At 68.7% G+C, this 115,343-nt stretch carries 100 protein-coding genes, 4 tRNA genes and 2 pseudogenes (2 of these 106 running past the window's edge); 48 read left to right on the plus strand and 58 right to left on the minus strand.

Features of this window, described 5'->3' with window-relative positions; all coding sequences use genetic code 11:
- Nucleotides 1-97: the 5' portion of a 50S ribosomal protein L34 gene (gene rpmH / locus AB0H50_RS08685; RefSeq protein WP_006550910.1), read on the minus strand. The gene continues 47 nt to the left of window position 1, outside the view; the window shows 97 of its 144 coding nt (coding positions 1-97); its start codon is at nt 95-97; its stop codon lies beyond the left edge, outside the window.
- A gap of 607 nt (nt 98-704) precedes the next feature.
- Here rpmH and dnaA point away from each other — a divergent pair.
- The 12 genes from dnaA to AB0H50_RS08745 all read left to right on the plus strand — a co-directional run bounded on the left by dnaA (nt 705) and on the right by AB0H50_RS08745 (nt 14,833).
- Nucleotides 705-2,723, plus strand: coding sequence for a chromosomal replication initiator protein DnaA (gene dnaA, locus AB0H50_RS08690; RefSeq protein ID WP_357448668.1), 2,019 nt, complete (start codon nt 705-707; stop codon nt 2,721-2,723).
- Between the two features lie 845 nt (nt 2,724-3,568).
- The gene (gene dnaN / locus AB0H50_RS08695) at nt 3,569-4,744 is read left to right on the plus strand and encodes a DNA polymerase III subunit beta (RefSeq protein ID WP_357448669.1); all 1,176 of its coding nucleotides are present in this window, start codon (nt 3,569-3,571) and stop codon (nt 4,742-4,744) included.
- 54 nt (nt 4,745-4,798) lie between these two features.
- The gene (gene recF / locus AB0H50_RS08700; protein WP_357448671.1) at nt 4,799-5,980 is read left to right on the plus strand and encodes a DNA replication/repair protein RecF; all 1,182 of its coding nucleotides are present in this window, start codon (nt 4,799-4,801) and stop codon (nt 5,978-5,980) included.
- A gap of 245 nt (nt 5,981-6,225) precedes the next feature.
- Nucleotides 6,226-6,789 carry a DUF721 family protein gene (locus AB0H50_RS08705; RefSeq protein ID WP_357448673.1) on the plus strand — a complete coding sequence of 188 codons (564 nt, stop codon included), beginning with the start codon at nt 6,226-6,228 and terminating at the stop codon, nt 6,787-6,789.
- A gap of 159 nt (nt 6,790-6,948) precedes the next feature.
- Entirely contained in the window at nt 6,949-7,854 is a 906-nt protein-coding gene (locus tag AB0H50_RS08710; protein WP_357448675.1) for an alpha/beta fold hydrolase, read from the plus strand.
- 301 nt (nt 7,855-8,155) lie between these two features.
- Complete coding sequence (gene gyrB, locus AB0H50_RS08715) at nt 8,156-10,201, plus strand: DNA topoisomerase (ATP-hydrolyzing) subunit B (RefSeq protein ID WP_357448677.1); 2,046 nt, start codon at nt 8,156-8,158, stop codon at nt 10,199-10,201.
- Nucleotides 10,202-10,256: 55 nt separating this feature from the next.
- The gene (gene gyrA, locus AB0H50_RS08720; RefSeq protein WP_357448679.1) at nt 10,257-12,770 is read left to right on the plus strand and encodes a DNA gyrase subunit A; all 2,514 of its coding nucleotides are present in this window, start codon (nt 10,257-10,259) and stop codon (nt 12,768-12,770) included.
- 42 nt (nt 12,771-12,812) lie between these two features.
- Nucleotides 12,813-13,883: a DUF3566 domain-containing protein gene (locus tag AB0H50_RS08725; RefSeq protein ID WP_357448681.1), complete on the plus strand. Its 1,071-nt coding sequence runs from the start codon at nt 12,813-12,815 to the stop codon at nt 13,881-13,883.
- A 290-nt stretch (nt 13,884-14,173) separates the two neighbouring features.
- Nucleotides 14,174-14,247: transfer RNA gene (locus AB0H50_RS08730), tRNA-Ile, on the plus strand.
- A 54-nt stretch (nt 14,248-14,301) separates the two neighbouring features.
- Nucleotides 14,302-14,374, plus strand: a tRNA-Ala gene (locus AB0H50_RS08735).
- A gap of 231 nt (nt 14,375-14,605) precedes the next feature.
- Nucleotides 14,606-14,713, plus strand: a complete 108-nt coding sequence (locus AB0H50_RS08740) for a DLW-39 family protein (protein ID WP_357448683.1) — start codon at nt 14,606-14,608, stop codon at nt 14,711-14,713.
- Between the two features lie 47 nt (nt 14,714-14,760).
- A tRNA-Ala gene (locus AB0H50_RS08745) sits at nt 14,761-14,833 on the plus strand.
- A gap of 49 nt (nt 14,834-14,882) precedes the next feature.
- On the opposite strand, the gene AB0H50_RS08750 is transcribed toward AB0H50_RS08745, so the two are convergent.
- The 3 genes and pseudogenes from AB0H50_RS08750 to AB0H50_RS08760 form a co-directional block, all read right to left on the minus strand.
- Complete coding sequence (locus AB0H50_RS08750) at nt 14,883-16,070, minus strand: hypothetical protein (protein ID WP_357448685.1); 1,188 nt, start codon at nt 16,068-16,070, stop codon at nt 14,883-14,885.
- Nucleotides 16,071-16,125: 55 nt separating this feature from the next.
- Nucleotides 16,126-17,438: pseudogene (locus tag AB0H50_RS08755) on the minus strand (deoxyribodipyrimidine photo-lyase).
- A 220-nt stretch (nt 17,439-17,658) separates the two neighbouring features.
- Entirely contained in the window at nt 17,659-18,255 is a 597-nt protein-coding gene (locus AB0H50_RS08760; RefSeq protein ID WP_357448687.1) for a lipocalin family protein, read from the minus strand.
- A gap of 134 nt (nt 18,256-18,389) precedes the next feature.
- On the opposite strand from AB0H50_RS08760, the gene AB0H50_RS08765 reads away from it, so the two are divergent.
- A complete protein-coding gene (locus tag AB0H50_RS08765) occupies nt 18,390-19,226 on the plus strand; it encodes a MerR family transcriptional regulator (RefSeq protein ID WP_357448689.1) in 837 nt (278 codons plus the stop codon).
- 189 nt (nt 19,227-19,415) lie between these two features.
- Here AB0H50_RS08765 and AB0H50_RS08770 read toward each other — a convergent pair whose 3' ends face one another.
- From AB0H50_RS08770 to AB0H50_RS08780, 3 genes are all read right to left on the minus strand, one after another.
- Nucleotides 19,416-20,768 carry a TIGR01777 family oxidoreductase gene (locus tag AB0H50_RS08770; protein ID WP_357448691.1) on the minus strand — a complete coding sequence of 451 codons (1,353 nt, stop codon included), beginning with the start codon at nt 20,766-20,768 and terminating at the stop codon, nt 19,416-19,418.
- 37 nt (nt 20,769-20,805) lie between these two features.
- Entirely contained in the window at nt 20,806-21,540 is a 735-nt protein-coding gene (locus tag AB0H50_RS08775) for a YoaK family protein (RefSeq protein WP_357448692.1), read from the minus strand.
- Nucleotides 21,541-21,642: 102 nt separating this feature from the next.
- Nucleotides 21,643-22,068, minus strand: coding sequence for a helix-turn-helix domain-containing protein (locus AB0H50_RS08780; RefSeq protein ID WP_357448694.1), 426 nt, complete (start codon nt 22,066-22,068; stop codon nt 21,643-21,645).
- 81 nt (nt 22,069-22,149) lie between these two features.
- Between AB0H50_RS08780 and AB0H50_RS08785 the strand changes: the two genes are divergently transcribed.
- The 4 genes from AB0H50_RS08785 (at nt 22,150) to AB0H50_RS08800 (ending at nt 26,444) form a co-directional block, all read left to right on the plus strand.
- Nucleotides 22,150-22,647 (plus strand): pyridoxamine 5'-phosphate oxidase family protein, encoded by a 498-nt coding sequence (locus tag AB0H50_RS08785; protein ID WP_357448696.1) that lies wholly within the window; start codon nt 22,150-22,152, stop codon nt 22,645-22,647.
- 127 nt (nt 22,648-22,774) lie between these two features.
- Nucleotides 22,775-23,701 (plus strand): acyl-CoA dehydrogenase family protein, encoded by a 927-nt coding sequence (locus tag AB0H50_RS08790; RefSeq protein WP_357448698.1) that lies wholly within the window; start codon nt 22,775-22,777, stop codon nt 23,699-23,701.
- Between the two features lie 827 nt (nt 23,702-24,528).
- A complete protein-coding gene (locus AB0H50_RS08795; RefSeq protein WP_357448700.1) occupies nt 24,529-25,590 on the plus strand; it encodes an ATP-binding cassette domain-containing protein in 1,062 nt (353 codons plus the stop codon).
- A gap of 35 nt (nt 25,591-25,625) precedes the next feature.
- Nucleotides 25,626-26,444, plus strand: coding sequence for an ABC transporter permease (locus AB0H50_RS08800; RefSeq protein WP_357449391.1), 819 nt, complete (start codon nt 25,626-25,628; stop codon nt 26,442-26,444).
- 12 nt (nt 26,445-26,456) lie between these two features.
- Here the strand turns inward: AB0H50_RS08800 and AB0H50_RS08805 are convergent, their stop codons facing one another.
- The gene (locus AB0H50_RS08805; protein ID WP_357448702.1) at nt 26,457-26,669 is read right to left on the minus strand and encodes a hypothetical protein; all 213 of its coding nucleotides are present in this window, start codon (nt 26,667-26,669) and stop codon (nt 26,457-26,459) included.
- A 118-nt stretch (nt 26,670-26,787) separates the two neighbouring features.
- Between AB0H50_RS08805 and AB0H50_RS08810 the strand changes: the two genes are divergently transcribed.
- Both AB0H50_RS08810 and AB0H50_RS08815 read left to right on the plus strand, forming a co-directional pair.
- Nucleotides 26,788-27,315 carry a peptidylprolyl isomerase gene (locus AB0H50_RS08810; protein ID WP_357448704.1) on the plus strand — a complete coding sequence of 176 codons (528 nt, stop codon included), beginning with the start codon at nt 26,788-26,790 and terminating at the stop codon, nt 27,313-27,315.
- 4 nt (nt 27,316-27,319) lie between these two features.
- Nucleotides 27,320-28,189, plus strand: a complete 870-nt coding sequence (locus AB0H50_RS08815) for a rhomboid family intramembrane serine protease (RefSeq protein ID WP_357448706.1) — start codon at nt 27,320-27,322, stop codon at nt 28,187-28,189.
- Between the two features lie 42 nt (nt 28,190-28,231).
- Here the strand turns inward: AB0H50_RS08815 and AB0H50_RS08820 are convergent.
- The 3 genes and pseudogenes from AB0H50_RS08820 to crgA form a co-directional block, all read right to left on the minus strand.
- Nucleotides 28,232-28,387 (minus strand): annotated as a pseudogene (locus tag AB0H50_RS08820) (MFS transporter); the annotation flags it as partial.
- A gap of 68 nt (nt 28,388-28,455) precedes the next feature.
- Nucleotides 28,456-28,914 (minus strand): PH domain-containing protein, encoded by a 459-nt coding sequence (locus AB0H50_RS08825; RefSeq protein WP_357448708.1) that lies wholly within the window; start codon nt 28,912-28,914, stop codon nt 28,456-28,458.
- Nucleotides 28,915-29,004: 90 nt separating this feature from the next.
- Complete coding sequence (gene crgA, locus AB0H50_RS08830) at nt 29,005-29,268, minus strand: cell division protein CrgA (protein WP_357407466.1); 264 nt, start codon at nt 29,266-29,268, stop codon at nt 29,005-29,007.
- 213 nt (nt 29,269-29,481) lie between these two features.
- Between crgA and AB0H50_RS08835 the strand changes: the two genes are divergently transcribed.
- Genes AB0H50_RS08835 through AB0H50_RS08845 form a run of 3 tightly spaced genes read left to right on the plus strand, consistent with a single transcriptional unit; the run spans nt 29,482 to nt 31,307 of the window.
- Nucleotides 29,482-30,126 (plus strand): aminodeoxychorismate/anthranilate synthase component II, encoded by a 645-nt coding sequence (locus AB0H50_RS08835; protein WP_357448710.1) that lies wholly within the window; start codon nt 29,482-29,484, stop codon nt 30,124-30,126.
- Nucleotides 30,123-30,809, plus strand: a complete 687-nt coding sequence (locus AB0H50_RS08840; RefSeq protein WP_357448712.1) for a RibD family protein — start codon at nt 30,123-30,125, stop codon at nt 30,807-30,809. Before AB0H50_RS08835 ends, AB0H50_RS08840 begins: the two co-directional genes overlap by 4 nt.
- 30 nt (nt 30,810-30,839) lie before the next feature.
- On the plus strand, nt 30,840-31,307 hold the full coding sequence (locus AB0H50_RS08845) for a deaminase (RefSeq protein ID WP_357448714.1): 468 nt from the start codon (nt 30,840-30,842) through the stop codon (nt 31,305-31,307).
- A 132-nt stretch (nt 31,308-31,439) separates the two neighbouring features.
- Here the strand turns inward: AB0H50_RS08845 and AB0H50_RS08850 are convergent, their stop codons facing one another.
- The 8 genes from AB0H50_RS08850 to AB0H50_RS08885 form a co-directional block, all read right to left on the minus strand.
- Nucleotides 31,440-31,859 carry a CBS domain-containing protein gene (locus tag AB0H50_RS08850; protein ID WP_357448716.1) on the minus strand — a complete coding sequence of 140 codons (420 nt, stop codon included), beginning with the start codon at nt 31,857-31,859 and terminating at the stop codon, nt 31,440-31,442.
- A gap of 116 nt (nt 31,860-31,975) precedes the next feature.
- Nucleotides 31,976-33,883: a Stk1 family PASTA domain-containing Ser/Thr kinase gene (gene pknB / locus AB0H50_RS08855; RefSeq protein WP_357448718.1), complete on the minus strand. Its 1,908-nt coding sequence runs from the start codon at nt 33,881-33,883 to the stop codon at nt 31,976-31,978.
- Nucleotides 33,880-35,391 carry a protein kinase gene (locus AB0H50_RS08860; RefSeq protein ID WP_357448720.1) on the minus strand — a complete coding sequence of 504 codons (1,512 nt, stop codon included), beginning with the start codon at nt 35,389-35,391 and terminating at the stop codon, nt 33,880-33,882. Before AB0H50_RS08860 ends, pknB begins: the two co-directional genes overlap by 4 nt.
- 37 nt (nt 35,392-35,428) lie before the next feature.
- Complete coding sequence (locus AB0H50_RS08865; protein ID WP_357448722.1) at nt 35,429-36,895, minus strand: penicillin-binding protein 2; 1,467 nt, start codon at nt 36,893-36,895, stop codon at nt 35,429-35,431.
- Nucleotides 36,892-38,364 (minus strand): FtsW/RodA/SpoVE family cell cycle protein, encoded by a 1,473-nt coding sequence (locus tag AB0H50_RS08870; protein ID WP_357448724.1) that lies wholly within the window; start codon nt 38,362-38,364, stop codon nt 36,892-36,894. Before AB0H50_RS08870 ends, AB0H50_RS08865 begins: the two co-directional genes overlap by 4 nt.
- The gene (locus AB0H50_RS08875; RefSeq protein ID WP_357448726.1) at nt 38,364-39,884 is read right to left on the minus strand and encodes a PP2C family serine/threonine-protein phosphatase; all 1,521 of its coding nucleotides are present in this window, start codon (nt 39,882-39,884) and stop codon (nt 38,364-38,366) included. The genes AB0H50_RS08870 and AB0H50_RS08875 overlap by 1 nt, the downstream gene beginning before the upstream one ends.
- Entirely contained in the window at nt 39,881-40,348 is a 468-nt protein-coding gene (locus AB0H50_RS08880) for an FHA domain-containing protein (protein ID WP_067786390.1), read from the minus strand. Before AB0H50_RS08880 ends, AB0H50_RS08875 begins: the two co-directional genes overlap by 4 nt.
- A 203-nt stretch (nt 40,349-40,551) precedes the next feature.
- Nucleotides 40,552-41,967 (minus strand): DUF3662 and FHA domain-containing protein, encoded by a 1,416-nt coding sequence (locus AB0H50_RS08885; RefSeq protein ID WP_357448728.1) that lies wholly within the window; start codon nt 41,965-41,967, stop codon nt 40,552-40,554.
- 236 nt (nt 41,968-42,203) lie between these two features.
- Between AB0H50_RS08885 and AB0H50_RS08890 the strand changes: the two genes are divergently transcribed.
- The 3 genes from AB0H50_RS08890 (at nt 42,204) to AB0H50_RS08900 (ending at nt 45,093) form a co-directional block, all read left to right on the plus strand.
- Nucleotides 42,204-42,286 (plus strand) — tRNA-Leu (locus tag AB0H50_RS08890).
- A 552-nt stretch (nt 42,287-42,838) separates the two neighbouring features.
- A complete protein-coding gene (locus AB0H50_RS08895; protein ID WP_357448730.1) occupies nt 42,839-43,606 on the plus strand; it encodes an SDR family NAD(P)-dependent oxidoreductase in 768 nt (255 codons plus the stop codon).
- A gap of 41 nt (nt 43,607-43,647) precedes the next feature.
- The gene (locus tag AB0H50_RS08900) at nt 43,648-45,093 is read left to right on the plus strand and encodes a hypothetical protein (protein WP_357448732.1); all 1,446 of its coding nucleotides are present in this window, start codon (nt 43,648-43,650) and stop codon (nt 45,091-45,093) included.
- A gap of 303 nt (nt 45,094-45,396) precedes the next feature.
- Here AB0H50_RS08900 and AB0H50_RS08905 read toward each other — a convergent pair whose 3' ends face one another.
- Nucleotides 45,397-46,098 (minus strand): TetR/AcrR family transcriptional regulator, encoded by a 702-nt coding sequence (locus AB0H50_RS08905; RefSeq protein ID WP_357448734.1) that lies wholly within the window; start codon nt 46,096-46,098, stop codon nt 45,397-45,399.
- Nucleotides 46,099-46,105: 7 nt separating this feature from the next.
- Here AB0H50_RS08905 and AB0H50_RS08910 point away from each other — a divergent pair, with 7 nt between their 5' ends.
- Nucleotides 46,106-48,346: an MMPL family transporter gene (locus AB0H50_RS08910; protein ID WP_357448736.1), complete on the plus strand. Its 2,241-nt coding sequence runs from the start codon at nt 46,106-46,108 to the stop codon at nt 48,344-48,346.
- 744 nt (nt 48,347-49,090) lie between these two features.
- Here the strand turns inward: AB0H50_RS08910 and AB0H50_RS08915 are convergent.
- Nucleotides 49,091-50,101: a stage II sporulation protein M gene (locus AB0H50_RS08915; protein ID WP_357448738.1), complete on the minus strand. Its 1,011-nt coding sequence runs from the start codon at nt 50,099-50,101 to the stop codon at nt 49,091-49,093.
- Nucleotides 50,102-50,145: 44 nt separating this feature from the next.
- Here AB0H50_RS08915 and AB0H50_RS08920 point away from each other — a divergent pair, with 44 nt between their 5' ends.
- A complete protein-coding gene (locus AB0H50_RS08920) occupies nt 50,146-50,922 on the plus strand; it encodes an RDD family protein (RefSeq protein WP_357448740.1) in 777 nt (258 codons plus the stop codon).
- An 89-nt stretch (nt 50,923-51,011) separates the two neighbouring features.
- On the opposite strand, the gene AB0H50_RS08925 is transcribed toward AB0H50_RS08920, so the two are convergent.
- The 5 genes from AB0H50_RS08925 to AB0H50_RS08945 form a co-directional block, all read right to left on the minus strand.
- Nucleotides 51,012-52,298, minus strand: a complete 1,287-nt coding sequence (locus tag AB0H50_RS08925; protein WP_357448741.1) for a DUF58 domain-containing protein — start codon at nt 52,296-52,298, stop codon at nt 51,012-51,014.
- 2 nt (nt 52,299-52,300) lie between these two features.
- A complete protein-coding gene (locus AB0H50_RS08930) occupies nt 52,301-53,281 on the minus strand; it encodes a MoxR family ATPase (RefSeq protein WP_357448743.1) in 981 nt (326 codons plus the stop codon).
- Nucleotides 53,282-53,348: 67 nt separating this feature from the next.
- The gene (locus tag AB0H50_RS08935) at nt 53,349-54,374 is read right to left on the minus strand and encodes a DUF4129 domain-containing protein (protein ID WP_357448745.1); all 1,026 of its coding nucleotides are present in this window, start codon (nt 54,372-54,374) and stop codon (nt 53,349-53,351) included.
- The gene (locus AB0H50_RS08940; protein WP_357448747.1) at nt 54,371-55,168 is read right to left on the minus strand and encodes a hypothetical protein; all 798 of its coding nucleotides are present in this window, start codon (nt 55,166-55,168) and stop codon (nt 54,371-54,373) included. Before AB0H50_RS08940 ends, AB0H50_RS08935 begins: the two co-directional genes overlap by 4 nt.
- 293 nt (nt 55,169-55,461) lie before the next feature.
- Nucleotides 55,462-56,019: a TetR/AcrR family transcriptional regulator gene (locus AB0H50_RS08945; protein WP_357448749.1), complete on the minus strand. Its 558-nt coding sequence runs from the start codon at nt 56,017-56,019 to the stop codon at nt 55,462-55,464.
- Nucleotides 56,020-56,103: 84 nt separating this feature from the next.
- On the opposite strand from AB0H50_RS08945, the gene AB0H50_RS08950 reads away from it, so the two are divergent.
- Nucleotides 56,104-57,651, plus strand: a complete 1,548-nt coding sequence (locus AB0H50_RS08950) for an MFS transporter (RefSeq protein WP_357448751.1) — start codon at nt 56,104-56,106, stop codon at nt 57,649-57,651.
- A 284-nt stretch (nt 57,652-57,935) separates the two neighbouring features.
- Here the strand turns inward: AB0H50_RS08950 and AB0H50_RS08955 are convergent, their stop codons facing one another.
- Nucleotides 57,936-59,489 (minus strand): adenylate/guanylate cyclase domain-containing protein, encoded by a 1,554-nt coding sequence (locus AB0H50_RS08955; protein WP_357448753.1) that lies wholly within the window; start codon nt 59,487-59,489, stop codon nt 57,936-57,938.
- Nucleotides 59,490-59,635: 146 nt separating this feature from the next.
- On the minus strand, nt 59,636-61,420 hold the full coding sequence (locus AB0H50_RS08960) for a DUF4407 domain-containing protein (RefSeq protein WP_357448755.1): 1,785 nt from the start codon (nt 61,418-61,420) through the stop codon (nt 59,636-59,638).
- 225 nt (nt 61,421-61,645) lie between these two features.
- On the opposite strand from AB0H50_RS08960, the gene aroQ reads away from it, so the two are divergent.
- From aroQ to AB0H50_RS08980, 4 genes are all read left to right on the plus strand, one after another.
- Nucleotides 61,646-62,188: a gamma subclass chorismate mutase AroQ gene (gene aroQ, locus AB0H50_RS08965; RefSeq protein ID WP_357448757.1), complete on the plus strand. Its 543-nt coding sequence runs from the start codon at nt 61,646-61,648 to the stop codon at nt 62,186-62,188.
- A gap of 724 nt (nt 62,189-62,912) precedes the next feature.
- Nucleotides 62,913-67,559 carry a glutamate synthase large subunit gene (gene gltB, locus AB0H50_RS08970; RefSeq protein ID WP_357448759.1) on the plus strand — a complete coding sequence of 1,549 codons (4,647 nt, stop codon included), beginning with the start codon at nt 62,913-62,915 and terminating at the stop codon, nt 67,557-67,559.
- The gene (locus AB0H50_RS08975; RefSeq protein WP_357448761.1) at nt 67,552-69,021 is read left to right on the plus strand and encodes a glutamate synthase subunit beta; all 1,470 of its coding nucleotides are present in this window, start codon (nt 67,552-67,554) and stop codon (nt 69,019-69,021) included. The genes gltB and AB0H50_RS08975 overlap by 8 nt, the downstream gene beginning before the upstream one ends.
- A 321-nt stretch (nt 69,022-69,342) precedes the next feature.
- The gene (locus AB0H50_RS08980; protein ID WP_357448763.1) at nt 69,343-70,239 is read left to right on the plus strand and encodes a cutinase family protein; all 897 of its coding nucleotides are present in this window, start codon (nt 69,343-69,345) and stop codon (nt 70,237-70,239) included.
- A gap of 85 nt (nt 70,240-70,324) precedes the next feature.
- Here AB0H50_RS08980 and AB0H50_RS08985 read toward each other — a convergent pair whose 3' ends face one another.
- Together AB0H50_RS08985 and AB0H50_RS08990 are read right to left on the minus strand one after the other, a co-directional pair.
- On the minus strand, nt 70,325-70,636 hold the full coding sequence (locus tag AB0H50_RS08985; protein ID WP_357448764.1) for a hypothetical protein: 312 nt from the start codon (nt 70,634-70,636) through the stop codon (nt 70,325-70,327).
- 317 nt (nt 70,637-70,953) lie between these two features.
- Nucleotides 70,954-71,565 (minus strand): histidine phosphatase family protein, encoded by a 612-nt coding sequence (locus AB0H50_RS08990; RefSeq protein ID WP_357448766.1) that lies wholly within the window; start codon nt 71,563-71,565, stop codon nt 70,954-70,956.
- A 174-nt stretch (nt 71,566-71,739) separates the two neighbouring features.
- On the opposite strand from AB0H50_RS08990, the gene AB0H50_RS08995 reads away from it, so the two are divergent.
- The gene (locus AB0H50_RS08995; RefSeq protein ID WP_357448768.1) at nt 71,740-72,318 is read left to right on the plus strand and encodes a Uma2 family endonuclease; all 579 of its coding nucleotides are present in this window, start codon (nt 71,740-71,742) and stop codon (nt 72,316-72,318) included.
- Between the two features lie 110 nt (nt 72,319-72,428).
- Here the strand turns inward: AB0H50_RS08995 and AB0H50_RS09000 are convergent, their stop codons facing one another.
- Both AB0H50_RS09000 and lysX read right to left on the minus strand, forming a co-directional pair.
- On the minus strand, nt 72,429-72,806 hold the full coding sequence (locus tag AB0H50_RS09000) for a hypothetical protein (RefSeq protein WP_357448770.1): 378 nt from the start codon (nt 72,804-72,806) through the stop codon (nt 72,429-72,431).
- 131 nt (nt 72,807-72,937) lie between these two features.
- A complete protein-coding gene (lysX, locus tag AB0H50_RS09005) occupies nt 72,938-76,228 on the minus strand; it encodes a bifunctional lysylphosphatidylglycerol synthetase/lysine--tRNA ligase LysX (RefSeq protein ID WP_357449393.1) in 3,291 nt (1,096 codons plus the stop codon).
- Nucleotides 76,229-76,533: 305 nt separating this feature from the next.
- Here lysX and AB0H50_RS09010 point away from each other — a divergent pair, with 305 nt between their 5' ends.
- Nucleotides 76,534-76,755: an RNA-binding S4 domain-containing protein gene (locus AB0H50_RS09010; RefSeq protein WP_068066219.1), complete on the plus strand. Its 222-nt coding sequence runs from the start codon at nt 76,534-76,536 to the stop codon at nt 76,753-76,755.
- 11 nt (nt 76,756-76,766) lie between these two features.
- On the opposite strand, the gene rraA is transcribed toward AB0H50_RS09010, so the two are convergent.
- The 9 genes from rraA to AB0H50_RS09055 all read right to left on the minus strand — a co-directional run bounded on the left by rraA (nt 76,767) and on the right by AB0H50_RS09055 (nt 82,310).
- Entirely contained in the window at nt 76,767-77,252 is a 486-nt protein-coding gene (gene rraA / locus AB0H50_RS09015; protein WP_067786464.1) for a ribonuclease E activity regulator RraA, read from the minus strand.
- A gap of 146 nt (nt 77,253-77,398) precedes the next feature.
- Entirely contained in the window at nt 77,399-77,764 is a 366-nt protein-coding gene (locus AB0H50_RS09020) for a DUF5313 family protein (RefSeq protein WP_357448771.1), read from the minus strand.
- An 83-nt stretch (nt 77,765-77,847) separates the two neighbouring features.
- On the minus strand, nt 77,848-78,228 hold the full coding sequence (locus AB0H50_RS09025) for a DUF5313 family protein (protein WP_357448773.1): 381 nt from the start codon (nt 78,226-78,228) through the stop codon (nt 77,848-77,850).
- 94 nt (nt 78,229-78,322) lie between these two features.
- Nucleotides 78,323-78,778 (minus strand): SRPBCC family protein, encoded by a 456-nt coding sequence (locus AB0H50_RS09030; RefSeq protein WP_357448775.1) that lies wholly within the window; start codon nt 78,776-78,778, stop codon nt 78,323-78,325.
- A 37-nt stretch (nt 78,779-78,815) separates the two neighbouring features.
- The gene (locus AB0H50_RS09035) at nt 78,816-79,745 is read right to left on the minus strand and encodes a CopD family protein (protein ID WP_357448777.1); all 930 of its coding nucleotides are present in this window, start codon (nt 79,743-79,745) and stop codon (nt 78,816-78,818) included.
- A 7-nt stretch (nt 79,746-79,752) separates the two neighbouring features.
- Complete coding sequence (locus tag AB0H50_RS09040; protein WP_357448779.1) at nt 79,753-80,364, minus strand: copper resistance CopC family protein; 612 nt, start codon at nt 80,362-80,364, stop codon at nt 79,753-79,755.
- Nucleotides 80,361-81,008: a YcnI family protein gene (locus AB0H50_RS09045; RefSeq protein ID WP_357448781.1), complete on the minus strand. Its 648-nt coding sequence runs from the start codon at nt 81,006-81,008 to the stop codon at nt 80,361-80,363. Before AB0H50_RS09045 ends, AB0H50_RS09040 begins: the two co-directional genes overlap by 4 nt.
- Nucleotides 81,009-81,045: 37 nt before the next feature.
- Nucleotides 81,046-81,666 carry a hypothetical protein gene (locus tag AB0H50_RS09050; RefSeq protein WP_357448782.1) on the minus strand — a complete coding sequence of 207 codons (621 nt, stop codon included), beginning with the start codon at nt 81,664-81,666 and terminating at the stop codon, nt 81,046-81,048.
- A gap of 14 nt (nt 81,667-81,680) precedes the next feature.
- Complete coding sequence (locus AB0H50_RS09055; RefSeq protein WP_357448784.1) at nt 81,681-82,310, minus strand: DUF6474 family protein; 630 nt, start codon at nt 82,308-82,310, stop codon at nt 81,681-81,683.
- Between the two features lie 331 nt (nt 82,311-82,641).
- Here AB0H50_RS09055 and AB0H50_RS09060 point away from each other — a divergent pair, with 331 nt between their 5' ends.
- The 3 genes from AB0H50_RS09060 (at nt 82,642) to AB0H50_RS09070 (ending at nt 87,530) form a co-directional block, all read left to right on the plus strand.
- Nucleotides 82,642-84,321 carry a TM0106 family RecB-like putative nuclease gene (locus AB0H50_RS09060; protein WP_357449395.1) on the plus strand — a complete coding sequence of 560 codons (1,680 nt, stop codon included), beginning with the start codon at nt 82,642-82,644 and terminating at the stop codon, nt 84,319-84,321.
- 46 nt (nt 84,322-84,367) lie between these two features.
- On the plus strand, nt 84,368-86,326 hold the full coding sequence (htpG, locus tag AB0H50_RS09065) for a molecular chaperone HtpG (protein WP_357448786.1): 1,959 nt from the start codon (nt 84,368-84,370) through the stop codon (nt 86,324-86,326).
- Nucleotides 86,327-86,816: 490 nt separating this feature from the next.
- Nucleotides 86,817-87,530 (plus strand): TMEM165/GDT1 family protein, encoded by a 714-nt coding sequence (locus AB0H50_RS09070; RefSeq protein WP_357448788.1) that lies wholly within the window; start codon nt 86,817-86,819, stop codon nt 87,528-87,530.
- Nucleotides 87,531-88,527: 997 nt separating this feature from the next.
- Here AB0H50_RS09070 and AB0H50_RS09075 read toward each other — a convergent pair.
- Nucleotides 88,528-89,199 (minus strand): TetR/AcrR family transcriptional regulator, encoded by a 672-nt coding sequence (locus tag AB0H50_RS09075; RefSeq protein WP_357448790.1) that lies wholly within the window; start codon nt 89,197-89,199, stop codon nt 88,528-88,530.
- A 73-nt stretch (nt 89,200-89,272) separates the two neighbouring features.
- Complete coding sequence (locus AB0H50_RS09080) at nt 89,273-90,151, minus strand: SDR family NAD(P)-dependent oxidoreductase (protein WP_357448792.1); 879 nt, start codon at nt 90,149-90,151, stop codon at nt 89,273-89,275.
- Nucleotides 90,152-90,347: 196 nt separating this feature from the next.
- On the opposite strand from AB0H50_RS09080, the gene AB0H50_RS09085 reads away from it, so the two are divergent.
- Nucleotides 90,348-91,115: an SDR family NAD(P)-dependent oxidoreductase gene (locus AB0H50_RS09085; RefSeq protein WP_357448794.1), complete on the plus strand. Its 768-nt coding sequence runs from the start codon at nt 90,348-90,350 to the stop codon at nt 91,113-91,115.
- A 62-nt stretch (nt 91,116-91,177) separates the two neighbouring features.
- On the opposite strand, the gene AB0H50_RS09090 is transcribed toward AB0H50_RS09085, so the two are convergent.
- The 3 genes from AB0H50_RS09090 to AB0H50_RS09100 form a co-directional block, all read right to left on the minus strand.
- Entirely contained in the window at nt 91,178-91,996 is an 819-nt protein-coding gene (locus AB0H50_RS09090) for a methyltransferase domain-containing protein (protein ID WP_357448795.1), read from the minus strand.
- A gap of 187 nt (nt 91,997-92,183) precedes the next feature.
- Complete coding sequence (locus AB0H50_RS09095) at nt 92,184-92,711, minus strand: peptidase (RefSeq protein ID WP_357448797.1); 528 nt, start codon at nt 92,709-92,711, stop codon at nt 92,184-92,186.
- 210 nt (nt 92,712-92,921) lie between these two features.
- Nucleotides 92,922-93,545 (minus strand): superoxide dismutase, encoded by a 624-nt coding sequence (locus tag AB0H50_RS09100; protein ID WP_357448799.1) that lies wholly within the window; start codon nt 93,543-93,545, stop codon nt 92,922-92,924.
- A gap of 197 nt (nt 93,546-93,742) precedes the next feature.
- Here AB0H50_RS09100 and msrA point away from each other — a divergent pair, with 197 nt between their 5' ends.
- Complete coding sequence (gene msrA, locus AB0H50_RS09105) at nt 93,743-94,447, plus strand: peptide-methionine (S)-S-oxide reductase MsrA (protein WP_357449397.1); 705 nt, start codon at nt 93,743-93,745, stop codon at nt 94,445-94,447.
- A gap of 72 nt (nt 94,448-94,519) precedes the next feature.
- Here the strand turns inward: msrA and AB0H50_RS09110 are convergent, their stop codons facing one another.
- A complete protein-coding gene (locus AB0H50_RS09110; protein WP_357448801.1) occupies nt 94,520-95,131 on the minus strand; it encodes a hypothetical protein in 612 nt (203 codons plus the stop codon).
- A gap of 652 nt (nt 95,132-95,783) precedes the next feature.
- Here AB0H50_RS09110 and AB0H50_RS09115 point away from each other — a divergent pair.
- The 4 genes from AB0H50_RS09115 to AB0H50_RS09130 all read left to right on the plus strand — a co-directional run bounded on the left by AB0H50_RS09115 (nt 95,784) and on the right by AB0H50_RS09130 (nt 99,205).
- Nucleotides 95,784-96,149 carry a rhodanese-like domain-containing protein gene (locus tag AB0H50_RS09115; protein WP_357448803.1) on the plus strand — a complete coding sequence of 122 codons (366 nt, stop codon included), beginning with the start codon at nt 95,784-95,786 and terminating at the stop codon, nt 96,147-96,149.
- 85 nt (nt 96,150-96,234) lie between these two features.
- Nucleotides 96,235-97,296, plus strand: a complete 1,062-nt coding sequence (locus AB0H50_RS09120) for a DUF4328 domain-containing protein (RefSeq protein WP_357448805.1) — start codon at nt 96,235-96,237, stop codon at nt 97,294-97,296.
- A complete protein-coding gene (locus AB0H50_RS09125; protein WP_357448807.1) occupies nt 97,293-98,060 on the plus strand; it encodes a glycerophosphodiester phosphodiesterase in 768 nt (255 codons plus the stop codon). The genes AB0H50_RS09120 and AB0H50_RS09125 overlap by 4 nt, the downstream gene beginning before the upstream one ends.
- Nucleotides 98,061-98,284: 224 nt before the next feature.
- Nucleotides 98,285-99,205, plus strand: a complete 921-nt coding sequence (locus AB0H50_RS09130) for a DUF5926 family protein (protein ID WP_357448809.1) — start codon at nt 98,285-98,287, stop codon at nt 99,203-99,205.
- Between the two features lie 262 nt (nt 99,206-99,467).
- Here the strand turns inward: AB0H50_RS09130 and AB0H50_RS09135 are convergent, their stop codons facing one another.
- The 5 genes from AB0H50_RS09135 to AB0H50_RS09155 form a co-directional block, all read right to left on the minus strand.
- Entirely contained in the window at nt 99,468-100,016 is a 549-nt protein-coding gene (locus tag AB0H50_RS09135) for a ferritin (RefSeq protein WP_357408982.1), read from the minus strand.
- Between the two features lie 70 nt (nt 100,017-100,086).
- On the minus strand, nt 100,087-100,632 hold the full coding sequence (locus tag AB0H50_RS09140) for a ferritin (protein ID WP_357448811.1): 546 nt from the start codon (nt 100,630-100,632) through the stop codon (nt 100,087-100,089).
- Nucleotides 100,633-100,641: 9 nt separating this feature from the next.
- Nucleotides 100,642-101,742, minus strand: a complete 1,101-nt coding sequence (locus AB0H50_RS09145; protein WP_357448813.1) for an LCP family protein — start codon at nt 101,740-101,742, stop codon at nt 100,642-100,644.
- 580 nt (nt 101,743-102,322) lie between these two features.
- Nucleotides 102,323-103,111, minus strand: coding sequence for a CPBP family intramembrane glutamic endopeptidase (locus tag AB0H50_RS09150; RefSeq protein WP_357448815.1), 789 nt, complete (start codon nt 103,109-103,111; stop codon nt 102,323-102,325).
- A 43-nt stretch (nt 103,112-103,154) separates the two neighbouring features.
- A complete protein-coding gene (locus AB0H50_RS09155; RefSeq protein WP_357448817.1) occupies nt 103,155-103,916 on the minus strand; it encodes a DUF2470 domain-containing protein in 762 nt (253 codons plus the stop codon).
- Nucleotides 103,917-104,039: 123 nt separating this feature from the next.
- Between AB0H50_RS09155 and AB0H50_RS09160 the strand changes: the two genes are divergently transcribed.
- From AB0H50_RS09160 to AB0H50_RS09170, 3 genes are all read left to right on the plus strand, one after another.
- Entirely contained in the window at nt 104,040-104,465 is a 426-nt protein-coding gene (locus AB0H50_RS09160; protein WP_357448819.1) for a hypothetical protein, read from the plus strand.
- Between the two features lie 243 nt (nt 104,466-104,708).
- Nucleotides 104,709-105,623, plus strand: coding sequence for a prephenate dehydratase (gene pheA, locus AB0H50_RS09165; RefSeq protein ID WP_357448821.1), 915 nt, complete (start codon nt 104,709-104,711; stop codon nt 105,621-105,623).
- Between the two features lie 5 nt (nt 105,624-105,628).
- Complete coding sequence (locus tag AB0H50_RS09170; RefSeq protein ID WP_357449399.1) at nt 105,629-106,294, plus strand: histidine phosphatase family protein; 666 nt, start codon at nt 105,629-105,631, stop codon at nt 106,292-106,294.
- Between the two features lie 70 nt (nt 106,295-106,364).
- On the opposite strand, the gene AB0H50_RS09175 is transcribed toward AB0H50_RS09170, so the two are convergent.
- The 6 genes from AB0H50_RS09175 to AB0H50_RS09200 all read right to left on the minus strand — a co-directional run bounded on the left by AB0H50_RS09175 (nt 106,365) and on the right by AB0H50_RS09200 (nt 112,178).
- Entirely contained in the window at nt 106,365-107,198 is an 834-nt protein-coding gene (locus tag AB0H50_RS09175; RefSeq protein WP_357448823.1) for an ESX secretion-associated protein EspG, read from the minus strand.
- On the minus strand, nt 107,195-108,355 hold the full coding sequence (locus AB0H50_RS09180; protein ID WP_357448825.1) for a PPE domain-containing protein: 1,161 nt from the start codon (nt 108,353-108,355) through the stop codon (nt 107,195-107,197). The genes AB0H50_RS09175 and AB0H50_RS09180 overlap by 4 nt, the downstream gene beginning before the upstream one ends.
- A 34-nt stretch (nt 108,356-108,389) precedes the next feature.
- A complete protein-coding gene (locus AB0H50_RS09185; protein WP_357448826.1) occupies nt 108,390-108,713 on the minus strand; it encodes a PE family protein in 324 nt (107 codons plus the stop codon).
- Between the two features lie 192 nt (nt 108,714-108,905).
- Nucleotides 108,906-109,256 (minus strand): metallopeptidase family protein, encoded by a 351-nt coding sequence (locus AB0H50_RS09190; protein ID WP_357448828.1) that lies wholly within the window; start codon nt 109,254-109,256, stop codon nt 108,906-108,908.
- Between the two features lie 13 nt (nt 109,257-109,269).
- Nucleotides 109,270-110,418 carry a septum formation family protein gene (locus tag AB0H50_RS09195; RefSeq protein WP_357448830.1) on the minus strand — a complete coding sequence of 383 codons (1,149 nt, stop codon included), beginning with the start codon at nt 110,416-110,418 and terminating at the stop codon, nt 109,270-109,272.
- A gap of 59 nt (nt 110,419-110,477) precedes the next feature.
- Nucleotides 110,478-112,178: an aldehyde dehydrogenase family protein gene (locus tag AB0H50_RS09200; protein ID WP_357448832.1), complete on the minus strand. Its 1,701-nt coding sequence runs from the start codon at nt 112,176-112,178 to the stop codon at nt 110,478-110,480.
- Between the two features lie 207 nt (nt 112,179-112,385).
- Between AB0H50_RS09200 and serS the strand changes: the two genes are divergently transcribed.
- Both serS and AB0H50_RS09210 read left to right on the plus strand, forming a co-directional pair.
- Nucleotides 112,386-113,648: a serine--tRNA ligase gene (gene serS / locus AB0H50_RS09205; protein WP_357448833.1), complete on the plus strand. Its 1,263-nt coding sequence runs from the start codon at nt 112,386-112,388 to the stop codon at nt 113,646-113,648.
- Nucleotides 113,649-113,772: 124 nt separating this feature from the next.
- Nucleotides 113,773-115,343, plus strand: partial view of a bifunctional diguanylate cyclase/phosphodiesterase gene (locus tag AB0H50_RS09210; protein ID WP_357448835.1) — the 5' portion only. It continues 241 nt past the right edge of the window; only the first 1,571 of its 1,812 coding nucleotides appear in the window; its start codon is at nt 113,773-113,775; its stop codon lies beyond the right edge, outside the window.

Consider the following 115,343-nt stretch of genomic DNA (forward strand, 5'->3'; position numbering starts at 1 on the left):
TGGCGCGACCCGCACGGGTGCGCATCCGGAGGCGGAAGCCGTGAACCCGCGCCCGACGACGGTTGTTCGGCTGGAACGTCCGCTTGCCCTTGGCCACGGTCAACACTCCTCGAGTTGGTGGGCGCCCTTCGGCGCCCGAAGTTTGTCGGTGATACGTATGTGCGCGATGAATCGCGATGTCATCATCGGCGCGCGTCGGTCCTGGCGCACACGGTCGTTCAACGACCAAACACGGTCAGCACAGGACCGCCACCGCACCAAGGGGTGACTGTACGAGGGTACTGATCGGCTGGTGACGGGTCAAACTCGGCCCCCGAGGTCGAATTCAGGGCTCCGGCGGGCGACGCGCCCGGGCGTGTTCGTGACTTCGTCCACACCCCTAGGCGTCGCAGAGGCCGCTCCGAGGGGCGCGTTGCCAGACAGTTGCTACAGAACCCCAGGTCGGGGCGTGATCCCCGCGAATTCCGAGCCCGACCTACATTTCCCCAGGGTTTTCCACATCTGTGGATAATTGTGTGGAAAGACCCCTGGAGTGGCATATTCGTAGGCCGACGGCGCCAACGCCGCTGCCTTGGTACGGGGGAATCCGAGCAGCGTCCACACGGCTACGGACGTACGCGGGATCACAGGATAGCCCATCCTCGAACCTGCTCGCGTACCCCGGCCGTCTGCTCCTATCGACCTACATCCGGGGAGGAAACTGCATGGACGACGAGCAGAACGTGTTGGCCACCGTGTGGCCCGAGGTAATCGCCGAGCTCACCACCGGTTCCGACGATGGCTCCATCGCGGCGGTGACCCGAGCACAGCAGGCCTGGCTCAAACTCGTCAAGCCGATCACCGTGGCCCAGGGCTTCGCCCTGCTCTCGGTGCCCTCGTCGCTGGCCCAGGAGGCCATCGAACGCGATCTGCGCGAACCCATCCTCCGCTCGCTCGCCCGCCGGCTCGGTCCCCAGGTCGAGGGCCTCGGCGTGCGCATCGCGGCGCCCGCCACACCGAGCGCCGATCGTTCCTCCGCCAATCCCCGGCACGCGAGGATGACCAGCCGCCCCGAGCGAAGCAGGGAGACGGCCCAGCGAAACCGGGAAGCGCAGCGCGCAAGAGAGACGCAGCGCGGCCCCATCGGCTACCCGGCCGATCCGCCGAGCCGCACCGACTACCCGGCCCCGAGGTACGTGCAGCAGTCGGACTACGCGCCCGAGTACGCGTCCGACTATCCCCAGGCTTCGGACTACGCGCCCGCAGCCGAGTACACACACGCGCCCGAGTACAGCCCGGAGTACACCCCGGCGCCCGAATACCCGCCGAGCACGGACTATCCGACCGACGATTACCCGACCGCGTCCTATCGCGCGCCGGTCGGTGGCGAGTACCCGGGCTCGGCCGATCCCGGCGCACAGGTCTCCGAGATGTCTACCGCGCCGCGGCGCGAGCAGGGGATGGGTTCGCGACGCGATTCGACCCCGCCGGGACAGGAGTCGCTGTTCACGCCCGAACCAGGTCCCGCATCGATGCGCGGGCCCGCCCGGATGCCGTTGCGCGAAGCCGCGCCTGCCGCGGCGCACGAATCGGTCCGCGAACCCGGCGAAGCGCTGCGCACCGAGCAGCCCGACGACGAACCGGTCGTCAACGTGCGCAACAACTGGCCGACCTACTTCACCAAGAGCCAGGAGAACCCCGCGCCCGCGAACTCCTCGGCCAGCCTGAACGCGAAGTACACCTTCGAGACCTTCGTCATCGGCGCCTCCAACCGCTTCGCGCACGCCGCGGCGGTGGCCATCGCCGAGGCGCCCGCCCGTGCCTACAACCCGCTGTTCGTGTGGGGCGCCTCCGGTCTCGGCAAGACGCACCTGCTGCACGCGGCGGGCCATTATGCCCAGCGACTGTTCCCCGGCATGCGGGTGAAATACGTGTCGACCGAAGAGTTCACCAACGACTTCATCAACAGCCTGCGCGACGACCGCAAGGTGGCGTTCAAGCGGCGCTACCGCGAGACCGACATCCTGCTGGTCGACGACATCCAGTTCATCGAGGGCAAGGAAGGCATCCAGGAGGAGTTCTTCCACACCTTCAACACGCTGCACAACGCGAACAAGCAGATCGTCGTGTCCTCCGACCGTCCGCCCAAGCAGCTGGCCACCCTGGAGGAGCGGCTGCGTACGCGGTTCGAGTGGGGCCTGATCACCGACGTGCAGCCGCCGGAACTCGAGACCCGCATCGCCATCCTGCGCAAGAAGGCGCGAATGGATCGGCTCGACGTGCCGCACGACGTGCTCGAACTGATCGCCAGCCGGGTCGAGCGCAACATCCGCGAGCTGGAGGGCGCGCTCATCCGGGTCACCGCGTTCGCCTCGCTGAACGGTCAGCCGCTGGATCTGCCGCTGGCCGAGGTGGTGCTGCGGGATCTGATGCCCGACACCGCCGCGCTGGAGATCAACGCGGCCACGATCATGGCCGTGACCGCGGAGTACTTCAACACCACGCTGGAGGAGCTGACCGGTCCCGGCAAGGCGAGGCCGCTGGCGCAGGCCAGGCAGATCGCCATGTACCTGTGCCGCGAGCTCACCGACCTATCGCTACCGAAGATCGGCCAGGCGTTCGGCCGCGACCACACCACGGTCATGTACGCGGAGAAGAAGGTTCGCAAGGAGATGACCGAACGGCGCCGCGTCTACGACCAGGTCCAGGAACTCACAGCCCGAATCAAACAGCGCTCGCGCTGAGCGCTGTCCACAACCCTGCACCGCCTCTGACCAGGGGCGGTGCTTTTTTGTGTGCTGTGGATTCCTCGAGGAATCCTTGTGGAGTCCTCGAGGAATCCCCTGGTTTGTCCACCGATTGATGCACAGGACTGGGGACGGGTCCGTCGGCCGTCACTCACAGCCGGATATCAACATCATCCCCATCGATGTCTGCCCACAGGCTCTGACCAGCCTCGTCTCGGTCAGGGCCCTGTGGAATCCTCGAGGAGTTCGTGTGGAGTCCTCGAGGATTCCTCGAGCTGTCCACCGAACGGTGCACACGTGTGAACAACAGGGTGAATCTGGTGGAACAACTCGAGGACGGCTCGAGGATGAACAGGGGACAGTTTTCGAACCTCCACAGACGCCTCGAATTCATCCTCGAGTCACCCGACGGCCATCCCCACGGCACCACACCCCCGGACCAGCGCAAACGGGCTCAGTCCACAGATTCCACAGTGCCTACTACTACTTCAGTTCTTCTTCTAATAGATCTCTCTTCAAAACAGGGTGTGTGGAAAGTCGGTCGGGCGACCTCCGGTCCGGAGCCACTCGTCTGCACAGGCAAGGAGAAGAGCGCGATGGGTCTGTCGCACAGAGCGACATCCGCTCCGGACACGCGAGCGCGAATCGAGGGTCGGACTAGGTAGCCGCGCCACACGCGGGTACGGTTTTCATGTCGGTCGCCTGTGCCAGACTGCTGGGGCGGCCGATCCAGCACCCCAGACGAGAACCACACGCTGTCGAGCCAACACGCTGTCGAGCCACACAGTGCTCGGACGGACGCCACACACGGATCACGGAACCGGGAGAGGACAGATCGGGCGATGGAGCTTTCGAGCATGAAGTTTCGGGTCGCCCGAGAGGATTTCGCGGAGTCCGTCGCCTGGGTCGCGCGCAGCCTGCCGTCCCGGCCTCCCGTACCGGTGCTGGGTGGTGTGCTGCTGGTCGCGAGCGAGGACGGACTGACCGTCTCGGGATTCGACTACGAGGTCTCCGCGCAGATGCGCGTCGCGGCCGAGGTCGCCGGTACCGGTGAGGTCCTGGTCTCCGGCCGCCTGCTCGCCGACATCACCAAGGCGTTGTCCAACAAGCCGGTGGACGTCTCGGTCGACGGCACCCGCGTGCTGATCTCCTGTGGCAGCGCCAAGTTCTCGTTGCCGACCATGCCGGTCGAGGACTATCCCCAGCTGCCCGAAGTGCCGCAGCAGACCGGTGCACTGAGTGTGGACATCTTCTCCGAGGCCGTCGGCCAAGTCGCCGTCGCGGCGGGTCGTGACGACACCCTTCCGATGCTGACCGGTATCCGCGTCGAGATCGAGGGCCCACAGGTCGTTCTCGCGGCCACCGACCGCTTCCGGCTCGCCGTGCGCCACATCGAATGGCAGCCCGCCCGCACCGATATCGAGACCTCGGTGCTCATCCCGGCCCGCACGCTGTCCGAAGCCGCCAAGACGCTCGGCCCCTCCGATGCCCCCGTGCAACTCTCGCTCGGCACCGGCGCAGGCTCGGACGGTCTGCTCGGCATCGTCAACGCGGGCCGCCGCACCACGACACGATTGCTCGACGCGGAATTCCCCAAGTTCCGTCAGTTGCTCCCCAAGGAGCACACCTCCATCGCCACGCTGGAAGTGGCGGCGCTGACCGAGGCCATCAAGCGCGTCGCCCTGGTCGCCGAGCGCGGTGCACAGGTCCGTCTGGAGTTCTCCAGCGAAGGCCTGCTGCTGTCGGCAGGCGGCGACGACGCGGGTCGCGCCGAGGAGTGGCTGCCTGCCGATTTCCGCGGCGAAGCGCTGACCATCGCCTTCAATCCGGGCTACCTGGTCGACGGCCTGTCCGCGCTGCACACCGACCGAGTCACCTTCGGGTTCACCACGCCCAGCCGTCCCGCGGTGCTGCTTCCGGCGAGCGAGGAGGAGCCCGAGGTGCTCGACTCCGGCGCCTTCGCCGCCCTGGCCAGCTCCTACATCTACCTGCTGATGCCGGTCCGGCTCCCGGGCTGAGCATCTGTGCGTGATCCGGTGCCGTCGCCCGTGGTGACCGGGGCGGTGTAGCGAATGTTCATCCGAGCGTTGTCGCTGCGCGACTTCCGCTCCTGGGAGCACGCTGAACTCGAATTATCCCCAGGCCGAACGGTTTTCTTGGGATCGAACGGCAACGGCAAGACCAATCTGCTGGAGGCGATCGGCTATCTGGCCACCCTCGGCTCACACCGGGTGGCCGCCGACGCGCCGCTGATCCGGATGGGCGCGCAGCGTGCGCGGATCGGCGCCACGGTGGTCAACACCGGTCGTGAGCTGCGCGTCGACGTCGAGCTCAACCAGGGCGCGGCCAATCGCGCGCAGATCAACCGGTCGCCGGTGCGCAGACCGAGGGAGATACTCGGCATTCTGCAGACCGTCCTGTTCGCGCCGGAGGATCTGGCGCTGGTGCGCGGCGACCCGGGGGAGCGGCGAAGATTCCTCGATGAGTTGTGCACAGCCCGGCTCCCCAGGTTGGCCGGCGTGCGCTCGGACTACGACAGGGTGCTGCGCCAGCGCTCAGCCTTGTTGAAAACCGCTGGGCGGCAAGCCAGATCGAGAGCCGACCTGAGCACCCTCGACGTGTGGGACGGGCATCTGGCCGAGCATGCCTCGGTGCTGCTGGCCGAGCGGTTGCGGTTGGTCTACGACCTGTATCCCCATCTGGCCCAGTCTTATCGGTCGATCGCACCCGAATCCCGGCCCGCCGCAATCGGTTACCGCAGCGCCTATCTGCCGCCGGAGTTCCTGGATCCAGCGCGGGAGCCACAGACCGACGATACGGCGGCGCTGGAGGGGATCGTGCTGCGGGAGCTCGCCGCCGCGCGGTCCAAGGAGTTGGAGCGCGGTGTCTGCCTGGTGGGCCCGCACCGCGACGATCTCGACTTGGTTCTCGGTGACGCTCCGGCCAAAGGCTTTGCCAGCCACGGCGAGTCCTGGTCCTTCGCCCTCGCCCTTCGCCTCGGCGCGTTCGACCTGCTCCGCGCGACCGGAGCCGAACCGGTGTTGTTGCTCGATGACGTCTTCGCCGAACTCGACCGGCGGCGCCGCACCGCCCTCGCCGAGGTCGCCGCGGGCGCCGAACAAGTGCTGATCACCGCGGCCGTGCCCGAGGATGTGCCGGGTGAGCTGGCCGCGGTACCGCTGCGGGTGGAGACCACCGGGGAATCGACGCACCGCACCTCGCGCATTGTCGAGCCCGCACCCGGATTCGCCTGAACCTGTCCACAGGTAACCACGCCGGTTGTGCACAGATGGGGAACACCGACGCGGGACGAGCGGCGACGCGTGCGACGGTTCGTCGGCGGGCTCCCGTACAGTTGCCCTGCACCGGGGCCGGGATGGATCCACCGATTCATCCCCAGCACCTGTGGAGAACTGCGCCGGAACCCAACCGGCCTGCGGTTGGGGAGAACAGAGCAAGATCTGGGGACGAAACCCGGCGGTCGAAACGGAGCGGGACGATGACCGATCAGCCCGAACAGGGCGCTCAGCAGCCTGGCGGCGAGCCGCAGTTGCGCGGCATCGACCTGGCCAGGCGTGCGCTCGAAGAGGCCCGCGCCGCGGCGAAGGCCAGCGGTAAGTCGGTCGGCCAGGGTCGCGCCTCGCCGGTGCGGAAGCTGCGCACCGGAGCTCGCAGGCGCACCGGATGGTCCGGCGCGCGCCCCGACGACCGCGATCCCCAGCTGTTGTCCCAGCTCGCCACTCGCATCGCCAAGAGCCGCGGCTGGGACGGCAAGGTCTCCGAGGGCACAGTCCTCGGCCGCTGGGTGGGGGTCGTCGGCGAGGACATCGCCTCGCACGCCACCCCGATCGCCCTCAAAGACGGTGTGCTGAGCATCGCCGCCGAGTCCACCGCGTGGGCCACCCAGCTGCGCATGCTCCAGAGTCAGATCCTGGCGAAGATCAACGCCGCGGTCGGGCACGGCGTGGTGACCCAGCTGAAGATCTCCGGCCCGGCAGCGCCCAGCTGGCGCAAGGGCGAGCGGCATATCAGGGGACGCGGTCCGCGCGACACCTACGGCTGACATACCCTGGCGAATATCCGATACTCGGTGTTACGTTTATCTCACCATCCACAGGATTTCCCCAGTTCCCCACCGGGTCTGCGGTTCGACGTGGAACGCCTCGGACCGATGCGGAGTGGCTCGCATCGGTTCGACAATGCGCACAGGAGAGACGGATCGATGACGATCAGCACCGCGGGCCCGTTCCCCGCAACGGCCACCACCACCGTTCGCCGCGGCGACGTCGAGCTCGCGGTGTTCGAGTGCGGCGATCCCGACGGGACTCCCATCCTGCTCGTGCACGGCTGGCCGGATACCCACATTCTGTGGAATCGCGTCGCCGCCCTCCTGGCCGATCGCTACCGGGTCATCGCCTTCGACAATCGCGGCGCCGGTGACAGCACGGTGCCCACCGAGGTCTCGGCCTATCGGATCGAGGAGCTCGCCGCCGACGTGCGCGCCGTCGTCGACGCTGTGGCGCAGGGGCAGCGTGTGCACGTGCTCGGGCACGACTGGGGTTCGGTGATCGGCTGGGAGCTCGTCAGCGACCCCGCGGCCGGCGGCCGGATCGCGTCGTTCAGCTCGGTCTCCGGACCCAACCTCGACTTTCTCGGCGCATACCTGCGCGGGCCGTTCTCGGCGGCCCGGCTGCGCGGGTCGCTCGCGCAGGGCATCGCCTCGGCCTACACCGTCGCCTTCCAGATCCCCGGCCTGCCCAATCCGGTGCTGCGCGCGCTGTCCGGTCGCTGGCCGCGCTTCCTCGCCTTCTTCGACGGCCTCGACCCCGCGCTGGTGCAGACCGCGCCGACGCTGCGCGCCGACATGATCAACAATCTCAAGCTCTACCGCGCGAATATCCGTGCGCACCTGCGCAATCCGCGCCCGCGCCCAATCTCGGTCCCGGTGCAGCTGATCGTGTCGACCGGCGACAGAGCGGTGCGCCCTGTGGTGAACGCCGAGGCCGATCGATGGGTCGCGGACCTGACCCGCAGCGAGATCGAGGCACGGCACTGGTCGCCGATCTCGCACCCAGAAGCCCTCGCCGCGCGCACCGCCGAGTTCGTCGATCGGGTCGCGGTCTCCTGATGATCGCGGCGAGCGTTCGGCACGGCGTGCTGAGCACATCTGAGAGTCCCTGAAACGGTCGCGAGGAAGAACGGACTCGTCGCCGATCGATTTCTCGCAGCCATGAAGCCGTCAGGGGTGTCGTAGGTGCATTGTGGCGCGGGTCTACCAGTAGGATGGTGGCGTAACTAGCGGCGAACCTTCGGCGCGTTCCGCGCAGCCCCGCGTGGGCCCGTGAATCTCGACCTGTCAAGACCCGGGCCTCGCTTGCGCTGTGGTGATCGCTGCGCCGAGGTCAGCAAGTAAGGAGAGCTACCGACCAGTGGCTGCCAAGGACTCCAACGATTCGACCAAGGCGACATCGGGCAAGCAGGATTACGGTGCCTCCTCCATCACCGTCCTCGAGGGACTCGAGGCGGTGCGCAAGCGCCCCGGCATGTACATCGGCTCGACCGGTGAGCGCGGCCTGCACCACCTGATCTGGGAGGTGGTCGACAACTCCGTCGACGAGGCGATGGCGGGCTACGCCACGCGCGTCGATGTCAAGCTGCTGGCCGACGGTGGCGTCGAGGTGGTCGACGACGGCCGCGGCATTCCGACCGGCATGCACGCGCAGGGCATCCCCACCATCGAGGTGGTCATGACCCAGCTGCACGCGGGCGGCAAGTTCGACTCCGAGGCGTACTCGGTGTCCGGTGGTCTGCACGGCGTCGGCATCTCGGTGGTGAACGCGCTGTCCAGCCGGCTCGAGGCCGAGGTCGACCACGACGGCTACCACTGGACCCAGGAGTACAAGGACTCCAAGCCCGGCAAGCTGGTGCAGGGTGAGGCGACCAAGCGCACCGGAACCACCATCCGGTTCTGGCCCGATCCGGAAATCTTCGAGACCACCACCTTCAACTTCGAGACGGTCGCGCGGCGTCTGCAGGAGATGGCGTTCCTGAACAAGGGCCTCACCATCACCCTCACCGACGAGCGGGTCTCCGAGAGCGAGGTGACCGACGAGGTCGTCAGCGACACCGCCGAGGCGCCCAAGCACTTGGACGAGAACACGCCCGTCGCCGTGGAGCCGAAGGTCAAGGTCCGCACCTACCACTACCCGGGCGGTCTCGAGGATTTCGTCAAGCACCTCAACCGCACCAAGCAGCCGATCCACAACTCGGTCGTCGGCTTCACCGGCAAGGGCACCGGGCACGAGCTCGAGGTCGCGATGCAGTGGAATTCCGGCTATTCGGAATCTGTCCACACCTTCGCCAACACCATCAACACCCACGAGGGTGGCACCCACGAAGAGGGCTTCCGCGCCGCGCTCACCACGGTGGTGAACAAGTACGCGAAGGACAAGAAGCTGCTCAAGGAGAAGGACGGCAACCTCACCGGCGACGACATTCGCGAGGGTCTCGCCGCGATCGTGAGCGTGAAGATCTCCGACCCGCAGTTCGAGGGCCAGACCAAGACCAAGCTGGGCAACACCGAGGTCAAGTCGTTCGTGCAGCGCACCTGCAACGAGCACTTGGCGCACTGGTTCGAGGCCAACCCGGCCGACGCGAAGACCATCGTGCAGAAGGCCGTCTCCTCGGCCCAGGCGCGCGTCGCGGCCCGCAAGGCGCGCGAGCTGGTGCGCCGCAAGTCTGCCACCGACCTGGGCGGCCTGCCGGGCAAGCTGGCCGACTGCCGCTCCAAGGACCCGAGCAAGTCCGAGATCTACATCGTCGAGGGCGACTCCGCCGGTGGCTCGGCCAAGTCCGGCCGCGACTCGATGTACCAGGCGATCCTTCCGCTGCGCGGCAAGATCATCAACGTCGAGAAGGCGCGCATCGACCGGGTCCTGAAGAACAACGAGGTCCAGTCGATCATCACCGCGTTCGGCACCGGTATCCACGACGAGTTCGACATCGGCAAGCTGCGCTATCACAAGATCGTGCTGATGGCCGACGCCGACGTGGACGGCCAGCACATCTCGACCCTGCTGCTGACGCTGCTGTTCCGCTTCATGCGGCCGCTGGTCGAGCACGGTCACGTCTACCTGGCCCAGCCGCCGCTGTACAAGCTCAAGTGGCAGCGCAGCGATCCGGAGTTCGCCTACTCCGACCGGGAGCGCGACGGCCTGCTCGAGGCCGGTATCGCGGCGGGCAAGAAGATCAACAAGGACGACGGCGTCCAGCGCTACAAGGGTCTCGGCGAGATGAACGCCAAGGAGCTGTGGGAGACCACGATGGACCCCGCGGTGCGGGTGCTTCGTCAAGTGACGCTCGATGACGCGGCCGCGGCCGACGAGCTGTTCTCGGTCCTGATGGGCGAGGACGTCGAGGCGCGTCGCAGCTTCATCACCCGCAATGCCAAGGACGTTCGCTTCCTCGACGTGTAGCAGGCGTGCGAACCCGCTGCAATTCAGCCTTTTCACGCCCCGCTAAGGAGACCGCATGACTGAGACAACGCTGCCCCCGAACGGCGGTGCAGGCGACCGGATCGAACCGGTCGACATCCAGAACGAAATGCAGAGCAGCTACATCGATTACGCGATGAGCGTGATCGTCGGCCGCGCGCTGCCCGATGTGCGCGACGGCCTCAAGCCGGTGCACCGGCGCGTGCTCTACGCGATGTACGACAACGGCTACCGTCCGGACCGCGGCTATGTGAAGTCCGCGCGTCCGGTCGCCGAGACCATGGGTAACTACCACCCGCACGGTGACGCCTCGATCTACGACACCCTGGTCCGCATGGCCCAGCCGTGGTCGCTGCGCTACCCGCTGGTCGACGGCCAAGGCAACTTCGGTTCGCGCGGCAACGACGGCGCGGCCGCCATGCGATACACCGAGTGCCGCCTGACGCCGCTGGCCATGGAGCTGCTGCGGGAAATCGACCACGAGACGGTCGATTTCACGCCGAACTACGACGGTCGTTCACAGGAGCCGGTGGTTCTCCCCAGCCGGGTGCCGAACCTGTTGATGAACGGCTCCAACGGCATCGCGGTCGGCATGGCGACCAACATTCCGCCGCACAACCTCAACGAGCTCGCCGAGGCGATCTACTGGGCGCTGGAGAACTACGACGCCGACGAGGAGAGCACCCTCGCCGCGTGCATGGAGCGGGTCAAGGGCCCGGACTTCCCGACGCACGGTCTGATCGTCGGCAACCAGGGCATCAACGACGCCTACACCACCGGTCGCGGCTCGATCCGCATGCGCGGTGTGGTGGAGATCGAAGAGGACAACCGCGGTCGCACCACGATCGTGATCACCGAGCTGCCCTACCAGGTCAACACCGACAACTTCATCAACTCGATCGCCGAGCAGGTGAAGGACGGCAAGATCGCGGGTATCTCGGATATCCACGACGAGTCCTCCGACCGCGCCGGCATGCGAATCGTGGTGACGGTCAAGCGCGATGCCGTCGCCAAGGTGGTGCTGAACAACCTCTACAAGCACACCCAGCTGCAGACCAGCTTCGGCGCCAACATGCTGTCCATCGTCGACGGCGTGCCGCGCACGCTGCGCCTGGACCAGATGATCCGGCTCTACGTCGATCACCAGTTGGAAGTCATCGTCCGGCGCACCCGCTACCTGCTGCGCAAGGCCGAGGAGCGGGCCCACATTCTGCGCGGTCTGGTCAAGGCGCTCGACGCGCTCGACGAGGTCATCGCGCTGATCCGGCGTTCGGCCAACACCGACACCGCGCGCACCGGCCTGATGCAGCTGCTCGAGATCGACGAGATCCAGGCCACCGCCATCCTCGACATGCAGCTGCGGCGCCTCTCCGCGCTGGAGCGGCAGAAGATCATCGACGATCTGGCCAAGATCGAAAACGAAATCGCCGACTACAAGGACATTCTCGACAAGCCGGAGCGGCAGCGCGCGATCGTGCGCGACGAGCTGGCCGAGATCGTCGACAAGTACGGCGACGAGCGGCGCACCCGGATCATCGCGGCCGACGGCGACGTGGCCGACGAGGATCTGATCGCCCGCGAGGACGTGGTCGTCACCATCACCGAGACCGGCTACGCCAAGCGCACCAAGACCGACCTGTACCGCTCGCAGAAGCGCGGCGGCAAGGGCGTGCAGGGCGCGGGCCTCAAGCAGGACGACATCGTCAAGCACTTCTTCGTCACCTCGACGCACGACTGGTTGCTGTTCTTCACGAACAAGGGCCGGGTCTACCGGGCCAAGGCGTACGAGCTGCCCGAGGCCAACCGCACCGCACGCGGTCAGCACGTGGCCAACCTGCTGGCCTTCCAGCCGGACGAGAAGATCGCCCAGATCATTCAGATCAGATCCTACGAAGACGCCCCGTACCTGGTGCTGGCCACCAAGAATGGTCTCGTGAAGAAGTCGAGGCTGTCGGACTTCGATTCCAACCGCAGCGGCGGCATCGTCGCGGTGAACCTGCGCGACGAGGACGAGTTGGTCGGCGCGGTGCTCTGCTCGGCCGACGACGATCTGCTGCTCGTCTCGGCGCAGGGCCAGTCGATCCGCTTCTCGGCCACCGATGAGGCGCTGCGTCCGATGGGCCGCGCCACCTCCGGCGTGCAGGGCATGCGGTTCAACGCCGACGACGAACTGTTGTCGCTCAACGTCGTTCGGCCCGAGACGTATCTGCTGGTGGCGACCTCGGGCGGCTACGCGAAGCGCACCGCCATCGAGGAGTACACCGCGCAGGGACGCGGCGGTAAAGGTGTATTGACTATCCAGTTCGACGCTCGGCGTGGCACTCTGGTCGGTGCGCTCATCGTCGACGACGAGGATGAGCTCTACGCGATCACGTCCGGCGGTGGAGTCATCCGGACGGCGGCAAAGCAGGTTCGTAAGGCTGGGCGACAGACCAAGGGCGTGCGATTGATGAACCTGGCCGAGGGCGATACGTTGCTTGCTATCGCGCGCAACGCCGACGAACCCGATCAGGTCGACGGTGGCGACGACTCCGGTTCCTCTCAGCAGTAACCCCCTCCAAGCGGCGGCAACGAACGGATCTAAGGATTCCCATTGACCACTCCGAATCAGCCGAATGACGGGCACCCCACGAACGGCGTGACCGAGCGGATCGCACCGTCCCCGATTCCGCCGCGGCCGATCCCCAGGCCCGGCGCGCCCGAATCCGGACAGCCGGCCGGTGGCCAGCCGCAGCAGAACGCGGGCAAGCAAGGCGATTTCGCGCCGAAGCAGGGTGCGCAGGAGTCCGGCGGCGCGAAGGAAGGGTTCGACCAGGAGACCGTGCGGATGGGTCCATCCGCCGAACCCGGCGGCGGTCCCGAGGGCGCGGAGAAGCAGGGCCAGGGCGGCGGTCAGTCGCAGTACAAGGACGGCTGGTCGCAGCTGCCCCAGCGTGAGCCGCAGTCCAACCTGTACCGGCCCGGTCAGGCGCCGGTCGCGGGCAGGCCGCCCGCGGGCGGTGTCGGCAATGCCGCGGCGGCCGCGGGCGGCAATGCCGCGGTGGGCCTGAACGGCGGCGTCTCCAACGCCCGCACCACGGCCGACCTCGCGGCCAAGGCGGCGCGCAAGGAAGCGGCGATGGTGAAGTCGGTCGGCATCGACGGACCCACCCGCAGCATCGCGCGGCCGGAACTCATCAAGGACATGCCCGACTTGTCCGAGATCCGGCACCCCCTACCGCACCCAGAGCCGGTCGGCGCGGCCCCGCAGAGCCACTTCTCGCCCGCCGCACCGGTCGCGGTCGCCGCGGCCGTGGCCTCCGGTGAGCCGCTGCGTGCCACCGTGCAGATCCGCCGCATCGACCCCTGGTCGACGCTGAAGATCTCGCTGGTGATCAGCGTGGCGCTGTTCTTCGTGTGGATGCTGGCCGTCGGCCTGCTCTACATCGTGCTCGAGGGCATGGGCGTGTGGGAGCGGCTGAACAACACCTTCACCGACATGGTGTCCCAGGACAGCGGTTCGGTGGGCCTGATCGATGCGGGCACGGTGTTCGGCTACGCCGGTGTCATCGGGCTGATCAATGTGGTGCTTTTCACCGCGCTCGGCACGGTCGGCACGTTCATCTACAACCAGTGCTGCGATCTGGTCGGCGGCATCCAGGTCACCCTCGCGGACCCGGACTAGTCGGTACGGCTGGGTGGTGTCCGTGGATAGTTCCGCGCACGGCAGGGGCTAAACCGACGGCCCGCCCTGTCCGCGAAGTTCTCGGCGGCGGCCGGTATCTCCCATCTCAGGGCGGATACCGGCCATCGTCATTTACGCGGCGGGTCGCCCTCCGCAGGTCGGCTACCAGCTGTCGCTGTAGGCGCCGAATCTACGGCGCTGGGGCCCGCCACCAGCCGTTTTGTTTGTTTTGAGTCAAGTTTGGTAATGTCTAGCCTCGGCTCGCCCACTACGGTGCGAGAGCCGAACACGGGCCTATAGCTCAGGCGGTTAGAGCGCTTCGCTGATAACGAAGAGGTCGGAGGTTCAAGTCCTCCTAGGCCCACTCCCGATTTCCGGTCTACGACCATTCTGGCGGTTCGCGCCGTTCCGTAGGCAAGGGGCCTTAGCTCAATTGGCAGAGCACTGCCTTTGCAAGGCAGGGGTTAGGGGTTCGATTCCCCTAGGCTCCACAACACTCTCTGTTCGGCCACCGTTGTCGTGGCTCACTTTCTCACCCGGGCGCGGTGGCCGGATGGTGCCAAGACGAACTTCCTTGCGGCCGAACGAAAGAGCCGATCCGTCGGCGGCGCTGTGCGGCGGCTCGAGGGCGAAGACTTCGGTGCGCACCGATGCTCCCTCGTCGTCCATGATGCGCCCGCGCGGCATTCGGTTCCGCTCGCGTGCCGAGTAGGGTGGGAACCATGAAACTTCTTCTCACGGTCGGTATCGTGGTCGCGGTTCTCTTCGGAATCACCAAGCTGCGCAAGCGGGACGAAGCGGACTTGTGGCACGAGGTCACCACTCGCTGAAATCCATTCCACCCACGGGGCTCGATCCACTTCAGCCACGGGGGCTCGGGGCCTTAGCTCAATTGGCAGAGCACTGCCTTTGCAAGGCAGGGGTTAGGGGTTCGATTCCCCTAGGCTCCACGCATATCGGCGCGTGCTCCCCGTGAGCACGCGCCGATCCCTGTTTCGGCTATAGGTCGACCGCGACGGCGCGCAGGCGCGCCAGGGTGGGCGCGTCGGGCCAGTTTCTTGCCAGGTAGCGGGGCGGGTTCAAGGTGGGCACCGGGGTGAGGTCGGTGACGGCCGCGAGGGTGGCGAAGGGGATGGCGAGGGTTTCGACGATCTCGTCGTTGTCGTCGGTCAGGCAGAGGTCGATGTAGTCGGTTTCCGGGAGCAGCATCTCGACCTCGGCCGCCCAGGGGGCGATGGTGTAGAAACCGTCGTCGCTGGCCGCGAAGTTGACCTCGGAGGGGTAGGCCCGGTCGATGCCGTAAGGCGCGAACCCGTCTTCCTTGTCCAGCGCCTCGATCAGCCCGTCCTGCTGGGCTTGGTACTCGGTGCTGGCCAGGCCGCAGCGCGCCCGGTGGGCGGCGTTCAGCTGCGGGTGCGGGCCCGCCAGGTCGAACGGGACGACCGCGCCGCTCTCGTTGGTGGTGTACGCCTGGGGTGAGAGGCGTCGCACCGCCTCGACGTAGTGCTCTTCGGCGGCGTCGAAGAGGTGCCCGAGGAGTTCTGGTTCGTCCAGCGCGAGGATGAGGCATTCGTCCTCGGGGATGAAAGCGACGGCGCGGCGACCCTGAGCGCCCAGCGAGGCCAGCCAGCCGGGCAGCAACAGCCAGGAGGTCGCGTAGAGATCGCCGTCGTCGACGATGCGGGAGTAGCCGCCCTCCTCGAGTACCAGGGCGGGCACTTTCTCGGCGAGGTTGCCGCGCGCGGTGTCGAACACCTCGTAGGGGGTGATTCCCCAGCCCGCCAGGTGATCGTTCGTGACGAGGACGCGCCTGTCGGGCAGGTCGATCACGATCAGCTCGTCGACGAAGGGAAAGGCGGGCCGCGAGAGCGGCCGAAAGTCGAGCCCGCCGTAAGTGGACGGGCGCAGCGCCGGAAAGAGCATGGAGCGCACGGATTCCCAATCCGCGGGCACCTCGTCGTCGGCGGTCACCGCGGTCAGGAATCGCGTGATGCGCTCCGACCGGTCCTCGGGTGTCATCTCGGCGGTATCGCGGAAGATGTTGTGCAGGTTGATGACCAGGCCGTCCGGCAGTTCGAAGCAGAACTCGCCTGGTTCGTACTTCGCGCCCTCGACGCCGAGGTCATCGAGGTGTCGGCGCACGAGCGCGGCGAACTCGCGCCGCGTCAGCTGTCGTGAATTATCCACTCGGCCAACGTAATCACCTACACCGACAGCCGCAGCACGGCGTGCTCAACGAACCTCACATGCCGACGCAGTCGATGATCGGTGCGGGATAGCCGGCGTCCGCGCGCCACGGCATATGGATCAGCGTGGCATCGAGGTGCGCGAGTTCCGGGATCCAACGGCGGACGTAATCCCCTCGGGGGTCGTAGCGTTTGGCCTGACGCAGCGGGTTGAGTACCCGGTTCGGCCTGGTGTCGGTGCCGTGCCCGCCACCCATTGCCAGTTGAGCTGGTTGTTTGCGAGATCGGCGTCGACGAGCCAGTGCAGAAAATGGTCCGCGCCGACACGCCAGTGCACCCGCAGGGATTTGGTGAGGAAGCTGGCCGCGATCAGTCGCGCGCGGCCTGGCATCCAGCCTTCGGCACGCAGCTGGCGCATCCCGGCGTCGACGATCGGGTAGCCGGTGCGTCCGTCTCGCCAAGCGTTCACCGCCTGCGGATCGTCGCGCCAGCGGATCGGCCGCGCGCGGTAGTCGTGCCAGGCGGCGTCCGGCCGGGCGGCGAGGAGTTGGTGGTGGAAATCGCGCCAGGCCAGCTGCCTGGCGAAGGCGTGCCCGCTCTCGGTCGACATGTCTACGCGGCGCACCACTTCGGTGGGGGACAGGCAGCCGAAGTGCAGGTAGGGTGAAAGCCGGGAGGTGGCATCGGCGGCCAGATCGTCGCTGTGCCGCGCGTATTCGTCGAGCGGGCCGGACAGCCAGTCGCGGAGCAGCTTTCGGCTCGTGGTCTCGCCGCCCACGGTCAGCTGCGGTGATGGTTCGCCCGAGGTCAGCTCGCCGGGAGCGGGCAGGTCGTCGCCGGATATCCGCGGCAGGGTGAGCGCGCGCGGCTTCCCGAGTGGCTTGCGCTGGTGCGCTTCCGTCCAGCGCCGGAAATATGGGGTGAAGACGGCGAAGTGATCGCGGCCGGACGAGGGCTTCAGCAGCTCAGGGTCGGTCGCGGTGACCGTAGCGGCGTGCGTGTTCACGCGACAGCCGCGGCGCCGCAGGCGATCTCGCAACGCTTGTTCGCGCGTGCGGCTGTACCTGCTCACGTCCTCGGCGAGATGCACGCTCGCCGAGCCTGTTTCGGCGACCAGCCGGTCGACCTCGTCCACCACATCGCCGCGGCGCAGCACCAGCGGTCCACCGATGGCGCGCAGTTCGTCGTCGAGTTCGGTGAGTGCGGCGGCGAGGAAGTGGGCGCGGTTGGGCGGGCAGCGATCCGGCACCAGATCGCGGTCGACGACGAACAGCGGAACCACCGCGTCGCCCTCCCGGTGCGCCGCGGTGAGCACCGGGTTGTCGTGCACCCGGAGGTCACGGGTGAACAGCGCCACCATGGTGGTCATCGGTCGGCTCCGCGCCTGCGCCGACGTGCCGCGCTGTGCGCCCGCGTCCCGCGCCGGATGCGGCCAGGAAATCGAATATCGTGCTCAGTGGTTCGGACGCCGCGTGCGTGTGCGATTCGGCAGAGGTGTGGGCCCCATGAGGGACGCGCCGTGCCGGCACGGGCGGCTCTGCCGCACCGGCTCGAACGCGTCCCTCGCAGGGCCCACACCAGATCGAACCTCATGCCGCGCACAGTGGTTCGATCGCGGACAGCCCGCCGGTGGTGGGTGAGGTGAGATACGTACACGGGTCCTGACCCGCCGCGACGATCGCCGCGCGCACGTCCGACCACCCCTGCGGGTCGAGCGCGGGATCGCGGGCGAGAACGAATCCCGAGGTGCGGGTCGGGTTGGTGACGAGGGCCCATGAGTAGTCCGGGCCGAGCGCGGTGACGATGTAGTTCGTCGGCCCGTTCGGCTGCTCCTGGGTCGGCACGCCGGGGAAGCTCACGTGCAACTGGGCGCCCGTTGCTCGATCGTTGATCGTCGCGGTGCCGCGGATCTCGTTGACCGAACCCGTCCACGTGATGCACCGATTGTGCACGGCGATGTCGCCGCGCGGATCGAGCGCGTAGTCGGCCGTGGTGTCGCGGGCGCAGGCCAGATTGAAGTACTGGGGGATCGCGGCGAGCTGACGCCACTGTCCGAGGTAGCGATCGACCTCCAAACTGGGTACCGGGGCGGGCGGTTCGGCCGCCGCCGTTCCGACGGCCGCTGCCGCGGCCACGAGGACGGAAGCGAGACGCACACACCACCGGGCTGTTCGGCGAGAGTCCATGGCAGCTCCTCGGGTCGGCGATACTGGCCATGCTATCAGTCAACGATGCATAAACGATGCAAAAATCGTCAAGAATAGCGCGAATCGAGGCATCCGTGCGGAGCGAGACGGTGCCGACCGGGCAGAATGAGACGATGCCCGCAGGTTCCGTTCCCGCCTCCGACGCGGCCGGATACACGGTGCGCGCGGTGGCGGAGCGTCTCGGTATCCCGACGGCGACGCTGCGCAGCTGGAACCGGCGCTACCAGATCGGGCCCGCGCAGGACCGGCCCGGCCGCCACCGGCTCTACTCCGAAACCGATATCGCGGTGCTGGAGCGCATGCTCACGCTGATCCGTGGTGGCGCAAGCCCGTCCGGCGCCGCCGCTGCCGCGCGCGGACCCGCGCTCGCGCTCGGTGACCGGGACGCGTTGCTCGCCGCCGCATTCGCTTTGGAGACCGGCACGGTCAGCGCGCTGGTGGAATCGCACGTCCGCGCTTACGGCGTCATCGACACCTGGGAACGGTTGTGCCGTCCCGCTTTCGCCGACATCGTCGCGCGGCAGGGTGGCGGCGAGGGCTGCGTTGATGTCGAACATCTGCTGTCCTGGTGCATCGCGGCCGCCATGCAGCGCACGAATCCGCCGGTCGGTCCTGCCAGCGCCGTGCTCGCCTGCACCAGCGGCGAAACGCACGCGCTGCCCCTCGACGTGCTGCGGGCCGCGCTGGCCGAACGCGGTGTCGGCGCGCGGATGCTCGGGCCGGATGTGCCGACCGCGGCGCTGGTCGACGCCCTGGCCAGGCCAGCGGAACCGGCCGCGGTGCTGCTCTGGTCGCAGCGCGAGTCGACGGCGCTGACCTCCGCGATTCGCGCTTGCCTGGCGGCGGGGGCCCAGGTGTTCGCAGGGGGTCCCGGTTGGGATGACGTGATCCTGCCCGATGGTGCCGAGCGAATGGAAGACCTGGAAGAGGCGGTGGATCGGTTGCGCTGAGGGCGGCCGGTCGGGTCTCGATGGTTGAGGCCCGCCCGTCGGTTCAGCACTTACCGGAGGCGGTCGGTCGCGATCTCGACCGTTGCGGCCCGCTCACCGGTTCGGACTTTCCGGAGGTCGCCGGTCGTGGTCTCGATGATCGACGCGCGCCCAGCGGGTCCGGGGAGCGGCGAGCCGGTCCGGCGGAATTCACCGCGGGGTTCGGCCGAGCAGATGACGCAGGGCCGAATCGAGGTCGGCAGTTCGGAACGTGTGGCCCGCGGCGACCAGCCGAGTAGGCAGCGCGCGCTGGTCGGCGGCGGCGAGTTCGCGCGCGCCCTGTCGGCCGAGCAGCAGGGCCGGGCCGAAGTCGGGCACTGGCAGCAGGGCGGGCCGGTGCAACACATGAGCGAGCACCTCGGTGTATTCGCTGTTGCGGACCGGCTGCGGCGCAACGGCATTGATCGCGCCCGCGAGGGATTCGTCCCACAGCGCGCGGTGGTAGACGTCCACCAGGTCGTCCAGCCCGATCCAGGACAGCCATTGACGGCCGTCGCCGATCCGGCCCCCGAGGCCCGCGCTGAACAACGGACGCAACAGTCGCAGGGTGCCGCCGCGCGGAGATTGCACGATACCGGTGCGGACGTGGACCGTCCGGATGCCCGCGTCCTCGGCGGGCCCGGTGGCCGCCTCCCAGTCCGCGACGACTTCGGCGAGGAAACCGTCGCCGCGGCCCGCCTCCTCGGTGAGCGTCTCGTCGCCGCGGTCGTAGCCGTACAAGCCGATGGCGGAGGCGCTGACGAAGGTCGAAATTCCGGATTGCGCGGCGAGTTCGGCCAGCTTGCGCGTCGGTCCGATCCTGCTCTCGCGGATGGCCCGCTTGTGGCCCTCGGTGAACCGTCCTGCGATCGACGCGCCCGCCAGGTGCACCACCGCATCCACCCCGTCGAACAGGGCGGTATCCGGATCGGCGGGGTCCCACTGGCGTTCGTCCGGTGTGCGCGACGGACGACGCACCAAGCGCAGCACGCGGTGATTGCCGGTGCCGAGGAAGGCGCACAGCGCGGTGCCGATCAGGCCGGATGCCCCGGTCACCGCGATGGTCGCCGGGGCGAAGCCACGTTCGGCGGCGCGACGGTGCGCGAGCAGGTCGTCGGCCAGCTGGCGATAGCGGTAGTCGAACATCGGCCGCAGGACGAATTCGGGAATCGGTGTGTCCACCCGGTCGATCACGCGGGTGTGCCGTGCGTCGACCTCCTCGAACTCGTGCACGTGCCGCCAGCGCAGCAGCCGGGCCGCAAGCTCGGAGGCGAGCCCGTCCGCGGCGATTGCGTCGACGAACCGCGACGGTGGCTGGTAACCGCCGGGATCGTGCCTGGCCACCCAGCGCAGCCCGCCGGGCAGGCCGAGCACCGCGCGTCCGTCGGCAAGGGAATCGGCCTCGGCGATCAGGGAGACGGGCTGCCACGGCGGCGCGAGCCTGGTGAAGGCGCCGGGGCGGCCGAACCAGGCGAAGACCTCGGTCCGGGGCGCGGCGACAACGCTCGAGCAGGCGATGGCCATGTCTCGACTGTAGCCGCGAACCGCGCGGATGAAACGTTTATGCGTCGTTTGACTCGCGTCGTTCCTCGATCGGCAGCGGGCCGTGCTTGTCCAGATGCAGGTAGGTGTAGCCGGTGACGAGGGTGCACACCACCGTCGCGGTGATCAGCATCGCCCAGCCCGCGACAATCAAGCTCAGCAGACCGCCGAGCAGAGCGCCGAGCCCGAAGGACAGATACAGCAGGAAGTAGCCGAGCCAGTCGGCGTAATCGCCGCCGCTGATGTGGCGTTCGATGCCCTGGCCCAGTTTCACCAGCGTCCCGGTGACGTAGCTGAGCGGCACCGAGACCTCACCGTTCTTGACGAACGAGGTGTTCAGCGCGCCGACGCCGAAGGCGACGAACAGGATGGGGATGAAATCGATCCGGGTCGTATCCGCCACGAAGTCGACGCCCAGATCGATGACGGTGGCCAATGCCAGGCACACGGTGGTGAGCAGGGTCGGCCCGTGTGGATGACCCGACCAGTAACGCCTGCGGCACCACGAGGCGACGACCACGCCGGACGTGAACGAGGTCAGTAGCAGTGCGGCCGCGACCGCAACGTCGCCCTCGTCGTGGAAGGCGCCGAGAACGGCCCGCTCGGTGTTGCCGGTCATGAAGGTGACGAAATAGCCGGCGGTGTGCATGAAGGCCGCCGCGCCGATCAGACCGGCCAGCGCTGCGAGCACCCACGAGATGCGCGCCTCGGCGTCGAAGAGTTCCTTTCTGCGGTCCTCGTCCGGCTGTTTCACAGGTCAGATTCCTCCCGAGGCGGATACGACCCCTCAGTGATACCCGCGCGCCCTGAGAATCCCCTGACCAAAGCCTGGGTGTGTCCGGATGTTTGCTCGAGCTCACACCGGCGCGGTGGCGGCCGCGTCGTAGGCGGTGCGCGCCTCGGCGATCTCGCGCTGATGGTCCTCGGTCCAGGTGACCAGCGCCTGGATGGTTTCGTGCAGGCTGCCGCCGAGCGGGGTCAGTTCGTAGTCGACCCGCGGCGGCACGACGGGATACACCGTGCGCCGTACCAGTCCGTCGCGCTCGAGGTGGCGCAAGGTGCGGGTGAGCATGCGCTGGCTGACGCCGTCGATCTCGCGGCGCAGTTCGGTGAACCGCATGGTGCGTCCCGCGAGCAGGGCGATCGTCAGCAGCGACCACTTGTCGGCGATGCGGTCGAGGATCTGGCGCACATCGCAGTCCTCGCGGGTGTCCCACTGCCGCGCGGTGTAGTCCTCGGTATCCACGCAGTAACCGAGGGACTCAGAAGTGCCGTCTTCCATAGCCCTCAATGGTGTCCGATGATGCCCATGGTTACAAGAAGTAACCGACAGTCGAATCGGGAACCGAGGGAGGACTTCGGCATGACGCACAGGGTCGACGATTTCGCCGAGATCGAGGCGGAGTTCAACGCGTACGTCGGGCGCATCGTGTACGCCACGATGGTGACCGTCGACAGCAAGAACCGCCCGCGCACCCGGGTGCTCATCCCGGTCTGGGAGCGGGTCGACGGCGTCCCGCTCGGGTGGCTGGCCACCTACAAGACACCGGTCAAGGCCGCGCACATCGCGCGGAATCCGCACGTCAACTTCTCCTACTGGGCGCGCGGGAACGATTCCGTGGCTGTCGACGCGACCGCCGAATGGGCAAATGATCTTCCGACGCGCCAACACGTCTGGGACCTGTACGCGCAGACCAGCCCGCCGGGCGCGGGCTACCACCTCGGCCAGTTCTGGCGTGCGCCCGACGACCCGCAGCTGCACATCATGCGGTTGGATCCGTGGCGCATCCAGGTCATTCGTGGCGCGGATCTGCGCAGCCGGATCTGGCAGCCGGCCGCCGTGGTGGCCCGGACCGGCTAGGGGAGCCAATCCCGTGTGGATTGCCGTCTCGGCCTAGCACGGAGGGTGCCGCCGATGGCTTCGCTCCGGTGCTGCGAGAACGTCGACAGAGTCCGTCCAGGGGTCTGGGGCGGGTTAGCGTGCAGGAGTGGACTCTGTGCTCGACTATCTGCTGACCGAACCGCCAGGCGATCCGATCGACACCGTGACGGCCGCCTGGGCGCGGCATCGCGCGGTCGCGGCCCGTTTCTCCGCGCCCGTGGACGCCGCCGTCGCGGGCGGTTTCGCGGCCGACCGGCTCGGCTTCGCGTTCCTCTCCGGCTATCAAGAGGCGCTGCGCACGCTGTTGCCCGAGCTTCCCGCCGAGGACGCCGTCGCGGTCTCGGCGACCGAGGCGGGCGGCGCGCATCCCTCGTCCATCCGGACCGTGCTGACCGAGCGTGACGGCGCCGCGACGGTCAGCGGCACCAAGGCCTTCACCACGCTGGGCAGTCTGGCGCGCAGGCTCGTGGTGATCGCCAGTGCGGGCGCCGCGCCCGACGGTCGCAATATGCTGCGGGCCGCGCTGGTCGAGACCTCGGCCCCGGGGGTCGCAGTGACGGATCTGCCCGCTGCGCCCTTTGCGCCGGAGATCCCGCACGCGACCGTCACCTTCACCGACGCGCCCGCCATCCTGCTGCCCGGTGACGGCTACATCGATTTCCTCAAGCCGTTCCGCACCATCGAGGACGTGCACGTGCTCGCCGCCGCGCTCGGCTGGCTGGTGCGGGTGGCGCGAGAGTCGTCCTGGCCGCGCCAGGTGCTCGAGCGACTGCTCGCGTTGGTGGCCGCGGTGCGCGGACTGGATCTAGACCGGCCCGCGTCGCCCGGTGTGCACATCGCGCTCGGGGGCGTCTTCGCGGAATTCGGCCGCGTGGTGGACGAACTCGCGCCGCTCTGGGAGGCCGCCGATCCGGTCGCCCGGGAACGCTGGGAGCGGGACCGCCCGCTGTTCGGCACCGCGGGAAGGGTGCGGGCGCAGCGGCTGGCAACCGCCTGGCGTGCGGTCGGTTACGACGCGGAAACCGCTGTTTGAAGGAGAAGATCGGACCCGCGAAAAAGGTCCGGAAATAGGGAGCGGGCCTCGGCGAAGGGGGGGAGTTAGCCGAGGCCCGCGTTAGGTCGGCCCGGGGGGGAGGGGCCGACGTGAATGATCCTACGCGAAGATTGGTGATTGTGTGCGCATGGGGGTGGCCACTTTCCAAGATTTTCGGTTGGGCGACACGCACTGTGGTTGCTCGTTCGCGGCGGCGGACCGCAGGCGTGGCTGTCGTGCGGCGCGGTGATGACCTGGTGCTTGTCAAAGATGTTGCGGTGCAGCCCATTCCATTCGGCGTCGAGAACGGCGATCCGAAAAGCGGTTCCGACCGGAAACGTTCCATCTGGTCGCTGTGTGGCGCGTATCCCTTCCCGACGGCGCGAGCGGGCTTGATTCTGCCGGGTTTGTCGCGTGTCGCATCGGTCTGGGCATGTCGGGCAGCGCCCGGAATGTGTCGTACCCGGGTGCGAGCATGTGGCGGTGATCACCGGGGTCGGTTCGGACGGCGGCACTGCGCGTTGCGCGGGCCGGCGTGAGTACCGCCTGCGCGGGAAACGGGTAGTCGGCTACCCACGACCCGAGTGGCAGTTGGGCGGGACTATCGAACCGGTCGCATTCCGTTCCGGTACCCCCGAGCACCGCCTGGAACGGGATGCGACCTTTTGCTGTCCCCTTCGGGACAAATGGGGTGCGTACGACGGAAGTCGGGACAATACTGACCCCCGTATCGGTCGCTCGACCGACCCAGTGAGAACGCCACGGCGCCGAGATGAGGGGCGCCGGAGGAAATTCGACATCGAGAATTCACGAAAATCAGGAGAGTCATGCCCGACGCAATAGTCGCCGAGGGTCTGGTCAAACGCTACGGCAGGCTGGTCGCCCTCGACGGACTCGATCTGACGGTGCCCGAAGGCACCGTCACAGCGCTGCTCGGCCCCAACGGCGCAGGCAAGACCACCACGGTCCGGGTGCTCACCACCCTGCTGGTCCCCGACGAGGGACGGGCCACCGTCGCGGGCATCGATGTCCTGCGACACCCGCAGGCTCTGCGGTCCAAGATCGGCGCGTCGGGCCAGTACGCCGCCGTCGACGAATACCTCACCGGTTTCGAGAACCTCGAGATGGTGGGCAGGCTGTATCACATGGGCGTGCAGCGCAGTAAGAAGCGCGCCCGCGAACTGCTGGAACGCTTCCGGCTCAGCGACGCGGCGGATCGGCCGGTGCGCGGTTACTCCGGCGGTATGCGCCGCAGGCTCGACCTGGCGGGCGCGCTGGTGGCCAACCCGCCGGTCCTGTTCCTGGACGAACCGACCACCGGCCTCGACCCGAGAGCCAGGCTCGACCTCTGGGACGTCATCGAGGAGCTGGTCGCGGGCGGCACCACGCTGCTGCTCACCACCCAGTACATGGAGGAGGCCGACCGGCTCGCGGATTCGATCGCGGTGATCGACCACGGCAAGGTCATCGCGCGCGGCACCGCCGACGAACTGAAGACCATGGTCGGCGGCGATCGCATCGAGCTCACCGTCGACCGCGTCGACAAGCTAGCCGTCGCGCGCCAGGCGTTGCAGGGCCTCGCCGACGGGGAGATCCACCTCGAGCCCGGCCTGCGCAGGATCACGGTGCCGGTCAGCAACGGCTCACAGGCGCTGGCCGACGCGATCGGCCTGCTCGCCGAAAGCGACGTGCAGGTCCACGATGTCGGTCTCCGCAGGCCGTCGCTGGACGACGTGTTCCTGACGCTCACCGGGCACGAGGCCGAGGAGCGTGTCGGCGGAGATGCGCCGGACAAGCGCGCGGGGAGTGCCGAGGCGAACGGCTCCGGCGGGGCGAAAGCCGCTGAACGACTCGAGAAGCTCGAGAAGACGGAAGGAAAGGTCCGATGACCGCGGCGACGACGACACTGGAGGTCCCGCAGCGGATGGGCCTCGGCGAACGCCTCTCCATCGTGGTCAGCGACAGCGTGACGATCGCCAAGCGCAACGTCATCAAGATCAAGCGCGTACCCGACGTGCTCATCTTCTCGACGCTGTCGCCGATCATGTTCGTGCTGCTCTTCGCATACGTCTTCGGCAATGCGATCCAGGTGCCCGGCATGGAAGGCGGCTACCGCGAATTCCTGATCGCGGGCATCTTCGCCCAGACGGTGGTGTTCGGCTCCTCGTTCACCGGCGCCGGGCTCGCCGAGGACATGCAGAAGGGCATCATCGACCGGTTCCGCTCGCTGCCGATGGCGCCCTCGGCGGTGCTGGTCGGCCGGACCGTCAGCGATGTCGTGATCAACGTGGTCAGCCTGGTGGTGATGTCGCTGACGGGTCTGCTCGTCGGCTGGCGAATCCGCGGCTCCTTCCTCGACGCGGTGCTCGCCTACGTTCTGCTGCTGCTGTTCGCCTACGCGGTGTCCTGGATCATGGCCGTCGTCGGTCTGCTGGTCCGCGCGCCCGAGGTGTTCAACAACGCCAGCTTCATGGTCATGTTCCCGCTCACCTTCCTGGCCAACACCTTCGTGCCGATGGAAAACCTGCCGACCGTGCTGAAGGTGTTCGCCGAATGGAACCCGGTCTCCGCGCTGACGCAAGCGACCCGCGAGCTGTTCGGCAACACCAGCCCGATGGTGCCGGTCTCGGACGCCTGGTCGATGCAGCACCCGGTGGCGACCACGCTGATCTGGATCGTCGTGATCCTGGCGGCGTTCGTGCCGATGGCGCTGCGCCAGTACAAGCGCACCGTCAGCCGCTGATCGAAGCCCCGCTCAGCGGTCGTTCTCCACGCCGGCTCCCGCCACGGGGGCCGGCGCGGAACCGTTCCTGGAGTAGCCGATGCGCGGCGGCTCCGGCGCCGGTTCCGGCGGCAGCGGTCGCTTGCTGCGGACCAGCCAGGCCACACCGCCCGCCAGCGCGGCGAGGGCACCGGCGATCAGCCGGTTACGAGAACGTGCGGATACGTGGAAACGCCCCAAGCTCATTCGACCACTCTGGCACAGCTATGTGAACCGCGCAGTAACTACCGACCGGTCTCGACGCGCCGCAGGTCCGGCGGGCGGTGCGCCGAATCGGGACCGCGCGATCGCTAGCATGGCGGGCGTGACCTCTTCGATCCAGACCGCCGGGGTGACGCTCTACACGACTCACGGCGATATCAGGCTCGCGCTCTTCGGCTACCACGCACCGAAGACGGTGCGGAACTTCCTCGGGCTGATCGACGGCTCGGCGGCGTACACCACCGAGAACGCGAGCGGGGGCACCTCGGGCCCGTTCTACGACGGCACCGCGTTCCACCGCGTGATCGACGGCTTCATGATCCAAGGTGGCGATCCCGGCGACACCGGAAGGGGCGGGCCCGGCTACGACATCTCCGCCGAATTCCATCCCGAGCTGCGCTTCGATCGCGGCTACCTGCTGGCCATGGCGAACGTCGGAGCCCGTACCAGCGGCTCGCAATTCTTCATCACGGTGAGCCCGCAGCCGCACTTGAACCGCAAGTTCACGATCTTTGGCGAGGTCGTCGACCCGGATTCGCGCAAGGTCGTCGACGCTATCGCGGCGACGCCGACCGATCGCAACGACCGCCCCAAAGAGCCCGTCCGCATCTCCAGCATCACGGTTGATTGAACCAATGAACGCCCAGCCGCCCGCAACGACATGTGTCCGTCACCCGAACCGGCCGACCGGCCTGGCGTGCACCCGCTGCGGGCGGCCCGCTTGTCCGGAGTGCCTGCGCCCCGCGGCGGTCGGGCAGCACTGTGTCGATTGCGTACGAGAGGCGGGCAGCCAGGTGCGGCCGATCCGCACGGTCGCTGGAGCCCCGGTCGCCGCCTCGGCGACTCCCGTGGTGACCTACGGGCTGATCGCGTTGAACGTGCTCATCTACGGAATCACCGCGGCGCAGGCGGGCAGCCTCGCCGACAACTACCGGTCCGAACTGTTCCTGCGCTGGGCGATGGTTCCGCGGCTCGTGGCCGACGGCGACTGGTTCCGGGTGATCGGCTCCGGCTTCCTGCACTGGGGGCCGTTGCACCTGGCGCTCAATATGTTCGCGCTCTACATCGTCGGGATCCAGCTGGAGCCGTTCCTCGGGCGCGCCAGGATGCTGGCCATCTATCTGGTCGCGCTGATCGGCGGTTCGGCCGGCGGCATGCTGCTGGAGCCTGCGAACACCATCGGGGCGGGAGCCTCGGGCGCGGTCTACGGCATGTTCGGCGCGGTCGCGGTGCTGCTCATCCGGCTGCGCATGAACGCAACACAGATCCTGGTGATCATCGCGATCAACGTGCTGCTCAGCCTCTCACTGAGCGGGGTCTCACTGTGGGTGCATCTGGGCGGACTCGTCGCGGGCACGCTCGCGACCATCGGGGTGCTGTTCCTGCCGGAGTGGGTACACGCGAAGAGTCGAGAGACGGCTCGCACCATCGGCTTGGTCGCGATCGCCGGCGTCGGGGTGGTCTCGGTCGCGCTCATCGGCCTCGGCGCGGCGCTAGTGTCCTGAACCGCGTTTCGGCTCGCTTCACGTGAAACATACGCACCAGCACCGCGGGTCGACACGATCGGTCAGCCGCCCAGAGGCGATGGTGTCCGCCACGTCCAACACCCCGACCAATGCGAGCAGCCCGGCCGCCGTTGTCGGCGGCATCCCGTGATCGCGGGCCGCGCCGACGAAATGGGTGCCGACCAGGCCGTTGGCGGTGATCGCCGGGAATTCCGCCGATCGAAAAGCTTGGCGGCGCAGGTCGACCGAGGTTGCGGTGATCGCCCCTAGCGCAGGTAAGCGATCCGGTGGGCGACGAGCGCTTCGAAGACGGTCTCCGGCGAGGTGCCGAGATCCCAGCGGCCGAAGATCAACAGCCGCTCCTCGCCCTCGTGCCTGACGTCGATCTCGAGCATCGGCGACTTGCGGCCGAGGCGGCGGTAGCTCACCACCCGCGCCTTGATGATCTGGTCGGGCCGGTACTCAGCCGGGCCGAGCAGACCGCGCACCACAAGGCGAGGTTCGTCGCCGGTGCGGATCGACAATCGCGGTCGCTGCCGGAAACCCAGGCCGGCCAGGGCGAGCAGGCCCGCCGCGGCCAGGCCGATGAGCAGGCGGCTCGCGGCATCCGCGGCGACGATCGCCGCACCGGCCAGGATCACGCCGCCGACCGCCACCGCGACGAGCGCGGGGGTTGGCGTGGCCCAGGCGAGACGCGGTTCCACAGCGGGGGATTCAGGGTTCACGCGGCACTCTCCCCAATCGTTCCTCGAGTTGTCCACAGGGTCATCCACAGGTGTGCATGAATGACACGTCTGTAATCCCGGAGGAGGCGGTCAGCGCCACCGCATGGTCATGATCAGTCCGACGACCATGAGCCCGAAGCCGATCAGGAAGTTCCAGGCGTTGAGGTCGTTCATCCAGCTGATCTGCTCGGCGGCCAGGTAGTAGACCAGCAGCCAGACCAGCCCGGCCAGCATGAAGCCGAGCATGATCGCGACGTACCAGACCGGCGAGGGCCCCGCCTTCACCTTCACCGGGATCCGGCTGGCGGGGTTGATCGTGTAGTCGGTCTTCTTGCGGACCTTCGACTTGGGCATGACGTCCTCGTATTCGGCGTGCAGGTCGGTACCGGGGGCTGATTCAGTTCTCAGTGTGTTCCTCGACCGCACCGAGCTCGGTCGCCCGGCCGCCGTTCCGGCGACAGCGCGGACGGCCCGGGCGAGGCTCGGACGCCCTCCGGTGTTCCTCCTAGGCTATCCCAACTGGTAATGGATGCGACGGCCTGCCGTATCGCCACGTAATCTCGAACCATGCGTGTTCTGGTCGTCGACAACTACGACAGCTTCGTGTTCAACCTGGTGCAGTACCTGGGCCAGCTGGGAGCCGACGCGGTCGTCTGGCGCAACGACGATCCGCAGCTCTCCGATGTGGACGCCGCGATCGCCGGTTACGACGGCATCCTCATCAGCCCCGGCCCCGGCACCCCCGACCGGGCGGGCGCCAGCATCGACCTGGTGCACGCCTGTGCCCGCAGCAACACCCCGCTGCTCGGCGTCTGCCTCGGCCACCAGGCGATCGGCGAGGCGTTCGGCGCGACCGTCACCCGTGCGCCGGAACTGCTGCACGGCAAGACCAGCTCGGTGTTCCACATCGGCACCGGCGTGCTCGCGGGCCTGCCCGACCCGTTCACCGCGACCAGGTACCACTCGCTCACCGTGCTCGAGGACACCCTGCCCGAGGACATCGAGGTGCTCGGCCGCACCGAATCCGGGATCGTGATGGCCATGCGGCACCGCACCCTGCCGATCCACGGCGTGCAGTTCCACCCCGAATCGGTGCTCACCCAGGGCGGGCACCGGATGCTGGCGAACTGGCTGGAGGTCTGCGGCGAGCGGCCCGCCGAGGGTCTGGTCGAGATGCTCGAGGCGGAGGTCGCGGCACTGGTGCTGCAGTGACCAGGCCGTATGTGCTGCTGTCGGTCGCGGTCAGCCTGGACGGCTACATCGACGACGCCGGTTCCGATCGGCTGCTGCTCTCGGACGCGGCGGATTTCGATCGCGTCGATCGGGTGCGCGCCGAATCCGACGCGATCCTGGTAGGCGCCGAGACTCTGCGCCGCGACAATCCTCGGCTGCTGGTGAACAGTGCCGAGCGCCGCGCCGCACGGACAGCGCAGGGCAAGCCCGAGTTTCCGCTCAAGGTCACGGTCACCGCGCGCGGCGACCTGGACCGGGAGCTGAACTTCTGGCACCACGGCGGGGCGAAGCTCGTCTACACCACCGATTCCGGCGCGGCCAGGCTGGCCGGCCGGCTCGCGGGCATCGCCGAGGTGGTCACGCTCGGCCCGGAGATCGACTTCGGTGCGCTGCTGGACGATCTCGGCGGGCGTGGCGTCGGACGCTTGATGGTCGAGGGCGGTACCGGAATGCACACGGCGTTCCTCGCCGCCGACCTGGCCGACGAACTGCACCTGGCCGTCGCGCCGATCGTGGTGGGTGATTCGGCCGCTCCGCGTTTTCTGGGTCCGGCCGACTTTCCCGGCGGGCCCACCCGGCGCAGGCGGCTCAGCGGGGTCGAACAGGTCGGCGACATGGCGGTGCTGCGCTACCTGCTGCGGCCCGAGGACGTCGATTCGTGAACCACCCGACCGATCGTGGAGGTGCTGCGTATGCCCGCCGAGCACGGTGACCGGACCGACGAGTTCTTCATGCGCAGAGCCATCGAGCTGGCGCGGCAGTGCCCGCCGAGCGACACCGCGTTCTCGGTCGGCGCGGTCATCGTGGCCGACGGCGCCGAAATCGCCACGGGATATTCGCGCGAGACCGACGAGAAGGTGCACGCCGAGGAAGCCGCGCTGAACAAACTGCCCGCCGACGATCCGCGATTGGCGAGAGCGACGATCTACAGCACCCTCGAACCGTGTTCCCAGCGCGCGACCGCGACCAGGCCGCCGTGCACCGATCGAATCCTGCGGGCCGGGATCCCGCGCGTGGTGATCGCTTGGCGCGAGCCGACGACGTTCGTGGTGAACTGCGTGGGTGTGGAGAAACTGCGGCAGCACGGCCTCGAGGTGATCGAATTGCCCGGCCTCGCCGACGAGGCCATGTCGATGAACCGGCACCTGGACCTGTCGTAGCAGCATGCCACCGTGCCGTCGGCGGAACGGTTCCGCGCGGCGGCCGGGTATGGAGGAACGTAACTGGCCTGCGATACCGGGTCCGCCCGTCGCCCGGGAGTCTGCGGCTCCGGACGACGGGTCGTTACGCGATCACGGCCTGCCGTAGACCGCCGTCACGAACTCGCTGAGCTGGTTGTCGTCGAGGTGCCTGGCCAGATCGGACTCGCTGATCATGCCGACCAGCCGCTTGTTCTCGATCACCGGCATGCGCTTGATGCGATGGCTCTCCATCTTCTCGAGCACTTCCTCGACGTCGGCGTCGGCCGAGACCCAGCGCGGGGTCGCCTCACACAGTTCGGCCGCGCGGGTGTTGGCCGGTGCGCGGCCCTGGGCCACGCATTTCACCACGATGTCGCGGTCGGTGATGATGCCGCACATCCGTTCGTTCTCGTCCGCGATGACGAGGGAACCGACGCCGAGCTCGGCCATGATGCGCGCCGCCTTGCCGACCGTCTCATCCCTGGATATCCACTGAGCGCCGGGCTTCATGATGTCCCTGGCAGTGGTCATGGGGCTGCCTCCTGTTCCATGCTGATTGCTGGTTCGGATGGAGCAGCCCCATTCTCGCGCCGATCACACCGACCGGTCGCGAATTTCGGATAACGATCGGGCCGGGCGAATCCGGATCACGGCGGACCGAGCACCCCGGTGGTGATGGTGATCGTGCTGGACTTGGAGATCGACGAACCCGGCGACGGCTGCTGGCTGACGATCCGCCCGACGCTGCCCGCGTCGAAGGTGCCGGTGGTGTTCTGGTTGATCTGGCTGGTGCTGCCGGTCCAGCCGCTCTGGCGCAGCTTCTCCACCGCCTGCGACGGCGTGAGACCGACCAGGGCCGGCATGGCGATCTGATCGCCGCTGGAAACTTGGACGGTTACCGTCGAACCCTTGTCGGCGTTGGTGCCGCCCGCCGGGCTGGTCGCGATGACCTCGCCCTTCGGCTTCGAGGACTGCACCTCTTCGATAACGATCTTGAAACCGGCGCTGTCCACCAGGTTCGGCTGGGCGACGCTGATGTCCTGCCCGACCAGGCTCGGCACCCTGACCTTCTCCGGCCCCTTGCCGAGCCAGACCACGATCGCCTGGTCGACGTCGACCCGTGCGCCCGCGGAGGGCTCGGTGCCGATCACCTTGTCCAGCTCCTGTGCGCTCGACTCCTTGCGCACCACGCTCGGGTCCATCCGCAGGCCGACGGAGTTGAGCTCCTGCTCGGCCTGCTGCACGGTCAGCCCGTCCAGCCGAGGCACCTGCACCTGCTTGGGCCCGCTGGAGACCTGCACGGTGACCGTGCTGCCCTCGTCGATGCGGGAACCGCCGAGCGGCTGGGTCGAGATGACGTTACCGTTGGCGACCTTGCTGTCCGGCTTCTGCTGGATGGCCACCGTGAAGCCGAGTTTCTGCAACGCGTCCTGCGCCTGCACCAGCGATTTGTTCGACAGGTCGGGCACCGCCACCTGATCCGGCTTGCTTCCCGGACCGATCAGCACCCAGAACAGCGCGAACACCACGGCGAGCGCGGCGGCCGCGCCGAGCGCGAGATAGGCGGTGCGGCGCGGGCTGCCCGGCTCGGCGGGGTCCTGCTCGGCCGTGTCGTCGTTGCGTTCGACGGTGCGGAAGCTGCGCGGCGGCGGTTCGTTGTTGCCGAGGATGGTGGTGCGGTCCTCGTCGGTCATCACCATCGGCGCGCTCGGCTTCTGGCCGCCGAGCACCCGGATCAGGTCCGCGCGCATCTCGGCGGCGGTCTGGTACCGGTTGGCCGGGTTCTTGCTCATCGCCTTGAGCACCACGGAGTCCAGCTCGCGCGGCACGCCCGAGTACACGTGCGAGGGCAGTCGCGGGTCCTCGCGCACGTGCTGGTAGGCCACCGCGACCGGCGAGTCACCGGTGAAAGGCGGCTCGCCGGTGAGGATCTCGAAGAGCACACAGCCCACCGAGTACACGTCCGAGCGCGCGTCGACGGTCTCGCCGCGGGCTTGCTCCGGCGAAAGGTATTGCGCGGTACCGATAACGGCCGCGGTCTGGGTCATCGGGTTGGAGCTGTCGGCCAGCGCGCGGGCGATGCCGAAGTCCATCACCTTCACCGCGCCTGCGCGGTTGATCATGATGTTGGCCGGCTTCATGTCGCGGTGCACGATCCCGGCCTTGTGGCTGAAATCCAGTGCGGCGCAGACGTCGGCGATGATCTCCATGGCGCGCCGAGGCGGGAGCGGACCCTTGCCGCGCACGATGTCGCGCAGCGTATCGCCGTCGACGTACTCCATCACGATGTACGGCAGCGGACCGCCGTCCACCTCGGCCTCGCCGGTGTCGTAGACCGCGACGATGGCCGGGTGGTTGAGCGCCGCGGCGTTCTGCGCCTCACGCTTGAAGCGCAGGTAGAACGTGGGGTCGCGGGCCAGATCGGCACGCAGCACCTTGATCGCCACATCCCGGCTCAGCCGCAGGTCGCGCGCCTTGTGCACCTCGGACATGCCGCCGAAGCCGATGATCTCGCCCAGCTCGTAGCGGGAAGAGAGATTCTTCGGGGTCGTCATCGTTGTCCTTGTGAAGGAGTAGCGGGCGCGCTGCGAGTGGGGCCGGGGCCATTGGCACCGGGATTCTCCGGAAATGGTAAGTCGAAAGTCGGAAACCACGTGCGGGTCGTGCTCGGACTCGTCGTTTTGGTGGTTTTCGTCGTGCTCGGCGCCGTCGTGGTCGGCGGCGCCGTGGTGGTGGTCGGCTCCGGAGTCGTCGTCGGCGGCTCGGTGGTGGTCGGCTCCGGCTCCTCGGTCGTGGCCACCGGTGGCGGCACGAACCTGGTGGTGGTCGGAGGTGCCGTCGTCGTGGTCGGGATCGGCGGCGGCGCCACCGACGATCCGACCGGATCACGCACCGGGTCCGGGTTGGTGTCTCCGCCGAAAAGTAGCCAGATCACCGCGCCGCCGAGCAGCACCGCGCCGACGCCCAGACCGGCTAGCGCCTTCTGCGTGGTGTTCCACGGCTTCTTGCCCGGCGGCTGGCCGTTCGACGCGCCCGTGTTCATCATGGTCGCGGGCGCGCTGCCCGCGGCGGCTCCGCCGATGGCGGCGGCAGCGGGAGCGCTGTAGCGCACTGTCGCGCCGTCGGCCTGACCGGCGGGCAGGATGACGGTCGGGCCGGGCGGCAGCACCCTGGTGGCGCCGGTCGCGTACGACCCGGCGGCGGAGCCCGCGTTCAACGGCGGCGGCGGACGATGACCCGCGCGCACCGCGGCCACCGCGTCGGCGAACTCGCCGCCGCTGGAGTAGCGCAGGTTCGGGTCCTTGCCGATCGTGATCTCGATGAGTTCGCGCACGTTGGGCGGCAGATCCTCCGGCATCGGCGGCGGATTCTCGCGGACGTGCTTCATCGCCACGGTGATCGCGCCCTCACCGCTGAACGGCCGTTGCCCGGCCAACGCCTCGTAACCGACAACGCCGAGCGAGTACACGTCGCTCGCCGCGGTCGCGTCCTCGCCGACGGCCTGCTCCGGCGCGATGTACTGGGCGGTGCCCATCACCATGCCGGTCTTGGTCACCGGGCTGGCGTCGACCGCCTTGGCGATGCCGAAGTCGGTGATCTTCACCTGACCGGTCGGCGTCACGAGGATGTTCCCCGGCTTGACGTCCCGGTGCACCACGCCCGCGGCATGGGCGACATCGAGCGCGCGGCCGGTCTGCTCGAGCATGTCGAGGCCCTGCTGCACCGAGAGCCTGCCCATGCGGTTGAGCACCGTGTTGAGCGGCTCGCCCTGCACCAACTCCATGACCAGGTAGGCGGTCTCGCCCGCGCTCGGGTCGTAGGTCTCGCCGTAGTCGTAGATGCCCGCGATCCCGGAGTGGTTGAGCTGCGCGGTGGTCCTGGCCTCCGTGCGGAACCGGTGCCGGAAGGTGGGGTCGGCGGAGAACTCCGCCTTCAGCACCTTCACCGCGACCCGGCGGTCCAGACGGGTGTCCAGCGCCTCCCACACCTGACCCATGCCGCCGGTGGCGATCAGACGGTGCAGGCGGTAGCGATCGGCGATCATCGCGCCGTTGTTCAGCATCGGGGCCCCCGAACTTCAACTCGCTCGTTCATATCGTTCAGCCCCCCTGCAGACCGGCGTCGAGCACGGCCCTGGCAATGGGTGCGGCCACCGAACCGCCGGTGGCGGCCAGCGCCCGATCACCGCCGTTCTCCACGATCACCGCGATGGCGATCTTGGGGTTCTGCGCGGGTGCGAACGCGATGTACCAGGCATGCGGCGGTGTGTTGCGCGGGTTGCTGCCGTGCTCGGCCGTTCCGGTCTTGGACGCGATCGTGTATCGGGACTGGCGTGATCCGACGGTGTTCTCCTCGGAGGCGACCATCAAGGTGGTCAGCTGAGACGCTACCTGGGCGCTCACCGCCTGGCCGACAGAGACCGGCTTAGTCTTGGACAACACGCTCAGATCGGGCCCCTGCCGTTGATCGACCAGGTACGGCTCCATCCGCACCCCGCCGTTGGCGATGGTCGCCGCGATCACCGCGTTGTCCAGCGGAGTGAGCGCCACATCGCGCTGGCCGATGCTGCTCTGGCCGAGCGCGGCGTTGTCGCCGATGGTGCCGACGGTGCTCTCCGCCACCGGAATCGGAATGCCGCGGTGCGGGCCGATGCCGAACGCGGCGGCCTCGTCCTTCAGGTTGGCGGCGCCCACCTTGATGCCGAGCTCGACGAACGCGGTGTTGCACGACCGGAAGAACGCCTCGGTCAGCGAGGCCGTCGGGCCGGAGCCGCAGGTCGAGCCGTTGTAGTTCTCCAGCGTTGTGCTGGTGCCCGGCAGCGTGATGTTGGGCGCGGCGGTGAACTGGTCCTCCGGGGTCGCGACGCCGTTGGCCAGCGCGGCCGCGGTGACCACCACCTTGAAGGTGGAGCCGGGCGGGTAGGTCTGCGAGACGGCCCGGTTCAGCATCGGCTGGCTCGGATCCTTGCTCAGCGTGTCCCACGCCTCGGTGGTGGCGGCCCCGTCGTGCCCGGCCAGCAGGTTCGGGTCGTAGCTCGGGGTGGACACCATGGTGAGGATCTTGCCGGTGCTCGGTTCGATGGCCACCACCGAGCCCGTGTAACCCTTCGCGCTGAGCTGTTCGTAGGCGACCTGCTGCATCACCGGATTCAAGGTGGTGAGCACGTTGCCGCCGCGCGGATCCCGGCCGGAGACCAGGTCGACGAGCCTGCGGCCGAACAGCTGGCTGTCCGAACCGTTGAGCACCTGATCCTCGGAGCGTTCCAGCCCGGCGCTGCCGTACTGGATCGAGTAATAGCCGGTCGCGGGCGCGTAGGCCTTCGGATCGGTGGGGTAGGTGCGCAGGTACTTGTAGCGGTCGTCGGTGGCGACCGAGCTGGCCAGCACGGTGCCGCCGGCCGAGATCTGGCCGCGCTGGCGCGAGTACTCATCGAGCAGCACGCGCGAGTTGCGCGGGTCGCTGCGGTAGTCGTCGGCCTTGATCACCTGGACGTAGGTGGCGTTGGCGAGCAGCGCGACGATCATCACCATCACCGCGACCGCGACCCGCCGTAGAGGGGTGTTCATTCCTGCGGCCTCGCTTCCGAGCGGCGCAACAGCTCGGTCTGTGCGTCGGCGATCGGCGCTGGGTCCTTCTTGCGCACCGGCGCCGGTGCGCGGGCCGCGTCGGACACCTTGATCAGCAGCGCGAGCAACGCGTAGTTGGCCAAGAGCGAAGAGCCGCCGTACGACATGAACGGCGTGGTGAGTCCGGTCAGCGGGATCAGCTTGGTGACGCCGCCGACGACGACGAACAACTGGACGGCGATGGTGAACGAGAGCCCGGCGGCGAGCAGCTTGCCGAAGCTGTCGCGCACGGCGAGCGCGGTGCGCAGGCCGCGCATCACCAGCATGAGGAAAAGGATCAGCACCGCGGTGAGCCCGATCAGGCCGAGCTCCTCACCGATGGTGGTGACGATGAAGTCGGTGTTGGCGAAGGGCACCTGATTCGGCCGTCCGCTGCCGAGGCCGGTGCCTGCGAGTCCGCCGGTGGCGAGGCCGAACAGCGACTGCGAGATCTGGTAGCCGGTGTTGTGGTAATCCGCGAACGGGTCGAGCCAGGTGTTGGTGCGCACCCGCACGTGGCTGAACGACTGGTAGGCGAAGACGAACCCGATGACGAGCAGGCTGCCGCCGATGATCAGCCAGCCCACCCGCTCGGTCGCGATGTAGAGCATCACCAGCACCGTGCTGAAGATCAGCAGCGAGGTGCCGAGGTCCTTCTCGAAGACGAGCACCGCGATGCACACCACCCAGACCACCAGGATCGGGCCGAGGTCGCGGGCGCGCGGGAACTCCATGCCGAGCATGTGCCGTCCCGCGGTGGTGAACAGATCGCGCTTGGCGACGAGCACCGAGGCGAAGAAGATGATCAGCAGGATCTTGGCGAACTCGCCGGGCTGCACGCTGAAACCGGGCAGCCTGATCCAGATCTTGGAACCGTTGGTCTCCGAGTACGCCCCGGGCAGCAGCGCCGGGATCATCAGCGCGACGAGCCCGATCAGGCCGAGGGTGTAGCTGTAGCGCGCCAGCGTGCGGTAGTCGCGCAGCACGATCAGCAGCGTGACGAAAACGACCATGCCGAGCGCGGTCCACAGAATCTGCTGGTTGGCATCGGGCGACGGCACCCGCTCCGAGTTGAATTCCGCATTCTGCGCCGCGCCGAGATCCAGGCGGTGGATCAGCACCAAGCCGAGACCGTTGAGCAGCGCGACGATCGGCAGCAGCAGCGGATCGGCGAACGGCGCGAACCGGCGGACGGCCAGGTGCGCGATGCCGAACAGGGCGAGGAAGGCCAGACCGTACTTGGCGATGTCCCAGGTGATCGACTGCTCCTGGCTGGCCTCGACCAGGAACAGCGAGACGGTCGTGATCAGTGCGGCGAACGCGAGCAGCAGCAGTTCGACATTGCGTCTGGTGGACGGTGGCGGCGCTGGAGCGAATCCGCCCGGGGGACTGGGGAAGGCCCCCGCGGACGGTGGTGCCGGTGCGGACATCAGTCCGTCACCCGGCAGTTCTCCCCCGAGATCTGGGGGTTCTGCGCCGGGGTCGATGTCGGCGCCTGCTCCACCCTCGTGGGTGTACTGGCGTCGGTTCCCCTGGTGTCACCCGGGTCGGTGGTCGGTGCCGGGTTCGGCGTCGTGGTCGGCGCGACGGGTCCCTGCGCGGGTTCGCCAGGCGGCACGACACCGGGCTGCGGTACACCGGGCTGCGGCACGCTGGGCTGCTGCGGCGGCTGGGCGGTTTCGCGAGCCGGGCACGGTGGTAGCAGTTCCTGCTCGGCGAGCAGCCGCATCTGGTCCTCGGCCTTGCCGAGGGAACCCGGCGGCAGCCCCGCGTCGACCTTGTCGCGCCCGGTCTGCTCGAGATCGCTGACCCGCAGCTGGCGGCAGCCGGACGGCAGATCCGATCCGGTCTTCATGATGGTCAGCGCGCCACTGCGGTCGACGCAGCCGACGGTGTCGACATCGTGAATCGAATACCCGAGCACCGAACCCGGCAGCCCGCGCATGATCACGACCTGACCGTTGTCCGCGCCGACGTAGTAGTTGTTGCGGATCATCTTGTAGCCGACCAGCAGGCCGACGGCGACGGCGACCACCAGCGCGACCGCGAGCAGGACCCAGCGCAGCCGGTGCGACTTGCTCGGCGGCGGCGGTTCCGGCGCGGCGGCCCGGCGCGGCGGCGCGGCGCGCGGCGGACGCATCGCGGCGGCGCGCCCGGCCGCGGTGTTCGGCGGCGGGGTGTCCTCGTCCTGACCGGAGGCCGCGCCCGCCACGATCGGATGGCTCTGGCCATAGTCCAGATCGATGACGTCGGCGACGACCACGGTGACGTTGTCGGGACCGCCGCTGCGCAGCGCGAGTTCGATCAGGCGATCGGCGCACTCGTCGGTGCTGCCCTCGCGCATGGTGTTGGCGATGGTCTCGTCGCTGACCACGTCCGAAAGACCGTCCGAGCACAGCAGGTAGCGGTCGCCCGCGCGCGCCTCGCGCATGATCAGCGTCGGCTCGATCTCGTTGCCGGTGAGTGCGCGCATGATCAGCGAACGCTGCGGGTGGGTGTGCGCCTGTTCGGGCGTGATCCGGCCCTCGTCCACCAGCGACTGCACGAAGGTGTCGTCGCGGGTGATCTGCGCCAGCTCGCCGCCGCGCAACAGGTAGGCGCGCGAATCGCCGATGTGCACCAGCCCGAGCTTCTTGCCCGCGAACAGGATCGCGGTGAGCGTGGTGCCCATGCCGTCGAGCTCGGGCTCCTCCTCGACCTGATCGGCGATGGCGGCGTTGCCCGCCCTCGTCGCCGTGTCGAGCTTGCCGAGCAGGTCGTCGCCCGGCTCGTCGTCGTCGAGATGCGCCAGCGCGGCGATCATCAACTGCGACGCGACCTCACCCGCGGCGTGCCCGCCCATGCCGTCGGCGAGTGCGAGCAGGCGGGCGCCCGCGTAGACGGAATCTTCGTTGTTGCCTCGGACCAGACCGCGGTCGCTGCGCGCTGCGTAGCGGAGAACGAGTGTCACGATCGGAGCTCGATCACTGTCTTGCCGACACGGACTGGGGTGCCGAGCGGAACCCGGACGGCGGTGGTGACTTTGGCGCGATCGAGATAGGTGCCGTTGGTCGAGCCGAGGTCTTCGACGTACCAGTCGTCACCACGCGGGGACAATCGCGCGTGTCGGGTGGAGGCGTAATCATCGGTGAGCACCAGCGTCGAATCGTCCGCACGCCCGATCAGCACCGGTTGGGTGCCGAGTGAGATGCGGGTGCCGGCGAGTGAACCTTGAGTCACCACAAGATATTTGGCGCCCTTCTGGCCTCGGCTGAAGGAAGGCAGCACCGCGGAACCGCGTGCGGCCCTGGGCTGGATCCGTATGCCGGATGCCGCGTAGATGTCGCTGCGCAAGGTCCGCAGTACCGCCCAGACGAACAGCCACAACAGCAGCAGGAACCCCGCACGGGTCAACTGCAGGATCAGTCCCTGCACGGCGTTCCACCTCCTGTTCGACCATAGGTATGTCGGTGCCGTAGGTGCGGTTCGACCCACCCCACGGCCTGCCGGGCTTGCCGACCCCGGGTTCGGGGCCGCGCGCGTTGGCAGCATCATAGGGCCGTCAGTCGAATCCGATCACGATACGACCGACGAATCCGTGAGAGCCATGTCGTGACCTGCACCGCGAGCTTACGGGATCAGACGATACGGATCAGGATCTCGGAATGCCCGGCGCGGATCACATCACCGTCCGCGAGCTGCCAGTCCTGGACCGGAGAGCCGTTGACGAGCGTGCCGTTGGTCGACCCGAGATCGGACAGCATCGCGGTCTGGCCGTCCCAGCGGACCTCGATGTGCCTGCGCGAGACGCCGGTGTCGGGCAGCCGGAAATGCGCGTCCTGACCGCGGCCGATGATGTTGCTGCCCTCGCGCAGCTGGTACGTGCGGCCGCTGCCGTCGTCCAGTTGCAGCGTGGCCGAGTAGCCGGAGCCCGCCGCGGCGCCACCGCTGTACGACGGCGCGGCGTAACCCGCCTGCTGGCCGCCGTAGCCGGGCTGTTGCGAGTAGGCCTGGCCGTAGCCGCCCTGCTCCTCGGAACCGTAGCCCTGATCGGCGTAACCCTGATCGCCGTAACCGGGCTCGGCGTAGCCCTGCTGGCCGTAACCCTGCTGACCGGCGTAGGCCTGCTGGCCGTAGCCCTGATCGGCATAGCCCTGGTCACCGTAGCCCTGCTGCTGGCCGTAGCCGCCACCGCCCTGCTGGCCGTAGCCCTGGTCGCCGTAGCCGCCGCCCTGCTGGCCGTACCCCGGCTCCTGGTAGCCCTGCGAGCCGTAGCCTTGGTCGCCGAAACCTTGCTGGCCGTAGCCGCCACCGCCCTGCTGGCCGTAACCCTGGTCGGCATAGCCCTGCTGGCCGCCGCCATAGCCTTGGCCGCCCTGCTGATAGTCGTAGCCGTTCTGGTAGTCGCCGTACGCCTGCTGCGAGTCCGGCGCCTGGTACTCGGAGGCTCCGTACGGCGCAGTACCGCGCCCGTACTCGTCGCGGTACGCACCATTCTGGGGACCACCTGCCCGCCCACCGGGCGGAGGTGCGTACCCGCGATTGCGTGGATCGGACTCCGCGGGCTCACGGCTCGGGTCGTAGCCAGAGTTCTGCGTCATGGGGCCAGCTCCTGGTTGCGGGTGTGCAGGTCGTTGTGGCGTGGGTTCCGGGCTGTGAGCGGGTGCAGCTCGACGGCCGACGTCCGGATCGACGCGGCCGCTCGCCCTGAACTGTCCGGTGTGCAGCGTAGGTGATGCCTCGAACGCTACGTGTACTTCGCCATAGGTCTGCCACCCTTGATCGCGGATGTAGTCCTGGAGATGCTTGGCGAACGCGCGGGTCGTGAGGTCGTGATCGGCGTCCAGCTGCTGGTGATCGGACGAGTTGATGGTGATCACATAACTGTTCGGCGCCAGCCGATGACCACCACCCAAGTCCTGGACGTGGTCGGCGGCCTCTTGTCGCAGCGCCGCCTCCACCTCCTGGGGCACGACGTTGCCCCCGAAGACCCGGGCGAACACATCACCGACGGCGCCCTGCAGGCGACGCTCGAACCGTGAAACGATGCCCATCTCGGCCTCCCTTCGGTGAGCGTCTTCCTATCTCGTTCCCAGCTTGATAACAACGACACACGCGCATGGCGTGTCGCGCAACGACCGCGTTCATTGCATGATATCCACGATCCTCCACACCTGTAACTCTTGGAAACCCCGGCGGGTTCCCGTGCTGCCCCTTGGGCATCACAAGCCCCACTGACCAGCCGATTTCGTTTCCTCACAGACCCCGTGATACTGTTCCGGAGTCGCTCGGGCGAGTGGCGGAATGGCAGACGCGCTGGCTTCAGGTGCCAGTGTCCTTCGGGACGTGGGGGTTCAAGTCCCCCTTCGCCCACTGCACTCGATAAGAGGCTCATGCCCACCAAGGGCATGGGCCTTTTCTCGTTTCGTGTGTTTTGTGGGGGCGCGGCCCCCACACCCCGCCCGGGGGCTCTGCCCCCTGGCCCCCCGTTTCATAGGTACCGAGGGGGCGCTATTTGGTAGGTACCGAGTGGGGCTTTGGCGGGTCGGGCGGGCGCTATCTGGTGGGTACCGAGTGGGGGCTTTGGCGGGTCGGGCGGGCGCTATCTGGTGGGTACCGAGTGGGGCTTTGGCGAGTTGGGCGGGTGCACTATCCGGTAGGCGTCGAATGGGTGCTTCTGGTGGGGGTTGCGGCTGTTCTGTGGATCGGGGGAAGTGTGCCGTCGCTGTGGGGGTGGGTTTGTCTGTAGAAGCGCTTGGTGGTGTGGCTGTGGGGGAGGGCCTTATCTATATGTGGGCGATCTATATGGGGGCGTTGCGTGCGGGTTGGGGCTTGAGGGTTCTGGAACTGGTTTCAGGTGGGGACATGGGAATTATGGTGGTGGGATGGGTTGATTCCTTGTAGGAACCTGTTCTAATTTTGGGCATGCGTAGATACGAGGGTCGTCGGGTTGTCGTCACCGGAGCTGGGTCGGGGATCGGGCAGGGGATCGCCCTGCGGCTGCTCGACGAGGGGGCGGAGCTGGTCGGGTTCGATATCGATCGGGCTGGGCTGGATGTCACCGCGGAGAAGGCGGGGGACGCGGGGGAGCGGTTTCGCGCGATCGAGGTGAACATCGCCGACGTGGAGTCGGTGCGGGCGGGGACCGCGGCGGCGCTCGAGTTTCTCGGTGGGCTGGATGTGCTGGTGAACGCGGCGGGGATTCTGCGGCCTGCGCGGACGCACGAGATGCCGTTGGACGCGTGGAACCAGGTGATCACGGTCAACCTGACCGGGACCTTCCTGATGACGCAGAGCGCGCTGCCCGCGCTGGTGGAGTCGGGGCACGGCGTGGTGGTCAACCTGTCCTCGACCGCGGCATACAGCGCAGCGCCGTATCTCGCCGCCTACGCCGCGTCGAAGGGCGGGGTCAGCGCGTTCACGCATTCGATCGCGCTGGAATATGCCAAGCAGGGTTTACGCGCGGTGAACATCGTGCCCGCGGGCATCACCAGTGGGATCACGACCAAGTCGATTCTCGACCAGCCGGAGGGCGTGGACTACAGCCTGTTCGCGCGGCTGACGGGCTGGCTCAACGGCGGCGCGCTCGGCACGCCGGAGGATATCGCGGGTGTGGTCGCGATGGTTGCTTCGGACGACGGCCGCTACATGACCGGCACGGAGATCCGCATCGACGGCGGCGCGTTGATGTAAGGCCGCCGAGGTCCGACGCGCTGTCTGATTACGTAGCTTCCATGGGTAACACCTCTGGCGTGCCTTCGCAGCACGGTCGGTCGCTTGTACTGTTCGCCGCCTGCCTTCTGGCGCTGGGTTCGCCGGGCCAGGCGCAAGCGGCCGAGCAGTGGGGGCCGCTCGCGCCCTCGAATCCGCACCTCGGCCCGAACGGCACGTCGACCATGCACGGCGACGCGGGGTCTTCGGACGCAACGCCTTTGGCGGGACCGGGGCCCGGTCTGCGCGGGGTCGGCGCGTATCCGCTGGGCGCCGCGTGCCCGACGCTGCTGCAAGGCTCCGACGGCCTCGTCGTCGCGTTGTGCACCGCCATCGTGGGGCGGACTCCGACGGTGCACCTGCTCGATCCGGGCGCCGGGCCGGTCGGCCGCTCGCTCGCCTCGCTGGAACTGTCCAAGGGCAGCCTGCTCGGCGGCGTGTACGCCTATCTCGACAATGCCGACCGCCTCGTGGTGGTGGACGGCGATCGCGCGCTGTTGCGCGTCGCGCACGCCAAGAGCTCCGGAGGCGGCTGGCAGCTGCGCGTCGACACGCGCACCGACCTCTCCGGCGCGATTCCGGCCGACGACAACGTGACCGGGTTGGTGCCGGACTGGTCGGGCAATGTCTGGTTCGCCACCGGCAAGGGGCTCGTCGGCCTGGTCACTCCGGCGGGCGCGGCCACGACGGTGGCGCTGCCCGCCGGTGAGCTGGTGGCCAACAGCATCTCGGCGGCGCCCAGCGGGCGAATCGCCGTGGCTACCACGCACGCCCTCTACGAACTCCGCGCTGACGCGTCCGGTCGGCCCGAGGTGATCTGGCGTGCGGCCTACGACCGCGGCTCCGCGCGCAAACCGGGACAGCTGAGCTGGGGCACGGGCTCCACCCCGACCTACTTCGGCCCGCACACCGGCGCCGAATACCTGACCATCGTGGACAACGCCGACGGGCAGGTGCGGGTGCTCGTCTACGCCTCGGGCACCGGTCGGCTGGTGTGCGCGCAGCCGGTGCTGACCGAGGGCGGCGCGGGCAGCGAGAATTCGCCGATCGGCGTCGGCCGGTCGGTGTTCGTGGCCGGCACCTACGGCTATCCGTATCCCGCGGTGCCGGACGACGCGGGCCCTGCGGTGCCCCCGAGCGCGCCGTTCGTCGGCGGGATGACCCGCGTCGACATCGATGACGCGGGCGGCTGCCGCACGGTCTGGGAGAACACCGTCCGCAGCGCCGCCGTGCCGCACCTGTCCACCGCGGACGGCTTCGTCTACACGGTCACCCGGCGCGGGCTCGACGTCACCACGCCGCTCGACGGCTATGCGTTCACCGTCATCGATCCGGGCACCGGAGCGGTGGTCTCGAACACGCCGCTGCCTGGCACCGTTGTGGACGATCCGCTCCAGATGTCCCCGCTGATCACCGCGAGCGGGCGGGTGTTGCAGGGCACGGTTACCGGCGTTTTGCGGGTCGGCTGACCGCCACCACCAAGCCTGTGGATATCCCGGGCGTTTCTGTGGAAAACGTGTGCGGCGCATGGGATGTGCGCCAGGCTGTGGACAACTCGGCGGATGGTCCGTGAAACTCCTTGCGCGCCAGCGGAAATCCAGCAGTCGCGCCAGATGAAGACCTTGTTTTCGCTGGTAGAACACCTGTTTACGAAGTGTTGACCCACTGCCCGTCCTGTGGATAACCGGTCGGCGCCGCGCCGCCAACACGGAACTGCGTCCGCTCACAACGACATCCGCGCGTTTATCCCCAGGTTGTGTGCACCGCGTCGATCAGTCCGATTCGTCGGGCATTGCTGCGCGCTCCGCACTCCGGTGGAATTTCGCGGCGTTCGGACCCGTCGCCAGCCCGCGCTCGACCATCGCGAGGGTGCGCGCGATGGCGAGATCCCTCGCCGCCGGACCTCGGTCGGGCACTGCCCCCTCGATGAGCAGCGAAGCCATGCCGTGCACCGCGGACCAGGCCGCGAACTCGGCGTCCGGTCGGTGCGCGGGATCGGTGAAGCCGATCTCGACGAGCTCGTCCAGCAGATCCGAGAGTAGGTCGAAGGCGGGGGCGTTCCAGTCCTCCGGGCCGTCCTGTTCGCTGTTGCAGAACGCGGTGCGAAAGAGGCCGGGCTCGCGCATGGCGATGACGATATATGCGCGCCCGACCGCGAACAGGCGGGTCACCGCGTCGGCGTCGGGCGGATACATCTGGATGTGCTCGGCCATGGCGTCGAACAGCGCCTGCTGCGCCTGCTCTTGCGCGGCCTCGAGCAGCTGCTCGTGGTTCGTGAAGTGACGGTAGGCGGCGGTGGGCGTGACGCCGACGCGGCGGGCGGCGGCGCGGACGGTGACCGCCTCCGGCCCGCCGGTCTCGGCGAGTTCCGCGGCCGCGCGCACCAAGGCATTGCGCAGGTCCCCGTGGTGGTAGGGGCCCGCACGGTTGGGGCGCCGCGCCGCCTGTTCGGTCGCCGATTCCGATGTCGTCACCTCTTCGATGTTGACACCCGCACACATCGGTGGCAAGTTAACGCCCGTAAAGTTTACGCATGCAAACATGCTCACCGGGAGGCTCGACATGTTCGAACGACTCGGCCGCTTCGTGGCCGCCCACGCACGCTGGATACTCGTGGCGAGCGTGCTCGCCCTGATCGCGGGCGGCGCTCTCGGCGCCACCGCGTTCAGCAAGATGCAACCCGGCGGTCAGGAGGATCCGAACGTGGAATCCAGCACCGCGACCGCGCAACTGGCCGACGAGTTCGGCGCCGACACCGATTACGTCTTCCTGATCCGCGCCGAGCAGGGCAACGTCGACGCCGAGGCGATCGCCGGATTCGGCAGGGAGCTCGCGCGCAGGCTGGCGGCCGACGACCGCCTGGTCAATGTGGTGTCGTACTGGGACACCGGCTCTCCCGCGATGCGGTCGGGAGACGGCACGGCCGCGGTCATCCTGGCCGGCGGGGCCGATCAGGACCCGACAAGGGGGACCGAGATCGCCGCGGACATCGTCGCCGAGTACCGCTCCGACGGCCCGATCGCCGATGTCCGGATCGGTGGCACCAATCCGATCTTCCACGCCGTCGCCGAACAGATCGGCGCGGATCTCGGCTTGGCCGAGGGCATAGCGGTGCCGCTGATCCTCGCGCTGCTCGTGCTGGCGTTCGGCAATGTGGTCGCCGCACTGCTCACCATGGTGGTCGGCGGCGTCGCGATCCTCGGCACCTTCACCGAGCTGTCGATCCTCGGATCCATGACCGACGTGTCGGTGTACGCGGTGAACCTGACGACCGCTCTCGGCCTCGGCCTCGCCGTGGACTACGGGCTGCTCATGGTCAGCCGCTTCCGGGAACGACGCGCGGCGGGGGCGTCACCCGACGAGGCGGTGGTCGGCGCGGTGTCGACGGCCGGGCGCACCATCGTGTTCAGTGCGGCCACCGTCGGTGCGGCGCTTTCCTCGCTGGTGATCTTCCCGCAGTACTTCCTGCGCTCGTTCGCCTACGCGGGCATCGGCGTTGTCGCCATCTCGGCCACGGCCGCCGTGGTCACACTGCCCGCGCTGCTCGTCGCGCTCGGCGCCAAGTCCGATGCGTGGAAGATCCCGGGGGTGCGCGGCATTCGCGGTGACGCGGCGCCGTTCTGGGCGGGAGTTGCGAGCTTTGCGATGCGGCGTCCGTTGGTCACCGGCATTCCGGTGGTGGCGGCGCTGCTGCTGGCCGCGGCGCCGCTGCTGAACGTCCAGTTCGGTACGCCCGACGATCGCGTGTTGCCGACCAGCACCGACGTTCGCCAGGTCGGCGACGCGCTGCGCGAGGATTTCGGCGGCGGCGACGCCAACGCGCTGTCCGTGGTCACCGCCTCGGCGGTCGAGGCGGGTCCGCTCGCCGACTATGCGGCCGCGTTGTCCCGAGTGACGCACGTCACCCAGGTCGATTCCAGCGCGGGCACTTTCGTGCGCGGCGAGCGCACCGCGAGTTCGCCCGCCGACGCGCGATTCGCCAGACCCGACGCCCAGCGCCTCACCGTGCTCACCGATCTCGACCGCGATTCGACCGAGGCGCGCGAGCTGGTCGACCGGGTGCGCGATGTGCCCGCTCCGGCAACGGCTCTGGTCGGCGGACAAGTCGCCGAGCTGCGCGACAGCCTGGCGTCGATCGGATCGCGATTGCCGGTGGCGGTGGCGTGGATCGTGCTCACCACCTTCGTATTGCTGTTCCTTTTCACCGGCAGCGTCGTGCAGCCGTTGCGTGCGCTGCTGTCGAACATGCTGAGCCTGGCGGCCACGCTCGGGTTGATGGTCTTCGTCTTCCAGGACGGGCACCTGTCCGGTCTGCTCGGCTTCACGCCCGCGCCGCTGGACGTGTCGATGCTGCTGTTGTTGTTCTGCATCACATTCGGGTTGTCCATGGACTACGAGGTTTTCGTGATCAGCCGGATCAAGGAGATGCACGACAGGGGCGCGTCAACGCATGACGCCGTCGTCGAAGGGCTGGCTCGCACGGGCAGGCTGGTGACCACGGCGGCGGCGCTGATCTCGATCAGCTTCCTCGCCTTCGTCACCAGCGACGTGCGGTTCATCCAGTTCTTCGGGCTCGGTGCCGGGCTGGCCATCCTGATCGACGCGACGCTGGTGCGTGGTGTGCTCGTTCCGGTGGCGATGCGGCTGCTCGGCCCGGCGGCTTGGTTCGCGCCGCGCCCGCTGCGGCTGGTGCACGCGCGAATCGGTCTCGCGGAGGCGTGATCGTCAACACACCTGAATGCGTCCGGCCGAGCTTTTCCGCTCGGCCGGACGCGGTCGTTTCACTACCCGAAATCGGCCCGACCCTGGTCTTTTGGCCCCGGTGAGCGGGATGGTGAGGCGAAGATCACACGGCCGGTTCAGATTGCGGTTTCGGTGCTGGGGTACCGCTCGATGTTCGGCCGCGGGCACGCAATTCCGCGCCTGGCAACCATCCGCCTCCACATGATTCGAGTAGGTTGGACGCCGTCGCGACTGGGTGGCGATCTTGTTTGGACGGCGGTAAACAAACTTCGGGTCTCTTTTCCCTTCTGGAACATGTAGTTATCGAAAATAGAGTTGACAAAACACCTGGTAGATGCGTTGTTGTGGATACATACCGATGCCCGAAAGAAGCTTTGGCTAACCATTCCGTAGCCAATTGTTTGGCGCGTGAAAGGGCCGGCGCAGAGGTTTTCAAGCGCCCTTCGGGCGCGCTTCGGAGGGGTCGAATTCGGGCAATCGGGCGTCAGCTAGGGGTTAGCTGCCAGTGTGAAAAACTGTGTGGTCACAGGGGTTTGCTGGCGCGCTGCTTTATACGCTCCACACCGGCGTGGAGGGTTGCGCGGGCATAACGATTGTGTAGAGTTGACGGCAACGCTGGCCGCAGCTGAGCAGCGACTCGCTGCGGCCAGCGGAACTCAAATGGGGGATATCGCAACCGATCTGCCGCTCGGCGTTGCTACCGATTGTCCGGAGCCGTTCCGCTCAGCGTGTGCCCGAGGTTGTCTGCCAACGCTCCGCTTCTTCGACCGGCAAAGCCGCCGCCGCGTCCTGCGCGAGGGCCGCCCTTCGCCCCGCGCCGAACACGTAGGCGAGGAAAAGCGCCTCGGCCGCGAACCCGATACCGATTCGTACCGGGGCGGGAAGCGGACTCGGCGTCACGAATCCCTCCAGCAGTCCCGACACGAACAGCACCACGACCAAACCGAGCGCGATCGTCGCCGTCGCCCTGCCCTGCCTGGCGACCGCCTCGATGCGGCTCAGCCGGCCGGGGTCGACGAGGGTCCAGCCCAGCTTCAGTCCCGCGCCACCCGCCACGAAAACCGCGGTCAGTTCCAGGGTTCCGTGCGGAAGGATGAAGCCGAAGAACGAATCGAGCCGGTCCGCCTCGGCCATCAGCCCGGCGGTGATGCCGACGTTCAGCGCGTTCATGAACAGCAGATACACCGCTGGCAGGATCAGCACGCCGGTGAACAGCGCGATCGCCGCCACCCACGCGTTGTTGGTCCACACCTGCGCGGCGAACGCGTCGTTCGGGTGCTCCGTGTAATAGGTCTCGAACGCGCCGCCCGGCGCGGTGATCGCGGAGTTGTCGGTGGGAATGCCGAACAGCTCGCGGGCCCGGCCCGACCCCTCGATCCAGATCGCCAGCCATGCCGAGACCGCGACGAACAGCGCGGCCACCGACGCCCACCACGACCACGCGCGGTAGACCGCGGCCGGGAAGCGGTGCGTGAAGAAGTGTGCGATCTCACCCCAGGTGTCGGTCCTGGTGCCGAGCACCCGTCCGCGCGCCCTGGCGAGCAGGGCGCTGAGCCCGGCGATGAGCTCCGGATCCGGGCTGTGTGATTGCAGCCTGGCCAGCTGCTGTGACGTCCGCCGGTACAGCGCGACCAGTTCGTCGGACTCGGCCCCGCTCAGCTTGCGCCTTCGCGCCAGCTGGTCGAGCCGGTCCCAGGACCGCCGGTGCGCGTAACTGTATGCGTCTACGTCCATATCGGTTGCCTCCCACTACCGCCGGTCGCAAGAATGCTATCGAGATGGCTGAGTTCACCACCGGCGAAGCGGTCGCCCTCGAGCTTCCGATCGCGCGGATACCCACACGCGCCACCGCGTTCCTCATCGACCTGGTGGTGCAACTCACGCTCGGCGTGCTGTGCGTGGCACTCGCGGGCCTCCTGGTGGTGCGCAGCGGCGCCGACCCGGCGTGGGGGGACGCGATCATGCTGACGACCGTCGTCGCGGTGCTGGTCGGCTACCCGGTGGCGTGGGAGACGCTCAGCCGCGGCCGGTCGCTCGGCAAGCTGGCGCTCGGGCTGCGGGTCGTCCGCACCGACGGCGGACCCATCGACTTCCGCCACGCCATGACACGCGGCCTGGCCGGCGTCATCGTCGACTTCTGGATGCTCGGGGGTTTCGGCGCCATCGCCGTGATCACCTCGATGTGCTCCCCGAACGCCCGCCGCGTCGGTGACGTGCTCGCGGGCACGGTCGTCGTGCACGCCCAGCGCGGCCTGCCCGCGCCTGCGCTCGCCTTCGCGCCGCCCTGGCTCGTGGGCTGGGCCGCCGGACTCGACCTCTCCGGCATACCGGAGGATCTCGCCCTGGCCATCCGCCAGTACCTGACCCGCCTGCGTACCCTCACCCCGGCCGCGCAGGCGAGCCTCGGCCAGGCTCTGGTCGCCGCCCTCTGCGCGCACCTCCGCCTGCCCGCCCCCCATGGCTACCCGCCGATCCAGATCCTCGGCGCCATCGTCGCCGAACGCCAGCGCCGCGCCCTCGCGCCGCAGGCCCCCGGCCTCGTCCGGGTGATGTAGCGAGCATTCCCACAGACCGTTTCGACGCCTCACAAGGCCGATGCCTATGCGAGGCGTACTAACGGTGTGTGGGAAGCCCTCGGGCACATTCAGAGGGAGCCGGACTGTTTGAGTTCGAGGTATTCGTCGGCGAGGGCCTCGGGGAGGCGGTCCGGGGGTGCGGAGACGACGGCAATACCCTTGCGGCGCAGGGATTCCTGAACCAGGGCGCGTTCGGCGAGGACGGTTTCCGCGGCGGCCGCGGCGTAGACGTCGTCGCGGGTGGTGGCGGCCGCGGCGATGTCGGGGTCGATCACCGAGACGATGAGGACGCGGTGGCGGTGCGCGAGGACGGGCAGCATCGGCAGCAGGTTCTCCTCGACCGCCGCGCCGTCCAGACTGGTGAACCAGACCACCAGGCTGCGGCGGCGGGCTCGTTCGATGGTGGCGCGCACCAAGCCCGCGCTGTCGGTGTCGACCAGCGCGGGGGTCACCCCGGCCAGCGCGTGCATGAGCTGGAGTTGCAGGCGGTTGCCGCGCACGCCGCGCACCTCGGTGCGCACGGTGCGGTCGTAGGCGAGCAGATCGACGCCGTCGCCCGCCGCCGAGGCCAGCCCGCCGAGCAGCAGCGCGGCTTCGATGGCGGCGTCGAGGCGGGTGCCTTCGCCGACCCGGCCCGCGCTGACCCGGCCGGTGTCCAGCAGCATCAGCACGTGCCGGTTGCGCTCCGGGCGCCAGGTGCGCACCAGTACGTCGGTGGCGCGTGCGGTGGCGCGCCAGTCGATGGAGCGCACGTCGTCGCCCGCGACGTATTCGCGGAACGAATCGAATTCGCTGCCCTGTCCGCGGGTGTTGGCGACGTTGCGTCCCTCGAGGTGTTGCAGCCGTTTCACTTTCGAGCGCATCAGCCGCTCGCTGCGGAACGCGGGCAGCGCCCGCACCCTGGCGGGCACGGTGCGCCTGGTCTGCCTGCCCGCCAGGCCGAGCGGGCCGATCAGCCGCAGCGTCACCGGACCGGCGACCCGGTCGCCGCGGTACACCGGCCGCAGCGACGTACGCAGCCGCACCTTGGTGTTGGGCGCGAGTCGCAGGGTGTGCCTGCGGTTTTCGGTGCGCGCGCTGCGCGGCCAGTCGTCCCAGAGCAGGCCGCGCACCGTGCGCGCGCCGGTGTTCACGACGGTGAGCTCCACCTCGGTGGCTCGGCCCTGCCGCACGGCGGTCAGCTCCGGCCTGGTCAGTGTCAGATCGCCCGCCCCGCCCGCCGCGGCCAGGTCGAACAGCACCGCGATCGCCAGTGCGGCGCACGCAAGGGCGACCCCGTACCAGGACGGCAGCATCACAGCCACGAACAACCCGAGCACCGCCGCGACGGCGACGAGACGACCGGTGACGACCACGGCTAGACCGGAACCGGGACCGAGCCGAGCAGCGAGGACATGACGCCCTCGGTGGTGACACCGTCCAGTTCGGCCTCCGGCCGCAGGTGCAGCCGGTGCCGCAGCACCGCCACCGCGACGAACTTCACGTCGTCGGGCGTCACGAAGCCGCGGCCGTTCAACCACGCGAACGCCCGCGAGGCCGCCATCAGCGCGGTCGCGCCGCGCGTAGACGCGCCGTGCTGCACGGCGGGCGCGGTGCGGGTGGCCCGGCACAGATCGACGGTGTAGGCCAGCACCTCCGGACTGATCGTCACGGTGGCGATGGCGGCGCGCGCTGCGGCGATGTGCGCGGGCCCGGCCACCGGTCGCAGTCCGGCCGCCGTGAGATCGCGCGGGTCGAAACCGGCCGCGTGCCGTTGCAGGACGCGGAATTCGTCGTCGCGCCCGGGCAATTGGATGTCGACCTTGAAGAGGAACCGATCCAGCTGCGCCTCCGGCAACGGGTAGGTGCCCTCCTGTTCGATCGGATTCTGCGTGGCGATCACGACGAACGGGTCGGGCAGCGGCTGCGGCTTGCCGTCGACCGAGACCTGCCGCTCCTCCATCGATTCCAGCAGCGCGGACTGGGTTTTCGGCGGCGTGCGGTTGATCTCGTCGGCGAGCAGCAGATTGGTGAACACCGGGCCGTGCCGGAAGGTGAACTCGGCCGAATGCGGGTCGTAGATCTGCGATCCCGTGACATCGCCAGGCATCAGGTCGGGCGTGAACTGCACCCGCGCGTAGTCCAGATCGAGCGCGGTGGCCAGCGCGCGGACGAGCAGCGTCTTCGCCACGCCCGGCACGCCTTCCAGCAGCACGTGACCGCGGCACAGCAGCGCGAGCACGAGATACATGACCGCGTTGTCGTTGCCGACCACCGCCTTGCCGATCTCCGCGCGCAGCGCGCCGAACGCCGCACCGGCCTGTTCGGCGGTGGCGGCCTTCGTGATGTCCGTGGTCATCCGACCTCCTGTACTCGGCGGGCATTCCCGCGTCCCGTCGGCCGGGTGAGCGCGGCGCGATTGTCGGTCATCCGATCTCCGTCTCGATCCATTCCAGTTGTGCGGCGACGACCTGCAGCGCGCCCGCGTCCGGCACCGGGCCGAAGAACGCGTTCCCGACCAGCTGCCGGTCCGCGCCGATGCGTGCCGCAACCGCCGCGACGAGCAGGTCGGGCGGCGCCTCGGCGCCGATCCCGAGGAGCGGCCGCAGCCTGCGCAGCGTGGCCGCCCGCAGTTTCGCCGCGACGTAATCGTGGTCGCGGGACCGGCGGTAGAGCGCGGCCTGGCCCGCGAGCAGTTCGTTGGCGGCGACCTCCACCGGCCGCGGTTCACCGACCAGCGCGCCGCGCCGCCTGGCCCGCCACCACACCAGGAGTGCGGCCGCGATCAGGAACTGCAAGCCGCCGAAGGCGAGTGGCGCGGGCAGCCGGGAGAAGATCGAGTCCTCGCCGGGGCCGATGTCCGGCCGGTCGATGTCGCCGTCGGAGGGTGGCGGTGGCGGCGGCGGGATGTCCGGCGGCGGTTTCGGTGCGGTGGGTGCGCCACAGGATTGCATCGCGCCGTAGACCAACAGCAGGAGCACGGCCACCGCGGCGAGCGCCGCCCAGAACTTCGGGTCGCGCAGCAGTCGCGGCAGCGGCGGCAGCTTGCGGCGGGTGCGCGGCGTGGTCTCCACCGGAGTCAGCTCGGTGGGTTCGGCGGCGGGCGGCGGGGCAGCGGCCGAGAAGCGGTCGGCGTATTCGAGCCTGCGGTACTCGTCCTCGGTGGCCGCGCGGCCGCCGTAGACGACCTCGTCGAAACTGCGTGCGGCGGGCTGGAGTTCGGTGGTGACCTCGAGCGGCAGCACGGCGGAGACATCGTCGACGGTCTCGTCGGCGGTCCGGGAACGGCGGACCTCGAGCACGCCGTGCTGTTCCATGCCGCGCAGCACGGCACGGAAGCGCTCGCGCAGCGCGCGGTCGAAGTCGCGGCGCTTGGCGGCCTCGTCGGCGGCGGCGCGATGGTCCGCGGCCGGACCGAGGCGCGGTGGCGGCGGGGTTTCGGGATGGGTCACCGCGCGCCTCCGGACGGTATCCGGATGTCCAGACCTTCGCGGCGGCACCGCAGATCGACGTAGGAGACCACCCGCGTGCTCGCCTCGACGATCTCGCCGAACGCGACGAGCAGCAGCACCGCCGAGGTGAGCAGCACGATCACCGGCCAGCGGTGGGTGCCGGAGAAATCCGAGACGAACCACGGGATCGCCAGGAGCGGAACGGCGAGGAGCGTGAACAGCATGCGCTGGCTCAACCACAGTCCGGTCAGCGACCATTCCGAGCCGCCGACAAGGAGTTTCGTGCGACGCACCGCGTCACCGTGCGAGCCCCGCTCGGCGAAGAGTACCGGCGCGACCAGGAATCGCTTGGCGCGCAGGTAGCCGAGCCAGACCACCGCGAACGGAAAGGTGATGATCAGAAGCGCGCCGAGGGCCAAGACGCCGACGCCGACGAGTGTGAACAGCAGCTGTCCGATCAGCAGCGCGGGGGCGGTCCCGCGTAGCCGAGCCAGCGCGGCCCGCCACCCGATCCGCTCACCCGCGATGCTCGCCAACCCGACCGGCACCGTCACGCCGCGCAGCAGCAGACGCAGGAACCACGCGCCTGCGACGGTCGACAGGATCGCCGCCCACGCCGTGCCCGCGTCGGACCCGTCGGTCGCGTCGGAGACGCTCGCGGTGATCACCACGACGACGACCTCGGCCACCACGAGCGCGGCCGCCGCCGTACCGGCCAGCGTGGCGATGTTGGCCTGGATCAGGGCGAACGGCAGGTCGAGCAGTTCGCGGAAGGTCAGCGGCCGGATCGGCACCGTCGTTCCAGGGGACCCTGGTACCGGATCGCTCCCCGCCCCGACGGCACCGGCCGGGTCAGCGGCTGGTAACACGCGGCCGAGTCTAATGGGCACCGCGGCCGGGCGTCAGGGCTGGAGGAGGCAGCGCAGCGTAACCACGGAGGCCCCGCCCGGCCGCACGATCGGGCACCGCGGCCGGGTGTCAGGGCTGGAGGAGGCAGCGCAGCGTAACCACGGAGGCCCCGCCCGGCCGCACGATCAGGCACCGCGGCCCGGCGTCCGGGCTGGAGGAGGCAGCGCAGACACAGCCGTTATCCGGTGGTTTCGGCTTTCAGCAGACGAGCGATCACGTGGCGGTACCGCTTCGGGTCGATCTGCGGGATGCCGAGCAGTGCCCGCAGGTACACCCCGTCGCCGACGAGCCGGATGATGTCCGCGCGCACCGGGTCGTCGATCTCGGCGTCCAGTCCGTCCGACCAAGCGGCCATGAGGTCGGCCAGTGCCCGCTGGATCTCGTCGAGCTCGGAACCGGTATGGGCGTCGATGGTGCGCATGGTGGCGAGCAGCGAGCGGTAGAGCTCGAGTTCCACGGCCTCGGCGGCGTTGTCCTGGTTGGGCGTCTGGAGATACCACTCCGCCGCGGAGATGCCCTTGGCTCGCGCGTCGGCGAGCTGCTGTGTGGCCCGTTCACCGACGCGGCGGACCAGGCCTGCGAGCAGCGCGTCCTTGCTCTTGAAGTGATAGAGCAGCCCGCCCTTGGAGACGCCCGCCGCGGCGGCCACGTTCTCCAGCGTCACCTGTGACATGCCTTTTTCCAGCAGCAATGTCTCCAGTGCGTCCAGGATCCGGTCGCGGGTGTTCGCTGTCACGCCGCGAACTATACCGGCTGGACGGTAATGTCCTGTACTGTACCGTCTGGACGGTAAATAGAACGACGGAAGTCGAGAAAGTCGATGAACGCCCAGACAACGACCGCGGCCACCGCCGCGCCGAAAAACAGGACCGCCCCACCCCGCGCCACCGCGCGTGAGTGGGCGGGCCTCGCCGTACTAGCTCTCGCCCTGCTGCTGCTCGCGGTAGACGCCACCGTTCTGGACCTCGCGCTGCCCGCCATCAGCGCCGACCTCGCCCCCACCACGCCGCAGCTGCTGTGGATCATCGACGTGTACTCGTTCGTGCTCGCCGGTCTGCTCGTGGTGATGGGCAACCTCGGCGACCGGATCGGGCGGCGCAGGCTGCTGCTCATCGGCGCGGTCGGCTTCGGTCTCGCCTCCGCCGTCGCGGCATGGGCGGTCTCGCCGCACATGCTCATCGCGGCCCGCGTGCTGCAGGGCGTCGCAGGCGCGACGTTGATGCCCGCGACCCTCGGCCTGATCCGGTCGATGTTCCTCGATCCGCGCCAGCGGACCGTCGCGATCGCGGTGTGGAGCGCGATGTCCGGCGGCGGCGCGGCGGCCGGTCCGCTGCTCGGCGGCTGGCTGCTCGAGCACTACTGGTGGGGTTCGGTGTTCCTGGTGAACCTGCCGGTCATGCTGGTGCTCGTCGCGCTGGGCCCAGTGCTGATCCCGGAATCGCGCGACCCCAACCCCGGCCGCTTCGACCTGCCGAGCGCGGTCCTCTCCATGCTGGCCCTGGTGCCGATCGTGTACGCGGTGAAGGAAGCCGCGGCGCACGGTCCGAGCGCGGCGCTGGTCGCCGTCGGCGCGGTGGGCGTGCTCGCGGGCGTGCTCTTCGTGCGCAGGCAGCGCAGGCTCGCGCATCCGATGCTGGACCTGAAGCTGTTCGCGCTGCCCAGGTTTCGCACCGCGGTGCTGACCAACCTGCTCGCGGTGTTCGCCTTGGCGGGTGTGCTGTTCTTCGGCTCGCAGTATCTGCAGCTGGTGCTCGGCAAGTCGCCGATGCAGGCCGGTCTGCTGTTGCTGCCGGGTCTGGTGGCCAGCGTGGTCGCGTCGCTGGCGGCGGCCTGGCTGCTGCGGCGCTTCCGGCCGGGCGCGGTGCTGGCGGCCGCGCTGGTGACGGCGGCGCTCGGCGCGGTGCTGTTCCGCTGGCTAAGTCCGGACGCCGCGACCAGCACGGTGCTGTTCGTCCTCGGGTTCCTCGGCGTCGGCGCGGGCGTCGGTGTCGCGCTGACGGTGTCGTCGGACCTGGTGGTCAGCTCCGCCCCTGCGGCGCGGGCCGGCGCGGCCGCGGCGGTCTCCGAGACCGCCTACGAGACCGGCATCGCCCTCGGCGTCGCGCTGCTCGGCAGCGTGGTCATGGCGATCTTCCGCAATGGCCTCGACGTGTCCGAGCTGCCCGCGGAGTCCGTCGGCGTCGCGTCCGAATCGCTCGGCGCCGCCACCGAATTCGCCCGTCAGCTGCCGGAAGCCGCGGCCGAGACCTTCCTGGTCTCGGTGCACGAGGCCTTCGTCTCCGGTATTCACCTGGCCGCGCTCGGCACCGCGTCGGTGCTGTTGATCGCCGCGTGGGTGGCCTTCCGCCTGCGCGCGGCGCGCTCGTGATGCGGTATGGGCTCGCACTCCGATCGAGGGGGTGCGAGCCCGTCGCTTTCAGACAGTCCGCTGATCGGCGGCGACTCGGGCGTGAATCGGGTTTTCGGCCATCGTGATTCGTGCATTGCGGAGAGTAGCCGGGGTGTTCGGCCGCGCTGGCGCGGGCGCTCGGGAGCGGTGACTAGGGTTCTCGGTTCCCGTGATTCGGGCGCTGGGGAGCCGCTGGCTCGGCGTTCGTCGACGGTCGGTATCGGCGACTCGCTGCTCGGAAACACCGTGCCGTGCGTTCGGATTCAGGTGGGGCGGGCCAAGATCGTCGGCGCGATGCGGCCGCGCAGTGTGACCGACTCGCCGAGCTGCCAGTGCTCGCCCTCTTCCGTGTCCGCGTCGCCGACGGTCGACCCGGACGCGAGGAGCAGCCCCGAATCCTGTTTGGCGAGTTCACACAGCCGCGCGGCCTCGTTGACCGCGTCGCCGATGACCGTGAATTCGTAGCGCTGGTGCGCGCCGACATTGCCCGCGACCACCCGCCCCGCCGCCACGCCGAGACCGGCTGTGAGCTCTGGGATTTCGCCGAGGCGAGCGCGGATGGCGCGGGCGCAGGCCAGCGCGGCGCCCGCCGCGTCGGGCAGGGGAGTCGGGGTGCCGAAGACCGCGAGCGCCGCGTCGCCCTCGAACTTGTTGAGCAGTCCGCCGCAGCGCTCGACCTCGTCCACCACCAGCCCGAAGAAGCGGTTCAGCAGGGCGACGGTTTCGGTGGCGGATCGGGTGGCGGTCATCGTCGTCGAGCCGACGATGTCGATGAACAGCGCCGCCGCGTCGGTTTCCACCCCGCCCAGCTCCGGCTCGGCGGCCAGCGCGGCGTCGGCGACGTCCTGGCCGACGTGCCTGCCGAACAGGTCGCGGATCTGCTCGCGCTCCCGCAAGCCTTGCACCATGTGGTTGAAACCGCTTTGCAGCTCGCCCAATTCGGTGCCGTCGTACACCGCGAGCGAGACGTCGAGATCGCCCTTCTCCACCTGACGCATGGCTTGGCGCACACCCTGGATCGGGGCAACGGTCGCGGCCAGCGTCTGGGTTGTCAGCAGCAGGCCGAACACCAGTGTGGCGCCGCCGAGGGCGAGAACGCAGACGGCCAGGCGCTCAACGCTCACATCCGAGCGCGCCAGCGCGAGCACCGCGATCACCATCAAGCCGCCCACCGGCACGCCGGAACCGAGTATCCAGGCCAGCAGCGAGCGCCCGAAGACGCCGATGCCGCGGCGGCGATGGGCGGGCGCGGCCTCGAGCACCCGCGTGGTCACAGGTCGCAGCGCGAACTCGATGATCAAATAGCTGTTCGCGCACACCACGATCGCGCTGAAACCGACCGCGAACGCTATCTTCGGGATCAACTCCGGCTCTGCCAACCCGTACAGCGTCGTGAGCACGACGAGCCCGCCGAGCCACAATGCGCCCTGCTGCACCACCAGCTTGCGCGGCACCGCAGCCGCCGCAGCCTGTTCGGACTCGGTGGGAACATGGTCGGCCTCGATCGCCCAGCGCAGCGCGCGCAGTCCGCGCGTCGTGCCCCACCACACGCCGAAGACCGTCGCCAGCCCGGCGTACACCGGCGCGGCGATCACGTCGAGCAACAGCAGGTCACGGGTGAACACCGAGGGGCCGGGCAGCACGAACCCGCCGAGCGCGATCGAGACGACCATGCCGGTGAGATTGGCGAGCAGTAGCGGAACCGTGAGCAGCAGCTGGATACGGACGCGCCGCACTCCCGAGGACTCCTGTGCCGACCCGAGCAGTCGCGAACCCCACGGCGCAGGTGTTTGGTTCGTCACATCGCGCACCGACATGCGTGCAGAGTAGATCGCCACGTGCGAACCCACCCGGAGATGTCACCACGACCGGATGTCGCCCAACGGCGACTCGGCCATGATCGGACTTCCCCATGACCGGCACGACGCCGCCCGGTCGATCGCCGCACGCCTGCTCCGCCCGGTCAGCGCCCGGGCGGAAGCTCCCGCTGACCACGGTGGCCAGGAAGTTCCCGCTGCTCGCGGGCGGTCAGCTCGTCACTGTGCGCGACGGGCGGCAGACCGTAGTACGGCCCGTATCCCTGGTGAAGCGCGGAGTATCGCGGATCGTGCGTCGCCGGATGCGGTGCGTCGACCACGGTCGAGGCGATGTGGTGCGCGTGCCATGCCTCGGGCGAGCCGGGCGGCAGCTGGTAGCCGGCCTGCGGCGCGACCACGTGCGGCTGGCCATGAGCGTGCGAATCCTGCGAGTCCACCGTCACCTTCCTGGTGCGGCGCAGCGTGAAGGTGATCTCCTCCACCTCTTCGAAGGCCTGCCGCGCGGTGCGCAGCGGGTGCGTCGCTGTGTCGATCGCGTTGGCGACGAAGGAGGGCACCAGCGGGCGGATCCAGCGCGCCGCGGTGTCGGTGAACGGCACCGTGCCGATGATCGGCAGCTCCAGCCCGCCGCCCTTGGGCTCCTCGGCTCGCGGCGCGGCAGGAGCGAGCGCGCCCGGACCCGTGGTCGGCGCGGGCACGGCCGCGCCGACGGTCGCGGGCAGGTTCGGTGTCACGATCCCGTCCTGAGACACGGAGCTGTCCTTTCGATCGGCAGCCGGTGCGGCTGGCAGTTCGGGCTGCCTCGGCTGGTCTAGGCCGCGGGGTTCGGTGATGCCGATCTCCAGCCCGCCGATGGCCGCGATGATGCGGGTGCGCTGGCGTTCCCTGTCGATGGCGGTGTCGGCCTCCGCGGCGAGCCTGGTGGCGGTGAGCTGCTGTTCGGCGCGCAGGTGCTCGGCCTCCGCGCGCACCTCGGCCTGCTTGACCGCGATGGCCGCGTCGGCCTCGCGTTCGGCGCGGTCGACCACGGCACGGGCCGCGGTGTGCCGGTCGAACGAGGTCTCCCCGCGCCACCAGCGCAGCAGCAGCGGCAGCAGGGCGAGCAGCACGAAGGCGACCAGGCTCGCCAGCCGCAGCAGCGCGCCGCCGGTCGCCGCGGTGTGGTCGTTCATCGCGACCCAGCGCGCACCCAGTCCCCGATCACCGTCCGTGAAGGCGGCGGATCGGGCTGCGGCCGTTGCGCTTTCGGCCTCGGTCAGGCGCCGGTCCAACTCGGCCGCCCGGTCCTGGGCCACGGCGAGCCGGTCGCGGGCGTCGTCGAGCATCTCGTTGGCGGTCTGGGATTCCGGCCCCCGGCCTGGCACGCCGGTGATCCGGGTCTGCGGGCATTCCGGGGTCGGATTGAATTCGCACCGCGCGATCACCAGTGCGCGGTCGATATCCGCCTGCGCGGCGGCGATGGTCTGATCGAGGGCGGTGCGGTCGGCACGCGCCCTGTCGAGGTCGGCGCGGGCCGCGACCACCGCGGGAGCGGATTCGACGGCGGCGTGGGCCTTTTCGTCGAGGACGCGGTTCACCGAGCCGCCGAACAGCGCCGTGCTCGCCAGTTCGCCGAGCAGCACGCCGGTGAGGACGGCCACCGCGATCCGCCCGGCCAGTCCGAGCCGGTCGGGCATGCGGCCGGGACGCGCCGTGGCGAGCGCACGGCCGACGGTGCCCGCGAGCAGTGCGACGATCAGCGCGACCGGAACGATGGCGAACAGCGGCCAGCCGTCGGTCACGGCCAGCGCCAAGGTCGTCACGGACCCCGCCACCAGGGCGAACAGCGCGACCGCCGCGCCGGTGACGGCATAGCTCGCGCGCTCGTGGCGTTCGGTGAGTTCACCGGTCTGACCTCCGCCGAGCCAGGTGAACAAGCCGGTGACGGTCATGGGGATCTCACATCCTCTACGTCCCAGTCGTTTGGAGCTTGGCGAAACTGTCACAGATTCGTGGCCCCAGCGTGACAGGCAGGAGCCCGACACACCGAGTACGGCCGGGTGGATGTGGCAAGGCTCACAGCGAGGGCGGCGGTTTCGCCTAACCTGACTGGGTGATTCGTTGTCGAGCGAACGGGCGGGAGCATGCGCGCACTCGCGGTGGCACTGCTGTCGGCGGTGCTGCTGGTGTGGGCCGCGGGTAGTGCTCGACCGGTTCCCGGCGAGCCTCTGAACAGGTCGCTTGACCCGCTCGTCTTCCTGATCGCCCAGCGTCTCGACACCGCCGACGCCGTTGCGGCCGCCAAGTGGGCTGACGCCGCGCGCGACGGATCGGCGCCGGTCATCGACGACCCGGTGCGCGAGGCGGAGGTCTACGACGCCATGGCGCGCATCGGCGCGGCCGACAGCCTGCCCGAAAACTGGGTCAGGAGGGTGTTTTTCGGCCAGATCGAGGCCAGCAAGACGGTGCAGTACGGCCTGATCGCGCGCTGGCGGTTCGACCCCGCCGCCGCCCCGAGTACGCCACCGGATCTGACCGACGTGCGTCCGACGATCGATCGGCTGAACCTGGCGATCATGGACCAGCTTGTCGAGCACCGGGCCGAACTGGCCGCGCGTGATTGCATGGAACGACTGGCGCACGGCGTGTTCGCCCTGCTCCAGAGCATGGATCCGCTGCATCGGCTGGCGCTGATTCGCGCCGTTTCCGCCCTGTGCTGAGCGGCGGTCGGCGAACGCTCCGCGCGGTGTGTGCAACAACACTGATCTTGTTTGCTGAAAATGTGCTGAAAAGCACACGGGGCAAAAGAATCCGGACGGTCGGATACCTTCTGAGGCTTGTCACACCCCTGTCGGAAATGTCTCATCGAGGTCGCGAACGAGTTAGCCGCGGCACAGATGGTTTGCCGTTCTCCGGGCAGGGGAAATCATCTTCGATGCAGGTGAGCGCCTGTTCTCGGGGTTGTGCGGCCCCGTAGGACCGGCGTGCGGAGGCGTGCGTCCTCCACTCGGCACCGAGTGCCGGGGGCTCGATCGGGGCCCATTCGCTGCTTTACACTGGACGACGCGCACACGTGGAGGACCGTTATGAAGAAGCCCAGCTAGACCAGGTTATTAGTGCTACCTAAGTTGGTTGGGCCCCGGACCTGACTTATCGTTTGCTCTTACGCCGAACACGAAAAGCTCGGCAACCATCGCCCGCTCGGCTCACCAGGCAGGTGCCCAGAGTAGCGGGCGAACACCCGCGCGGAGGTACGGAACACGTAAGCGTTCCGTTACCTACGAGCACCCACTTAACCATCGCGGGTGGACAACTGGAGACGTGACTGCACGCCGGAAGACCATCAGCGCGGCTGGATTCCGGAACGTACGGGCGCAGTCTTGACGGAGGCGTTCGACGAAAGGCCGTTTTTTCATCGAAGGCCACTTTCTTGAAGGCAGAGGCATGACGCAACTTCCTGGCCACAGGTCACCTGGACCCATCGGTCTTTACGACCCGGCGAACGAACACGACGCCTGCGGTGTCGCATTCGTCGTCGATATGCACGGCCGCCGCAGCCGCGACATCGTGGACAAGGCTATTACGGCCCTCTTGAATCTGGAGCACCGCGGTGCTGCAGGTGCCGAGCCGAATTCCGGCGACGGCGCGGGCATCCTGATCCAGATCCCGGACCGTTTCTTCCGCGCGATCGTGGACTTCGAGCTGCCCGCCGAAGGGTCCTACGCGTCCGGTATCGCCTTCCTGCCGCAGGCCCGTCGCGAGGCCGCGCGCGCCGCATACGGCGTGGAGAAGATCGTCAAGGAAGAGGGCCTCGAGGTTCTCGGCTGGCGCGAGGTGCCGATCGACGAGTCGTCGCTCGGCGCGCTGTCACGCGACGCCATGCCGACCTTCCGCCAGATCTTCATCGCCTCGCCGAAGAGTGCCGCCGAGCAGCTGTCCGGCATGGACCTGGAGCGTCGCGCCTACGTCATCCGCAAGCGCGTCGAGCACGAGCTCGGCTCGCAGGGCGCGGGCGAGGGCGCCGTCGGCAGGGAGTCGGTGTACTTCCCGAGCCTGTCCGGCCAGACCTTCGTCTACAAGGGCATGTTCACCACGCCCCAGCTGCGCGCCTTCTACCTGGACCTGCAGGACGGCCGGGTGGAGTCCGCCCTCGGCATCGTGCACTCCCGGTTCTCCACGAACACCTTCCCGTCGTGGCCGCTCGCGCACCCGTTCCGCCGGGTGGCGCACAACGGTGAGATCAACACCGTCACCGGCAACGAGAACTGGATGCGCGCCCGCGAGGCGCTGCTGAACAGCGACGTGTTCGGGACCGACTCCGCGGGCAAGAACCGCCTGGAGAAGATCTTCCCCGTCTGTACCCCGGGTGCGAGCGACACGGCCCGCTTCGACGAGGTGCTGGAACTGCTGCACCTCGGCGGCCGCAGCCTGCCCCACGCGGTGCTGATGATGATTCCCGAGGCCTGGGAACGCAACGAGAACATGGACCCGCAGCGGCGGGCGTTCTACGAGTACCACTCGATGCTGATGGAGCCGTGGGACGGCCCGGCGTCGGTGTGCTTCTCCGACGGCACCGTGATCGGCGCCGTGCTCGACCGCAACGGCCTGCGGCCGAGCCGCATCTGGGTCACCGAGGACGGCCTCGTCGTGATGGCCTCCGAGGTCGGCGTGCTCGATATCGACCAGTCCAAGGTCGTCAAGAAGGCCCGACTACAGCCTGGCCGCATGTTCCTGGTCGACACCTCCAAGGGCCGCATCGTCACCGACGACGAGATCAAGTCCGACCTCGCCGCCGAGCACCCGTACCAGCAGTGGCTGGACGAGGGTGTGACCCGCCTCGCGGATCTGCCGGACCGCCCGCACGTGCACATGTCGCACGACCGCGTGCTGATCCGCCAGCAGATCTTCGGATACACCAACGAAGAGCTGAACCTGCTGATCTCCCCGATGGCCAAGTCCGGCCTCGAGGCGCTCGGCTCGATGGGCACCGACACCCCGATCGCGGTGCTGTCGTCGCGCCAGCGCCTGCTGTTCGACTACTTCTCGCAGCTGTTCGCGCAGGTCACCAACCCGCCGCTGGACGCGATCCGGGAAGAGGTCGTCACCAGCCTCAAGCGCAACATCGGCCCGGAGGCCGACCTGCTGCACCCCGGCCCCGACTCGTGCAAGCAGATCGCCATCGAGCAGCCGATCCTGGACAACGACGAGCTGGCCAAGCTCGTGCACATCAACGACGACGGCTCGCAGCCCGAGCTGCGTTCGGTGGTCGTGCGCGGCCTGTACTCGGTGAAGAAGGGTGGCAAGGGCCTGCGCAAGGCGCTGCAGGCCATCAACACCCAGGTGTCGGCGGCCATCGACGGCGGCGCGCGCATCATCGTGCTCTCCGACCGCGAGTCCAACGAGAAGCTGGCGCCGATCCCGTCGCTGCTGCTCACCTCCTCGGTGCACCACCACCTGGTGCGCGAGCGCACCCGCACCAAGGTCGGCCTGGTCATCGAGGCCGGTGACGCCCGCGAGGTGCACCACATGGCGATGCTGGTCGGCTTCGGCGCGGCCGCGATCAACCCGTACATGGCCTTCGAGACCATCGAGGACATGCTCGAGCGCGGCGCGCTCGACCTCGGCACCGGCAGCCTGGAGGCCGACTACCGCAAGGCCGTCGCCAACTACAACAAGGCGGCGGGCAAGGGCGTGCTGAAGGTGATGTCCAAGATGGGCATCTCCACCATGGCCTCGTACAACGGCGCGCAGCTGTTCCAGGTGATCGGCCTGTCGCAGGACCTGGTGGACGAGTACTTCACCGGCCTGCGCTCGCACCTGGACGGCATCGGCCTCGACGAGATCGCCGACGACGTGGCGGCGCGGCACCGGGTGGCGTTCCTGGAGAACCGCAACGAGCGCGCGCACCGCGAGCTCGAGGTGGGCGGCGAGTACCAGTGGCGTCGCGAGGGCGAATACCACCTGTTCAACCCGGACACCGTCTTCAAGCTGCAGCACGCGACCCGCTCGGGCCAGTACTCGATCTTCAAGGAGTACACCAAGCTGGTCGACGACCAGTCCGAGCGTCTGGCTTCGCTGCGCGGCCTTTTCAAGTTCAAGGGCGGTCAGCGCGCGCCGATCTCGATCGACGAGGTCGAGCCCGCCTCGGAGATCGTGAAGCGGTTCTCCACCGGCGCGATGAGCTACGGCTCCATCTCGGCCGAGGCGCACGAGACCCTCGCGATCGCGATGAACCGGCTCGGCGGCCGCTCGAACTCCGGTGAGGGCGGCGAGCACCCGGCCCGCTTCGAGGTCGAGGAGAACGGCGACTGGCGTCGTTCGGCGATCAAGCAGGTTGCCTCGGGTCGCTTCGGCGTCACCGCGCACTACCTGACCAACTGCACCGACATCCAGATCAAGATGGCCCAGGGCGCCAAGCCGGGCGAGGGCGGCCAGCTGCCCGCGCACAAGGTGTACCCGTGGGTCGCCGAGGTGCGGCACTCGACGCCTGGCGTCGGCCTGATCTCGCCGCCGCCGCACCACGACATCTACTCGATCGAGGACCTGGCGCAGCTGATCCACGACCTGAAGAACGCGAACCCGCAGGCTCGGATTCACGTGAAACTTGTCGCGGAGCCCGGCGTCGGCACCGTCGCCGCCGGTGTGTCGAAGGCGCACGCGGACGTCGTGCTGATCTCCGGCCACGACGGCGGCACCGGCGCGTCCCCGCTGACCTCGCTCAAGCACGCGGGCGGTCCCTGGGAGCTCGGCCTCGCCGAGACCCAGCAGACGCTGCTGCTGAACGGTCTGCGCGACCGCATCGTGGTGCAGGTCGACGGTCAGATGAAGACCGGTCGCGACGTCATGATCGCCGCGCTGCTCGGCGCCGAGGAGTACGGCTTCGCCACCGCCCCGCTGGTGGTCTCGGGCTGCATCATGATGCGCGTCTGCCACCTCGACACCTGCCCCGTCGGTGTCGCGACGCAGAACCCGGTGCTGCGCGAACGCTTCACCGGAAAGCCGGAATTCGTCGAGAACTTCTTCCTGTTCATCGCCGAAGAGGTCCGCGAACTGCTGGCGTCGCTCGGCTTCCGCACGCTGGACGAGGCCATCGGCCGGGTCGACATGCTCGACACCTCCAAGGCCAAGGAGCACTGGAAGGCCAGCAAGCTCGACCTGTCGCCGATCCTGGACGACGTCGAGACGGCGTTCATGTACCAGGACCGCCGCTGCACCAAGTCGCAGGACCACGGCCTGGACAAGGCGCTGGACCAGCAGCTGATCACGCAGAGCCGGGACGCGCTGGAGCGCGGCCAGGCGGTGAAGTTCGAGACCAAGATCACGAACGTGAACCGCACGGTCGGCACCATGCTCGGCCACGAGGTGACCAAGCTGTACGGCGGCACCGGCCTGCCCGACGACACCATCGACATCACGTTCACCGGTTCCGCGGGCAACAGCTTCGGCGCCTTCGTGCCGGCCGGTATCACGCTGCGGGTGCAGGGTGACGCGAACGACTACGTCGGCAAGGGTCTTTCGGGCGGTCACATCGTCGTGCGCCCGTCGCAGAGCGCGCCGTCGGACTTCGTCGCCGACCAGAACATCATCGCGGGCAACGTGATCCTGTTCGGTGCGACCAGCGGCAAGGCGTTCATCAACGGCGTGGTCGGCGAGCGGTTCGCCGTGCGCAACTCGGGCGCCACCGCGGTGGTCGAGGGCGTGGGCGACCACGGCTGTGAGTACATGACCGGCGGCCGGGTCGTCATCCTCGGCGAGACCGGGCGCAACTTCGGCGCCGGTATGTCCGGCGGTGTCGCGTTCGTCTACGACCCGGAAGGCGCGTTCGCCGCGCGGGTCAACCCGGAACAGACCGACGCCATCGAGCAGCTCGCGGGTGACGACTTCACCTGGCTGCACGACATCGTCACCGAGCACCGTGACCAGACGGGTTCGGCTGTCGCCGATCGCATCCTGAGCGATTGGTCGCAGCAGGTGAACCACTTCGTCAAGGTCATGCCGCGCGAATACAAGAAGGTTTTGCTCGCCATCTCCGAAGCTGAGAAGAGCGGCAAGGACGTGGACGAAGCGATCATGGAGGCCGCACGTGGCTGACCCACAGGGATTTCTGAAGCACACCTCGCGGGAACTGCCCAAGCGGCGTCCGGTTCCGCTGCGCCTGATGGACTGGAAAGAGGTCTACGAGGAGAAGTTCTCGCACGACACTCTGCAGACCCAGGCCAGCCGGTGCATGGACTGCGGTATCCCGTTCTGTCACAACGGCTGTCCGCTCGGGAACCTGATTCCCGAGTGGAACGACCTGGTGTACAAGGGCCAGTGGCGGGAGGGCATCGACCGCCTGCACGCGACCAACAACTTCCCGGAGTTCACCGGTCGCCTGTGCCCCGCGCCGTGTGAGGCGTCCTGCGTCCTCGGTATCAACCAGGACCCGGTGACGATCAAGCAGGTCGAGGTCGAGCTCATCGAGAACGCCTTCGACGAGGGCTGGGTGACCCCGGTCTACCCGACCCGCATCACCGGCAAGAAGGTCGCCGTCGTCGGTTCCGGCCCGGCCGGTCTCGCCGCCGCCCAGCAGCTGACCCGCGCCGGTCACACCGTGACCGTGTTCGAGCGCGCCGACCGCATCGGCGGCCTGCTGCGCTACGGCATCCCGGAATTCAAGATGGAGAAGCGCTTCATCGACCGCCGTCTCGCGCAGATGGAAGCCGAGGGCACCATCTTCAAGACCGGCGTGAACGTGGGCGTCGACATCACCGCCGAGGAGCTGCGCGAGCAGTTCGACGCGATCGTGCTGGCAGGCGGCGCCACGCTGGCCCGTGACCTGCCGATCCCCGGTCGTGAGCTGGACGGCATCCACCAGGCGATGGAGTTCCTGCCCTGGGCCAACCGGGTGCAGCTGGGCGACGACGTCACCGACGCCGAAGGCCTGCCGCCGATCCACGCCAAGGGCAAGAAGGTCGTCATCATCGGTGGCGGCGACACCGGCGCGGACTGCCTCGGCACCTCGCACCGCCAGGGTGCGGAGTCGGTGCACCAGTTCGAGATCATGCCGCGTCCGCCGGAGGAGCGCGCCGCGTCCACCCCGTGGCCGACCTACCCGCTGATGTACCGGGTTTCCTCGGCGCACGAAGAGGGCGGCGAGCGGGTGTTCTCCGTGAACACCGAGCGTTTCGTCGGCGCGGACGGCAAGGTCACCGGCCTGGAGGCGCACGAGGTCAGGATGGCCAACGGCCGCTTCGAGAAGGTCGATGGCACCGACTTCACCCTCGAGGCGGATCTGGTGCTGCTGGCGATGGGCTTCGTCGGACCCGAGAAGCCGGGCCTGCTCAGCGATCTCGGTGTCGGCTACGACCAGCGCGGCAACGTCCAGCGCGACAAGAACTGGGCCACCAACATTCCCGGCGTCTTCGTCGCCGGTGACATGGGCCGCGGCCAGTCGCTGATCGTCTGGGCCATCGCCGAAGGCCGCGCCGCGGCCTCCTCGGTCGACCAGTTCCTCGAGGGCGAGACGGCGCTGCCCGCGCCGGTCACCCCGACGATGGTCGCCCAGCGCTGATCGGCGCCTGAGGCGCTGAACGCAGCCTGAAGCAAACGCAAGGCGCCCGTGGACAACTCGTCCACGGGCGCTTTCGTGTGTGCGCTGTCGGAAATCGGACACGAGTGCGGCCCGAATGGCGAATGGGGCGCGCGAGCCCTATTGTGATCAACGGCGTGCGGTCGACCTGCGGGCTCGTCGTGCACGTCGTACAGGCGTTAACGCGGTGGGTGGCTCGGGTTGACTTCGCGTCCACTGGAACGACATCCATCGCGTTCAGCATGTGAGCGGCAACTCGACGGGGAGCGCCCCACCACCGGGGCCAGGTTGAACTGGAGCAGTATGCAGTTGAAGAAGCTTGTCGCGGCCCTCGGCGCGTCCGCGGCGATCGCCTCCGGCTTGGTGTTCGGCAGTGGGACCGCGGCGGCGGACAACTGCCCCAGCCTCTATGTGGTGGCCATCCCCGGCACCTGGGAGACGGGTCACGACAAGAAGCCGGAGCCAGGCATGCTGGCGGGCGTCACCCGCGGCCTGCCGGGCTCGGTCGACGTCGACTACGTGACCTACGCGGCGACCGCCTTCCCCTGGGAGGGTGAGGTCTACGGCAACTCGAAGAACGAGGCGGTCAGTGCCGCGCGCGGGTTGATCGGCGACATGGCCCGGCGTTGCGGCGCGACGGAGGTGGCGCTGGTCGGCTACAGCCAAGGCGCGGACGCCGCCGGAGATCTCGCGGCCGAGATCGGCACCGGCCTCGGCGTGGTCTCCCCCGATCGCATCGCGGGCGTCGGTCTGATCTCCGACCCGCGCCGCTCGCCGACCGACGTCCAGGTCGGCCCGGTCGCGCCCGGCGCCGGTGCGGGCGGCCCCCGGGTGGGCGGCTTCGGCTGGCTGAGCGACCGTACCCGCACCATCTGCGCGGTCGACGACCTGTACTGCGCGACCGCGACCGACGACTTCGTCACCCGTTTCGCCGGCTTCCTCGCCCAGAGCTCCGACGCCAACCCGGCCAACATCTGGCGCTACCAGCTCGAGGCAGGCGCGATCATCAGCGATCTGATGGCGCACGGCGGCGTGCCGACCCTGCAGTCGCAGCTCACCGATGCGGCGAACCAGCAGCGCGCCAAGGACCTGGAGCGTTTCTACAGCTCGCAGGCGCACACCGTGTACGGCAGCTACTCGGTCGGCGGCGGGCAGACCGCGATCACCTGGATGCACAACTGGATCGCGGGCATGGCCTGATCGGTCTGTAGACACCACGAAGGCCACCTTCCTCGCGCGGAGGGTGGCCTTTGTCGTTGCCGGATCAGCTGGCGCTGGAGCTTCCTCACGTGGTCGGCGGGATCCCCTCCTGGAGGACGCGTGGCCCGGCGCCGGGCGAAGTGTAGTAGTCCGACTCGTGGGAATTCACTCCGTCGTGGCCCGGCCGGTCGTGCCCGTGGCGCCCACCGGGATACGGACGGCTGACATCGGTGCGCTCCAGCACCAGACCCTCCGTCCCCTGCTGAACCCGAACGGTGCCGGCCGCGGGCGCTTCCGCACTGGCCGTCGCCGCCACCGCGGCCAGCGGAATCGTCACCATCGCGCCCGCCAAGGCGACCCGGACGGCTCCTCGGCGCATGTTCGTCTTGGAAAGCATTCGGAACTCCCTTCTCTCAGAGCGTGAGTCGCGGTGACTCACGAACTCCCATCGAAGGGCGCGGCGCTGTGACCGGGGTGCGACGATTCTGGTAGTCCGCTGTGAGCGGCGGGCTTCACTGTGAATCCGCGGCCGATGTTAACGGTGGCGGGCGCTTCTGCGATTCAGCGGCCGGCATTGCGGGGCAACAGGTCCCACTCGATCCGCGGTCGACGTTAACGGTGGCGGGCACTCCTGCGATGAGCGGCGGAGGTTACGGGGCGACAGGTCCCACTCGATCCGCGGTCGATGTCAACCGTGACGAATCTTCCTGCGATTCAGCGGCCGATGTTGCGGGGCAAAAGGTCCCACACGTGCCCGTTCTCGTTCACGGTCGCGGCGCTGCGACGGCCGGTGCGGGAGAACAGGATTCGGGTCACGGAGCAGTAGTCGATCGGGAAGGTCAGCGGCCGCGGCAGGCCGAGCACCTCCTGCAACAGCACGTTGATCACGCCGCCGTGAGCGAAGGCGACCACGGTGTCGGCGGGATCGGTGCTCGCGGCGATCTCCATCGCGGCCTCGCGTACCCGGTGCACGAACGCGGGACCGTCGATCTGCTCGGGCAGATATCCGGCCTTGATCCGTTCGTAGGCGTCGCGGAACTCCAGCTTGGCGTCCTCGATCGGAATGTAGGCGGGCAGGTCGCGATCGTATTCGGCCAGATCCTCCACGATCTCCACCGGCAGCCCCAGCTTGGCCGCCGTCGGCGCCGCCGTCTCGCGCGCCCGCCGCTGCGGACTGCTCAGCACCCGCGCGATCCGATGGTGGCTCAACGCACCGGGCACGCGCTCCGCCTGCTCCCGCCCCACCTCCGACAGCTCAGGATCGGCGGGACCGGACGCGTTCAACACCCGAAGCGGCTGCGCATGGCGAACGAGAATCAACTGCACCCACCCACTCTGCCGCATGCTCCCGCGGCGGTCCGGTTCAGGTGGCGTTGTCAGGCGGAAAAAGTCCGGGGCGCGGGCCACGGGACCCGGGTTTTCGCTCTGCATCGCTGTTGTTCACTTCAGGCAGTGCTTTTCGGATACATCGCGTCGAAGTGCGGTGACATACTCGTCGCCGTGACCGCCGAACCGTTCCCACAGTGGTTGCGTCCGCCGCCCGGCGGGTTCGTCGCCGAGGACCTGGACCGCCTGCCCGACCTGCCGCCGCACACCGAGTTGATCGACGGGAGTCTAGTCTTCGCGTGCCCGCAGGCGAGGTTTCACATGCTGGTCATCTCATTGCTCGAATCGATGCTGCGTCGCCTCGCGCCTGCCGGCATGCGGGTTCGCCGCGAGATCACAGTCACGCTCGGACGGGACCAGCGGCCCGAACCGGATGTGCTGGTGGTGCGTGCGCACGCCGATGGCGGTCTGGAAAGGACAACCTATTGGCCCGAGGAAGTCGTGCTGGCCGTGGAGGTTGTGTCGATCGAATCCCGAACTCGTGATCGCGAGCGGAAACCTCAGCTGTACGCCAAGGCCGGTATGACGTACTTCTGGCGAGTGGAGAACTTCGACGGGCACCCGGTCGTCTACGTGTACGAACTCGACCCCGCGACAAAGACTTACGCGCTCACCGGCATCCACCACGACCGCCTGCGCCTGAGCGTTCCGTTCGATATCGACATCGACCTGACCTCGATCGGTCGGATGTAGTCCGGGCGAAACGACTCGGCCGCCGATCTACGGCGGGCCGAGCCGATTCCGCGCCGCACACGAAAGCCCGGGTCGCGTTCGCGCCCCGGGCTTTTCGCGTCCGAGTCGGATCAGTGCTGGCCGTAAGGCGGCTGGCCCGGCTGGCCGTAGGGCGGCTGGCCCGGCTGACCGTAAGGCGGCTGGCCCGGCTGACCGTAGGGGGGCTGACCCGGCTGGCCGTAAGGCGGCTGACCCGGTGCGCCGTAGGGCGGCTGACCGTTCGGGGGCTGCTGGTCGCCCTTCTTGCGCTTGAGCAGCAGGTAGATACCCACCGCGATGGCGATGACCACGAGGAGACAGCAGATGCCGCCGAAGAGGAGACCGTTGTTGCTCTTCTTCTTTTTCTTGGCCGCGTACTCCATGGCCGTTGTCCAGGTGTCCGGGCTCGCCCACACGGACGGATCCAGCAGGCTGGCATTGGTCAACAGGTCAACGTACATATGTCCCATCCCGATCATCGAAGGTGTCGGCTTCCTCCCGGAGCCGAGTCTCAAAGGTTATCGGCAGGTTTCGATCATCGTTAATCCTTCGATGATGAAATCCCTCATAGTGAGATCCTCGCGTGGCGGTTTCGAAAGTTTCAGCGCGGCTTCACCAATGGGAACGGCAGCGTCTCGCGGATGCTGCGGCCGGTGATCAGCATGACGATCCGGTCGACGCCCATGCCGAGACCGCCGGTGGGCGGCATGGCGTGTTCGAGCGCCCGCAGGAAGTCCTCGTCCAGCTCCATCGCCTCCGGATCGCCGCCCGCCGCGAGCATGGACTGCTCGGTGAGCCTGCGTCGCTGCTCGATCGGATCGGTGAGTTCGCTGTAGGCCGTGCCGAGTTCGACGCCCCACGCCACCAGATCCCAGCGCTCGGTGACGCCTGCGATGCTGCGGTGCGCGCGGGTCAGCGGCGAGACCGAGGTCGGGAAGTCGATGTAGAAGGTTGGTTCTCGGGTCTGCGATTCCACCAGGTGCTCATACATTTCCAGCACCACCTGCCCCGCGTCCCAGCCGTGCTGGTACGGGATGTCGGCGCCGTCGCACAGCGTGCGCAGTTCCTCGACGGAGGTCTGCGGGGTGATGGTGGATCCGATGGCTTCCGACACCGCGCCGTGCACCGTCTTCACCGGCCACTCGCCGGAGATGTCGACGGCCTCGAACGAACCCTCGTCGGTGGGCCGCATCGCGACCATGGCGCCGTTGGCGGCCATCGCGGCGTTCTGGATCAGCTGTCGGCTGATGTGCATCATGCGCTCGTAGTCACTGTGTGCCTCGTATGCCTCGAGAATGGTGAATTCCGGGTTGTGGCTGAAGTCGACGCCCTCGTTGCGGAAAGTGCGACCCAGCTCGAAGACCTTCTCCATGCCGCCGACGCACAGGCGTTTCAGGTAGAGCTCGGGGGCGATACGGAGGTAGAGGTCGAGATCGTAGGCGTTGATGTGGGTGAGGAACGGCGTCGCGTTGGCGCCGCCGTGCACCTGCTGCAGGATCGGCGTCTCGACCTCGAGGTAGCCCCAGGAGTTCAGCGAGTCGCGCAGCGAGCGCACCACCGCGCTGCGCTTGGCGAGCACCTCGCGGGTCTCCTGGTCGATGGACATGTCGACGTAGCGCTGGCGCACCTTGGCCTCGGGATCGGCGAGGCCCTTCCACTTGTCCGGCAGCGGGTGCAGGCATTTGCCGTTCATCCGCCAGTCGGCCGCAAGCAGTGAGAGTTCGCCGCGGCGGCTGCGGCCGATCTGGCCGCTCACCTCGATCAGATCGCCGAGGTCGAAGTACTCGCCGAACTCGGCGCTGCGCTCGGCGCCGACCCGGTCGCGGTCGATGACCAGCTGGATGTCGTCGGACCAGTCGCGCAGCACCGCGAAGATCACCCCGCCGTAGTCGCGGATGCGCAGCAGCCTGCCGCACACCCGGACCGTGGTTCCGCGCGGTGAGCGCCGGGCCGCGGCCACGGTGTGCGTCGGGGGATAGGCGACCGGATACGGGTCGATGCCCGCCGCCGTCAGCCTGTCCAGCTTGTCCATCCGCACCCGGACCTGCTCGGGGCGGCGCGGAAGGTGTTCGGCGATACCGATTTCCGGCATGTCCGGCGCGCTTCCGTCGGCGTGCAGGCCGGTAATGGTGTCCGGCACCGCGCTGTGCAGGCCGGTGTGCACGGCGGTCTCGGGTTCCTCGCCGAAGCGCGGCAGGAACCCTTCGGCCAAGCCGCTGGCCACCGCGACTCGCGCCAGCTGCCTGCGCTCTTCGAACAGAAAGAAGCGCGGCACCCAGTGCGGCTGGTATTTCACATTGGACCGGTACAGCGCCTCGAGCTGCCACCACCGCGAGAAGAACAGCAGCACGCCGCGCCAGAGCCGCAGCACCGGGCCCGCACCGATCCGCCCGCCCTCCTCGAACACCGAGCGGAACACCGCGAAGTTCAGCGACACCCTGGTGATGCCGTGCTGGTCGGAGGTCAGCGCCAGCTGCGAGATCATCAGCTCCATCACGCCGTTGGGGCTCTGCGGGTCGCGGCGCATCAACTCCAGCGACGCGCCGGTGCGGCCCCACGGCACCAGCGACAGCATGCCGAGCACCCGGTCCTGCGGATTCACCGCCTCGACCAGCAGGCAATCGCCGTCCAGCGGGTCACCGAGCCTGCCGAGCGCCATGGAGAAACCGCGCTCGGTCTCCGTGTCGCGCCAGGCGTCGGCCATGGCGATGATCTGCGGGAACTCCTCCGCGGGGATGTCACCGTGCCTGCGGATGCGCACCGAGATGCCGTGCTTGCGCAGCCGGTTCGCGGCCTGGCGGACCTGCTTCAGCTCCGGCCCCGCCAGCGAGAAGCTCCGGGTGTCGAGGATGGCTTCGTCGCCGAGGCGCAGCGCGGACAGCCCGGCCCTCCGATAGGCGGTCGCTCCGAGTTCGCTGGCGCCCATGACGGCGGGCGTCCAGCCGAATCGGTCGGCCAGCCACAGCCAAGCGTCGATAGCCTGCGGCCAGGCCTCGCGGGCACCGATCGGGTCGCCGCTGGCCAGGCAGACACCCAGTTCCACGCGATAGGTGACGGCGGCCTTTCCGCTCGGCGCAAAGACCACCGCCTTGTCGCGGCGGGTGGCGAAGTAGCCGAGCGAATCCTCCACATCGGAGCCGTCGAGCAGGCCGCGGATCGCCGACTCGTCCAGGCTGGTCATGGCGTTCTGCGCGCGCTGCGAGCGCAGCAGCGTGATCACCGCGGCCAGCAGCGCGATCGCGCCGAACAGGCCGAGCAGGAAGTTGACGAACGGGCGCGGATGACCGTCGAAATGCTCGTTGTCCACCAGGATCGCCGCGGTCACCCGGTAGAACGCCCAGCCGGGCCGCTGCCAGCCTGACGGCAGCGTGCCGGGAAACAGCTCGACCAGTGCCCAGCCGAGCAGACAGCCCACCGCCAACCCGCCGAGCAGAACGCCGAGCGCCTTCCAGGCCGCGCCGCGGCGCACCCTGGTGTAGAACTCCCGCGAGCAGGCGATCAGCACACCGATCACGCCGAGCTGCACGATCATCGCGACGAGCGCGTCGATATTGCCCTCGTTCGCGAATTCCACCGCGTTGGTCAGCGCGAACAGCGCGATATAGCCGACGAGCAGCCACCAGGCGATGCGTTTGCGACTGGCGATAGCGCCCGCCATGAGGCCGACGATCAGGGCCCACATCAGGTTGGTGTCGGGCGCGTCGAAGTAGTAGTCGTCGATGTAGCGGCGCGGCACCTCGGTCAGGAAACGCAGAGCGGGTGAGAGGCTCCACAAGAAGCACGCCACGGCGAAGACGCCGAGCACAGTGCCCGCGATGTGCGGGACCTGAGCGAACCGGCCGTGCCCGCGGTGCGGGACCGGGGGCGTCGGCCGCTCCGCTAGGGGTTCGATCTCGGTCCGCTCACCGGCTTGCGTGGAAGTCACCAATCCAGTGTGGACGCTGCTGTGTTGGTTTGCCGCGCCTTCGCGCGGCGTGTTCGCGGCCCCCTGATGTCTCGCGCCCCAGCGGTCGAGACCGGCGACTTCGTCGCATGCGCTTCGACCGCTGGGCCGCGAGACGGGCCGCGAACGGGCTCGTAAGACTCGCCCTCGAGGTGGTCGAGAGTGCCCCACGGTCGGGTTGACGCATGTGCCCGCCGCGGCGCGGCTGACAGGCGGTTTGCCGATCCGGGGTTCCTGGCGCGAGGATGTACGCCATGTCGGATCCAGTCGATGTGCCGATTGATGACGACGTCATTCGGCTCGGCCAGTTCTTGAAACTGGCGAATCTGATCGATTCCGGTTCGGAGGCCAAGACGGTGATCGCCGCGGGCCTGGTCCGGGTGAACGACGAGGTCGAACTACGGCGCGGACGGCAGTTGCACGTCGGCGACGTCGTCGCCCTCGCCGGTCACAAGGCGCGGGTCGCCCCGGACTAGCCGGGGCCGGTTCAGGATTCGGCGCGCACCACGATGCCGTCGTGGTCGCTGTAGAGCATCTCGCCGGGCACGAAGGTGACGCCGCCGAACTCGACCGTGACGTCGCGCTCACCGCTGCCGGTCTGGGTGCTCTTGCGCGGGTTGGTGCCCAGCGCCTTGATGCCGATGTCGAGGGTGCGCAGGATCGCCGAATCGCGCACGGCGCCGTTGACGATCACCCCTGCCCAGCCGTTGTCGACGCCGCGGCCCGCGATGATATCGCCGACCAGCGCGGTGTGCACGCTCGCGCCGCCGTCGACCACCAGCACCGCGCCGTTGCCCGGTTCGCTCAGCGTCTGCTTGACCAGCAGGTTGTCCTGGAAGCAGCGGATGGTCGTGATGCGCCCGGAGAACACCTCGCGGCCGCCGAACTGAATGAACTGCGTGTCGCAGCTGCGGATCTCGGGGCCGATCTCGTCGGCCAGATCGGCGGTGGCAATGTTCACTGATTCGGTCACGAACGTCAGCTTAGGGGTGCGGCGTCGAGCGGTGGCCGCGACCGGTTGCTCGATGTGAGCTCGGTCGCTGTCATGGCCGCGGCCGCTTTCGACGGTGACCGCTTGCCCTGGCGGTCAACGGTGTCCGGCGCGGGTGGTGTCCGGCGTCAATGGTGCCGGTAGCGCAGTTCGTACTTCTCGCGGTCGCTGTCGGAGATCCGGCCGTGGTCCAACAGGTCCGGGCTCAGGCCGTGCTGGATCAAGCGGAAGCGGCGCCATACGTAGGTCAGCGCCACCGTGAAAACGATCAGCGGCACGATCATCATCACGATCATGCCGATCTTGAGCGGCATCGGTCCGGGGAACAGCAGCACCAGTGCGAAGAACGGGATGATCGGCACGAGGAATCGGACGAGGTACCGCTCCGTGGCCCCGTGTCCGACGAGGTCGTGAATGACCCACTCGTGCAGCTCCTCCGGGAGCTCGCGGCCCAGATCGTAGGTGATCCGTTGCCCGAATGTGGGTTTGTCCATGTCTACAGGCTATGCCTGTGATATAAGTCACCGCCAGCCTCGACCGCGTCCGGTCAGGCATGTTTCCAGCCGCTGAGCGGGCGTCAGGCGCGGCCGTGCTTGCGCTCGTAGGCCAGCCGGTCCGCGGCGGATCGCTCCCTGGCGTCTGCGTCGGCCAGCGCGGGGTCGAGCCCGTGTTTGATCAGGCGGTGCCGCCGGTAGACGTACATCAGCGCCACCGTGAAATAGATCAGCGGCAGATAGAGCAACGCCATCATCGCCAGCCCCATCCACAGCGGGCCGGGCACCAGCAGGAACAGGCTCAGCACCGGGATGATCGGCACCAGGATGCGGACCAGGTAGCGGCGGGTGGCTCCGGGGCCGGTCAGGTCGGCGCGCACCCACTCCGACATCGCCGGGGGCAACGTGCGGCCCCAGATGTAGCCCATCCGCTGGGCGAAGGTCGGGGTGGTGCGCTCGCTCATGGTTTCAGCATCCCATCGGCCGCGTGGTTCCCGCGCCTTCCGCCCGGCTCCGGCGCGGGGTTGATTAGAAGCGCCGGGTCGATCAGGCGCGGGCTCAGGCGCGGCTGGTGTGGAACCCGGCGATCTCCTTCACGAGATTGTCCGTCGTGTGCTTGACCGCGATCTTCACGAATGGCTCGATGGTCTTGCCGAGCGCCCTGCCCGCCAGGCCGCCGGGCACCCGGAAGTCGATGATGGCGTCGACGGTGCACAGATCGTCGCTCTTGGGGTGGAACAGGAAGGTCGACACGATCTCGAAGCCCTTGATCGACTTGATGCCGATGGCGTAGTTCTGCTCCCAGCGGACCACCTCGACGCGCGAGTGCAGCGAGGCGGGGCCGAGCTTCATGTGCCCGTCGAAGACGGCGCCGACCCCCTCGGTCTGCTCGCCGACCGGCGTGAAGGACTGAATGCCGTGCAGGAAGCTGGGCAGGTTCCGGTAATCGTTGACGTACTGGAACGCTGATTCGGCCGACCCGGCACAGTCTTCGACGATCTTCACTTCGGTCATGCGGGCAACTGTAACGGGTTTCCCTTGCGGCAGCGGATCACGCGGTGACGGCCAGGGCCGCCGCCAAACCGAAGGCCACGGCCATGATGGTGACCTCGAGCACCGCGCGGCGCAGCGAGCCCGACGCGTCCATCCGATGGTCGGCGGCCCGGCGGACCCACGTGCGCCGCCACCACCAGCCGAGCGCGAGCAGCAACGCAAGCACCGTGGTCTTGGCCAGCAGAATGCGGCCGTACCCGGTGCCGAACAGCGGGCCGATGCCGCCGAGGCGGACGAGTCCGTTCACCACGCCCGTCGCCGCGACCACACCGATCAGCGGCATCGCCACCGTCGAATACCGCGGCAGCGTCGCGGCCCATTCGCCGCGCGTGCGGACCACCAGCGCCAGCGCGACCAGCAGTCCTAACCAAGCCCCTGCCGCGAGCGCGTGCACCGCGGCGAGGACCGAGCCGAACGCCTGCTGCGACATGTGCCCGGTGATCGGGCGCAGCGCCACCGCGACCGCCGCGAACACCAGCACCAGATCGGTCGAGGCCGTGTCGCCGCCGCGGAAGGCCAGCGTCGAATAGCCGGCCACCGCGGCGGTCGCGATCAGGATGGCGATGCCGACCTGACCGCCGCTGATCTCGGTGAGAAAGGTGCCGAACTGCCCGGCCGCCAGCCGTCGCACCGGAACGCCGACCACCTCGGCCGCCTCGAAGACGAGCACGGCGAACTCGGTCACGCACCAGGCGCCGGCCAGTGCCGCGAGCATGCGCCACGGCGGCGCCAGACGTTCGTGCAAACGGGGGAGCGCGGCGAGTCCGAGCACAGTCGCGCCGAGCCCATCCGCGACGACCCGCACGGCGCCCTCGGCGGGCGCCGATCCCGTGGTGAGCAGCCAAGCCAGCCCCACCCCCAGCAGCCCGGCCGGGACGATCAGCAGCAGCGCCCCCGTCTCGCGAACGCCGGTCGCCCCGCTGCTCACCGCGTGCTCATCGGCGCTGCCCGCCGCGGAAGCCGACCAGCGCGATGGCGAGACCGCCGCCGAACAGCACGACCGCGCCGATCACGAAGATCCACACCGGGATTCCGTCGGAGCCGCCCTCGTCGGTGGACCTGCCCTTGGCGTCCGCGCGCGGGCCGGGCGTGCCCTTGCCGGGCTGGCTCAGCGTGAACGTCCGCTTGCCGCTGACCGGATGACCGTCGGCGGAGGTCACGCGGTAGGCGATGACGTAGTCGCCCACCGGGCCGAGCTCGCCGACCTCGATGCTCACCGTCTTGCCGTCGACGACCGGCTCGCCCTTGGACCAGAGGTTGCCGTCCGGGCCGGTGAGCGTGAGCGACGGGAAGTTCGGCTGCAACTCCTCGTTGAAGGTGACGCTGATCCGGCCGGGGCTGGTTTCCACCGTCGAGCCGTCCTCCGGCACGCTCCCGACCGCGGCGGAATGGGCCGCGGCGACGCCCGCAGTGGCCAGCCCGAGACCGAACAGCAGCAGTACAGCGACCGCCGCGGCACCGAGGCGGCGAAACGCCTTGGCGGGCAGCCGAATCGCGGTGCGCGCTGGTGGCGTGGCGAAGCCGGGTCGTCGGATTGTGGTCCTCATGAGCGCCTCCTGAGCAAGCTGCCGAGTCCGAGTGCGGCGCCGAGCGCGCCGAGTGCCAGGCCGATGCCGCCCAGCCAGCGCGCCATGTTGTCGGCGTCGTCCTGCGCGGCGGCGCCGTTGTCGACGCGGTGGTCGTCGGCGGGATCGCCCGAGCCTGCCGCGAGGGTCAGTGTGGGCGCCGGATGCTCCGGTTCCGCGCCGTCGGGGCCGACGGGCTGGCTCCAGTCGACCACCTTGCCGTCGCTGTAGGTCTGCTTGGCCGGGAAGCTCACCGTCTCCGCGGCGGGCAGCGGGCCGAGCGAGACGACGAAACGCTGGAACTGGCCGGGGCCGACGCCGGGCGCGCCAGGGTCGGCGGTCCAGGTCACCGCGACGGCCTCGGATTTGTCGTTGCGCTCCACCCGGGCCGTCCAGCCCGGCATGGGTTCGGTGCGCGCACTGCGCACGTTGGGCAGCGTGACGGTGAGCGCGGTCGTCGAGGCGGTGTCCGATTCGGTCGGCACACGGAAGGTGACGACGGAGTACTTGCCCTGCTGGGCGCCCGGCGCGTCGACCGTCACGTGCGCGGCGGCGACGCCGCCGGAGAGCAGCACGAAACCCACGCTCGCCACCGCACCGCAGGCATGGAAAAGAGAACTTCGCATAAGAGACTTTCTGTCCGAAAGGAATTGGGTGCGCGGATCAGGCGAATGCCGGTGGTGCGCGCGGCCCGACGGGTCCTTGCGGCGGAAAGCGGTAGGTCGGTGTCCGGTGATCGGCCCAGCGGCCCGCTCGGGCAACGGGAAGGTGCCGAGGCTCGCCGAGGACGGCTCGCGCTGCACCGGAGACGATGGCGTACAGACGCTCGGCGGCCAGGATCAGCCCCGCACAGGCGAGCGTCGCCAGCAGATGCGCGAACAGCATCCAGCCGGTCGGCACGAAACCCGCGAGCGGCGCGTCACCGCGTGGAATGTGCGAGGCGCGCTCCGCGTGCGTGTGCCCGGCCAGCACCGCGTGCCCGCCCAACTGCCCGACCGCGAGTGCGCCGAGCATCGGACCGGCGCCGCGCGAAGGGCGAAGCCGAATGCCGAGGCCGGCCGAATTGCGGTGTCGTTCGGTGCCGGGGGCGCCACATGCCCCGTTCTCCGCGAATCCGGCCGTCGTCGCGCATCCCGCCAACGCCGAAACCGTCAGCAGCAGGGCGAATTCCGGTGAATCCGGATAGCCACCGCCGGCGGCGCCGTGCGCGGCGACGCTGAGCAGGCCGACCAGCGCGCCGACCAAGCCGCCGCGCGGCCAGCCGGTGTCTTGGCCGGGATTCATCGCGGAGACGGCGTTCAGCTCACGCCGAGGCGGGCGAGCACATCGGCCTCGATGCCGGACAGCTCGTGCGAGATCGAGGTGTGCACGGCGCGCCTACGCGACGGGGGCATCTGCTCGGCGGTGCGGACCGCGGCGCCGAGGCTGTCGAGCCGGGCGCGGGTGGCGATGACGAACTTCTGCCCCTCGCCCTTGTCGTCGATCTTGCCGAGCGCGGCCTCGGCGTTGGCGAGGCGGGCCTGGAGCTTCGCGCCGTGCCCGGTGTAATCGCCGAGCTGGTCGATGCCGATGCCGAGCTGTTGCGCGCGCCGGGTGTCGAGCTGGCCGCGGACGAAGGTGGCGCCGCGGTAGGCCAGTGGCGCGAGCACCGGAACGAGTACCCGGGCCACGCCGAGGTACTTGCGCACCTGGCTCGCGCTGAACACGTCACGCTCGGCCTTGGCGGCAATCTTCTGCGCGGCCTTCTCCTCCGCCTGCAGGGTGGCGATCTGCTGCTTGGCGACCTTGGCCTGAGTGCGGGCCTCGGCGCGCTTGGCCTTGCGATCGTTCTTGGCGAACAGCTTGGCCTCGATCGCGGCCTTGTGCTTGAGGGCTTTCGCCTCGGCCCGGCGACTCGGACGCCGCTTGCGCTTCGTGAACAACCCCATCGGAAGGCCCTCCGTCAATGCTGTGTGCCAGGGCAGCGCTGTCGGGCGCGAGGCCGTCTGCCGTCTACCACGCGGTTTGCGCCCACCTTATCCGGTCGAGGGCGGCGGCAGCGAGGGCACACCATGTCCTGTCAGGGGTCTGGACCATACTGCATACGTGTATTCGGGCAGCGGTGACCGCGAGGGTCGCAAGGTGGACGGCTCGGCCGCGGACCGGGCGGGGGAGCTCGCCGCTGCGCCGATCGAGGACGTGCCGATCGAGGACGCGCCGATCGAGAACGCGCCGATCGAGGACGTGCCGGCCGAAAACGAGCCGATCGAGCGCGGTCGGATGGTGAACGCGCAGCTAGCGTTCATCGACGCGCGCGCGTTGATCGGATGCAGGCACCGGCTGCACCTGGACGCGGCACACCCGCAGATGCTCACGGACGTACTCGAGGATCCGGGTGTGCGCCAGCGACGCGAGGCCGCGACCGCACATCGCAATCGAGTGCGCGACGCGCTCGTCGCCGCCGACCCGGACAACTGGGTGATCATCGATCCCGCGCAGCGAGCGTCGGATCGCGTTGCGGCCACCATGAGCGCGTGTGCCGCTGGGGCGCAACACATCTGGGGTGGCCTGCTGCCGCAGGAACCCGATACCGGCAGGCGCGGCGGCTCGGAGATCCTGCTGCGCGACCGCGATCGCGGCGGCTACATCCCGGTCATCGTGGTCAACCACAAGGTGACCGACCCGCGCAAACCGGAACCGGCCGACTTCCACCCGACCACCTCGGACCCGTATCGCTGGGACCCGCGCCCGGATCCGGCCCGCAAGCTGCGCCAGCAGCCGCGTGACCAGCAGCGTCTCGCGCACCTCTACCGGATGCTGCAGCGCCATGGTCTGGCCAGTCCGTCCCTGGTCGGCGGTGTCATCGGGTACCACTTCGACCGCATCCTCGTCCACGACCTCGGCCCGCTGCTCGACGAATACGACCGCCGCTACGCCGACCGCATCGCGGTGGTGCGCGGCGAGCTGCCGACGGTACCGTCCAAGGTGCCCGAATGCAGGCAATGCCCTTGGTGGACAAGGGGAGTCGAAGGGCCGAGCTGCGAGGGCTGGCTGGCCGAGCACCGCGACGTCAGCCTGGTCGCGCCGGGCTCGCGGGCCGACGTGCTGCGCGGCCACGGTGTGGAAACCATCGACGATCTGGCCGCATGGACCGGCGAGGACCCGGAGGACTGGCAGCACGGCCCCTTCGACGAGGCCGTGGTCACCGCGCGCGCCTGGCTCGCGGGCGCGCCGCTGGTGCGCCGCTACGACCGGGTGCAGGTGCGCCGCGCCGACGTCGAGGTGGACGTGGACCTGGAGAGCTTCCAGGAACACGGCGCCTACCTGTGGGGCACCCTGCTGGACGGTCGCTACCGGCCGTTCGTCACCTGGGACCCGCTGCCGACCGAGGACGAGGGCCGCTCCTTCGGCGAGTTCTGGACCTGGCTGATGACGGTGCGCGCCGAGGCCGCGACGACCGGGAAAACCTTTGCGGCCTACTGCTATTCGCGCACCGCCGAGGACAAGTGGCTGTACGAGTCGGCGCGCAGGTTCGCGGGGCGCCGAGGGGTGCCGACGGTGGAGCAGGTGCGCGCGTTCGTGGACGGGCCCGAGTGGGTGGACATGTTCCAGGCTGTCACCGACCAGTTCATCTGCCCGAACGGCAAGGGGCTCAAGAAGATCGCGCCGGTGGCCGGTTTCGCCTGGCGCGATCCCGAGGCGGGCGGCGAGGCGTCGATGAGCTGGTATCGCCAGGCCGTCGGCTACGACGGCGCACCCGACCTGACCCAGCGCACCCGGTTGCTCGAATACAACGAGGACGACGTGCGGGCCACCCAGGTGTTGCGCGAATGGATGTCGCCGCGGGTGCCGAACCCGCACTGCGCGGAGCTGGAGGTGCCCGCCCTCGCCGATTTCGGGCGCGCCCCGCAGTTGCCGGCCGGCGGCGGCGCGGCTTCCTCGTTCGGCCGGGGCGCCTGAGCGGGCGAGCGGGTGTGCCGTCGGTCGGCGGCGGTACCATCGCGACGTGACTCAGCACGTCGAACAACTCGAGTTCCAGGCAGAGACCCATCAGCTGCTCGAGCTGATGATCCATTCCGTCTACTCCAACAAGGACACGTTCCTGCGGGAGCTGATCTCGAACGCGTCCGACGCGCTGGACAAGCTGCGGCTGGCGTCTTTTCAGGACAAGGACCTACACGTCGACACGTCCGACCTGCGCATCGAGCTGGAGGTCGACAAGGACAATCGGGTTCTCACCGTCCGTGACAACGGCATCGGCATGTCCCGCGCGGAGGTCGTCGACTTGATCGGCACCCTCGCCAAGTCGGGTACCGCGGAGCTGCGCAGACAGCTGAAGGACGCGAAGACCGACGCCGCGGCCGAGGAGCTGATCGGCCAGTTCGGCATCGGCTTCTACTCGACCTTCATGGTGGCCGACAAGGTCACCCTGACCACCCGCAAGGCGGGCGAGACCGAGGGCACCCGCTGGGAGGCGGGCGCAGGCAGCTCGACCTACACCATCGAGGCCGTCGACGACGCGCCGCAGGGCACGTCGGTCGCGCTGCAGCTCAAGCCCGCCGACGAGGAGGATCACCTCTTCGACTACACCCTGGAGTGGAAGCTCAGGGAGATCGTCAAGAAGTACTCCGACTTCATCGCCTGGCCGATCCGCATGCAGGTGGAACGGACCGTCACGGAGGGCGAGGGCGAGGACAAGCAGGAGAAGACGGTCCTCGAGGAGCAGACCCTCAACTCGCAGAAGGCGCTCTGGACCCGTCCGAAGAGCGAGGTCTCCGAAGAGGAGTACAAGGAGTTCTACAAGCACGTCAGCCACGCGTGGGACGACCCGCTGGAGATCGTTCCGCTCAAGGCCGAGGGCACGTTCGAATACCAGGCGCTGCTGTTCATTCCGTCGCACGCGCCGTTCGACCTGTTCACCCGCGAGCACAAGCGCGGCGTGCAGCTCTACGTCAAGCGGGTGTTCATCATGGACAACTGCGAAGAGCTGATGCCGGAGTACCTGCGCTTCGTCAAGGGCGTGGTGGACGCGCAGGATCTCTCGCTCAACGTCTCCCGCGAGATCCTGCAGCAGGACCGGCAGATCCAGATGATCCGCAAGCGCCTGGTGAAGAAGGTGCTCTCGACGGTGAAGGAGCTGCAGGGCGCCGAGGATCAGGAGAAGTACCAGACCTTCTGGAAGGAGTTCGGCCGCGTCCTCAAGGAGGGCCTGCTCTCGGACTTCGACAACCGCGACACCATCCTGCAGGTCTCCTCGTTCTCCTCGACGCACTCCGAGACCGAGCTGACCACGCTCGCGCAGTACGTCGAGCGGATGAAGGACGGCCAGGACGCCATCTACTACATGACGGGCGAGTCCCGCCAGCAGGTGGTGAGCTCCCCGCACATGGAGGCGCTCGCGGCCAAGGGGCTCGAGGTGCTCATCCTCACCGATCCCGTCGACGAGATGTGGGTCGGTTCGGTGCCGGAGTTCGACGGCAGGCGGTTCCAGTCCATCGCCAAGGGCGAGGTGGATCTGGAGACCGAGGAGGAGAAGAAGGAGTCCGAGGCGCTGCGCGAGCAGCAGGACAAGGACTTCGCCGAACTGCTGACCTGGCTGGGCAAGACCCTCGACGAGAGCGTCAAGGAGGTGCGCCTGACCAACCGGCTCACCACCTCGCCCGCCTGCCTGGTCGGTGACGTCTTCGACTTCACCCCGATGCTGGAGCGGATGTACCGGGCCTCGGGCCAGATCCTTCCGGAGACCAAGCGCATCCTCGAGCTCAACCCGACCCACCCGCTGGTCACCGGGCTGCGCGACGCCTACGACACCCGCAAGCAGGACGCGGACGAAGGCAAGGTCCCGGAACTCACCGAAACCGCCGAACTGCTCTTCGGCACCGCGGTGCTGGCCGAGGGCGGCGAGCTGAAGGACCCGGCGCGCTTCGCGCATATCCTCACCGACCGCCTCACCCGCACGCTGTAGGTTTCGCGGTTCGAAGGCCCCCTCCCGAGCAACGGGAGGGGGCCTTCGTCGTCTCCGGGCGCCGGGCAGAGCGGCGCTCCCACACACCACGCATACGCCTCACATAGCCACTGCCTATGTGAGGCGTGTGCGCGGTGTGTGGGGACTGGGGCCGCCCGGCGTATCCCAATGAGGGTTTGCTGCTGGGTGCGTGAGGGTTGCCGAAACTTGCCGGTAGGAGCACCAAACTTATTGTGCGCATTGCGATTTGGCTTACAGCTGGTTGGCGTCGCGGAGGTTGCTGGGGTAGGGTCGGAGACAGCGAAGGGGAGTAGCCCCCAATCACGCAGTCGACATACTGGCCCGCCGCCTCCCCAGGCTCGGGTCCGGTTGTGTGAACCGGGTTTTCATCCGGTGGGCGAGACCTTCGGCCTGAACAACCACACGTTGTCGGCCGGAGGCGTACCCAGATCTCCGGCAGGCAGGCCGGAGACCCGGGAGTACGCCACACATGATCGCCACCATCCTGCTGAGCGTCGGCATCGTCTTCCTCGCCGAACTCGGAGACAAATCCCAGCTCATGGCGCTGACGTTCGCGCTGCGCTATCACTGGTGGGTGGTTCTCGGCGGCATCGCGACGGCCACCGCGGGCGTGCATCTGATCTCGGTCGCCGTCGGCTACTTCCTCGGCGCGGCCCTGCCGACCCGGGCCATCTCACTGGTCGCCGCCCTCACCTTCTTGGCCGTCGGCCTGTGGACCTTGCGCGAACACCTCGGCGCTCCCGACGATGACGACGAGCCGCGACCGCCCCGCTCTACCGCCGCCCCGTTCCTCGTCGTGCTCTCGGCCTTTCTCCTCGCCGAACTCGGCGACCGCACCATGTTCGCGACGGCCGCCCTCGCCACCGACAACAGCTGGTTCGGCGTCTGGCTCGGCTCCACCATCGGCATGGTCGCCGCCGACGCCCTCGCCATCGCGGTCGGTATCGCGGTGGGCAAGCACCTGCCGGAGCGGCTCATCGGCATCGGCTCGGGGCTGTTGTTCCTCTACTTCGGCAGCACCACGTTGCTCGGCGCGGCGGTTCCGTCGCTGGGTCTGGTGGTGAGTGCGGCGGCTGCCGCCGTTGTTCCGGTGGTGGTGGGTGCTGTGCTGCTGGTGCGGCGTGTTCGGGTGGGAGTCGAGGTCGAGGAGGTTGTGGCGGAAGGTGTTCAGCGAGGGCGCTGAGGTCGACCGGGGTTTTTCGGCTTGTCCCTGTGCTGCTTTCCCGGAACGGGGTTAGATCTAGCGGTGGGGGCGTCGAGGGACGGCTTTCACGGGGTCTGCCTGGTTCACGCGGTTGACCCGGGTTTGCCGGGTGGGTTTCGTCCGGTTCAGTTGGTGGTTGGGTTGGTGGACGTGGTTCCGGGGGTTAGGGCTGCACAGTTCACGCGCGCCTACCCAGGTTTGCCTCGAACGGTGCTGGGCACGTCGGGTGCCGTACCCGGCTTACCTCCCGCGGTTGGGGGAGTGGGGTTCGGCTTCCGGCGTGGTCATCCGGCTGTGGTGGCGCTCTCCGGGGTAAGAGGGTGGGGGCTGTTCGGTGATAGGTGCGGGGTTTTGGTGTCGTGGTGCGACCCGGAAGCGGGTTCGCCGTCCATCATGTGAGATGGCTGGGGTTCGGAAGAATCGACGGTAGTCATATGGTGGCTATTCGATCGTGGAAAGCAACCATTTGACTACCGTCGAATCCATTTCTCTATCGACGGTAGTCAAATGGTGGTTGAGGCCTTGACAGACCAACGAGCTCTTCACACCCACTTGCACTCTCTGAACGCAACCACAGCCAGTCGACCACGCCGGAAGTCGCACCCACGCACCCGACTGCGGGAGGTAAGCCGGGTACGGCACCCGACGCGCCCAGCACTGCTCCGAGGAAAACCTGGGTAGGCAAACCCTCTGGCCACCTGCAACATTGGGGGTGAAGCCTTGGTAGGCCCACCCCCTTGGGCACCTCAAGCATTGGAAACCGTCAACCCAACGCAATGCCCGGAACCAACGACCACCGCCTCGAACGAACCGGTAGGCGCACCTTCTGGGCACCCACGACATTGGGGAACCTCTGGACCCAACACAAACCGACCGCAAGCCGACACGCCACGCGCCCCACGCCGGCCAACGCGCCGCGAGACGGTGCCCGACACGAGCCGCCAGCGGTCGGCCGCGCGCTACGAAGGCTGCCCACTCAGGCGCGCACCTCGTTGGCGGCCATCGCGGACCCGTACAAGTCCCCGCTGCGCCGGACCATGTCCAGCAGCGGTGCGCACAAACCCCGCAGACCGTCCAGGTCGTCGGCCGCGATACGGGCGGTGACCATCGCGCTGACCGCCGCCGCGAAGGTCTGGCAGGCGAAGCGCTGCTGTTCGGTGTGCGCGTCGAGCACCTCGGCGATCAGGGCGACGAAGGAGTCCTGGAGTTGCGCGCGGCGGGCCAGGGCATCGGAGCCGACGGCGTAGACCTCGACCAGGTAGAGCCTGGCGTAGGCGGGGTCTTCGATCAGGCCCTCGAAGTACGCGACGAGCAGACGTTCCATGCGGTCGAGATCTGGTCCGCTCGTGCCGTTTTCGTCCGCCGGTCCGGATGCCTCCGCGATTCGGACGACCAGCCGCTCGACGGCCCGCTCGTAGGCCGCGGTGAAACAGTCCTCCTTGGAACGGAATTGCTCGTAGAAGGTCTCCCGGGAAACGCCTGCCAGTTTGAGGACGGCCGCGACGGAGGTGCCGACGTAGCCGGTGACCGCCATGGTCTCGGCCATCGCGTCCAGGATCCGGTCGCGCTGCGACGCGATCACCTGCTCCCGAGGTAAACCGTGCCTGCCCCTGGGGAGTTGGCGGGCGGTGCCTGGGGTGTCGGTCATGCGGTGACTCCGAGGTGGTTCGGCGGGTCAGGTGTTCGGCGGGCGCTGTGCCGTTCGATCGGCCCCGCGCCCGTCAGGCGGGTCGCTCCATTCTGCGTGGCCTGCTCGGTTGATCGGTGGTGAAGGGCGCGTCCTCGGCGCGGGCGATCTCCAGCGCCTCGGCCACCCCGCGGCGCAGCGCGGCGTCCACGACGCGCTGGGCGAGCGGACGGAACGGCAGCACCATCGCCACCCACCACGGCGAGACGATCTGGCGGCGGCGGCGCGCGATGGCTCGTTCGGTGGCGTCGATGGCGGGTCCGAGCGGCGCCACGCCCGAGACGGTGGAGCGGCCGAGGATGGCGCGCGCCGCGGCCGTGCCGAAACCGCGGCTGGTCATGTCGGTGTCCAGTTCGGCGAAGTACGCGATGCCGACCTTGGCGCCGGTGTGCCTGATCTCGTGGCGCAGGGTGTGGCCGAGCGCCTCGATGCCCGCCTTCGACGCGCTGTACGCGCCCGCCAGCGGCAGATTCACGGCGGCGGCCAGCGACGAGACGATGAGCGCGTAACCCCGCGGATGACAGATGTGCGGGCCTGCGGCGCGCAGCGTGTAGTAGACGCCGAGCAGGTTCACCGCCAGCGTCTCCTCCATGACCGACGGATCTCCGCCGATCAGCGCCAGCTGCTTCGCGACCCCGGCGTTCGCGACCACCACGTCCAAGCCGCCGAGCTCGCTCGCCAGCGTGGTCACCACCCGCTCCACCTGGGCATGGTCGCCGACGTCGCAGTAGCGCCACGGCGCGTCGCCGCATTCGCGCGCCACCTCGGCGAGCAGATCGGGTTCGAGGCCGAGCAGCGCGACCGATGCTCCGTGCGCGTGCAGCTGCTTGGCCAGCGCGGCCCCGATGCCTCGCGCGGCCCCGGTGATCAACACCCTTCTACCGGCGACGTCCGGGCCGGAGAACAGCTTCATGCGGCGACGATACCACCGATGAACAGCGATGTTCGCAAATATGTTCGGTACCCGCGAGGTGTGAGAGAGAATCGTGCATTGTCTCTCACGAGGCGCCGCCGGACAGGCCCGGGTCGGGGGCGGACTTCGGCCCGCGGCATCTATTAGGGTGCAATTGACAAAGGGCCAACTGGCTGTCACGAACGAGAGGACCATCGTGGAGATTTCGGGTTCCGCCGCCATCGTCACCGGAGGCGCATCCGGCCTCGGCGCCGCCACCGCCAAGCGTTTCGCCGAACTCGGCGCCACCGTCTTCGGCCTGGACGTGCCGCAGTCGATCGAGCGCGCCGGTGACAACGTGCCCGCCGGGGTCACCCTCATTCCGGCCGACGTGACCAGCAACGACGAGGTCTCGGCCGCCGTCGCGAAGGTGGTCGAGTCGGGCGCGCCGCTGCGCATCGTGGTCAACTGCGCCGGCGTCGGCTGGGCCGGTCGCATCCTGTCCAAGAACGGCCCGCACGATCTGGAGCTGTTCCGCACCGTCATCACCGTGAACCTGCTCGGCACCTTCAACGTCATGCGGCTCGCCGCCGACGCGATCGCCAAGACCGATCCGGTCGACGAGTACGGCCAGCGCGGCGTCGTCATCAACACCGCCTCGGTCGCGGCGTTCGAGGGCCAGGTCGGCCAGATCGCGTACTCCGCCTCCAAGGGCGGCGTGCACGGCATGACCGTTCCGGCCGCGCGTGACCTGGCGCAGTTCGGCATCCGCGTGAACACCATCGCCCCCGGCATCATCGACACCCCGATGCTGGCCGGCGTCACCGAGGAGTACCGCAAGGGCCTCGAGGCGGGCGTGCCCTTCCCGTCGCGCCTCGGCCGCCCGGACGAGTACGCGCAGCTGTCGCAGTACATCGTCGAGCACGACTACCTGAACGGCGAGACCATCCGCATGGACGGCGCGCTGCGTATGGCACCGCGGTAATCGGCGTACCACGCGAAGGCCGCCTCCGATTCGCTTCTGGGGCGGCCTTTTCGGTTGGGTGCTCAGGGCAGGGGCTTGTGGCCGGTGCCGAGGAACGCCGTGGTGGCCAGCGGGGTGTTGGGCCGGTAGTTCTGGGCGAGGTAGGCGCGCATGGATTCGGAGCGGGCGGCCCACGCGTCCTCGCCGATCGAGCGTCGCATCAGCGTCATCGGCGCACTGCTGCGCGACATCTCCTCCCACAGCCGGTCCCCGTCCGGATACGTCACCGACGTGGTGTGCCGCTGTATGGACACCCCGGCGAACCCCGCTTCGCGCATCTCGGAGGCGAAGACCTCCGGATTCTCCAGACTGAGGAAGTTCGGCTGCGGCTCCTGGACGGTCGGATCAGCCGCCGCCAACGCGCCGAACATCATTCGCATCAACGGGGATTCGGCCACCGGCGCCCAGCTCGACACCACCGCGACCCCGCCGGGCCGCAGCACTCGGAACAGCTCGGCGAAACCCCTGATCCGGTCGGGGAAGAACATCAGGCCGAACATCGAGAAGCCCGCGTCGAAGCCGTCGTCTTCGAATGGCAGCGCCTGACCGTCGCCCACTCGCACATCGATATTGGTGATACCGGCTGCCCGCGCGGCATCCTGGAGGCGTTCGAGCATGTGCTCGGCGAAATCGACGGCCTGCACCCGGCCGACCCGCGCGGCCGCGGGCAGGCTCAGCGTGCCCGGCCCGGCCGCGACATCGATGACATGCGCGTCGGCGGGTAGGTCGGCGAGTTCAAGGGCGCGGTCGGAGAACGGCGCCATGATCGCGAGCGCGGATTCGGCGTAGCCGTCGGCGACGAGGTCCCACGGTTCGGCGGCGGCGAGGGGATTACCGGACATCTTCCACGATCCTTTCGACCGTGACAGGCTAACTGCGCAGACCCCTCGCAAACCACCAACTCACGCGAATATCACTGTGCGCGTAGATGTTCGCGCGTGCTTCGGAGCGAAGTGCGAGCGCCCGCATCCACCGGGAGCGCGCACGAGCCAAGCGCGAGTCACTCGACGCATCCCACCGTGACGTCTTTCAGGCCGCGAGCAGCATCGCGAGCACGGCGGTATCAGGATCGCTGATCGGATCCAGCCCGACCCGGCTGACCAGCGAGGTGACGGTGCCGTCGGATTCCGCCTCGGCCCACGCGGCGCGGTGTTCCAGTCCCAGATGCGGGACGCCGGGCAGCAGCACGCAACCGGAGGCCGCGCCCGTGCATTCGGGCAGCGTCGGGCGGGTCTCCGACGGCGGATGCAGCATGAGCAGCGCGGGCGGCACGTGATCGGCGAACCGGCCCGGCTCCAGCGCCTCCTCGCCCAGCACCGTGCCCTCGGCCAGCACCAGCCCGACCGTGCCCGGCTCCGGATCGTCGGGCAGCTCCTCGCGGACGCCGAAGACGGTGGAGGTGGCGAGCAGGCCGGGCAGGCTCGCCACGCGCACGGCGAGCACCAAAACCTGCGCCCATTCCTTGGTGGTGTCCGGCCAGCGACCGGAAATGACGAACCCGCGCAGCGACCCGCGCGAGTGGAACGGCGTGACGCCGATCGGCCCGTTGGTCCGCATCGTGCCTCCCGAGATGAAACCGGGGGCGGCCTTGCCCGTCCTCGAACTGTATGGAATTCAGAGGATGACTCACGGATCATCTGGCACACAAGTACCAATGAGTGCTAATCGGACAGTGCACGCGCCGATCAGGCAGCGGACACGAAAAAGCCCGCCGGGCGATTCCACTACCCGGCGGGCTTCCAGCCGCGCGCCTCGGCGCGCGGAGCTTCACCCGAAGATGAGGCCCTTGCCCTGGCTGACGGCGCGAGCGAAGCGCTCCTGCACGTCCTCCCAGTTGACGACGTTCCAGAACGCGGTCACGTAGTCGGCCTTGACGTTCTTGTACTGCAGGTAGAAGGCGTGCTCCCACATGTCGACCTGCAGCAGCGGAATGATGCCGAGCGGGACGTTGGCCTGCTGGTCGTAGAGCTGGAAGGTGAGCAGCTTCTGGCCGAGGGTGTCGAAGCCGAGCACGGCCCAGCCGGAGCCCTGCAGACCGTTGGCGGCCGCGGTGAACTGCGCGCGGAACTTGTCGAACGAACCGAACTGGTCGTCGATCGCGGCGGCCAGCTCGCCGACCGGCTTGTCACCGCCGTTGGGGGAGAGGTTCTTCCACCAGATGGAGTGGTTCACGTGGCCACCGAGGTGGAACGCGAGGTTCTTCTCGTAGAGGAAGATCGCGCCGTGATCGCCGGACTCGCGAGCCGCCTCGAGCTTCTCGAGTGCGGTGTTCGCGCCCGCAACGTAGGCCGCGTGGTGCTTGGAATGATGCAGCTCGTTGATCTGCCCGGAGATGTGGGGCTCCAGGGCGCTGTAGTCGTAATCCAGATCTGGCAGCGTGTACTCAGCCACGATGTCCCTTTCTCAGTTGTCGGGCTGTGACGCTCGGAGATTCGAGCGCTTCCAGCCATCATTCGTACACCCGCTCGGTTCCAACCGGGCCGTGTGCCCCCTCATTCCATCGGAGATCGGTCGATTACGCAGTGGTTGGTTCCGGCGTGAGCAGCAGGGCGATTCGAGCACGAGCATTCGTGAGTAGCATCGGAACCATGTCGTTCTTCGACGAACTGGTCGGACGGATCCGTCTCCCGGAGCCGGCGATGGTGACGCCCGAGCAGGCGCTCCCGGGCCGGGAGGAACCAATTCTGGTGCCGGATACCCACTTCGTGAACGGCAATCCCATCCGTCCGCCGTTTCCCGACGGCATGCGGGTGGCGGTCGTCGGGATGGGTTGTTTCTGGGGCGCGGAGAAGGGCTTCTGGGAGCTCGACGGCGTCTATACGACCGCGGTCGGCTACACGGGCGGGTACACCCCGAACCCGACCTACGAGGAGGTGTGCAGCGGCCGCACCGGGCACACCGAGGCGGTGCTGGTCGTCTTCGATCCCGACGTGCTGGATTACGCGGGCGTGCTGAAACACTTCTGGGAGGACCACGATCCGACGCAAGGCATGCGTCAGGGTAACGATCGCGGCACGCAGTATCGCTCGGCGATCTTCACGCTGAGCGACGAACAAGCCGCCCTGGCCAGCAGCACCGCGGAGACCTACGGCAAGCGGCTCGCCGAGGCGGGGTACGGGTCCATCACCACCGAGATCGCGCCGCTGCCCACTCCGGAAGCGGGACCCGCGCCGAATCTTTCCGGGTTCTACTACGCCGAGGGCTATCACCAGCAGTACCTCGCGAAGAACCCCGGCGGCTACTGCCCGGTGCACGCCACTGGGGTGACCTGCCCGGTCGGGCTCGGGGCCTGAAAAACCTTGCGCGAACGGCGAACCGCCGCGCATCCGGTGCGATCGGACGCGTGGCAGTCGCTGGGGTTCGGTTTACAGCGGCGGCACGATGCCGGGGCGGAGGGTGCGCGGATCGGCCGCGTCATGGGCCTTCCACCAGCGCACACCGCCCGCGATGAAGTCGGCGGGCGCGATCTCCTTGCCCTTGGCGTCGTACACCGTGACGTTGTCGAACCACACGCGCACGTCGAGTTCGCGCGGATCGATGCCCTCCTCCTGGGAGAACTCCAGCACGTGCGACGGGGTGTGATCATCGATCTCGGTGTCGAAGCTGAGCAGTTCGCGCCACAGCGCCCAGCCGCTCTCGTCGACGTCGATGAACTCCCAGCCGTGCAGGCGGCCGCCGCCGAAGCTGCGGATCGCGTCGTCGAGGCCGTCGAGCGCGAGCGGAAGTATCTGGGCCTCGATGTCGTCCCAGCGCTGCATGCGCAGCGAGGCAGCGACTCGGCTGACTCCGGTGAAGTCCAGCCTGACTTGATGATCCTGTGGCGCGGCGCCGTCGGCGGGCACCGTCATGACTGTCAGGTCGAGGCGCAGTGTGGCCGCCTTCGTATCCACCTCGAGTCCGAGGCAGGTCGCCTCCGAGATCGCGGTGTTGAGTCCGGCCGAGTCCAATCCGTCGAATAGCCCCCTGCGCGCGTTCATGCACCCAGGCTACCGACGACGCCAGCTCGAGCCCGGTATTTCAGTTTTTCGCTAGTGTTCTCGTTTTTTCTGGAACCGAATCGTTCGCCGTGCCGTCCAAGTAGATGTCGGGACCCGCTCGGCCGCGGTTCCGAGGCAGCGGCGAACGACCGCTCCGGGATGGACAAGGAGGGGAGTCCCGGATCGGTCGTTCGTGACCCCCGCTTCGCTGAGGATGAGCTGGACAGGGCCGTGTGGGTCCCGATCCCGTTCCGCTTGGGAGGGATTGGGTTCGCTTGACGTTTGCTTATAGCCACGCCCTGCGACTGTCCCGGATAGTGATAGGCACGGCCTGTGGATCAGGTTGTGGATTATGTGGATAACTCCAATGAAGATATGCACAGGTGGTTGCAGAGCAGGGCGATATTAGGTCAACGGCGGCGGAAACGGACTCTGGGTACGAAATATGCTGGCCCGCGCCGACCCCGCAACCGCCTGGCGATACGGCCGCCCGCGCTGCCGGACTACCGGGCCATGAAGACCCGTGCAAGCCCCATAGTGCGCGCGCTGGGCGCTGCCGACGGAGGTCCGCCCGAAAACCCGCGCGCGACCGGACCGGATGCGGAAGTACGCCTGATCCCCGGCGGTGCGGCGACCATGGCAGGATCGAATCGTGACGAGCCTCGAGATTCCGTCGGTGTCGGTGGAAGACCTGCCCGGCGAATTCGACCACAGCGAGCGCCCGGACCCGGTCCGGGCGATCCTGCTCGATGTGCGCGAAGACGACGAGTGGCAGCTCGGGCACGCCCCCGGCGCGATCCACATCCCGATGGTCGACGTGCCTGCGCGCACCGACGAGCTGGACTACGACGCCGAGGTCTACGTCGTCTGCAGGCAGGGCGGCCGGTCCATCGAAGCGGCGAAGTACCTGGCATACATCGGTTTCGAAGTGGTGCAGGTGGACGGCGGCATGGTGGCCTGGCAGCGGATGGGTCGCCCGCTGGTCGCCGAGGGTGACCATCCGGCGAAAATCTACTGACGGAAGAGCGAGGTGCCCAGGCAATGAGCGTCAGGCCGGGAAGCGGCAGCCCGCGGGTCAACGCCGGGCGAGCGAAGGACACGCTGTGAGTAGCGTGCTGCAGCCCTGTGCACGCTGCGGCGCGCGGTGGGCCGTGCACGGCACACCGATGCACTGGTGCCCGCGCTGCCACGGCGTGCTGCTCTCGCCCGCGCCCATCGACGCCCCCGCCGAACGGCGCAACTATCGCTGGGTGGCGCGCCGCCCCGATCACCGGAACGGCAGACCCGCCACGGCGCCGCGGCGCAGGCCCGCCGCGCCGACCCCGCGCTATATGCAGATCCCGCGCTGGGGCCTGCGCGACGAGACGAATGCCGCAGCCCTCGCCGCGCAGCGTGGTCCTGCCGCCGCGCTGGCGAGCTGGGTCACGCCGCTGTTGCTCGTCACCACGGGGATGTTCGCGCTGGCCGCGGTCGCCGAACTGGTGCGCTATTCGATCCTGCTGGTCAACCGGACGCGTCTCATCGACCCGCTGGCGCTGCGGTTCTCGGACTGGCTGCTCACCGGGTCGTCGGTGCTGGCGCTCGCGCTAGCGCTCGGCAGCGGCATCGCTCTGCTCGGCTGGTTGATCGAGACCAGGAGTGCGGTGTTCGCGCGGGCGGGTCGCCGCGATTCCCGTCCGGTGCCGCTGCTCGTGCTCGGGTGCCTGATCCCGGTGGTCAACCTGGTGTGGCCGGGAGTTTTTCTCACCGAGATCGCCGTGACACGCGCCGACCCGAGGGCGTTGCGCGCGATCCGGATCTGGTGGTGCGCCTGGGTCCTCGGCGGGCTGATGGCCGTGGCGGCGCTGATCTGGCGGACCGCGGACTCACTGCAGGTCAAGGCGGATGGCGTCCTGTTCACGGCGGGGACGGACGCGGTCGCCGCGGCGGTGGCGGTGCTGACGCTCTGGGTGGTGCGGCTGCTCGACGGCCGCGACCTGTTCGGCAGGGTCAGGCTGGCGCGCCGCTGGGTGGTCGCGGTCGACCCGGCGGTGCCGGTCATCGAGCCGGTTCATCCGGGCGGCGCCGCGCGTTCCGAGACGCGAAACGTGGCGGACGCCGAGATCCCCGATGATCTGGATTCCGACAACGGTGCTGTTCAGCACGAGGAGGTCATGGCCAAGTGAGCCAGAGCAGTCGCGCACCGTTCGTCGTCGCGCACCGTGGCGCCTCGGCGGCGCGCCCGGAGCACACGCTCGCCGCATACGATCTCGCGCTCCAAGAGGGCGCCGACGGCGTGGAGTGCGACGTCCGGCTGACCAGGGACGGACACCTGGTCTGCGTACACGACCGCACGGTCGACCGCACGTCGTCGGGTTCCGGGCTGGTCAGCGAGATGACGCTGGACGAGTTGCGCTCGCTCGATTTCGGCGCCGACGGCGAACCCGCCTCGGTGCTGACGCTCAGCGAGCTCATCGAGCTGGTGCTGGACTGGCGCAGCAGGCCGACCAAGCTGTTCATCGAGACCAAGCACCCGGTCCGCTATGGCGCGCTGGTGGAGAACAAGCTGCTCGCCGAGCTCCAGCGCTTCGGCATCGCCACGCCGGCTTCGGCGGATCATTCGCGCGCCGTGGTCATGTCGTTCGCGGCGACCGCGGTGTGGCGCATCCGCCGCGCCGCGCCGCTGCTGCCCACGGTGCTGCTCGGCGAGTCCTCGCGCTATCTCGGCGGCGGTGCCGCCACCACCGTCGGCGCCACGGCCGTCGGTCCATCGGTGAAGACGCTGCGCGAGCACCCGGATCTGGTGGACAAGGCCGCCGCCGCCGGCCGCGCCACGTACTGCTGGACGGTGGACGATCCCGAGGACGTGCTCCTGTGCGCCGATCTCGGCGTCAGCTGGGTCGCGACCAATCACCCCGGCCGCACGAAGACCCTGCTCGCCGCCGCGTGATCCGTACTGCCCGAGACTGATTCGACGCCGTCGGACGCGGGCGGCTCGATCCGCCGCCTGCCGGCACGACCGGTGATGGCCGACGCGCTCGCGGCGAGTCGGTGCCGGAGCATACAGCGTACGTGCGCGGCGTCCGCGTGTATCGGAAATGTGCCGCGATTTCCGGTATCCCGCGCCGTGGCGCATTGCGGCGACGGCCGCGGCACCCTGTAGTTTGAGCCCTCGTGGGTAAGAGCAAGCGCAACAGTCCGAAGCCCGGAGGGAACCGGGCGCAGCGTCTCGCCGAGCGGAAGGCGGCGCTGGAGCAGGCGGCTCAGGCCGTCACCCGGCCGTTCGAGGGGCTGGCCGCGGAATGCGATCTGGTCGCACTGCGGGAGTTCGTGCCGTCGGCGACCGCGACGCTGAAGCTGTCGCCCGAGGTGGCCGCCGAGCGTTCCGTCGTGCTCGGCACCGTGCTGCCCGGCGCGGTGGCCGCGCTGGTGCGCGCGGGCGATCAGCCGACCGGTTACGTCGCCGCCCAAGTGCAGCTCCAGGGACCCGATCCGGCCGCCGATCTCGCCGCGGCGATCCTGTGGACCCAGTCCGCCGAGCCCGGCGACTCGCTCTCCTCCGTCGAGAGCGTCGCGGGCGGTCCGCGTCTGGCCGATGTGATCGATCCCGGCGCCGACCTGGAACTCGTCGTGCACCAGGACTTCGACTGGTGGGTGCCGGAGGGCGTGACGCCCGATCCGCAGGTGGCCGCGACCATCGAACAGGCCAAGCAGGCGATCATGCCGTCGGCGCGGCTGGAGCTGGGGGCCGATTCCGTCGGCGCGGCCTGGTGGGTCGACGCGGGCGAGAAGGCGCACGTGCGCTGGGTGCGTCCGGAGAACGAGGACGACCTGATGCTGGCGCTGGCCCGGCTGCACGCCTCGGGCGGGCTGCACATGGGCGAGGGTTCGCGCTTCGCCGGTTCGTTCCGCACGCACGGACTGCTGGTGCCGGTGTTCGACCTGGATCCGGAGCGCCACCCCAGCGAATGGATCGAGCCCGCCGCCGAATTCGGCGCCCGCCTGCTCGCCGCGCTGGGCACCGACGCGCCGCTCACGTCCGACGAGCGTCGGTCGCGCGATGGCCTGCGGTCGCGTCAGGTGACCCTGCGCTGACTCCGAAAAATCCCGGAGCAATTTTGTGAAAAACGCCTCTTTCACACTCTGTCGCGGGTTAGGTTCTGACCATCACCGTTACTGGTGATGGTGAGGATTGCCTCACCGCACAGATGAGGAAAGTAGGAACACCATGGACGCCATTCTTGCGCTGCTCAAGACGCTGCTCAGCTCGTTGAGCGCCAGCTGAGGCAACCATCTCGGTCGAAACAGGCCCAGCTCGTCGCGAAGAGCTGGGCCTGTTTGCCGGAATACATCTCTTCTAAATGTGCCCGCCCGCTGTCGAAGGCGCGCCAGAGGTGTCGGAAGGAGTGCTCATCTCCCGCGCGATGAAATTCTCCAGATCGAACAGGTTCGAGCCGGCGCGGTCGGCGATGTTGAGCAGGGTCGTCATATGCGCGACCTCCTCGACCTGCTCCTTGAGGAACCACTGCATGAACTGCTCACCGAGGTAATCGCCCTCTTCGCGGGCCGTGCTCGCCAGCTGGACGATCTGGTCGGTGACGGTCTTCTCCTGGGCGAGGGCCAGCGCGATCGGTTCCCGGACATTGTCGAAATGCGACTTCGCCGCATCGACGCCGGAAAGGTCGACGCTGATATCCCGGTCGAGGAAGTACTGCACGATCATCATCGCGTGATTGCGTTCTTCCACGGCCTGCGCATAGAACCGCTTGGCCAGCTGCGGCAGATCCGCATTGTCGAACCACACCGCGATAGCGATGTATTGGTGTTCGGCATTGAATTCGTGCCGGATCTGGTCGTGGAGCAGGCTGTGGAATTTGCTGCGTGGGGACTCCGGATTGCTGGACATGCCGCCACATTATCGCTGGTCAGGGCGCGTGTCATCCAAGTGCACCCTTATTGAGGCTAGTATTGCCTAATTAAATGTTTGCTGCGCCAGCCATTTTCGGCGCCGAATTGCCTGGTTTCGCGGGCGTGGGCACCTCGCGCGCCACGAACTGCTCGACGTCGAACAGGTTGCCTTCCCGGTCGATCACCGTGAGCAAGGTCGTCATCCCGGCGACGTTGTCCACCTGCTCTTTCAGGAACCACTGCACGAACCGCTCGCCGAGATAGTCGCCGCTCTGCCGCGCCGCCTTCGCGAGCGCCGTCACCTGCGACGTGCAGCGGCGCTCCGCCTCCAGCAGGAATGCCGTTGCCGCGCGCGGAGATTCGAAGTCCGAGCGGATCGAGTCGAGGCCGCCGACCCGGACCTCCAGATCCCGGTCGAGCAGGTGCTGCACCATTCGCATCGCGTGCGCGCGATGCTCCTCGGAGCGGATGTAGCAATGTCGGGCCAGTTGCGGAAGCCGCAGCGAGTCGAAGTAGACCGCGGCGGCGAGATACTGCTGCGCGACGGTGAAGCCGTGCCGGATCTGATCGCGCAGCAAGGCCGGGAAGAGCTGGGCGCCATCGGTGTCGGACATACTTCGACGCTACCGCGTGAGCAGTTCTTCCGGGATAGATCTGTCGTCGGCGAGTGCTTCGAAGAACGCGCTCGCCTTCGTCTTGTCCCACAGCACCACGTTGCCGCTGCCGTCGACGTCGTCGAAACCGCCGACCGGCACCGTCGTCGCGACCGTGTCGCCGCGCATCGCCCAGCCGAGACGGCCGAGATCCCAGATGTGATCGTCCTCGTCGACCTTCAGCGAGCCCGCCGTGTCGGTCGCCAACGGCCACAGCTTGAACGGATTGGCGAGGGTGGCGCCGCTGGTCGCCTTCTGCAACAGCGCGGCCATGAAGAGGCGCTGATTGTTCATCCGGTCGATGTCGGCGAGCGCGGTGGCCCTGCTGCGCACGAAGCCGAGCGACTCCGGTCCGTTCAGCTTCTGGCAGCCCGCCTCCAGGTTGATACCCGCCAGCGGGTCATCGATGGGTTTGGGTACGCAGACGTCGATGCCGCCCAGCGTGTCGACGATGCCGGCGAATCCGGCGAACCCGATCTGCGCGTAGTGGTCGATGCGCAGGCCGGTCGCGCCTTCCACGGTTTGCACCAGCAACTGCGGGCCGCCGAAGGCGAAGGCGGCGTTGAGCTTGTCCTTGCCGTGGCCGGGGATGCTGACGTACGAGTCGCGCGGCAAGCTGACCAAGGTGGCGCGACCCGACTTCGGGATGTGCACCAGCATGATCGTGTCGGTGCGCTCCGGACCGACGTCGCCGCCGGTGGCCAGCTCCTGCTCCTGTTCGGTGGAGAGCCCACCGCGACCGTCGGAGCCGACCAGCAGCCAGTTGGTGCCGGGCGTGTTGCCGACCCGGTCGGCGTATCCGGCCAGTGCGTCGATGCGGGTCAGCTTGCCGTCGAGGTTGATCACCCCGGCGATCGAGGCGACGGCGAGGACCAGCAGGAACACCAGGAACCACCGGAACGGATGCCGTTTGCGTCTCGGGCGCGGGGCGCGGTCGGCGCGCGGCGGTGTGGCGGGCGGTGGAGGCGTGCCGCGGCGGCCACGCGGGCTCGGGGCGTGGCTGCGCGGGGAGGGATCGTGGAACGGCTCCGGCTGCTGCGTCGGCGCGTACTCCGGTTCCGCTTTGCGCATCCGCGGCGGCGCTTCCTGCGGGACCTGCGAATACGCGAGCGGCTGTGCGTGCGGATCGGCGCCGTCGCGGCGCAGTACCTTGGTCCGTTCGACGTGTGGCGGGTGGCCTTCGTGACCCTGTCGCGAAGGCGGGACGGCCGCACCGTGAGGGGGCGCGGCCCCGTGCGCCTGCGGCGGGCCCGGTCGGCGCGACCTCGGCGGGGCGTCCTGCGGTGCGGGGACTCGTCCCGGAGGTCCGCCACCCTGGCGGGGCGGCGGTGCCGCGTGACGCTGGGGAGGCAGCGGCTCACGACCCTGTCCGGGCGGTGGGGTGGCTCGTTGCTGCGAGTTGGCAGGGCGCTGGGGGTCGGCAGGGCGCTGTGCCGGAGGGACCGCGCGGCCAGGCGGGACGCCGTGCGATGAAGGCGGAACGGCTGCGCCGCCGGGTGGCGGGGGTGGCTGCGGCACGCCGGGTCGGCCCTGCGGCGGCGGCACCCGGCGCGTCCGCGCGTTGCGGGGGTCGTCGCCGTTCATCACACTGACTTTACTGATAGGGGGCAGCACGGGGTTCCTCTGGAAATCACCCGGCGCCCCGTTTCCGTTACGGCAGCCAGGAAACGTGTCCGCGCAAGGCCGTGTAGCCGATGTAGGCGACCGCGTCGATGGTGGCGTGCGCCAAGACCAACGGCCACAGCCGGTTGGTGCGCTGCCAGTAGCGGCCGAAGATCAAGCCCATCACCAGGTTTCCCAGACCGCCGCCGACCCCCTGGTAGAGGTGGTAGCTGCCGCGCAGCAGCGCCGAGGCGAGCAGCGACGAATTCTCTGTCCAGCCCAGTTGGCGCAGCCGCGTGATGAGGTACGCCACAACGAGGATCTCCTCGGCGAACGAGTTCGCGCAGGCGGAAAGGATCAGGACGGGCAGCCGCCACCAGTGCTCTTCGAGCGAACTCGGCACGATCGTCACGCTGAAGCCCATGGCGTGCGCGGTCAGATACAACCCGAGCCCCGGCAGACCGATGATCGCCGCGAGCGCCAGCCCGGGCAGCCCGTCCGCGCGTGACCGGAACCGTCCGAGCCCGATCAGGCGCGGTCCGATCCCGCTGCGCCACAACAGGTACAGACCCAGCGCCGCCCATCCGGCCAGCCGCAACACCCCGAGCAGCTGGAACAGCAGGTCGATCAGCGACTGTTCGGAGCGCGAGGCGTTCAGCGCGATCGTGCGCCCGCCGATGCCGCCCGGCCCCAACGCACTGTCCAACAGTGACAGCGCGGCGCTGATCCCGCTCAGCCCGAAGGTGACGGTCAGCACGACCGCGATCTCGATCCGGATCGCCAGTCGCTCCCGATCCGTCAGCTCGGATTCGCCGGGGGCATCCGACTCAGCACGCATGCCGTCGAATCTAGCCAGCACCGCGGGTCAGGGCCGGATGCGGTCACATTCGGCGCAGGCCGTTGAGGAAGGGGCAACCCGCCAGGGTGCGCACCGCGCGGCTGAGCGATTCGACGTCGTCGGCCGGTGCGCTGAAGGGGAGTCGGAAGTCGTGGTCGCCGTCGTGGCCCTCGACGCGCAGGGTGACGCCATACCGATCGATGGCGAGCGGGTACACGGTGCCGGTTTGCAGGCGCGGCGGCAGATGGCGCGCGAGCTGGGCGATGACGTCGGCGTGGTCGGCGTCCATGTGCTGCAACCAGGCCGATTCCAGCGCGCAGAACGGGTCGGGCTCGGCCAGCCGCAGCTCCTCGACGCAGACCGATTCGGCGCCGGTGGAATCGGCCATCACGGCGCTGTTGATCACCAGGCGGAGCAGCGTCGAGCTGTGTCCGACGTCCAGCAGCGCGGGGTCCGGATTGTCCTTGGCGACCTCGCCGGCCAGCACGCGCTGCGCTTGGGCGGGCACGGCGCGCACGGTGCCGCGCAACCAGACGAGGGCGCGGACCGGCTCGCGCAGCGGCAGCGGCGCGTGATCGGTGAGTTCGAGCACCGCCGCCGTTCCGCCCGGGCCGGAGTTGCCGGTCAGCACCGCGGCCAGCGAGCCGGTCGGCACCGCGATCACCACGTCGCCGCACTGCCGCAGGTGATGCACCGAGGTCGTCGTCGGGTCGATCCCCGGCAGGGCGAGGACCGCCTGCTCCGCGTGGGCGCACGCGCTGCGTACCCGCTCGGCGGTGGTGGGCGCGACGGTCGGATTCGGCATGCGGACCTCCGTGATGATGGCGGCGGCGTCAATTAGGTAAACCTAAGCTAAGTCAGCCGCCCTCGATCTGCAAGCGCTACCGTCCGGCAGATTCCAGAATCCGGGCCCGCTACGGTGATCCTCGTGGGAGATGCGACACCGACGGCAGGTCACGGCGCGAACGAACCGGTGCTGGTCTCGTTGTCCGCCCCGGCCCGCCGCAGCCTGGTCGACGGCTTGATCCGCCCGCCCGGATCCGTCCCCGACGCACCCACCCTGAATGCCGACGCCCCCGACGCCGAGATCGCCGACTTTCTCGCCGGTGTCGTCCACTCCGACACCGGGTTCGTCGCGCGTACGGACAACGGTGAACGCGCACTCGCCGTCGTCGCCGCGACTGCTGCCGCTTTGTGCGGCGAGGACATTCGCACCGCTCTCGCCCGACCCGATGTCGAGTTCCTTGTCGGTCTGAAACCGCCTGCGGCGGAGGCGGTTCGCGGAGTTCTGCTCGCGGTGGAGACGGCCGAGGCAGACCATGTCGGCGAAGTTCTCGCGGTACTCGATCGTTAAGGCGCGAGGTTCACCAAGCCCGAGTACTTCGCAGACGTTGTCGACGCTTCGCAGGGGTTACAACCCCTGCGAAGCGTGAAGACGGGCTGTGAAGCGAGCGCCTCTCTCAACGCCGAACGGTTGCGCGCTCCGGCTCACGCAAGCTCCGCTTATCGCTCGCATCGAGGCCCAGTGCCCGAACCCTGAGGGCGTGCGTCGCACGAAGCGGTTTGCTGGCATCCCGGCGCTTGTAATGTCGTAGGGGTGCCGCGCATCGCGTATTTCGGACCGTCCGGAACCTTCACCGAGATGGCCCTCGCCAAGCTCGAATCCTCGGCGGTCTTCGACGGACCCGTCGAGCGGGTCGCCGCGCCCAGTCAGGGGGCGGCGCTGGACCTGATTCGGTCCGGTGACGTCGATGGCGCTGTCGTGCCGATCGAGAGTTCCGTGGAGGGTTCGATCTCGGCGACGTTGGATTCGCTGGCGATCGGGCCACGGTTGCAGATCGTCGCGGAGACCGAGTTGGAGGTCAGCTTCACCATCCTGGCGCGGCCGGGCACCGAGCTGGCCGACGTTCGCACGCTCGCCGCCTACCCGGTGGCCGCCGCGCAGGTGCGGATGTGGGTCGAGCGTCGGATGGCCGATGCCGAGATCTACACCTCGGCCTCGAACGCCGCCGCCGCCGAGGATGTCGCGGCCGGGCGCGCCGATGCCGCCGTCTCGACCGCGCTGGCGGGGGAACGGCTCGGGTTGACCGCCCTGGCTACCGGGGTGGCCGATCACGAGCAGGCGATCACCCGCTTCGTGCTGGTCACCCGACCCCGCGTCGCGCCGCCTTCGACCGGCGTCGACCGCACCTCGATCGTGTTGGAACTGGCGAACGAGCCCGGCTCGCTGATGCGCGCGTTCGCCGAATTCGCGACACGCGGCATCGACCTGACCAGGATCGAATCCCGGCCCACCCGAACGGGAATGGGCACTTACCGGTTCTATCTCGACTGCGTCGGGCATATCGATGACACCGCGGTCGCCGAGGCGCTCAAGGCACTGCACCGCACGGCCCGGATCCGTTTCCTCGGTTCCTGGCCCGCGACGTCGGCGACCGGGACGCCGCCACCGTCCGACGAGGCGGGCGCGGAGTGGCTGACACAGTTACGAAAGGGGGTGGCGGACAGATGAACGAGATCGCGGGCAAGCTGATCCTGGTCCGGCACGGGGAGACCGAAGGCAACGTCGCCAAGATTCTCGACACCAAGGTTCCCGGGTTGCCGCTGACCGAACGCGGTGCGGCCCAAGCGAAGACGTTCGGATCGAACCTGCTCGCGCCGCCGCGCGCGCTGCTCTCTTCGGCTGCCCTGCGCGCCAGGCAGACGGCGGGATACATCGAGGCGGCCACGGGCATCGCCGCCGACGTCCTCGATGACGTGCACGAGGTCCAGGTCGGTGAACTGGAAGGGCTGAACGATCCCGAAGCGCACCGGACCTTCCAGCGCATCTATCGCGCCTGGCACGAGGGCGACCTGTCCCGGCGGGTGCCGGGTGGCGAATCCGGCGAAGACGTCCTCGCCCGATTCCTGCCGGTCATCGAGACGCTGCGCAAGTCATTCCTGCTGCCCGAGGCGGGCGGCGGCGACGTGTTGCTGGTGAATCACGGCGCCGCGATGCGACTCGTGGCGCGCACGCTGAGCGGCGTCGCACCACCCTTCACCACGAACAATCACCTCGACAACACCGAAACCATCGAGCTGGTCCCGCGGCCCGACGGCGGCTGGGATTGCATCCGCTGGGGCCGCTTCGTCCCACCCTTCGGCTACGAGGTCTCGCCTACCGCCGACGATCCGATGGGCTAGGCGTCGCGGACCATTTCACCGCCTCGCGGAGGTGAAAGCTCGTGCGAGGCGTGTGAACGGGCTGCGAGCCTCAGGACCGCTTGGTCGCGGCCTGCGGGAAGTCCTGCCGTTCCGGCAGCGAATTGATCAGGTCCAGCAGCGCGGTGCGCAGGCGCGCCGTGGTGCCGGAGCTGATCGACGACCACTTGGTGTCGTCGTCGGCGACGCTGGCGGTGATCAGGAACCGGCCACCGCGGGTGTTGAAGATCGCGATGTGGTTGTCCGAGATGTCCCGGGTGCCGTCGCCGTACACAACGCCGGAAATCTGCACGTGCGAATGGATTTCGACCAGTGCCGAGGCCAGCACCTGTACGTCGCGATTCGGGCTGCACACCTTCGCCAGCCGGTTGGCTGTCGCGGCGGCGTCGCCGGTTTCGCCGAAGATCGGGGCGAGCAACTCGGTTTGGGCGTTCATGCTCTCCAGCTCGAGCGGCTCGGCCGGGCCGAGCGCCGCGATGATCGGCCCGGGAAGATCCTCTTCGACCTCATCGATGACGTAGGACTCCGGCCCGCGGAGGGCGACGACCACCATGTCGTCACCCTTCGCGAGACACATCCGGCTGACCTGTCCCGCGACGGCCCACCGCAGCGCAAGCACCCAGTGCGGCCGGTACAGCGTCCGCAGCCGATCCTCGAGCTCCCGGTGGACGATGCCGTCGATCAGGAAGTCCCGCTCGGTGAGCACCTGGGCGGCCGCGTCCATCGCGGCGTCGTGGTCGGCCTGGTTGTCGTAGCGTCCCATCGCTTGCAGCACGACAGGAAGCTCGTCGATCTGCAGCTTCTCCAAGAGAAACTGCATCTCGTCGAGAGACAACCCGACGCCCCCGAGCATCGACGGGCCGCGGCCCGCTCCAAGAATCGTCACTTAGCCGTCCCGGCGGGGTCGGCGCCGATGACGCCATCGGCGGAGAAACGGCCGTCGGTGAAGTGATCGCCACGCAGGTAGTCCGCGCCCTTGTGCACCGACTCGTCGTCCTCGGCGCCGCGGGTGTTCCCGAGCAGCGGGCTGCCTGCCGGGTTGCTGTTCGCCGGGCGAACCGGCGCGGCATCGACACGAGCGACGACCTCGGCGACCGGTGCCGCGGCGGGCGCGTTGTTCGGCAGACCCGAACCCCAGCCTTCCGGCAGCTTCAGCGAGCCGTTGTTCAGGTTGACGGTGCCGCCCGAGCCGAGGGTCGCCGATCGGGTGGCCGCGGTGGTCGCCCCGACGCCTGCCATGCCGCCTGCCATCATCGTCATCGGCGCCGCGGGCGCGACGCTGGGCGCGGTCGCGCTGGTGACCGCCGCGATCGCGTTGGCGCCGAGGTTGCCGACGGTGCTGACGCCGCCGGTGGCGACGGTGCCCGCCACGTTGGCGGCCTGGGTCACCGCGCTGGCCACGGCCGGGTTGTTCACCACCGAGACGGCGGTCGCGATGGCCGACTGCACCGGATCACCCTGGAACGAGGACTCGGCGGCGGCCGGGTCGGCGCTGCCCGCGCCGTTGGCGATCGGCGGCGGGTTGTAGAACTCGCCAGGGGTGGACACGGTCACCGAGGTCGCGGCCTCGTAGGTCTCCATGACCAGCGCGGCGCGAATGTCCATCGCGTGCTTGGCGACCTCGGCCGCCTCCCATGCGCCGGACACCGCGCCGGGCGGGTTCGCCGAGGCCATGACGGCGCCGACGGTGGCGATGATCTCGGGCGGGCTCGGCATCGTCAGCGCGGCGACGGTGTAGGCGGTGGCGTTCGCCGCGGCCTTCGATCCCATGGCGGCGGCCATCACGCCCTGCTGCTCGGCCCAGCCGGTGAAGCCGACCAGGCGCGACAGGGCCGCGATGCCGTTCACGCCTTGCATGCCGACGCCGAGCTCGGCCATCACCCTGGTGACGGTCGCGGTCGCGTCGACCCACGCCGCGGTGAGCCCGCCCCACGCGGTGGCGGCGGCCGAGATCGGGATGGCGTGCGCGCCCGCGTGCAGCGCGGCGGAATTCGCTTCGGCCATGCGGGGCAGCCAGAACACCCCGGTGATTCCTGCGGTCATGCTTGTTTCTCCCCTTGTGTCTCGATGTCCGCGATCAGGCGCCGATGGTGCCCGCGACGCCCTTCATGACGCCCGCCTTGACCACGTCCTCGGCGACGTGCGTTGCGAGCTGCATGCGCAAAACGGCTGCGGCATGGTGCAGTTCGAGAATGCCCTGGGCGACGGAGCCGTCGTGCGTCGCGGCGGCCTTGTTGAAGTGATGGGCGGCGAGCAGCGATACCTCGTCGGCGCCGGACGGCAGGACGTGCGTCGCCGGGCCGGTGACCGCCGCGGCGGCGGCCAGTCGTTCGGCCAGCAGGTCCAGTTCGGCAGCGGCGGCGAGGATGATCTCCGGCGAGATCGAAACGTGGCCAACCATTACTCGACTCCTTCTAGTGGCGGCTATGGGGCGGAACCACGAGAATTCCCCCTACGAGTGATAGGACGCGACAGCCACGCGATCGGTTCCATCGAATCCCCTACTTCTTTTGCGATCTTGCCAGCCGCCAGCGCTCCCCTGCGTACCGTGTCCGTCTGGATGACGCGGCTCGCACCGGCGACTTGGTAAAGACTAGCCCCATCCCAGCTGATGCAACCGGTCTTCGTCAATGCCGAAATAGTGTGCGATTTCATGGATCACGGTGACCGCGACCTCTTCGACCACCTCTTCCTCGTCGGCGCAGATCTCCAGAATGGCGTCGCGATAGATGGTCACGGTGTCGGGCAGCGCGCCGCCGTATTGACTGTCCCGCTCGGTCAACGCGATTCCGTGATAGAGCCCGAGCAAATGCGGGTCTTCCATATTGCGTGCTTCGATCAGCACGACCACATTGTCGATGGCGCGCGCGAGTTCGGCCGGAATCAGATCGAGCGCATCGGAGACCAGTTCCTCGAACCGGTCCTCGGACATGGAGACCGTCATGGACGCGCGCGACCTACCTGGGCCGAGGCTGCGGCTGCGGCGGAAGCGGAGCGGCGCCGGGCAGCGGTGCGGGCGTGGAGCGACCCGAATTCGGCGGCGGCACAGGGGCTTGGCCGTTGATCAGAATCTCGCCCTTGGCCGAACCGGTGATGGGCGCGAAACCCTCACGGTCGGTGCCCTTGCCGATCATGCAGTCCAGTTTGCGACTGCCGGCCAGCCAGCTGCGGGCGTCGAGATAGTCGAAGAACAGCGTCAGCGTCTTGTCGCGGATTGCCTCCGGGGAGCCGAGGTAGTCGGTGGCCGCCTTGGCGCACTCCTCCTCGACGTAACTGTCCTGCTCCTCCTTGCCGGGCGGGCCGCCGTTGAAGTGGGCGCCGAGGTCGACGGTGGCGATGATCTCCACCGCGTGCGCCTGCGCGCAGTCCACCGGATCGGTCGGCAGATTCTGGTTGATGCCGAGGCAGGTGCCCGCCTGGAACACCCTTGACTGGTCGTGTTCCATCGCGCTGCCCTGCGACGGCAGCGGCGTTCCGGTGCTGCCCGAGAATTGCAGGCCGCAGCGCAGGGTGCGGTCGCCGTTCTTCCAGCCCTCCGGGCTCGGATACATCAGGCCGACGACGTAGCGCCCGCGCGGATCGAACTTCCCGTTCATGTACTGCTGCACCGAGGGCACGCAATGCTCTTCCTTGAGCTCGGTCAGCCGCAGCGAATCCGGGAAGCGCGAGCCGGGGCCGAATTCCACTCCCGGGTACCTGCTCATGTCGATGTCGGCGGCGACCTCGAACAGATGCCTGCTGCCGCAGGACACCTTCACCAGGTCGCTGCGGTCGGACTTGTTCCAGCTCAGGCAGTCGCCTTTGGCCGCGGTACCGAACTCCTTGTCCAGCACCGTTTGTACGGGCGCGCCCGGGTTGTGCGCCTCCAGGCCCGTCTCGTTGTCGAAGCCGGTCACGAACAGCGTGACCAAGGCCGCGACGACGGCGCCTGCGGCGACGGCGAGCAGACCCCAGCGCAACGTCGGCGCCGACAGGTGTAGCCCGCCGCCCTCGGCGAGCGCGCCGCGCGCGGACGCCAGGGACCGAGGAAACGAGCCCGAACGCGCCGATGCACCCGTCGGCGACTGCTCGGAGTGCGGAGTCTGGGACACATCATCGGAGGACATCGCGGTCCATCATGGCAGTGTCTGCGCTCCGGTGCCACGACCTGCCCGAATCGGCGCGCTCACCCGCGGAACGCGGACAGGAAGAGTCCGGGCAGCCTGGCCGGATTGCGATCGGTGTAGAACTCGGTGAGCTTGCGGCCCGTCACGGCGGCGGTCTCGTTGCCGACGAACCACGGCGGCTTGGGGGAGAGCGCGAGCTCGCCGCCGAGCAGCGAACGCGGCGCGGGACGGAACGGTCCGCGCACCACCGTGCGCTCCACCTCGTCGAGCAGGAAGGCGTTGTGCACCACGCCGATTCCGCTCTGCACGTCATCGAGGGTGTGACCGGGGAACGCTCCCCACGTCGCGCGTGGCGACAGGAAGGCGAGGCCGGTCCACGCGTTCACGGCGACGGTGCCGTAGCGCAGGCGTTCCACGGCGCTGTCGAAGGCGATGCCGAGCCTGGCGATCGTCCTGGGATCGGCCAGCACGTTCGCGCCGAGCGTTCCGGTCAGTTCGGCGTTGGCGAAATCGACCGCACGCCGGAGGAATTCGCCGCCGCGCCCGGGCAGTTCGACCACGCCGAGCACCGGAGAGAAGTACTCGGTGCGCAAGAGCGGCGTGTCGGCGGACGGTAGACCGTCGATCAGCACCCGGCCTTGGCCGAGGCGTTCCGCGTCCGGGTAGGAAGCGAGCGCGTCGGCGACGCGGGTGTCGCTGCCCGGGTAGTAGGCCGTCCGTTGCGGCGCCAGCTCCAGCGCGGTGCGCAGCTCGTCGAGGAAGCGGTCCTTCTGCGGCCAGTCCGCGCCGAGCACAACGGTCTGCGCGGCCACGCAGTTGTAGCCGCCGTTGTGCAGCCGCTGGGTCGCGATGTGCTCGGCCTGGAAGCTCAGGTCCGCGTCGGACCAGTCGCCGGGGACCACGATGGTGGGGGAGACGCCGCCGAGCTCGCTGGTGATCGGCTTGTCCAGCAGCGGCGTGCCCGCGCGCCGGTTCGCCTGGCCCTCGGCGCCACGACCCCAGACGATCGCGTCGTGGGTGTTGGCGCTACCGGTCATGTGCACGTGCGCGACGTCGGGATGGCGCACCAGGTAGCCGCCCGCCTCCGCGCCGCCGAGCAGGATTCGCAGCACGCCTAGCTCGATGAACGGCGCGAAGACCATCTCGAACACCGTGAACAGCGGGTCGGTGATCGGATTGAGCTTGAGTGCGACGACGCGGTTGTGCGCGTACAGCTCGTAGAGCGCGTCCAGCGGCGGGATCGAGGTGATGTTGCCCGCGCCGAGCACCGCGCCGATGCCGCCCGTCGCGGCGGGATCCAGCTGGCCGAGTCCGGCGCGGCGGCGGGCGGTGTCGGCGTCGACGCCGGGCCGCAGCCAGACCTCGCCGCGGAAACCGCTCAGCAGCAGCCGGTCGTAGGCGTCAAGGGGCAGGATCGGCACCGTGACCCGGTCGCCGAGCGCGGTGCTCAGCCGTACGCCGTCCAGCGGGCTGCGCCCGGCCTCCAGCTTCGCCAGGGTGGCCGAGAGAGCGGCGGTGGCCTGCAAGAGCGTCAGCGGGCCGGACATCCACTCCTCGCCGACCAGCGGCGAGTCCGCGTCGAGGTTCTTGAAGGTGCGGGCGGCCCGCACCCAGTCACCGGCGAAGCGGCCGGTGCGTTTGTGGAGCTCGTCGAGCAGCTCCCTGCGCTTGCGCAGCGGGGTGGCCGCCCAGGTCTTCTCGCCCGCGGCCAAGTCGGCAAGGGCGTTGTCGATGGTCGTCTCGTCGAAAGTCGTGCCCACAAGCCAACTATGCGCGCGTCGCGTCCCCGAGCGGCCCGGAACTGGACATATCGGCGCAAACAGGTCGGCGGAGCGCGTTCGGCGTGTCCGAGACGGAGTCCATCGACGGCCGGAACGGAAGGCCGAGGTAGGCAGATCGGACCCCGCGGAGCCGCAGACCGATATCGGGGTGAAGCGCCGAGGGGCCGCCGACTAGGCTGATAGCCCATGATCGACCTCCGACTCCTGCGGGAAGACCCCGACGCGGTGCGCGCCTCGCAGCGTGCCCGCGGCGAAGACCCCGCCCTCGTCGACGCCCTCCTCGAGGCGGACGCCGCGCGCCGTGCCGCGGTCGCCACCGCCGACAACCTGCGTGCCGAGCACAAGGCGATGGGCAAGCTGGTCGGCAAGGCGTCCAAGGAGGAGCGCCCGACGCTGCTCGCGCAGGCGCAGGAGATGTCGGTGAAGGTCAAGGAGGCCGAGGCGGCCCAGCACGCCGCCGACGCCGATCTGGACGCCGCGCAGCGCGCGATCTCGAACGTCGTGCAGGAAGGCGCGCCCGCGGGCGGCGAGGACGATTACGTCGTCCTCGAAACGATCGGAACGCCACGCGAATTCGACTTCGAGCCGAAGGACCACCTGGAGCTCGGCGAGGCGCTCGGTGTGATCGACATGGAGCGCGGCGCCAAAGTGTCGGGCGCGCGGTTCTACTTCCTCACCGGCTTCGGCGCGCTGTTGCAGCTCGGCCTGCTCCAGCTGGCCGCGCAGAAGGCCGTCGCCAACGGCTTCACCATGATGATTCCGCCGGTGCTCGTGCGCCCGGAGATCATGGCGGGCACCGGCTTCCTCGGCAAGCACTCGGCTGAGGTCTACCACCTGGCCGACGACGACCTGTACCTGGTCGGCACCTCGGAGGTGCCGCTGGCCGGCTACCACTCGGGAGAGATCCTCGATCTCGGCGAGGGCGCCAAGCGGTACGTGGGCTGGTCGTCGTGCTTCCGCCGCGAGGCGGGCAGCTACGGCAAGGACACCCGCGGCATCATCCGGGTGCACCAGTTCGACAAGGTCGAGATGTTCGTCTACACCACGCCGCAGGAGGCCGCCGCCGAGCATCGGCGCCTGCTCGCCTGGGAGCAGGAGATGCTCGCGGCCATCGAGGTGCCCTACCGCATCATCGATGTCGCGGCGGGCGATCTGGGCAGCTCGGCGGCGCGCAAGTTCGATTGCGAGGGCTGGGTGCCGAGCCAGCGCACCTATCGTGAGCTCACCTCGACCTCCAACTGCACCACCTTCCAGGCCCGCAGGCTCGCCGTGCGCTACCGCGACGAGAATGGAAAACCGCAGATCGCAGCCACTTTGAACGGCACGCTCGCGACCACGAGGTGGATCGTCGCGCTGCTGGAGAACCACCAGCAGGCCGACGGTTCGGTGCGGGTGCCCGAGGCGCTTGTTCCGTTCGTCGGTACCGAGGTGCTGCGACCCGTGCGCTGACGGCGGGCGATAGCCGCTGGTTCGCCGTGCCCGGATTCCGGGGATGTGGCAACCAGTGAGATGTGTTGTGTCTAGGCTGTTCCCCGTGCGAGGAATCGGGGCGCGTGGCGATACCCGAACCCGGGTGCGTGCTGCATCGGCGCTGGCGACGGCAATGGTCATGGCTCGGACCACCGGGGCGTTCTACGTCATGGGTGGTGTGCTTGGCCTGGTGATCACGGCTGTCGCACCGGGTGACGAGGGTAATCGACCACTGGTCGGCACAGCGGCGGCGATCGCGCTGGCGCTGGGTCTGACGCTGCTCGCGTGGGGTCCGCGACTGCCGCATTCCATCCACCACGGCTACGTCGCGATCGCGACCGTACTGGTGACGATCGCGGTGCACTCGTTCCCGAACACCGTCGGCGGCATCAGCCTCGCTTCGTTCTACGTCTTCGTCGCCTGCGACGCGGCCCTGTTCTTCCGCTGGCCGCAGGCGGCGGCGCACATCGCCTTCGCCATGGCGCTGTGCTTGTGGGCGCTGCCCGCGCGCGACCTGCCCTGGTGGTCGGGTTTCATCCCGGCGGGCGTGACATTCGGCGTCGGCGTCGTCGTCGGCATTCTGACCAGGATGGCCTCGGAAGCCGATATCGACGTACTCACCGGCCTGTTGAATCGCCGCGGCTTCGACCGCGCGCTGAACACCGCGATCGGGCAGGCCACCCGAAGCGGGCAGGGCCTCTCGCTGGTGCTGGTCGATCTCGACCGCTTCCAGAAGATCAACGATCACCTCGGCCACCGCGCGGGCGACGCGGTACTGCAACGCGTCGCCGACACCTGGTCCAAGCTGCTCGGTCCCGAGCAGCGGCTGGCCCGCTACGGCGGCGACGCCTTTGCCCTGCTGCTGCCGAACACCACCGAACAGGCCGCGATCCTGCTCACCGAGCAGCTGCGGTCGGCCGTCACCACCGGTTGTTCGGCGGGCGTCACCTCGTGGCAGCCGGGTGAGTCCGGTTCGCTGCTGGTGAGCCGCGCCGACGTCGGTCTGTACCGCGCGAAGCAGGCAGGCCGCAACCGGACGGTGCTCGAGTCCTCCCGGCAGTTGCCGCTGGCCGTCGAGCTGCGCGAGGCCATCGATCGCGGCGCGCTGGACGTGCACTACCAGCCGATCGTCAGCCTGAGCGAGGGCGGCGGCAAGGCGGTCGGCGTCGAGGCGCTGCTGCGCTGGTCGTCGAGCGCGCAGCCGGATGTCACCACCGAGGGACTCATCCGGGTCGCGGAGGAATACGACCTCATCTCCGATCTGGACGAGCTGGTGCTGCGCCGCGCCTGCGCCGACGCGGCCCGGTTGCAGGAGACCTTCGCGCAGCTGGACCTGACGCTCAACGTCAACGTCAGCGGTCTGGAACTGGCCGAATCCGGCTACGCCGACCGGGTTTCCGACATTCTGGCGAACACCGGGTGGCCCGCCGATCAGCTGGTCCTCGAGGTCACCGAGAGCGAGCTGGCCGCCGAATCTCAGACCGCAATCGCGAATCTGCACACGCTGCGCGACCGAGGCGTGCGCATCGCCATCGACGACTTCGGCACCGGCTACTCCTCGCTCAGCCGCTTGGCCACCCTGCCGAGCGACATTCTGAAGGTCGACCAGTCCTTCGTGGCTGCCATCCGCTCGGATTCGCCCGCGCCGCCGCTGCTCGGCGTGATCGCCGCCCT

The organism is Nocardia sp. NPDC050793 (assembly GCF_040654065.1).
Classification (GTDB): Bacteria; Actinomycetota; Actinomycetes; order Mycobacteriales; family Mycobacteriaceae; genus Nocardia.

Bases quoted from the DNA above. Each gene is read 5' to 3' on its own strand.
- dnaA (WP_357448668.1), top strand. From the start codon at position 705: ATGGACGACGAGCAGAACGTGTTGGCCACCGTGTGGCCCGAGGTAATC.
- dnaN (WP_357448669.1), top strand. From the start codon at position 3,569: ATGGAGCTTTCGAGCATGAAGTTTCGGGTCGCCCGAGAGGATTTCGCG.
- recF (WP_357448671.1), top strand. From the start codon at position 4,799: ATGTTCATCCGAGCGTTGTCGCTGCGCGACTTCCGCTCCTGGGAGCAC.
- AB0H50_RS08705 (WP_357448673.1), top strand. From the start codon at position 6,226: ATGACCGATCAGCCCGAACAGGGCGCTCAGCAGCCTGGCGGCGAGCCG.
- AB0H50_RS08710 (WP_357448675.1), top strand. From the start codon at position 6,949: ATGACGATCAGCACCGCGGGCCCGTTCCCCGCAACGGCCACCACCACC.
- gyrA (WP_357448679.1), top strand. From the start codon at position 10,257: ATGACTGAGACAACGCTGCCCCCGAACGGCGGTGCAGGCGACCGGATC.
- AB0H50_RS08740 (WP_357448683.1), top strand. From the start codon at position 14,606: ATGAAACTTCTTCTCACGGTCGGTATCGTGGTCGCGGTTCTCTTCGGA.
- AB0H50_RS08760 (WP_357448687.1), bottom strand. From the start codon at position 18,255: ATGGACTCTCGCCGAACAGCCCGGTGGTGTGTGCGTCTCGCTTCCGTC.
- AB0H50_RS08765 (WP_357448689.1), top strand. From the start codon at position 18,390: ATGCCCGCAGGTTCCGTTCCCGCCTCCGACGCGGCCGGATACACGGTG.
- AB0H50_RS08770 (WP_357448691.1), bottom strand. From the start codon at position 20,768: ATGGCCATCGCCTGCTCGAGCGTTGTCGCCGCGCCCCGGACCGAGGTC.
- AB0H50_RS08780 (WP_357448694.1), bottom strand. From the start codon at position 22,068: ATGGAAGACGGCACTTCTGAGTCCCTCGGTTACTGCGTGGATACCGAG.
- AB0H50_RS08785 (WP_357448696.1), top strand. From the start codon at position 22,150: ATGACGCACAGGGTCGACGATTTCGCCGAGATCGAGGCGGAGTTCAAC.
- AB0H50_RS08795 (WP_357448700.1), top strand. From the start codon at position 24,529: ATGCCCGACGCAATAGTCGCCGAGGGTCTGGTCAAACGCTACGGCAGG.
- AB0H50_RS08800 (WP_357449391.1), top strand. From the start codon at position 25,626: ATGGGCCTCGGCGAACGCCTCTCCATCGTGGTCAGCGACAGCGTGACG.
- AB0H50_RS08805 (WP_357448702.1), bottom strand. From the start codon at position 26,669: ATGAGCTTGGGGCGTTTCCACGTATCCGCACGTTCTCGTAACCGGCTG.
- AB0H50_RS08815 (WP_357448706.1), top strand. From the start codon at position 27,320: ATGAACGCCCAGCCGCCCGCAACGACATGTGTCCGTCACCCGAACCGG.
- crgA (WP_357407466.1), bottom strand. From the start codon at position 29,268: ATGCCCAAGTCGAAGGTCCGCAAGAAGACCGACTACACGATCAACCCC.
- AB0H50_RS08835 (WP_357448710.1), top strand. From the start codon at position 29,482: ATGCGTGTTCTGGTCGTCGACAACTACGACAGCTTCGTGTTCAACCTG.
- AB0H50_RS08845 (WP_357448714.1), top strand. From the start codon at position 30,840: ATGCCCGCCGAGCACGGTGACCGGACCGACGAGTTCTTCATGCGCAGA.
- AB0H50_RS08850 (WP_357448716.1), bottom strand. From the start codon at position 31,859: ATGACCACTGCCAGGGACATCATGAAGCCCGGCGCTCAGTGGATATCC.
- pknB (WP_357448718.1), bottom strand. From the start codon at position 33,883: ATGACGACCCCGAAGAATCTCTCTTCCCGCTACGAGCTGGGCGAGATC.
- AB0H50_RS08860 (WP_357448720.1), bottom strand. From the start codon at position 35,391: ATGCTGAACAACGGCGCGATGATCGCCGATCGCTACCGCCTGCACCGT.
- AB0H50_RS08865 (WP_357448722.1), bottom strand. From the start codon at position 36,895: ATGAACACCCCTCTACGGCGGGTCGCGGTCGCGGTGATGGTGATGATC.
- AB0H50_RS08870 (WP_357448724.1), bottom strand. From the start codon at position 38,364: ATGTCCGCACCGGCACCACCGTCCGCGGGGGCCTTCCCCAGTCCCCCG.
- AB0H50_RS08885 (WP_357448728.1), bottom strand. From the start codon at position 41,967: ATGGGCATCGTTTCACGGTTCGAGCGTCGCCTGCAGGGCGCCGTCGGT.
- AB0H50_RS08895 (WP_357448730.1), top strand. From the start codon at position 42,839: ATGCGTAGATACGAGGGTCGTCGGGTTGTCGTCACCGGAGCTGGGTCG.
- AB0H50_RS08900 (WP_357448732.1), top strand. From the start codon at position 43,648: ATGGGTAACACCTCTGGCGTGCCTTCGCAGCACGGTCGGTCGCTTGTA.
- AB0H50_RS08910 (WP_357448736.1), top strand. From the start codon at position 46,106: ATGTTGACACCCGCACACATCGGTGGCAAGTTAACGCCCGTAAAGTTT.
- AB0H50_RS08915 (WP_357448738.1), bottom strand. From the start codon at position 50,101: ATGGACGTAGACGCATACAGTTACGCGCACCGGCGGTCCTGGGACCGG.
- AB0H50_RS08920 (WP_357448740.1), top strand. From the start codon at position 50,146: ATGGCTGAGTTCACCACCGGCGAAGCGGTCGCCCTCGAGCTTCCGATC.
- AB0H50_RS08930 (WP_357448743.1), bottom strand. From the start codon at position 53,281: ATGACCACGGACATCACGAAGGCCGCCACCGCCGAACAGGCCGGTGCG.
- AB0H50_RS08950 (WP_357448751.1), top strand. From the start codon at position 56,104: ATGAACGCCCAGACAACGACCGCGGCCACCGCCGCGCCGAAAAACAGG.
- AB0H50_RS08955 (WP_357448753.1), bottom strand. From the start codon at position 59,489: ATGTCGGTGCGCGATGTGACGAACCAAACACCTGCGCCGTGGGGTTCG.
- AB0H50_RS08960 (WP_357448755.1), bottom strand. From the start codon at position 61,420: ATGACCGTCACCGGCTTGTTCACCTGGCTCGGCGGAGGTCAGACCGGT.
- gltB (WP_357448759.1), top strand. From the start codon at position 62,913: ATGACGCAACTTCCTGGCCACAGGTCACCTGGACCCATCGGTCTTTAC.
- AB0H50_RS08980 (WP_357448763.1), top strand. From the start codon at position 69,343: ATGCAGTTGAAGAAGCTTGTCGCGGCCCTCGGCGCGTCCGCGGCGATC.
- AB0H50_RS08985 (WP_357448764.1), bottom strand. From the start codon at position 70,636: ATGCTTTCCAAGACGAACATGCGCCGAGGAGCCGTCCGGGTCGCCTTG.
- AB0H50_RS09000 (WP_357448770.1), bottom strand. From the start codon at position 72,806: ATGGGACATATGTACGTTGACCTGTTGACCAATGCCAGCCTGCTGGAT.
- AB0H50_RS09010 (WP_068066219.1), top strand. From the start codon at position 76,534: ATGTCGGATCCAGTCGATGTGCCGATTGATGACGACGTCATTCGGCTC.
- AB0H50_RS09020 (WP_357448771.1), bottom strand. From the start codon at position 77,764: ATGGACAAACCCACATTCGGGCAACGGATCACCTACGATCTGGGCCGC.
- AB0H50_RS09025 (WP_357448773.1), bottom strand. From the start codon at position 78,228: ATGAGCGAGCGCACCACCCCGACCTTCGCCCAGCGGATGGGCTACATC.
- AB0H50_RS09030 (WP_357448775.1), bottom strand. From the start codon at position 78,778: ATGACCGAAGTGAAGATCGTCGAAGACTGTGCCGGGTCGGCCGAATCA.
- AB0H50_RS09040 (WP_357448779.1), bottom strand. From the start codon at position 80,364: ATGAGGACCACAATCCGACGACCCGGCTTCGCCACGCCACCAGCGCGC.
- AB0H50_RS09045 (WP_357448781.1), bottom strand. From the start codon at position 81,008: ATGCGAAGTTCTCTTTTCCATGCCTGCGGTGCGGTGGCGAGCGTGGGT.
- AB0H50_RS09050 (WP_357448782.1), bottom strand. From the start codon at position 81,666: ATGAATCCCGGCCAAGACACCGGCTGGCCGCGCGGCGGCTTGGTCGGC.
- AB0H50_RS09055 (WP_357448784.1), bottom strand. From the start codon at position 82,310: ATGGGGTTGTTCACGAAGCGCAAGCGGCGTCCGAGTCGCCGGGCCGAG.
- AB0H50_RS09060 (WP_357449395.1), top strand. From the start codon at position 82,642: ATGGTGAACGCGCAGCTAGCGTTCATCGACGCGCGCGCGTTGATCGGA.
- AB0H50_RS09070 (WP_357448788.1), top strand. From the start codon at position 86,817: ATGATCGCCACCATCCTGCTGAGCGTCGGCATCGTCTTCCTCGCCGAA.
- AB0H50_RS09075 (WP_357448790.1), bottom strand. From the start codon at position 89,199: ATGACCGACACCCCAGGCACCGCCCGCCAACTCCCCAGGGGCAGGCAC.
- AB0H50_RS09080 (WP_357448792.1), bottom strand. From the start codon at position 90,151: ATGAAGCTGTTCTCCGGCCCGGACGTCGCCGGTAGAAGGGTGTTGATC.
- AB0H50_RS09090 (WP_357448795.1), bottom strand. From the start codon at position 91,996: ATGTCCGGTAATCCCCTCGCCGCCGCCGAACCGTGGGACCTCGTCGCC.
- AB0H50_RS09095 (WP_357448797.1), bottom strand. From the start codon at position 92,711: ATGCGGACCAACGGGCCGATCGGCGTCACGCCGTTCCACTCGCGCGGG.
- msrA (WP_357449397.1), top strand. From the start codon at position 93,743: ATGTCGTTCTTCGACGAACTGGTCGGACGGATCCGTCTCCCGGAGCCG.
- AB0H50_RS09110 (WP_357448801.1), bottom strand. From the start codon at position 95,131: ATGAACGCGCGCAGGGGGCTATTCGACGGATTGGACTCGGCCGGACTC.
- AB0H50_RS09135 (WP_357408982.1), bottom strand. From the start codon at position 100,016: ATGTCCAGCAATCCGGAGTCCCCACGCAGCAAATTCCACAGCCTGCTC.
- AB0H50_RS09140 (WP_357448811.1), bottom strand. From the start codon at position 100,632: ATGTCCGACACCGATGGCGCCCAGCTCTTCCCGGCCTTGCTGCGCGAT.
- AB0H50_RS09145 (WP_357448813.1), bottom strand. From the start codon at position 101,742: ATGCGCAAAGCGGAACCGGAGTACGCGCCGACGCAGCAGCCGGAGCCG.
- AB0H50_RS09150 (WP_357448815.1), bottom strand. From the start codon at position 103,111: ATGCGTGCTGAGTCGGATGCCCCCGGCGAATCCGAGCTGACGGATCGG.
- AB0H50_RS09155 (WP_357448817.1), bottom strand. From the start codon at position 103,916: ATGCCGAATCCGACCGTCGCGCCCACCACCGCCGAGCGGGTACGCAGC.
- AB0H50_RS09180 (WP_357448825.1), bottom strand. From the start codon at position 108,355: ATGACCGCAGGAATCACCGGGGTGTTCTGGCTGCCCCGCATGGCCGAA.
- AB0H50_RS09185 (WP_357448826.1), bottom strand. From the start codon at position 108,713: ATGGTTGGCCACGTTTCGATCTCGCCGGAGATCATCCTCGCCGCCGCT.
- AB0H50_RS09190 (WP_357448828.1), bottom strand. From the start codon at position 109,256: ATGACGGTCTCCATGTCCGAGGACCGGTTCGAGGAACTGGTCTCCGAT.
- AB0H50_RS09195 (WP_357448830.1), bottom strand. From the start codon at position 110,418: ATGTCCTCCGATGATGTGTCCCAGACTCCGCACTCCGAGCAGTCGCCG.
- serS (WP_357448833.1), top strand. From the start codon at position 112,386: ATGATCGACCTCCGACTCCTGCGGGAAGACCCCGACGCGGTGCGCGCC.